Below are 113,847 nucleotides of genomic sequence, written 5' to 3' on the forward strand. Positions count from 1 at the left end.
TCGTCTGGTAGTAGACGGGATGGATGTCCTGGTTCGTCTCCGCGACCAGTGCCTCGATGTTCTCGTTCTGGCGGAGCCGCCTGTTGACGAACTCCGTGAACTCCTCGTAATCGAGGTGGGCTTCGAGCCCTCGCTCCGACTCGAACTCGTCGAGCAACACGTCGGCTTTCGTCGCGACGAGCAGGATATCCTTGCCGTCGACGGCCTGCAGGATGCTGAAATACTCCGAGATATCGAGCGGTTCGTCCCTGGCGTACCGGCTCATATCGATCGTGAGCACCAGCGTGTCCGAGTCTTCGATCCCCTCGACGAGCCGCCGTTCCGTGTTGTCGAGTTCCTCCCACTCCTTCGCTCCCGTCAGCGCGTCCGGCAACCGGCTGAGATACTCGCCGGCGTAATCCAGCGCGGAGAGGCGGATGTTCTTCGGGAACACGGAGCCGTGAACGTACTGGAAACTCAGTTCGTTCACCTGCCCCGGCGGCGTCGCCTCGACGATCCAGTCGGTCTCCTTGCGGTCGAGCGCCTCCAGAATGCTCATCAGATCCTGACTCGGCTCCAGCGGAATGTTCTTATCAGACGAGCGGACGCGTTCGAGCGCTTCGAGATACGCGCCGATGAGAAACAGGCTCTTCCCGGACGCTCGCGGACCGAGGATGAAAAACTCCCTGTCGGCGTCGTACTCCACGAACCGTTTCGCCGTCGCGATGAACACCACGGAGGCCCCGAGATGCAACGGCAGGTCAGCGGTGTTGATGCCGAAGCCGTTGTTGACGATCTGAGGCTGGAACGGTGTGTCGGCGTCGATGTAGATGCCGGGGTACTGCAAGTGGACCTCGACGAAACAGACGACGACCAGTCCGGCCATGACGAAAAACAGCGCACGGGAGGCCCGCCGGAACTCGACTGTCTCGCCCTCGAACAGGTCGATCACCTGGCGTCCACCGCCGAACAGAAAGCCGACGACGACGCCACCGACCAGCGCCGGTCCCTGCTCGGCAACGTTCAGTTGGGGCAACAACAGCCCGAACGACTGGAGTCCGACCAACGCGATGACGGTACCGATCCAGAGCAGCGCGGCCTGCCACCGTTTTTTCGGATCGATCGTCATCAATACCAACAGACCGAGAAAGAGCCCCAGTCCCGCGGCGGTTACGGTCTGATGCGAGGAGCTGAGAACGGGTCCGAAGACCGCAAACCGGAGAAAGCGGATGATCGCGTTCGGAATCCCACGGCCCGTCAGCGTCGCCTGCCAGGCGTCGGCGAACATGCCGGACATCGGCCACGCCAGCGCGAGGATGAGGGCGAAGTAACCGACGAGGGTGAGCTTCTCCTTGTTGTCCCGCAGATACTGGATCGCGTTACTCATAGCTGACTCCTCTCGGGTCGACAGTAGAGCGTTAGTTGATACATCGTAATCCTGCTGAGAGATTAGTTGTCGCCCACTTCGACGGTCTCGACGTAGTTGTTCAGTAGGTCGTCGACGATTTCGTCCTGATCGCGGAGGTAGAAGGCCACGTCGTCGTCAGTTTCCAGGTTGAGCAGATCCTTCCGCCGGACGTAGATCCCGTCTTCGAGGCCGTAGCTGTGGTGGATGCGGAGGTCGCCGTTTTCCTCCTCGTATTTCTGCTCGTAGCCGGCGTAGTAGCCGTCGGCCTGGACGACTTTCCTGATGTTGTCGAGGAAGACGCCGGTGATGAACACTGAGAGACCGATATCCCACGGGCCGCCGCTGTCCTGGGGCCAACTCGTGAACGGGCTCTCGACGCGCTTGCCGCTCGCGCCGAGGTCGAACGCGTCGCGGAACGTATCCTCGAAGTCGAGGGCGTCCGAATCGATCTGGTCGACGGCGGGACTGGAGACCGCGACTCGAACCTTGAGATCGCTGTACCGCGAGGTCCCCTTGTCCAGTTTCCGTCGGAGCAGACCCGTGTACTGCTCGCGGCGGGCGTTCTGTGCCAACTCTTCGAGGTTGCTGCGGAGGCGCTGGTTCTCCTCCTCGCTGCTGAACAGGTCGCTCTCCGCGATGTCGTCCCGGCCGGTCGCCCGGAAGATGTCGTTCGGCTGGACGTTTTTGAGATAGACGTAATCGTCGCTCTGTGCGACGCTACCCCGGTCGGTGTTGTCGGTCTGTTCGGCGAGTTTCTTCTGGAAGGAACTGGTCTTCTGCTCCCAGTTCTCCCGGCGGTTGTTCACCTCCTGGAAGAGGTCGATTGCCGGGCCGTACACCTCCATCTCGGTTTCCATCTCGTCGAGGTCGGCCTGGAGGTCGTCCCGACGCTGTTCGAGCTGGTCGGTCTCGCCGATGTCACGCCGGATCACGGACCGACCGATCTCGCGGATCCGGTCGATATCCGGCTCTGGCGAGCCGAGTTCGGTCTCCAGCGATTCCTGTTCGTCGGGCGGAATCTCCTCGACCTGCGAGCGGAGCCGGTCGATTGCCGTCTCTCGGAGCCGCTGTTCTTTCCGCCGGCACTGATCGAGGATCACCTCCGTATCGAAGGTGATATCGACGTTGAAGTTGCCCGTCGGCGGCCCGACCTGGAAGACGCCGCTCTCGGCGAGGTTGTTCTTCTGGATGCGGTAGTCCTTGTTGGCCTCCTCGCGGCGCTCCTCGGTGTCGCTCTTCCAGGGGGTGATCGATTCGAGAGTGCCCTCCTCCTGGTTCATCGTCAGGAAGGCTTTCTTCGCTCGCTTGAGATCAGTCAGCGAGCCGGAGACCGCGCGGAGGTGGTCGTCGGCCGCGACGCCGCCGGCGTCCAGCGCCTCGCCCAGTCGGTCGATCTGCTCCAGGACGAGATTATCCCGCGCCTGATCGACTTCCTGGTGGGACGCCGCGTTGACGACATCCCCGACGAACCGGTCCATCGCTCCCATCAGATCGGACAGGATCGCCTGGATCTGGTCGGTGTCCAGCCGCTGGAGCTGTTCGAGATCCGCCTCCACCTCGCGCATCCACTCGGAGGTCTGGCGTTCGATCTCCGCGGACTGTTCGTCGCGTTTCTCCTCGAGTCGCTGTGTGACATCTTCGAGGTCTGCGGTCAGTTCGTCGTACGTGTCCTCGATGTCCTCGTATTTCGCCTCCAGCCGCTGGAGCTTGACACCCGGTGCGGCGGTCGCGTCACCGATGCCCATCAGGTACTCGACGGCGTCGCGGATCCGGTTGTGCTCGATTGCCTGGCGGCGCTGGAGCAGTTCCTTCCGCCGGACGATCATCGTCAGGTCCTGTTCGAGAATCTCCGCGAGCCGTTCGTCGATGTTGTCGACGAACGTCCCCGTCTCCTGGCTCGTGGCGTCGACCGCCCGGAGCGAGCCGGAGATGATGTCGATCTGTTCGACCACGTCGTCGGTCTCGCTTTTGGCGTCGGCGATGATGTCCTCGAAGATTCCGAGCGAGTGGTACTCCAGTTCGTCGAATAGCTCGAAATCGAGCCAGGATTCTACGTCTTCGAGCCGCTCTTTGAGGTCGGTCTCGTCCAGATCACGCAGGCCGCCGTCGAGGTCGGCGCTGTCGGGGTCGTAATGTCGCGTGAGGAACCGGTCGATACGGTTGTAGATCTCCGCCTCGTGCTGGAGCGCCTCGTCTTTCTCCGTGAGCACCTCGCGGAACTGCCCGCGGGAGTCGTTGATCGCCTCGACGTTGTACCGGAGCACCTGTGGAATCCCGATCGTAAAGGGCGCGAACGACGGGGTGTCCGCGAACGGGTCCTCCAGCCCCTCGGTGTTGTAATACGCCGTCAACAGGTAGAGGATCGCCTCGTCGAGTTCCTCGAGCAGTTTGTCCGACTGCAGCCGGTTGCCGATCTTTCCGTCGAAATCGGTCGGGTCGATCGGGATCAGAATCCGGTCTTTGAACACGTTGTTGCCCGACAGCGCGTCGTACTCGAGTTCGGACAGCGCCGCGAAGGCGTTGGTGTTCTCTTTGATGCCTTCGGTGTGGTTCGGAAGGATACCGAACAGCGTGATCTCTGCGGTTCGCTGTCGTTCCTGGAGGTGTTGTGCGAGATCGAGGAGGATGCCCGATCCCGTGCCGCCACCGAGACCCGCGATGATCGCCACCTTGCCCTTCTGTGAGAGATCGATGTACGAGGAGATCTGGTCGTCCTCGGCGTAGGCCTTGTAGTAGATGGCTTTGCCGAGCCCGCGTTTCCGGACGACCCCTTTCGCGAAGTCCAGGTTCTCGTTGATGTGCTCCTCTTCGATCCACCAGTTGTCCTCGTCCATCCCGTTTCCGGCGGCGATTCTGGGGACTGCGTCGTCGCCGATGAGGTCGATACTGCCGCTCAGATGGATATCCTCGGTGATAAGCTTGTACTCGACCTCGATAGTTCCGGTCCGGCCCTTCGACGGATCGCGTAGCTCCTCTTCTTTCTCCTGGATCCGCTGTCGAATCTCGTGAATCCGTTCCTGATCGGTGTTCTTCTCACCCTCCGCCGTGTCGATGATCGTGACGGTGAGCGACGAGGGGTCCGGACGCGGCTCGAGAAGGTCCTCAAGTATCCACTCCGCCTCGAGTAATTCCAGTGCAATCGCTTTCCCCGCACCGCCCACTGCAAAGATTTTGTCGGGAAGATTCATAACGGTACCTTAACACAGAGAGGGTGTGTTCGAGCCGACTTATAACTTAGTGATACACTATAATCAAACGAAAGACAGTTCTGTGATTTGAAGTACAAATTAGCTATTTCAAGAAATTCACGGGGGATTAATGTACGTTCGTTGTCCAATCCGGTCAGTTCTGTAAACAGCGTAGAGTAAGGTCCTTCGAGCGAGAGACGCAGACGATACCCTCGGGCGGGGGTCGACGGCGAGTTCGTCGACAGCGAGTAAGACCTCTCTGTGCACCCGGCAGTCAGAGGCGGACTGGCGAGTACGATCCGATTACCAAAGAATATTTGTCGAGTATGGCCAGCCGAGCGCGGCCCTCTTTTGACCCGCGGGTCACTGGATCGAGAGGGGCCGGCCGCAGTCGGGACAGTGCTCGGTGACAATCGTGACCTCGGCGTCGCAGTCCGGACAGTACTCCCGGTAACAGGCTGTATCGCCCATATCGGTGGTACGCTGGCGGCCGGCAAAAAAGCTCGCTCCGGCCGAGAATCCCGAAGACGTTCGGGTTCACTGCTTTGGATCAGGCGGGAGCAGAGACGGGTAATGAGTGATCGACGCGACGCCCTTCAGGAGGTCGCAGATCAGTTGGTGGAGTACGACGGGATCCGGGACGCGTTTCTGGCGAAAAGTTTCACAGATCGGCTCCTCATCGTCGATGTCGAACGGGACAGGGAGTTGCCCGACCCGGCGCTGGCTCTGCTCGACGAACACGACCTCCGCGGAATCGAGGAGGTCTACGGCGAGGACAGCGAGCGGCGGTCGGTCGTCGGCGACGTCGGAGACGCGACCCGGCATCACTTTGTCGACGTGCAGACGCGCGGCGACCACCAATCGTACGTCGTGGACACCTGACGGAGAGTCCCCGCGGTGGGTTGCTACTCCGGGGGTCAGCGGTTAGTCAGTCCCGACGGCGGCCCGGGCCGTCGAGGAGGTCGGTCGGTACCGACGGAGTTGCCAGCAGAGCACGACGCCGACGACACCGAGGGCCAGATAGAGGACGAATCCGTGGCCGTAGCCGGCCCGACCGGAGATGTCCACGGCGGCACCGAGAATGGGCGGGAAGACGAACCCACCGAGGCCACCCAGACCGCCGACGAGACCGGAGGCGCCGCCCACGGCGTCGGGGACGTATTCGGGGACGAGTTTGAACACGGCGGCGTTCGCAACGCCGACACCGAGGCCGACGACGAGTGCCGCGACAACCGCCGCCGGCAGTGTCCCGGCGAGGACAAACAGAGCGGCTCCTAACGCCACGAACGCAAAGCTTACCGCCGCGACCCGTTCCCCGCCGAATCGATCCGTGAGCCGTCCGCCCGGAACCCGACAGACCGTCGCGAACAGCGTGAACGCGAGCGCCGTCACCAGCCCAGCAGTTCGGGCGTCGAGGCCGTGAAACTCGCTCCAGTAGGAGGGGAGCCAGACCGTCAGCGCCAGAAACCCACCAAAGGAGATGAAGTACAGCGCGACGAGCGCCCAGGTTCGAGCGGTCCCCGCGGCCCGTCGAAACGCCTCGGTGGCGTCGCCGGACGGAAACAGTTCTTGTCCGTCCGCGCGCGCCTGCTCACGAGCGCGCTCGTGCGCCTCGCCGCGAGAACGATACTGGAAGTACGGCGCGTCCACCGCCGAGACTGCGTACACCACGGTTCCGACAACGAGAAAGCCCAGCCAGAGCAGATAGGAGGCGACGACGCCGAGCGCGCCCACTGCCAGCGGGAGGACGATCGTAAACAGCCCGGGCGAACTGTTCCCGACTCCGCCGTAGACAGCGAGAGCGGTGCCCTGGCTGTCCGCCGGATACCAGTACGAGGTTCCCGCGGCACCGACCGAGAAACTCGCGACGCCGCACCCCGTCAGCGTCGCACAGAGAAAGACGAGCGGATAGTGGGCCATCGAGAGGCCGTCAGGATACAGCCAGACCAGAACGGCCGCCAGCCCCGCCATGCCCAGAACCGACAGACAGAGTAACACGAGCAACGGGCGCTTCGAGCCCGCTCGCTCGACCCACGCGGCGAACGGAATCCGAAGCACCGACCCGACGAAACTCGGAGCGCCGACGAGCAGACCGAGCCACAGCCCCGACAGTCCCATCGCGCTCCGAAACGCCTCACCGACCGGGCCGATGACGGCAACTCCGGCGAAACCGACGAAAAACCCGAGCGTCGCGGCGGCCAGTCCACGCCGGGGCGAGCCATCGACCGGAGGGTCAGCAACGGACATCGGTGTGTCGGTATACCCCGTCCTCGTTGTAATGTGTCTCCACGATTCCAGAGCACTGAAAATGCGAACCGGTCCGCGGGCCGTCGGGCACCGGGGACCGACGACGGCCTGTCGCGGCAGAGGCTCCCGCGGAATTCCTCGCGTATATAACTGCTGGCACGAATATGTTCGCCTCGTTTCGGATAACCGGAGACCCGAACAATTCCGGCAGATGTGCGAGTTGTTCTCATTGAGGTTGAAATCGGCTACACGCCTTCTATACTCCCCTGTTGAACTGTCGTGTGTAGCATGACTCCCAACCAGCACGCCACGGAAACGGCGCGCGGATCGGAAGGCAGGTGGTTCCCATGAGCGAGGACCAGCCCGACTCCCAGGGGGGCGAGTTGCCGTTTACCAGACGTGAGATCCTCGGCGGCGCGGCCAGCACCGCCGGGGCAGTGGGTCTCGGCTATCTCGGGTACAGGCGGTTCTCCGAGGACGACGGTCAGTCCGGCAGCGGCGACGACCAGCCGGACCAGCGCGAACCCCTCTCCAATCCCTTCGAGCAGTACCCCAACGAGGACTGGGACCAGCACTACCGCGATGTCTGGGACGTCGACAGCTCCTACTACCTCGCCTGTCGGCCCAACGACACGCACAACTGCTATCTCGAAGCGAACGTCAAAAACGGGACAGTCACCCGCCTCGGCCCGTCGATGAACTACGGCGACGCGGAGGATCTGTACGGTAACGGCGTCTCCGATCGCTGGGATCCCCGGGTCTGCAACAAGGGGCTGGCGATGATCGAGCGGTTCTACGGCGAGCGCCGCGTCACCTCGCCGAAGATCCGGGAGGGGTTCAAACAGTGGGTCGACGACGGCTTCCCGCGGGACGACGACGGCTCGATGCCCGAGGAGTACGCTCGACGCGGGGAAGACGGCTGGTACGAGGCCAGTTGGGACGAGGCCTTCGAGTACGCCGCGGAGACGTTCATCGAAATCGCGGATCACTACTCCGGCGAGGAGGCCCAGCAGATGCTCCTCGACCAGGGCTACGACGAGCGGGTCGTCGAGGAGATGCAGGGCGTCGGCACCCGGACGATGAAGTTCCGCGGCGGGATGCCGCTTTTGAGCGTCCTGGGCCTGTTCGGCGAGTACCGCGTGGCCAACTCGATGGCGCTTCTGGACCACCACGTCCGGGACGTGCCCGAGGACGATGCACTGGGCGCGGTCGGCGGGGACAACTACTCGTTCCACACCGACCTGCCGCCGGGCCACCCGATGGTCACCGGCCAGCAGACCGTCGACTTCGACCTGGCCAACGTCGAGTACGCCGACCACATCGTGCTGTCGGGGATGAACTGGACGTGTACGAAGATGGCCGACTCCCACTGGCTGACGGAGGCCCGGATCAAGGGCACCAAGGTCACCGGCGTCTACACCGACTACAACGCGACGGCCTCGAAGTGCGACGAACTGGTGATCATCCGGCCGGCGACGGACTCGGCGCTGTTTTTGGGCATCGCACAGGAGATCATCGCCAACGGCGACTACGACGAGGAGTTCGTCACGTCGAACACGGACCTGCCGCTGCTCGTGCGGATGGACACGGGCGAACACCTGCGCGCGAGCGACGTGTTCGAGAACTACGACCCCGACGACCTCGAACGCACGCAGGTCGCGCCGGCCTCCGAACACCCGGCGCCGACGACGGTCAACGAGGCCGACCAGTGGATCACGCCGGACCAGCGCGAGGAGTGGGACGACTTCGTGGTCTACGATCCCGGCGAGGGCGGCGTCCGCGCGGTCAACCGCGAGGAGGTCGGTGACAACTTCGAGGGCGACGCCAGCCTCGAAGGGAGCTGGGAACTCGAACTCGCAGACGGCGAAACCGTCGAGGTCCGCCCGGTGTTCGACCTGGTCAAGGAGTACCTGCAGGAGACCTGGGATCCGCAGTCGACCGCCGAGGTGACCGGCACCGAACCGGAAGCGGTCACGAACATGGCGGCCGAACTCGCCGACAACAAAGAGCAGACGCTCATCCTCACCGGGATGGGGCCGAACCAGTACTTCAACGGCGACCTGAAGGATCGGGCCGCCTTCCTCGTCGCCAGCCTGACGCGAAACATCGGCACCCACAGCGGCAACATCGGCAGCTACGCCGGCAACTACCGCGCCCCGATGTTCAACGGGATCCCCCACTACCACGTCGAGGACCCGTTCAACCCCGAACTCGATCCCGAGGCGGACCCGCAGGTGGACCCGCGGCTGACGATGGAGTCGATGCACTTCTACTCGAACATCGACAAGCCGCTGAAGATCGAAGGCGAGTACTTCCAGGGCGACTCCCACATGAACACGCCCTCGAAGTCGTTCTGGGTCGCCGGCTCGAACTCGATTCTCGGCAACGCCAAGGGGTCGTACAAGATCATCGAGGACATGTTGCGGGAGGGTAAGATCGAGGCGTTCTTCTGCAACGAGTGGTGGTGGACGATGACCTGCGAGTACTCCGATATCGTCTTCCCCGTCGACTCCTGGGCCGAGCAGAACGTCCACGACGTGACCGCCTCGGTGACGAACCCGTTCATGCTGGTCTATCCCGAGACGGGAATCGACCGGATCTACGACACGAAACACGACACGCAGGTCTACAAGGGCGTCGCCGAGAAACTCGCGGAGAAACTCGACGAGCCACGCTTCGCCCAGATGTGGGAGTTCATCGACGAAGAGGAGTACCGGGGCAAGCCGTACCTCCAGCGCATCCTCGACAACTCCAACATGACCAAAGGGTACGATGTCGAGGAACTGATCGAGAAGGCCGAACGCGGCGAACCGGTGACGATGATGGGGACGACCTATCCCTCGAAGGTCGGCACCCGCCAGATCGAGGACGACCACCCGTGGTTCACACAGACCGGCCGCCTGGAGTTCTTCCGCGAGGAGGAAATCTGGTCGACGATGGGCGAGAACCTCCCGGTCCACCGGGAGGCCGTCGACGGGACCATCTACCGGCCGAACGTCATCGTCGACGACAGCGACCACCCGCTGATCGACCCCGAGACGCCGGAGGATCTCGGCTGGCCCGACGATAAGGTCGACGACCCGAGCGCCCGGCAGGTTCGCAACGAGGTGCTGGGCACCGACGAACTGCTCGACTCACACCACCCGCTCCAGGACGTCGACCCCGGCTACAAGTACTCCTACATGACGCCGAAGTACCGCCACGGGGCGCACACCTACTGTAACGCCCTGCCGAACATCGCGGTCTGGTGGGGGCCGTTCGGCGACCGCGACCGGGCCGACAACCGGAAACCGTACTTCGGCGAGGGCTACGTCGAGATGAACCCCGAGGACGCCCGCGAAGAGGGCTTCGAGGACGGCGACTACGTCTGGGTCGACGCCGACCCGTCGGATCGGCCGTACCCGAGCGCCGACGGCGATCCCGAGGAGTACACCCGGGCGCTGATGAGAGTGCGTTACCAGCCCGCGATGCCGCGCGGAGTCACCCGTAGCTGGTTCAACCTCAACCAGTCCAGCCACGGCACCGTCGAGGCGACGCCCGAGCGCGAGGGACTGGCGAAAAACGAGGAGACCGACTACGTCTCGCTGTACCGCCGCGGCGGCCACCAGTCGATGACCCGCTCGTGGCTCCGGCCGACGATTCTGGGCGACAACATGAACCGCAAGGACCTGATGGGCCAGTCCATCGGCCAAGGGTTCGCACCCGACGTCTACTGCGCCAACGGCGCGCCGCGAGAATCGTTCGTCAAATTCGAGAAGGAAGGCGACGCCGGCGAGGACGGCGACGGGCTGTGGCGGCCCGCAGAACTCGGCCTGCGTCCCGGCTACGAGACCGACGAGATGGAGCAGTACCTCAACGGCGAGTACATCGAAGGAGGTGAGTAACCATGCCACAAGTCGAAAACTGGCAACTCGGCCGCGAGATGGAGTTCCCCTACGACGGGCAGCGACCCGACGACCAGTGGGCGGCCGTCTTCGACCTGAACAAGTGTATCGCCTGTCAGACCTGCACGCTGGCCTGTAAGACCACCTGGACCCACGGCGAGGGCCAGGAGCACATGTTCTGGAACAACGTCGAGACCAAACCCTACGGCTCACACCCCGTCGGCTGGGACCAGCGGTTGCTCTCGGAGATGGGGCCCAACGAGTGGAGCGACGACGGCACCTACGAAGGCGAGACCATCTTCGAGGCGATGGGCACCGACTGGGACGCCCGGGAGAACCACCCCCAGGAGTCCGCGAGCGCCGCCAGCGACATTGCTGGCTTCTTCCCGGGCAGTGAGGACTTCCGCTACCCCAACCTCGGCGAAGACGAGATTGCCGGCGACTCCATGGAGTCGATCAACTACTTCGACGAGGAGACCCACCCGGTGTGGTTCTTCTACCTGCCGCGGATCTGCAACCACTGCACGTACGCGGCCTGTGCCGGGTCCTGTCCCGTGCCGGCGATCTACAAGCGCGAGGAAGACGGCATCGTGTTGATCGACGAGGAGTCCTGTCAGGCCTACCAGCAGTGCAACGAGGCCTGCCCGTACAAGAAGTCGATCTTCAACGCCGCGGAGGGAATCTCACAGAAGTGTGTCGGCTGCTACCCCAAGACCGAGCAGGGCAAGGCGCCGCAGTGTTTCGAGAACTGTCTCGGGAAGATCCGGATGCACGGCTACATCAACACGCCCGAGGAGGCCAACGTCGGTGACCCGACCCAACAGCGGGTCAACCCCATCGACTACCTCGTTCACGAGAAGGAGATCGCCAAGCCGCTGTACCCGCAGTTCGGGCTGGAGCCGAACGTCTACTACATCCCGCCGATCACCGCGCCGACCGACTACCTCACCCAGATGTTCGGCCCGGGCGCGGCCGACGCGGTCGAGACCTACCGAGCGGTCCGCAACGGCGACGAACCGGAGATCCGAGGGCTGTTGCACCTGATCGGCAGTACGGAGTGGTCGCTGACCGGCTTCGAGATCGACGGCGAGGAGGCCGTCGGCTACTACGAGGGCGACGAGGTCGGCCGCGTCCCGATCGAGGAACCGACCGCCGAGCGGCAACGCTACGACGAGGACGAAGACGTCTACCGACTCGACATCACGTAACGATGAGCGACAACACCATCTTCGGCAAGTCACGGACGGATTCTGAGGCAGACGAGCCGGATCCAGCCCCGACGGAGGCAGGTCGACAGGAGGCCGAGGGTGTCGTCCCGACGGTCGGCCGGAGCGAGTCCGGCCTCTCGGAGCACCCCGGCGATACCAACACTGCCTTCCAGCGCGCTCGGCTGTACGGACTGCTCGCGCTGGGGTTCGAGCGCCCCGGCGAGGACCTCTCGGCGGCCTTCGATGACGACGCCTACTGTACCGATCTGGTCGCGGCCGCCGACGCCCTCGGTGAGGGCGTCGCGGAAGCGGCGGTCGGGGTCGGGGCCCACGTCACCGACCCGGAGACGCTGTACGACGACTGGGGACCGATGTTCGGCGTCGAGGAGGGCCACAGCGTCTCGCCGTACGAACTCAACTACCTGCCCGGGCCGCTGGTGACCAACGTCCGTCGGCTGGCGGATATCAACGGCTTCTACAAGGCCTTCGATCTGGAAGCCGCCTCCGACAAGAACGACCGGGGCGATCACATCTGCTTCCAACTCGAGTTCCTCAGCCACCTCTGCCTGCGGGAGGCACACCTCCGCGAGGGGGGAGACGACAGGGGTGTCAGGATCGTGGGCGACGCACAGCAGCAGTTCATCGAAGACCACCTCGGGCGCTGGTTCTGGCGGTTCACCGACGAGGTCAGCGCGAGCGGGGACGGCTTCTACGCGGCGCTTGCGGATGCGCTCGCGGCGTTGCTCGAATCCGAGATCGACCGATTCGGACTCGATCCCGAGTGGGTTCCCGACGATCCCGGCGTCGAGGAATGGAGCGAGGGAATCTTCGGCGAGTCGGGCCGCGGCTGCGGTGGCTGTGGCATGAACTCCGACGGGAGCGAGATCCCGACCGATCAGTACGACCCCACCGAAGAGCTACGGGGCGTCGACGGCGGGGACGGACCGGACAGCGTCGACGGCTCGTAGGCTGGCTCCTCGTGTCGATCCAAGGAGCTGGGAATCTGGGCTATCCTTTTAGTTGTCGGTCAGCTGTGATAGGCATATGACCGAAACCGAACCGACCGCAGCGAGGGGGTCGTCCGTCCCCGAACCGGTGCTCCGGGCGGGGTTACAGGGCCGGACGGACGAGGCCGTCATCGGACTGACAGCCGACGGGACCGTGAGTTCGTGGTCGGCGGGCGCACGGGCGCTGACTGGCTCCCGCGTGGCCGACGCGGAAGGAACGCCGGTGTCGTCGGTACTCCCCGGGCTGTTTCCCGACCGGAGTTCCCTCGACACCGCTCTCGAAACGGCCGGTGCGGACGGCAGGGCCGTGGTCGAGGGGTGGTGTCGGCGTGACTCGGGAGAGAACTTCTGGGCGTCCGGGGTGATGACGGCCGTCGAGGACGGTGAGGGGTTCGCGCTCCTGCTCCGGGACTGTACGGAACAGAGACAGACCGCCGGTGAGCGGAAACTGCTCGCGGACGTAACTCGACGCATCGCGCAGGCCGACTCGTATATCGAGGGGATCCGGACGGCTATCGTCGAGGTGTGTGACCACACCGAGTGGGCCTACGGGGAGGCATGGGCTCCCGCAGAGGGAGACGACCGTCTCGAATACGTCACCGGGCACGCTGCGGATCGGACCCTCGAACCGTTTCTCGACGAGAGCGAAGCGGTGACGTTCGGTTACGGGGAAGGACTCCCGGGCCGCGTGTACGCGTCGGGCGAGTCGGAGTGGATTCCGGATACGTCGGACCAGCCGCGGGACGTGTTCCGCCGGACGGCGCTGGCCGAGGAGGTCGGTCTCCGGGCGGCCCTGGGGGTGCCGATCACCACGGAGGACGGCGTCGTGGCCGTGTTGACGTTTTTCCTGCGGGATCACCGGGACCCCGACGACAGCCTGGCCTCGGTCGTCAGCGCGGTCGCGGCGGATCTCGGCGGCCTCGTCGCGCGGATGCAGACCGAGGAGGAACTCGACCGCGAGCGGGCGTTGCTCGGGCGGGTCTTCACGACGAGTCCGGTCGGATTGATCGTGACCGATACCGACGGGGAGATCGTTCGGTCGAACCTGCAGGCGTCGGAGATCCTCTGTGGCGGCGAGAGCTCCCTCGTCGGGCGGACGTTCGACGGCCTCGACGGGGAGTTTCTGCATCCGGACGGATCCGCGGTCGACCCGGAGGAGTTCCCGGTTGCACGCGCGCTCGATACCGGGGCGACTGTCGGAGATATGGAGGTCGAGCTACGGGACGAGGACGGAGAGAGCCGATGGGTATTGTTGAGTGCGACCCCGATTCACGGCGATGGCGGCGATGTCGAACGGGTCACGGTGGTCGTCGAGGACATCACGACCAGACGGGAACGCGAGCAGTCCCTGCGTGCGTTCCGGGAGGCGATCGAACAGGCCGGCCACTCGATTTACTTCACCGACAGCGACGGGACAATCGAGTACGTCAACCCGACCTTCGAGGAGGTGACCGGGTACAGCGCCGAGGAGGCAGTCGGGAGGACGCCACACATTCTCAACTCCGGCGAACACGACGAACAGTTCTTCGCGGAACTCTGGGAGACGATCCAGGCCGGGGAGGTCTGGACGGGCGAGGTGACGAACGAACACAAGTCCGGAGACAGATACGTCGTCAACCAGACGATCGCGCCGATCACCGACGAGACCGGCGGCATCGAGCGATTCGTCGCGATCAACGACGACATCACCGAGCAGAAACGCCGCGAGCAGACGGTTCGTCGACAGCGCAACTCACTCCAGCGGATCCGGCAGATCATCGAGAGTCTTCGCCCGATCAACCGGGAGTTGACGCGGGCCGGCACGCGTCAGGAGATCGACCAGGTTATCTGCGAGCAGTTGGCCGCCTCCGACGCGTACCTGTTCGCCTGGATCGGCGATCACAACCAGGCCACCGAGGAGATCACGCCGAGAGAGTGGGCCGGTGTCGAATCGGAGTTCGTGCAGGATCTCGATCTGACGCTCGACGACGCCGAACTCGGGACGAACCCGTTTCAGCAGGCCGTCACGAGCAGCGAGATCCAGGCGATCCAGGAGGTGCCGACCGACCCCGCCGGCCAGGACCGCCGCGACCGTGCCATCGAGTACGGATTCCAGTCGGTCGCGGCCATTCCGATCACCTACGGGGAGACGGTGCTCGGGATCATCGGCGTGTACTCCGCTCGCCCGGACGCCTTCGACCGGTACGAGCAGGGGCTGTTACGCGAACTCGGCGAGCGGATCGGGCACGCGATCAACGCCGCGGAGAACAAGCAACTGCTGCACACCGACACCGTCGTCGAGTTGGAGTTCGAGATCGGTGTCGCGGACTCCCCGCTCGTCTCGGTGACCGAGCAACTGGACTGTCGGCTGTCACTGAACAACCTGACCCCGACGACGGAGGCCGGCTATCTCTGTTACGTCGACGTCGACGGTGTCGCCCCGGAGGAACTCCTGGACATCGTCGGGTCGGCCCCCAGCGTCGAGAGCACGCGCGTCGTCCGCGCCCGGGGCCAGACCGGAATCGTCGAACTGCGGGTGAAAACCGGGCCACTGACCGCGCTGTTCGAACACGGAGCGACGATCAGTTCGTTCGAGGCCGCCGACGGAAGCGGGCGACTCGTCGGGGAGACCACGCCCCAATCCGACGCTCAGTCGATGATCGAGACGCTACAGGGCACCTACCGCGAGACGACGTTCGTCGCGAAGCGAACGCGGACCCAGGAGAGCACGACGCTCACGATGACGAAAAACGCCGTCGAGGCGGAACTCACGGACCGCCAGCGGGAGGTGCTCGGGCTGGCGTACCACGGCGGGTACTTCGAGTCGCCCCGCGATTCGACCGGGGACGAACTCGCGGACGCGTTGGGCATTAGCTCGCCGACCTTCTACCAGCACGTCCGGAAAGCCATCCGAAAGATCCTCGCTCTCCTCATCGAGAACGAACAACTCGAACCGACTCAATCCCCCGTCAGCCCCTGAACGGCCCGTTTTACAGAAGCACCGCCCCGGCTGATCGGGGTGGGACGCCGTGAACCGCCTCGGGGTCAAGCCCCGAGGCACTCGGCCTGCCCCGCCTGTAGACTCCCGCCAATCACGGGACGATTGCTGATTCGTATTCTATTCTCAATACTAGTAGGATAGGGTCATCCCGACCGTTCAGATTTCTAGACACTACCTGGCTAGGTCCACTTCATAATGCAGTCACCGTCGTACCCTCTACTAACGTGATGCCCCCCAAAGAAACCGAAACCTTCGTTCGAACGATCACCGACGACGAGTGTTGTCAGATCCTCTCGGCCATCGAATCGGAGGCAAAGGCGGTCAAAGAGCTATCCGAGGAGTGTGAAATTCCGCTGTCGACGACCTATCGGAAGGTCAATCGACTGCAGGAGGCCGGCCTGGTCAGAGAGAAGATCAGGCTGAGTAGCTCCGGAAACCACACGAGCGTGTACGAACAGGAGTTCGACGGCGCGATGATCACGCTCTCGAACGACGGCGAGTTCGAGGTCGAACTCGTCTCGGAGACGGGACAACCCAACCGCCACAGGATCACGGCCGACTGACAACGACGGTATGGAAACGTTTCACCTGTACTGCGAGACGTGCGCCTTCGAGCGCGAGATCGACTCCTTAGAGGACGCGCTGGAGGTCGAAATCGATCACAAGGCCCAGCACGGAAGCGCACACCAGGTCACCATCGAACGACAGGACGGCTAATGGACTCGTCGGTGTGACCCTGCTGGTTCGGCCCCACTTCAACTCCTTCATATTAGCGGACAACCGGTACCGGATCGGAGCGACTACCTCCACATGTGAGGTGAAACGATGGCAACGACAGAGACGACTGACAGCGTACAGACCCGCCTGCTCGGACGAGAGTTCACCTTCCCCGTCGAAGGGACGTGGCTCGCGTACTGGCTGGTGATGTTCCGACTCGTCGGTGGGTGGTGGCTGCTACACGCCGGTCTCGACAAGCTAGTCAACTGGCCGTTCGACGCCGGCTGGTTCGTCGGAGGCGCGGCGCAGGGAACGAGCCTCGGACCGTTCGTGACCCTGTTCAGCGACGGTGCCGCGCTAACCTTTGTCAACATCGCGATCCCGATCGGCCAGACGATGATCGGGCTGGGGCTCATCCTCGGGGCACTCACCAGGACGGCCGCCTTCTTCGGGGCCTTCCTGATGGTGTTCTTCTACTTCATCAACGGCGAGACCGGCGGCTGGGCACACGGTGTGGTCACGGGCGAACTGCTCGGCCTGCTGGTGTTCGGGATGATCGCGACGCTCGGGGCCGGGCGCGTGCTCGGTGTCGACGGCTACCTGATCCGGACGGAGTTCGTCGACAAGCACCCACGGTTGCGGTATCTCATCGGCTGAGGTGATCGAAATGGCAGACAGAACACTTCCAACGAAAGTCGCACAGTACGTCGGCGGCGGACTCGTCGTCTTCGGTGTCGTGGTCGTCGGACTCGTCGAGATGATCGCCGGTGCGAGCCATCCGGTCACGGCGGAGGGACAGATCGTCCACGAAGCGCTCGTCCCCATCGAGATGAGAGCCTATCTCATCCTCGCGGGGCTGGTGATCTGGGGGCTGTACGCGCTCTACCGTGTCGCCGCCGTCGCACCGGTCGGCGCCGCGGGCCAGCGGCGCAGAGTCGAAACCCGACAGCCAGAGTGACGACCCCCGGAAACCCGCCGTATCTATCCGACAGATGACACAGACAACGACGCCCGAATCCCTCACGGTCGTGCTGGAGATTCCCGACCGGCAGACACTCGTCGAACTGTTGTCGACGGTCGAGGAGTCGGAGTCGCCAGTCGTGACGAGAGACATCAGACGCGCAGATGAGAGCGGGGACGGATACGTCTCCGTCGACCTCGGCGAACTGACGGCGAAACAGAAACAGGCGCTCGAACTCGCGGTCGAGGCCGGTTACTACGAGCGGCCCAGAGACGCCGATCTCGGTGAGTTGGGCGACAGACTCGCCATCTCGAAGTCGGCGGTGTCACAGCGGCTCAGGTCCGCCGAGCGAAAACTGATCGAGACGGCGATACGGCAGGTTGTCTGAGTCAGGTCCGCTCTGACTGGCCGAGAAACGCTCTGACGAGTTTCGTCTCGGCGGCGTTGAGTCGCTGTGAGACGGCGGATTTCGAGATGCCTAACTTCTCGGCGCAGTCGCTCAGATCGGCACTGCGAGGGCTGTCGTAATAGCCGAGTTCCAGCGCCGTTTCGAGCGCCTCCTGCTGTTTCGCGGTGATCGCACTCACGTCGAGTTCCGTCGTGGCTCCGACGTGTCCGTCTTCGACCAGCCACTCGACAGCGACGGTCGCGCCGACATCCCGGAGCGCGTCGACGAGCGCCCGGATTGTCTCACGGGACGGGACCGACACGACGACCGTGATCGCCCCGTCGCTGACGTCCGTGAACTCCGTGAGGCAGTCGTACTCCTCGAACACCGGACAGATGCAGTGCCCGTCGACGCGGGCCGTTCGGTAGGCCTGTGGCCGATCCTCGTACTCCAGAAGCGTATGACACTCACGCTCCGAGTTGGCGGAGCCGGTTCCCCCCTGCTCGTCGGGATCGTACGTGAGCGACTGCGTGATCCGATCCGGCTCGTCCCCGCCGTCGAGCGCGGCGCAGGCGGCCGCGGGATCCGGACGGACCGCGAGTTGTGCCCGGACTAGCGACTGCTGGCAGTCGACCCGCTGTTCACTCCCCGAGGACCGCTCTGAATGAGCCATTACACACGTGTACCTACCAGCGCCCCTCGTAAACGCGTGCGGCCGATTCCCAACGAGGTGGTAATCACGTTGGATCGCTGTCAGATATCTCCCCGAGAAACGCCCTCACGAGCCGCGTTTCGGCGGCGTTTAGACGCTGGGAAACCGCCGATTCGGAGAGTCCGAGGCGTGCGGCGAGGTCGGACAGCGTCGCGCCACCCTCGTAGTGGCCAGCGTTGAGGGCCGTTTCGAGGGTGTCACGCTGGGTGTCCGTGATCACGTCGGTGTCGACGGTGATCGTCTCTCCCTCGCCGTCGACAGTCGTGATCCAGTCGATCGAGACCGTCGCGGCGACGGTACGGAGGTCGTCGATGAGATCGAACAGTTCGGCTCGACGTGAGGAGACAACTGTCACGACGAGCGTCCCGGAGCGGACCGCTTCGAGCCGCGTAAGACAGCTGTGTGCTTTCAAAACCGGGCAGATACAGCCGTCCGTCGGTCGGGCGGAGATGTACGTATCCCCCCCGTCACCGAGGTGGGTGTGACACCTCCCGCACCGTACCGGGTCACAGCGCCCTGATTCGTCGTGTTCGGGACACGAAGGCGGAATCTTCAGTTCGTGGGCGATCACCGCCGAATCGGTGTCGCCACTGAGGAGTACGCACGGAGCGTCCTGGTCGGGTTCGACCGCCAGTTTCGCGCGGAACAGCGGTGAGTCGTCCCTTCCGTCCGACCCTCCCGCCCGTTTGGACTGTGCCATCACCGGGTGCTACTCGCCGGGAGGGATTAAGTAGCCATCTCGTTTCGATCCGGTAGGAACGATTATCAGCCCACTGAAAACCGCACGGGGGAACCGTTCTGGGGGGTGTCAGTCGTCGGCCGGTTCTGCCCGCGTGGTCATCTCGACGTCCGGCGCGTCGACTTCGAGTTCGTCGAGTGCGGCCTGTGCGGCGCGTTTGCCCGAGACGAGCATGGCACCGAAGGTCGGACCCATCCGCGGCAGACCGTAGGTGGTCGCCGTCGCCATGCCGGTGACGATCAGGCCGTCGTGAGCGACGCCCGTGTGTTCGACGACGGCGTCCTCGGACTCGCCGACCCACATCGAGTCGTGACCGGGCGAGTCGTGGCCGGGTGCGCCGTACTGATCGGCGTCGGTGTTGTCCATCCCGGTGTTGTGTTCGTCGGCGTGATCGATCCCGGGCGCGTCCAGCACACCCCGTTCGTGGAGTTTCGTCACCGCGACGGCGTCGTGGCCCGTCGCGTCGATGACCAGATCGCCCTCGACGGCGATGGGGTCGACGCAGGTGATCTCTCGTGGCAGTGCGTGGACCGGCGTCCAGTTCATCACGATGCCGCCGACGCGGTGGTCCTCCCGGATCACGATGTCGGTGAACTCCGTCATGTTCTGGATCTTCGCGCCGGCGTCACAGGCCGCCTTGATCAGCCCCGAGCAGGCTTCCGGTCCGTTGGCGACGTACAGGCCCTCGCTGTCCTGGGACTGCTTGTAGGAAACGTCGAGGTCCTCGAGCACCTGCTCCGCGGGCTCTCGGACCGTCACCTTGTTCATCAGGAATCCCCCCAACCAGAAGCCGCCGCCGAGGTAGTTGTTCTTCTCGACGACCATCACCTGGACGTCGCGCTCGGCGAGTTCCTTGGCGGCCATCAGTCCCGAGGGCCCCCCGCCGACGACGATCACGTCCGAGTCCGAGAAGTCCATGAACTCCTCGGTCCACTCCTGTCCGATTGCGCGTGTGACCTCTGCCTCGCCTACGTCACTGAACTGGCCGAAACTGTCTTGGCTCATACCACTGGGTGTTAGTAGCCGGTGGTGTTATCACTTTCGTTATCATTGATCTGTACAACCGGCTGATACCCCGACCGGCGAGAGACCGAGACTTATACTGGTTCACGCCGAAGGAGGGGTATGTCGTTGCAGCTCCCGAGCGAAATCGTCGTCGAGCGGTTTCTCCCCACCGTCCGGGCGATGCTGGCGGCCGAGTTGAACGAGCGCGGACTGACCCAGCAGGAAATCGCCGACGAGTTAGGCGTCAGTCAGGCCGCGGTCAGTCAGTACGTCCGGGGTGATGTCACCGTCGAACAGCGATTTGCGGAAGACGAGCGGCTCCGGTCGGCCGTCGATCGGATCGCCGCCGGCCTCGCGACGGACTCGATGGACAGCTACGAGGCCTTGGGAGAGCTGTTGGCCGTCATCCGGGCTTTCGAGGACCGCGGTCCGATCTGTGCCGTCCACGAGGAGGAGATGCCCGAACTGGCTGGGATGGGCTGTGATCTGTGCGTTCGGGGTGTCGACGATACGGTCGAACAGGAGCGCTCGGCGCTGGCTGCGGTCCGTCGGAGCGCCAGGCAACTCGCCAACACCCCGGGGATTGCGGAGCTGATTCCCAACGTCGGGACGAACATCGGAACGGCGATTCCCGGGGCGACCGACGAGACCGACGTGGCGGCGGTCCCAGGCCGGCTACAGACGGTCGGGTCGCGCGTGCTCGTCCCCGCCGACCCCGAGTTCGGCGCGTCGAAGCGAGTCGCCTCGACGATCCTCGCCGCGATGTCGATCGAACCCGATCTGCGGGGGGCGATCAACCTCGCGACGGTCGACGCCGTGCTCGATGCCGCCCGCGAACTCGGCTACGAACCCATGGTGTTCGACGCGGCGTACGAGAATCGGGAGTCACGGCTCCGCGAGGCGTTCCGACAGCGCGGGTCGGTTCCCAGAGTCATCTACCACGAGGGCGCGTTCGGGATCGAACCGATCACGTACGTGTTCGGCGAGACAGCAACGGAAGCGACGGCGCGACTGCTCGAACTACAGGAACAGATCGACAGCTAGTTGACGAAATTCTCGTCCGGGACCACGTCTTCCTCGACGTCGGTGTCGAGGTCGATCCCCTGGACGAGTTCGACGAGATCCCGGACCTGCGGGAACGTGTAGACAGTCAGGTCGACGTCGGCGTCGGCGGTCGTGATCTGCGAGTCGAGGACGAACACGATCTCCTCGTCGGGCCAGCCGCCCATCTTCTCGATGATCTTGTGGCTCGGGCCGTAGCTGAACGTCGGTGTCCCCATGTTGATCGTCGTATCGAGGACGTTCGCCCAGCCGTCGATGTAGCCCGAGGTCATGATGTTGCCGATCTCCTGGATGGCGGAGCGCTCCATGTCGCTGAAGCCGTTCTCGGCCGAGGAGTCGCCCGGCACCATCGACCGGGCGAGCTGTTTGCTGTCCACAGGATCGAGCAAGAAGAGCACGTAGCCGTACGGCGGCTCGGTCAGTTCGACGAAGATCCCGACGGCTTCCTCCTCCCCCAGGTGGGTCTTCACGTCGTCCATGTGGAGGAGGTTGATCTTCGCCACCTCGATTTCGGCGTCCATCCCCGACATCTGACTCAGGCTGTCGGCGACCTGCCGGGACCCCTCCTTGGAGACCCGGTTAAAGATCTCTAATTTCCGCACGTCGACCTTGAGACTCATATCACGTATATTGATGTCGCCCTGTGTAAATTCTCCGCTTACCTGCCGAACAAAAAATCCGGACGAGTCAGCCGTCGAGATCCCCGCCCCGGATCGCTCGTTCGGCGGCGACCAGCGTCTCCTCGGGATCGAACTCCTCGATGATCTCTGCGAGGTCGTCGTCCGCGGCGCCCGCTAACTCGCGGGCGTGAGCGGTCATGTTCGGCACCGCCCGGATGATGTTGTCGACGACGGGGACGGCGGCCGATTGCGCCGAACGCGAGAGGGGGTTGAGGTCGATCACGATCTCTGTTTTCCCCATCTCGGCGAGGGCCTCGGCACGGTCGCCGTCCTCCAGCGGGACGAGGACGACGTCCGCGCTACCGATCCCGTCGGCGTCGACTTTCGCTCGCTCGTGATCCAGCCCTGGAATTCGGCCGTCGGCTTCGAGCCCCTTGATCTCCGTGCCGCCGTGGTCGCGGAGATGGTCGGCGATCCGCTCCATGCGCTCTCTGGTCCGGTTGAACAGGTTGACCTCGATGTCGGCGCCGGTCGCTTCGGCGAGGTCGACGATCTCCCCCGGGACCAGCGCGGCGACGTTACCGTTGACCGACAGCACCGCGTGGTCGGCGGCGAGCAGTTGGGCCGCCGCGACGCGTTCGGCCGCGTCGGCGCTCGGGATCGTTTCCTCGCCGAGCAGGTAGTCGAAGGCCTCTCCCCGGCCCTGGGCGATCAGCCCCTGCTGGCTCGTGATTCCCTTCTCGACGCCCGCCTCGATACGGTGTCGAGTCAGCAGCGACTCGTATCGAGGGTGACTCTCCGGGATATCGATCTCCGTCATACAGACGATTCCGGGCAAACCCTCGAAAACGCATCGATTCTCGCTACGGGTCGGGCGCGGGTTCGAGCGTCGCTCCGCCGGGATGGATCGCCGCTACCTCGGGATCGTACCCCGCCGCCGAGAGGCCGTCGTCGAGTGCGAACACCGTCTGTCCGAGCATCGCCATCGCCGCGGTGCCGCCGGCTTCGGTCACGTCCTCGATCACCCGTCGGACCTCCTCGGTGAGCAGCCCCGATTCCCGGGAGAACCGACGTGAAGCCCGCATGAACGTCTCCAACGTCGGTTCCCCGACGACCGTCGACAGCGCCTGCTTGCCGGCCTCGGTCAGCGCGTCGGTGTCGCCGCCGAGCACCTCCGGCGTTTCGAGTTCGCCGAGGACGTGGTACTCGATCCGGCGGCGGGCCGGAATCTCGTCGAGGTCGTTGTCCTGGGGACCACCCGGCTCTAGTCTGATCGGAACACCGCCCCGGGCCTGCGCGACGACATCGCCCAGTCCGGTTCCGGCCTGGACTTCCGCGCCGTGTGCAATCGTGACGAGTTCGTTCACCGAGAGCCGCCGGTCGAAGGCCTCGTTGACCGACAGCGCCGCGCCCAGCGCCATCCCGCCCGAGACGCCGAACCCGGAGCCGAGCGGAAGGTCTGTAACGCCGCGGATCTCCGCCGGCGCTTCGAGCGCGTCCAGAACCCGGTCGACGGCCTCCATCTCGACCGGGTCGCCGTTGAGGACGGCTCGGGGCTCCTCGGCCGGACGGGCGGTGACGGTCACCCCCTCCGTCAGCGCGAGTCCCCCCCCGCGCGAGCCCGCCTTCGTCGGATCTGGATCCGGGTTGCTGGTGAAAAACCCGGTGATGTGTCCCGGCACGAATGCCTGCGCCACGTTCGTCATGGGGAGCATTCAGCGAGCCAGCGGCTTAACGGTGATTGTCTGCGGAGCCGCCCGGATCTGTTCGCTCGCCGTCTCGTACCCCGTCGCTTATGTGTGTTTGCGCTGCATTGCTGTGTATACATGCCAACGGTAAGCGTTCGGATCCCCGAGGAGGAGAAAGAAGAACTGGACGAGGTCGCCGAACTGCTCGAACAGGACCGGAGCACGACGATGCGGCAGGCGATTCGCGAGGGCGTCGAGACGCTCCGGACCCGCCACGCCGTCGAGCGATACCAGAGCGGCGAGGTCTCGATCAACGAGGCCGCCCGGTTGGCCGGCGTCTCGATCGCCGAGTGGCTCGAACTGGCGCAGGATCGGGGGCTGACGACTCAACTCGACGAGACCGATCTCACCTTCGACGCCGAGCGGGCGGGTGAGCTGTGAGATGGTCGTGTACGTCGACGCGACGCCGCTGTACGACCTGGGACAGATCGGGGAACTCGACTTGCTCCGGGTCTTCGAGACCGACCCCGTGATCCCGCAGGCGGTCGTCGAGGAGATCACCGTCGAACCGGCCGCCACGAACCTCGGCCGGTTCATCGAGGAACACGAAATCGAGACAGATCCGGACACCGCGGAGTGGATCGACGACGCGAAGGGGCTGTTAGACGAATCCGAGACGACCAGCGACGTCGTGCTCGTCGCCTGTCTGCTCGGGGCCCGTGACCGGGAGGGACCGGCCGCGCTCGTCTCCGACGACCGGCGGTTGCGCGCCGTCGCAGAGGGACTCGGCGCGACGGTCACCGGCACCTTCGGCGTGACGACCCGGGCGGCGGTCGACAGCAAGTACTTCCCGGCGACACAGGCCAAACGCGTGATTCGCCGCACCGACCACCACGGCGTCCAGATGACCGGGCGGTTGCGCGAGCGAGCGATCGGCGAGGTCGACGGGTAGTCACTCGAACAACTCCCGGAGACGCTCCCGCTCGACGGTGCCGGACTGGGTGCGCGGCAGCGACTCGACGAAACGGATCCGCCGCGGAATCTTGTAATCCGCCAACCGCTCGCGGCAGTGCCGTTCGACCTGCTCGCGCAGTTCTCGATCCGACTCGTGGGACCCGCTCGGGACGATGGCCGCCGCGACCTGCTCGCCCCACTCCTCGTCCTCGATTCCGACGACGGCAACGTCCGCGACGGCCGAGAGGTCGCGGATCGCTTCGGCGACGGTCGCCGGTGCGACCAGTTCGCCGCCGGTGATGATCGTCTCGTCCAGCCGCCCGAGGATCCACAGTCGTCCATCCTCGTCGCAGGTGCCGAGGTCGCCGGTGTGCAATCCGAGCGACGAGGTCGCCTCGGCCGTCCGCTCGGGATCGAGATACCCCGGCGTGACCGTCGGCCCCGAGACGACGACCTCGCCGCGCCCACCCGGGTCGACCGGGTCACCGTCGGGGTCGACGACGGCGACGGAGGTCCCGTACAGCGGCTGGCCGACCGTGCCGGGATGGTCGCGGTGCTCTGCCGGCCGCGCCGTCGCCACCTGCGAAGCCGTCTCCGTCATCCCGTAGGTCGGATAGACCGGAACCCCGGCGTCGGCCGCCCGGTCGAGCAGCGACTCCGACGCCGGCGCACCGCCGAGCAGCACGGTTCGCAACTCCGGCGCGGAGAAACCCACGTCGAGCAACCGACCGAGTTGCGTCGGGACGAGGGAGACCCCGGTAATTCCATCCTCGTTCAGCACGGCGGCGGTCGCCTCGGCGTCGAACGCGGGCTGGAGGACCAGTGTGGTCCCGTACAGCGCAGAGCGGAAGACGGGAGCCAGTCCGCCCATGTGGTACATCGGCAGACAACAGAGCCACCGGTCGGTCGGCGTGACACCCAGTCGGAACGCCGACGCGACCGCGCTCGCGGTCAGATTCCCGACCGTGAGCCTGACACCTTTCGGCTCGCCGGTGGTTCCGGAGGTGAACAGGACGAGGGCGGTATCGTCGGGGGCGTGAGGGGTCGCCGTCGGCTTCGATGCCGGCGACGGGAGCGGGCGAAACGACGGACTTCCGGGGTCGTCGACGCTGAGATACGCCGGCTCGCGGGCGGGTGATCGCCGCCGCTCGGCCTCGACGAGCAGTTGCTCGGTCTCCTGCCCGCAGAGCAGGAGATCCGGCTCCACCCTGTCGATCCGCGTCGCCAGTTCCGCCTCCGACAGGCGGGTGTTCAGCGGGATCAACTCCCAGCCCAGTCGGAGTGCGGCGTGGGTGACACACACGAAGGGTACCCCGGTCGGCAGCGCGACAGCGAGGCGTGGATCCGGTCGGTCGGTCCCGACGGAGTCGAGCGCGGCGGCCATCTCGGTGACCGCGGTATCGAGTTCTCGGTACGTCAACTGTTCGTCGCCTTCGGCCGCCGAGAGAGCGATCCGGTCGGGCGTCGCGTCGGCGCGCGTCCGGAGCAGATCGGTCCCGAACATCTCAGATCGGCGGCTCCTCGATGCCGAGACCGGGCCGCTGGGGGACGGTGATCGCACCGTCGGCCACCGGAGCGGGGTCCCGAGCGAGGTCGGTCGCGAGTCGTTCGCCGGTCGCCAGCCCGCAGGCGCGGACATCCGGGATGGACGCGGCGACGTGGACCGCCCCGACCCGGGCGACGACGGCGTCGATCGTCGTCGAGACGACGGGATCGATTCCGGCTTCGCGACAGTCCTGAGCGGCTTCGACCGCCCGGTCCGGCCCGCCCAGCACCATCGGCTTGAGCACGATCACGTCCGCGGCGTCCGCGGAGATAATGTCGGCGACGCTGTGGGTGGCGAGCGATTCGTCCAGGGCGATATCGACGCCGCTGCCCCGGAGGCTGGCTGTCGAACTCAGTTCGGCGGTCGGCAGTGGTTGTTCGACGTAGGCGACATCGAGGGCCGCGAGCGCGTCGATGGCCTCGCTCGCCTGGTCGACGGTCCAGGCGCCGTTGGCGTCGACGCGGAGTTCGACGCCGTCACCGACGGCGTTGCGAACGGCCCTGATTCGCTCGATGTCCTCCTCGATGCCGTTGGTCCCGACCTTGATCTTCACCGCGGGGTAGCCGTCGTCGACGGCGGCGCGCGCCCGCTTCGCGAGCGCCTCCGGTTCGTCCGCACCGAGAGTGACGTTGACCGGGACCGACTCGACGGTCCGGTCTGCGTCGCCGAGTGAGCGATACAGCGGCTGATCCCGCGAGATCGCGCGACCCTCGGCGAGCGCCAGCGAGAGGCCGTGACGGGCCGCCGGGGCTTCGAGTTTCCCGAGCGCGATACCCCAGTCGAGTTCCTCTGCCACGCGCTCGGCCTGGGCCAGTCCCTCGCGGCACTCCTCGTAGGATTCAGTCCAGCCGACCAGCGGCGTCGCCTCCCCGAGTCCGCTCAATCCCTCGGTCTCGACGCGCACCAGAAAGCCCTCTCGGGCGTCGATTGTCCCTCGGGCCGTCTCCAGTGGCGAAGCGAGACGAACGCTGAACTGCTGTGTGTCGAGCATCTCAGATCACCACCGGTGCGGTCAGCCCCGCCGCCAGCAACAGGGCGTAGACGGCGAGTAACTGTCCAGTCCGTTCGAGGGCGGGATTGAGGGCGCTGCCGTCCCGTTCGGTCACGACCACGCGGGCGACCGACACCGCCAGCGGGAGCGAGAGGGTCGGCGCGAGCGCGGCCGGGTGGTAGCCGAACTGCGCCCACAGCACGACCGGAACGGCGTACGCCGCGGCCAGCAAGCCGCAGAACTCGACGCGTGAGAGGCGGTAGCCGAGCAACACCGCGAGCGTTCGCTTGCCCGCGGCCGCGTCGGTCTCGCGGTCGCGAATGTTGTTCACCACCAGGATGCAGGTCGCGAGCGCGCCGGCCGCGACCCCGGCGAGGACCGACTCCGGCGTGACCGTCCACCCGGGTATCGCCACCACGAGCGGATCGATACCGAGGGCCGTGACCGCCTGCACGTAGTAGGTTCCGGTGACGGCGACGACCCCGAAGTAGACGAACACGAACAGATCACCGAGTCCGTAGTAGCCGTAGGGATACGGACCGCCCGTGTAGAGGATGCCGGCGACGATGCTGGACAGCCCGACGACCAGGATCGGGAGGCCGCCGACGTACACCAGATAGAGCCCGACCACGAGCGACAAGACGTAGGTCGCGATCATCGCGCGTTTGACTTCCGGGGGATCGATCAACCCGCCGGCGGTCACGCGGGTGAAGCCTTCGCGGTCCTCGGTATCGGCGCCGTTGACCGCGTCGTAGTAGTCGTTCGCGAAGTTCGTCCCGATCTGGATCAACAGCGCACCGACGAGTGCTGCGACTGCCGGAAGCGGCGCGAACACGCCGTCCGCGACCGCAAGCGCCACGCCGATAACCACTGGTGCCCCGCCCGCCGGCAGCGTCTGCGGCCGGGCCGCCATCAGCCAGGCCTGCCGCCGGGTCACGTCCGCAGTCGCTGTCATTGCTGTTTCGTACGGGCGGGAGACTCAAAGCAACTATGGTTGGATGACAGTACTGACTCGTTTCGTCCGGCGGAATTAGTCCGCGGCCACTTCGCCCGACCCGGTCACGGCGTTTGGGTCCTGCACCCAGAGGTCGCCGAAGAGGTCGTCCTGCTGGAGGCGGACCTGACCGCGATGGGAGAGGAACAACAGCCCGAGGTACGTGCTGATCCGCGACCCGCCAGCGGTTTCGATCTCCCTGAACAGTACCTCCGTCCGGCCCTGCTCGTACTGCTCTCGGACGGCCGCGTGCACGCCGTCGATGATCTCGTCGATATCCTCGCCGTGGGTCTTGCCGGTGACCTCTTCCTCCGTGGGTTCGTCGTCCATGCGGAACTGGTCGCCGGAACGGTAATCCAACTCCTGTGTGCCCTGCTGGCGGCGCTGCGGGGAGTCGCTGGTGTCGTACTCTCTTGACTCCTTCCACCAGCGGTCCCGTTCCGCTTCCCGGAGGTCCCGGACCAACTCCTCGAGCGTCTGGGGCGTCCCGCGAGCGCGTTTCCGCTCCAATCGGCGGTCGATTTCGGCCTCGAGCGTCGCGAACGGATCCGGCTCCTCGAACCCACCCTCGGCCTCCATCGCCTGCTCCCACGGCTCTCGCTCGGGTTCGTCGTCGTCCTCCTCGAGCATCGCGTCGCTTTTCATCCGCAGGAGAACGCTCGCGTAAAACAGCGCCCGGCCGGAGGTGCGGAGATCAGCCTCGTCGAGTCTGTCGAGGAACTTGTCGGTCACCTCGACGATGTCGATATCCCACGGGTCGATCTCGCCGTCTTTGGCCAACTGCACGAGCACCTCGACCGGTTCGATCTCCTCGTCGTCCGCGTCCTCTGCTTCCGGCTCAGCGTCGCCGGAGACGACACTTCCCGCCCCGGGGCGGTCGTCGGCGCTCTCGTCGGGGCGGTCACGATCCTCGTGACCGGTGATGTCGAGCGGAATCTCCTCGTCTGTCATCGATGAACACCTCGCTCGCGGAAACCGACCTGCGTTGCTGGCCGTTCTGACTCCCCCGCAATAGCTCTTCTGGCGGAGTCAGTCATCGGCGGCCACCTCCGGCCCGTCGGAGAGATCGATCCCCGTCACGGCCGAGATGTTGTCGTCCTGCATCGTCACGCCGATGGCCCGCTCGGAGCGATCCAGCATCGCCGAGCGGTGCGAGACGACGACGAACTGCGCCTCCCCGGCGAGTTCGTCGACCATCTCGCCGACGAGTTCGGCGTTGGCCGCGTCGAGGAAGGCGTCGACCTCGTCCAGCGCGTAGAACGGCGCTGGGTTGTGCCGCTGGATGGCGAAGATGAACGCCAGCGCCGTCAGTGACTTCTCGCCGCCGCTCATCGCGTTGAGCCGCTGGATCGGCTTGTCCCCCGGCTGTGCCTTCATCGTCAGACCGCCGTCGAACGGATCCTCTTCGTTTTCGAGGTGGAGCCGGCCCGTGCCGTCCGAGAGCCGCTCGAAGATATCGCGGAACTGCTCGTCGATCGCCTCGAAGGAGTCCATGAACGTCTCGCGTTTCCGGTCCTCGTAGGTCTGGATCCGGTCGCGGATCCCGTCGGCCTCCTCGACGAGCGTCTCGCGTTTGTCCTGCAGTTCGTCGAGTTCCTCGCTGACCCGGTCGTACTCCTCGATTGCGAGCATGTTCACGGGTTCGAGCGCCTCCATCTCGCCCTCCAGCCTGTCGATCTCGGCCTCGACGGTCTCGTGGTCGGGAATCTCCTCGGGGTCGTACTCCCCGACCTTCGCTTCGAGTTCGTCGATCTCCCACCCGAGGCGCTCGCGCTCGTCGCGCAGTTCCGCGAGGTCGTCCTCGACCGAATCGACCGCGTCCTGCGCCTCGTCGCGTTTCCGCTTGGCCTCGCTCAACCGCTCGCGGAGCCTCTCGCGTTCGTCTTTCAGTTCGGCCAGTTCCGATTCGAGTTCGGCGACCTCCTCCTCTTTGGCTTCGAGTTCGGCCTCCTTGTCCTCGATAGTCGCCTCGAACTGCTCGATCTCCTCTTCGGCTTCTTCCTTGCGCTTCTGGGCGGCCTCGATATCGTCGTGGAGGTCCTCGATGGCGTCCTCGGCGTACTCCTTTTCGAGGGTCAGTTCGTTGAGTTCGGCGTCGAGTTCGTCCTGACGGGTCTCCAGATCGTCGATATCCTCGCGGATAGACTCCGCCTCGGCAGTGAGTTCGGGGAGTTTCGAGTCTTCGACCTCCGCCTCGAGGTCGTCGATCATCTCCTGAATCTCGGCGATCGTCTCGTTCTGGGCGGCGATCTCGGCTTCGAGTTCGTCCATTCGCTCGGAGACTTCCTCGCGTTCGGCCTCGATGTCGGCCAGTTCCGACTCCAGCCGGTCGATACGGGCCTCGGTCTCCCCGATCTGGCTCCGGCGTTTCTCGATCTCGCTTTCGATCTCGCGGACCTGCTCGTTGGCGTCGCTCTCCCGGTCGCGGGCGTCTTCGAGCCTGCTCTCCACGTCGCGGATCTCCTCGCGGATCTCCCGGCGCTGTTCTTCCAGATCGTTGATCTTCGCCGCAACCCGTTCCAGTTTGCCGTCGCTGCCCTCGAAGGAGTACCGGGAGCCGCTTTTCGAGCCGCCGGTCATCGCGCCGGATTTCTCGACGAGGTCGCCGTCCAGCGTGACGATCCGGTAGCTGCCCATGAGTTCCCGGGCCGTCTCGATGTCCTCGACGACCAGCGTATCGCCCAGCACGTAGGAGAACACGCCGGCGTACTCGGGGTCGAAGTCGACGAGGTTGTACGCGAAGTCGATCACGCCCTCGCGGTCCGGCGGCGACGACAGCGACCGGTTCTGCATGTCGGTGATCGGGAGGAAGGTTGCGCGGCCGGCGTTGCGGGACTTGAGGTACTCGATACAGCGCTGGCCGACCTGATCGTCGTCGACGACGACGTTGGCGAGGCGGCCGCCGGCGGCGGTCTCACAGGCCGTGGCGTACCGCCCCGAGACGCTGCCGAGTTGGGCGACCGCGCCGTGGACGCCGTCGATGTCGGCGTCGAGAATCGTCGTCACGGCACGTCCGTAGGAGCTGTCGCCGGACTGGCTGGCCTTGGCTTCCAGTTCGGCGTACTCCTGCTGTGCGGCGTTCAGATCGTCCTCAACGTCGTCGAGTTGCTCCTGTAGCTCGCGTTTCTCCGCGCGGAGGTCGTCGACGACCTCGGCGATGGTCTCCTGGTTCTGTTCGGCCTTCTCGAGTTCGAGTTCGAGGTCGTCGATCTCCGCCTCGATGTCGGGAATCGTCGCCTCCGCCTCCTCGATTTCGGCCTCCAGTTCCTCCTGCTCTTTCGAGCGGCGCCGCGCCTCGTCGAGCAGGCGATCCTGCTCGCGCTGGAGCTCGTTTTTCTCGGCTTTGGCCTCCTCCAGCTGTTCCTTCTGGGTCTGGAGGCGGTCTTTGACCTCCTCGAACTCCTGGCCGATCTCGTCGATCTCGGCCTCGACGGATTCGAGGGTGGCCTCTTTCTCCTGGATGTCGGCCGCTATCGAGGATTTTGACACCTTGAGCTCCCGGATGTCGCCTTCGAGTTCGTCGATCGTCTCCTGTTTCCGGTCGATCTTGACGAAGGCCTGTCGGCGCTCGTTTTCGGCGTCCTCGACGCGCTGGTGGGCGCTGTCGATCTTGTCCTCCAGGCGGGAGATGTCGCCTTTGACCTCCTCGATCTCGCGTTTGATCTCCAACTGTTCGTCCTCGCCTTTCCGTTCGATCTCCTCGTTTAGCTCTTCGAGTTCCTCGTCGAGACGCATCACCTCGCCCTGGCGCTCGTCCAGGGTGGACTGCCGCTCCGAGAGCGTCGCTTCGAGGTCGTCGATCTCTTCCTCGACGCTGGCTTTCTGCTCGCGTTTGTCCTCCAGTTCGGCGGCGCGGCGGTACCCCTCGTAGGTCTCTTTCTCCTCGCGAAGCTCCTGGTACTGGAGCGCCGTGTCGCGTTCGTCTTCGAGTTGGTCGAGGCGCGTACTCTTCTCGTCGATGCGCAACTGGGCCTCCTCGATTCGCTCCTCGACGACTTCGAGTTCCTCGAAGGCGTCCTCCTTTTTCGCGTCGAACTCGGCGACGCCGGCGATTTCGTCGATGATCTTCCGGCGCGCGCCCGGCGTCATGTTGATGATCTCGGTCACGTCGCCCTGCATCACGACGTTGTACCCCTCCGGGGTGATGCCCGCCTGTGCGAGCAGATCCTGGATGTCCGAGAGGTTCACCGACCGGCCGTTGATGTAGTAGTAGGAGTAGTAGTTGTCCTCGGTCTCTTTGACCCGGCGCTTGATGCTCACTTCGTCGATGTCGCCAACGTCGTCCGTCCCGGCGGCGTTGACGATCTGTGAGCGTTCGAGCGTGCGGTCCTCGTTGTCGAGGATGACCTCGACGCTGGCCTCGCGTTCGCCCTCGAAGGAACTCCCTTCCTGGTGGCCGGGATTGTAGATCAGGTCCGTCAGTTTCTCGGCGCGGATACCCGACGTTCGGGCGAGGCCGAGCGCGAAGAGAACCGAGTCGATGACGTTGGATTTCCCCGAGCCGTTGGGGCCGGTAACCGTCGTGAAGTCCTCGTAAAACGGGATGCGGGTCTTCCGGCCGAAACTCTTGAAATTGTCAAGGACGAGTTCTTTGATGTGCATAGGCTGGGGGGAGACGAGTCCTCATGCGATGATGATGTCGCTGTCGGAGTCGTCCGTGTTGTTCTCGCTGTCGGCCCCCTCCGTTTTAGTTGCTTCGGCCTCCGTTTCCGCTGGAGATTCCGCGGCACCGAACGGTTCGCCGGTCTCGCCGTCGATCGTCTCTGCCCCGACAGAGGGCTCGGCGGTCTCGATGTCGTCTCCGCTCTCGGCGTCCTCCGAGCCGAATCCGATGTCCTCGTCGACTGCGTTCTCCAGTTCGCGGATGCGAACCTTGCACTCGACCAGTTCGTCGGTCAGCCCCTCGACGGAGGCTTCCAGTTCCTGCACGCGCGATTCGAGTTCTTCGACTCTGTTGGGGCACATACCAGCAGGGTGCCACTCCGTTCACATAAGCGTACGTCAGACAATCATTTTCCAGCCGACAGAAATCCACCCCCAGCCGTCCCAGAAGCCTTTAGCGGCCGGACGACGAACCGCGGGTAATGGCGCAAGTACAGGAACGGAGCGATCTCGCGGTGGTGATCGGGCTGGAGGTCCACGTCCAGCTCGAAACCGAGACGAAGATCTTCTGTGGCTGTTCGACCGAGCCCGCGGCGGAGCCGAACACCCGAACCTGTCCGGTCTGTCTCGGCCTGCCCGGGGCGCTACCGGTGCTCAACGAGGGCGCGGTCGAGGCGGCCGTCAAGGTCGGCAAGGCCATCGACGCGGATATCCCCGAGACGACGGAGTTCCACCGGAAGAACTACTACTACCCCGATCTCCCCAAGAACTTCCAGATCACGCAGTACGACTCGCCGATCTGTCAGGACGGCGAACTGGAGTGTACGGTCGAGGGCGAGCGCCGGACCATCGGCATCGAGCGCGCACACCTAGAGGAGGATCCCGGCAGTCTCGCCCACCAGGGCGGCTCGATCGACACCGCGGAGTACACCCTGGTCGATTACAACCGGGCGGGGACGCCGCTGATGGAGATCGTCACGGAGCCCGATTTCCGCGGGGCGGCGGAGGTCCGGGCCTTCCTCGCCAAACTGGAGGAGGTACTCGAATACCTCGGCGTCTTCGACCCGGAGCGCGACGGAAGCCTGCGGATCGACGCGAACCTCTCGGTCGTCGACGCCGACGAGATCGGGGCTGACGGCGAGATCGACGAGGCGGTGCTGGAAGGGGCAAACCGCACCGAGGTCAAGAACATCTCCAGTCACAAGGGCGCGGAGAAGGCCCTGGCCTACGAGGCCCAGCGGCAGAAAAACGCCGTCGAGCGCGGCCGGGAGGTCGAGCAGGAGACCCGACACTGGGACGAGTCCCGCGGGATCACCGTCTCGATGCGCTCGAAAGAGGAGGAGAAAGATTACCGCTACTTCCGGGAGGCGGACATCCCGCCGTTGCAGGTCTCGGACTGGAAGGAGGAGATCGAGATTCCGGAGCTACCGGATGCCCGCCGCGAGCGGTTCCAGTCGGAGTACGGCCTGAGCGAGGAGGCCGCCGACAAACTCACCAGCACGAAGCAGGTCGCGGACTTCTACGAGAGCGTCGCGGAGGCGTTCGATCCCGACCTGGCGGCGACGTGGGTCGCGGACGAACTGCTGGGCGAACTGAACTACCGCGACATGGCGATTACGGACATCGAGGAGCGGTTCGACGAGGTCGAGCGGCTGATCGAACTCGTCGACGACGAGGAGATCACGGTCAAAAACGCCCGCGAGACGGTGCTGCGGTCGATGCTCGACGACGGCGACGACCCGGATACCATCGTCGACCGGGAGGGTCTCGGCAAGACCAGCGGCGACGAGGTCCAGGCGGCTGTCGAGGAGGCAATCGAGGAGAACCCCGACGCTGTCGAGGACTACCACAGCGGCGAGGACGGGGCGATCAACTTCCTCGTCGGTCAGGTGATGCAGAAGACCGGCGGCAGTGCCGACCCCGGCGACGTGAACGGCCTGCTGCGAGAGGCCTTAGAGGAGTAGAGCGTGAGACCCGTCGAGAGAAACTGAGAATGGACGAGCAGAGTTGGCAGGCCGAGGACTACGACGGCGGCCACGAGTTCGTCTACGAGTACGGCGGCGACGTAGTGGACCTGCTCGATCCGCAACCCGGCGAACGGGTCCTCGATCTGGGATGCGGAACGGGCCACCTGAGCGCCGAAATCGACAGCCGCGGCGCGGAGGTCGTCGGTATCGACGCCGCGCCGGAGATGATCGAGCAGGCCAGAGCGAACTATCCGGACCTGGAGTTTCGGACCGTCGATGCCCGGGATTTGGACGCCGAGGGAGAGTTCGACGCCGTCTTCTCGAACGCGGCGCTGCACTGGATCCCCGACTCGGACCACGACACCGTACTTGAGCGCGTGCGCGACGCGCTGGCCACGGGAGGGCGATTCGTCGCCGAGATGGGCGGTAACGGCAACGTCGAACAGATCGCGGCGGCGGCACTCGAAGCGGTTCGAGCGCGGGGATACGAAGCCGACCACCCGTGGTACTTCCCCGCGCTCGGCGAGTACGCCAGTCGCGTCGAATCCCACGGGTTCGAGGTGACCCGGGCGGTGCTGTTCGACCGGCCGACCGAACTTGAGGAGGGTCCGGCGGGGCTGGCAAACTGGCTGGAGATGTTCGGTGACAGCATCTTCGCCCCGCTCGGGGCCGAGGAGCAGACGGCGGTGATCGAGGCGGTCGAAGACCGGCTTCGGGCGTCGATGTTCGATCCGGAGACGGAGACGTGGACCGCCGACTACCGCCGGTTACGGTTCGTCGCGCAGTGTCGTTAGCACTCTGTCGAGGGGTCCCAGCGGGACGGGTACTGCTGTTTCTGCCCGGTCGAGTTGCGGGCGAGGATGCGAGCGCTCGCCCGGCGTTTGTCCTCCGGCCGTCGCTCCGTCGTCGCGTCGTAGTGGATCACGGTGAGATCCAGACAGGCGTGCAGGAGTTCGTTCGCGCCGAACCGATAGCGGTCGGTGCTCGGCCCGGAAGGGGTCGGATCGGTCGACCGGAGGTGGTGTTCGACGAAGAGATACCCGCCGTCGGCGAGCGCCTCCTTGATGTCGGGAAACCGGTCGACAGCCCGGTAGAAACTGATCGTGACGAGGTCGTATCGGTCCGTCGGGAACTCGAAGGTCGGAATGTCGGCCTGGATCGGCTGGATGCGGTCGGCGACGCCCTCGTCGGCCGCGTTCTCGCGGGTGATCCTGAGTCCGGTCCGGGACTGATCGAGGGCGTCGACGGTGTAGCCTTCGGTGGCGAGAAAGACGGCGTTTCGGCCGGTGCCGGTCGCGACGTCCAGCGCCCGTCCGTCCGGCAGGTCCGGAAGGTACGCCCGGAGCATCGGAGACGGGTCGGGGTTGGTCGGGTACTCTCCGCTCTCGAACCGTTCGTCCCACGTCGTCATACCGGGGGTAGGTCGCCGAGACGAATAAAACCGGACCCGGGGTAGGACGGGTGGACCGTGTGCCCTCCCCCACCCATTCCGCGACAGCGGCGTCCGGGGGTACGAAAGGCTTTAGACTGTATCCAGCCGTACTATCCGTCAGCAATCGGGTGATTCTCGGAGTGAAGCTAATCATTACAGAGAAGGACAACGCGGCCCGGCGAATCGCGGAGATACTGAGCGACGGGACCGCGGAGGTCGACCGACACAACGGCGTCAACGTCTACCGGTGGGGGGACAAACGCGTGATCGGCCTCTCGGGACACGTCGTCGGGTTGGATTTCCCGGAGGAGTACGAGAACTGGCGCGACGTCCAGCCGGCGGAGTTGATCGACGCAGACATCGTCACGGAGCCGACCCAGAAGAACATCGTCACGACGCTGGATGCGCTCGCACGGAAGGCCGACGAGGCCGTCATCGCGACTGACTACGACCGCGAGGGCGAACTCATCGGGAAGGAGGCGTACGAACTCATCGAGGACGACATCGAGGGGCCGATCGAACGCGTTCGCTTCTCGTCGATCACGGACAACGAGGTCAAGGAGGCGTTTGCGAACCCCGACGACCTCGATTTCGATCTCGCGGCCGCGGGGGAAGCCAGACAGATTATCGATCTCATCTGGGGGGCCGCACTCACCCGCTTTCTCTCGCTTTCCGCACGCCAGTTGGGCGACGACTTCATCTCCGTCGGCCGGGTCCAGTCGCCCACGCTGAAACTGATCGTCGACCGGGAACGGGAGATTCAGGCGTTCGACCCCGAGACCTACTGGGAGCTGTTTGCCGACCTGGCGAAAAACGGAGAGCGCTTCGAGGCGCAGTACTTCTACGAGGACGACGACGGCACCGAGGCGGAACGAGTCTGGTCGGAAGGCGACGCCGAGGAGGTCTACGAGACTCTCGCAGGGGCGGACTCCGCCGGGGTCGAGTCGGTCAGTCGCCGGACGCGGACCGACAACCCGCCCGAGCCGTTCAACACGACAGCGTTCATCAGCGCCGCCGGGTCACTCGGCTACTCCGCACAGCGGGCGATGTCGATCGCCGAGGAGCTGTACACCGACGGCTACACCACCTACCCGCGGACCGACAACACCGTCTATCCCGAGGATCTCGACCCCGACGAGCTATTGGATTCGTTCACGGGGAGTCGGGAGTTCGGGTCGGACGCCGAGCAACTGCTCGCCGCCGAGGAGATCGAGCCGACCCGCGGCGACGAGGAGACGACCGATCACCCGCCCATCCACCCCACCGGGGAGTTACCCGCCCGAAGCGAGTTGAGCGACGACGAGTGGGAGATCTACGAGCTGATCGTCCGCCGGTTCTTCGCGACCGTCGCCGAGTCCGCGACCTGGGAGCATCTCCGCGTCGTCGCGGGCGTCGACGACGTGCGCCTGAAAGCGAACGGGAAGCGACTCGTCGAAGAGGGATATCACGCCGTCTACCCCTACAGCAGCACCAGCGAGAATCACGTGCCGGATGTCGAGGAGGGCGAACAGCTCTCGGTCACCGACGTGCGCCTCGACGAGAAGGAGACACAGCCGCCGCGGCGGTACGGCCAGTCCCGGCTGATCCAGAAGATGGAGGAGATGGGGATCGGAACAAAGTCGACGCGTCATCACACTGTCGAAAAGTTGTACGACCGCGGCTACTTAGAGGACGACCCGCCGCGACCGACCGCGCTGGCGGAGGCGGTGGTCAACGCCGCCGAGGAGTTCGCCGAGATGGTCGTCAGCGAGGAGATGACCGCCGAACTGGAGGCAGATATGACCGCCATCGCCGAGGGAGAAGCGACGCTGGAAGACGTGACCGACTCCTCCCGAGAGATGCTCGAAGCCGTCTTCGAGGAGCTACACGAGTCCCGGGAGGAGGTCGGCGAACACCTCCAGGAGTCGCTGAAGGCGGATCGACGGCTCGGGCCGTGTCCCGAGTGTGGGAGCGACCTGCTCGTTCGCCAGAGCCGGCAGGGGTCGTACTTCGTCGGCTGTGACGGCTTCCCGGACTGTCGGTTCACCCTTCCCCTGCCGAGCACCGGCGAGCCGCTGGTCCTCGAAGACACCTGCGACGAGCACCAGACTCACCACGTCAAGATGCTCGCCGGGCGGGACACGTTCGTCCACGGCTGTCCGCGGTGTGCGGCCGCCGAAGCCGACGAGAGCGAGGACCGCGTGATCGGGGCCTGTCCCGAATGCGGCGACGAGCACGACGGAGAGCTAGCGATCAAACAGCTCCGATCCGGCTCGCGGCTGGTCGGCTGTACCCGTTATCCCGACTGTGAGTACTCGCTGCCGCTGCCCCGTCGGGGAGATATCGAGGTGACCGACGAGTACTGTGACGAACACGGACTGCCGGAGCTACACGTCCACGACGGCGACGACCCCTGGGAGCTTGGCTGTCCCGTCTGCAACTACCAGGAGTACCAGGCCGAACAGGCCATCGACGACCTCGAAGACATCAGCGGAATCGGCGAGAAGACCGCCGAGAAACTGGCGGCGGTCGGCGTCGAGAGCCCCGACGACCTCGGGACGGTCGACCCCGACGAGATTGCGGACCGAGTGCAGGGCGTGACGACCGATCAGCTCGAAGACTGGCGACAGCAGCTCGCGGGTTGAGGGCTCCCGACGACGGGAGCCGTACGTTTCTCGAACAAAAGAGACCGACTTAAGTTACGCGGCCAGATAGTACGGGTATGGAATCGCGCACCCATGCAGCAGACGCGACGCCGGGCGACACCGTAACTGTCGCCGGGTGGGTACACGAGATCAGAGATCTCGGCGGTATCGCTTTCCTGATCGTCCGGGACAGCTCCGGCAAGATTCAGGTCAAATTCGAGAAAGACGAGATGGACGACGACCTCGTCGAGACCGGGCTGGACGTCCAGCGCGAGAGCGTCGTCACGGTGACGGGTGCCGTCGAGGAGGAGGAACGCGCCCCGACGGGCGTCGAGATCGTCCCCGATGAGATAGAGGTTCTCTCTGCCGCAGATCCGGAACTGCCGCTCGATCCCTCCGGCAAGGTCGACGCCGAACTCCCGACGCGACTCGACAACCGGACGCTCGATCTCCGCAAAGAGGAGGTGAAGGCCATCTTCGAGATCCGCGCAGAGATCCTCCGTTCGGTGCGAGAGGCCTTCCGCTCGCTGGGCTGTACGGAGATCAACACGCCGAAGATCGTCGCCACGGGGACGGAGGGCGGCACGGAGCTGTTCCCGATCACCTACTTCGGTCGGGAGGCCTTCATGAACCAGAGCCCACAGCTGTTCAAACAGCTGATGGTCGGCTCCGGGCTCGAACGGGTCTTCGAGATCGGTCCGATCTTCCGCGCCGAGGAACACAACACGCCGCGTCACCTCAACGAGGCGACCTCGATCGACTTCGAGTCCGCCTTCATCGACGAGTCCGGCGCGATGGACGCCTGTGAGGAGGTCGTCGTCTCCGCCTACGAGGGCGTCGCCGAGAACTGCCAGGAGGAACTCGAAGCGCTCGGCCTGGCGGAGGAGTTCACCGTCCCGGAGCGGGACTTCCCGCGGCTCACCTACCAGGAGGCGATCGAGCGGATCAATGCCACCGGCGAACTCGACGAACAGCTCGTCTGGGGCGACGATCTGCCGACCGAAGGCGAGCGTGCGCTCGGCGACGACGTGGGCCAGCACTACTTCATCACCGAGTGGCCCAGCGAGATCAAGCCGTTCTACATCAAGGACAACGAGGACGACGACGAGCTGTCGACCGGGTTCGACATGATGCACCCGTCGATGGAGCTGGTCTCCGGCGGGCAGCGCGAGCACCGCTACGACCATCTCGTCGAAGGCTTCGAGCAGCAGGGGCTCGATCCCGAGCAGTTCGACTACTACACGAAGATGTTCAAATACGGCATGCCGCCTCACGCCGGCTGGGGACTGGGCGGGGAACGGCTCGTGATGACGATGCTCGGGCTGGACAACATCCGCGAGGCCGTCCTCTTCCCGCGAGACCGGCAGCGGTTGAGTCCGTAGCGAGGGGCGCGAACGGAGTGAGCGGCCCTCGGCAAGGCGAGCGGGAACGGAGTGACACGCGAGCCGCGAAGACGTTGAGAGCCGGCGAGACGAGCGAGAGCGGAGCGAGACGCGAGCCTGTCCGTGTCGTGAGCCGGTCGCGGTATCGATTGGAGAATTTTTCCGTTAGGCCGCTCGTACCCGAAGGACTTTAACAGTCCAATCGACTACTTTCGGGCATATTATGCAGCATGTGAAGGTGCCCGACGACCGGATCGGCGTGTTGATCGGTCGTGGTGGGGAGACGATGCGGGAGATCGAAGAGCAGGCGGAGGTCCGACTGGACATCGATTCCGAGTCGGGCAACGTCCGGATCGAGAAGGTCGGTGATCCGGTGCTGGGACTGAAGGGTCCGGATATCGTCAAGGCCATCGGCCGCGGATTCTCGCCGGAGGACGCGCTCACCCTGTTGGAGGACGACATGATGATGTTCGAGTTGATCGACATCGAAGCGGCGTCACGAAACAAGAACGACCTCCGCCGGCAGAAGGGCCGGCTGATCGGCGAGAGCGGGCGGACGCGCGAACTGATGGAGGAACTCACCGGCGCGTCCGTCGCGATTTACGGCTCCACGCTGGGTATCATCGGCGGCCCGCGCCAGGTCGAGGCCGTCCGCGAGGCGGCGGAGATGTTACTCGAAGGAGCGCCCCACGGAACGGTCTACTCCTTCCTCGAGGAGAAGCGCAACGAACTCAAACACAAGGGAATGGAGTATCACCCCTACCAGGGATAATCGGAGTCCGGGAGAGTCGGTCTGGAACATCACAGTACGCTTATACCGGGTCGGATTGTATCCGGAGATATGACAGATCCAGATCCGTTCAGCGAGATCGAAGAGCTGTTCGACCAGTTCGCACAGCTCGGCGAACCGCTGGCCGGACGGTTCGAACTCGACGTGATCGATGCCGACTCGGAGATACTGGTCAAGGCCGACCTGCCGGGGCGGGACCCGTCTGCGCTCTCGGTCCAACTGGAGGAAAACCGGACGCTGCGAATCGAGGTACCGGAGGGAGAGACGAGCGAGGACGGTCGGTTCGTCGTGCGCGAGCGGACCCGAGAGAGCGGGAGTCGGTCGGTGACGCTGCCGGCGGCGGTCGACGAATCCGAGACTGAAGCGAGTTACGACCGGGGCGTTCTGACCGTTCGTCTGCCGAAGCTATCCGGAGACGGCGACGAGACCGAAATCCAGGTCAACTGACCGGTCAAATAACAAGACAGACCTCCGGTTCGGAAAAAGGTTCAAGTTCGGGCGCCGTAACTAACCAAGTAGAACAACTCGTGATGAGCAGCGTTCTTCTGCAGATTAAGCCGGTCGCAGTCGCCTACGTCGGTGCGTTCGGGATAACGGGGCTGGCGTGTTTGTTGGCGATTACTCGGGCACGGGATGTCGACGCCCGAGATGTCCGACACGGGCTGGTCGGTCTGCTCGGCACGACCAGCGTGTGGGCGCTGCTCAAGGTCGTCTACTTCGTCGTTCCGGACCCGTTCAGGGGACCGGCGTACACGGTCGGACTCGTGTTCGGGTTCGCGACCGTCTGGGCGTGGCTGTACTTCTGCTCCGCGTACACCGGGCGAAGCTACCACAGGGACCGCACCCTCAGGCTACTCGGTGCCGGCGTGTTCGCGGGAGTCGTCGCCGTCAAACTCACGAATCCGTACCACGGGCTCTACTTCGAGACGACGGTTCGGACGACACCGTTCAACTACCTGGCGATCGAGCACGGCATCTTCCACTGGACGGTGACCGGGCTCTCGTACATCCTCGCGGGAATCGGGATCTTCATGCTGTTCGAGCTGTATCACAACTCCGGCTACAACACGCGCCCGCTCGGACTGCTGACGCTTCTGCTGGCACTGCCGGTCAGCCTCGATATCGCCGCGTTTCTGAGCGAGCGGTTCATCGAAGTGATCTACGCGCCGCTCGGCGTCGCGGCGTTCGTGCTCGGGACGCTGTTCGTCTACGAGCGACGGTTTCTGGCGGTCCAGTCGGCCGGAGACGACGACGATGCGGTCATCTTTCTCGACGAAAACGGACATATCCGGGATTACACGCCCGCCGCCCGGGATTTCTTCCCGGAATTGGTCGACGCCACCGGCGAGCCGCTCGAGTCGGTGCTCCCGCGCGTCGCGGAGATGATCGACCGAGAGGAGCAGACCCTGGAGTACGAAATCGACGGGGAGACGCGGTATCTGCTCACCTCGACGAGTTCCGTCACGCTCGGCGACTCACAGGGCGAGGTCCTGCTCTTTTCGGATATCACGACAGCAGAACAGCGCCGGCGGGAGCTCAAACGGCACAACGAACAGCTCGAAGGGTTCGCGAGCGCACTCGCACACGAACTCAGAAACATGTTGCAGATCATCGAGTGGCGGCTGGGGATTGCGAAAGACCGGACCGGAGACGGGACTGTCGAGCACGAGTCCGTCGAGAAGGCCCTGGAGGCGAACCAGCGACTCACCGCTCGGGTCGACGACTTCACCACCCTCGCCAAGTACGGCCAGACGGTCGAACGGCTCGAATCCGTCGAGTTCGAGACCGCCGTCCAGGACGCGTGGTGGAACGCCGAGACCGGCGAGATGGATCTCGTCATCGAGCGCGGCGGCACCATCGACTGCGATCCGGGTCGGCTCCGCGAGTTGCTCGTGAACGTCTTCGTGTTCAACCGACTGAACGGCGCCGAGACGGTGACAGTCGAACTGCTCGACACCGGCTTTGCCGTCGCGGGCGACGGTGAGGCCCCCGGCGAAGATGTCGACGGATATCTCGCCTTCGGGGAGTCGGTCCCGACGGCGGAAGCGGGGATGAAACTACCGAACGCGAAGACCTTCGCCCGGGTCCACGGCTGGGAGATCGACATCGACACGGAGTATCAGCGGGGCGTTCGAGTGCTGGTTTCTGACGCCCGCACGGACGTGACCGACCAGGCGCTCGAAGTGCGGACGGACTGAGTTTGGGTGTCCGAGATCACGCGAAGCCGATTGCGCCGAGAACGGCGAAGAGCATGTCCCCGTAGGTGAACGAGATGACCAGCCCGAAAAAGAGCGGGACGAGGAAGGGGATCCCGGGCGACAGCCAGACAACCTCCTCCGAACTCAGCGTATCGAGTCCCTCGCGGAGTCCTTCCGGCGTCGTTCCGTACGCCGAACCCTCGATGTCGTCGAGAAACGCCTCCGCGCCCCACGGGTCGTCGTAGGCGGGCTGATCCTCCGCAGGTTCGGGCACTGAGCCGTTGGCATCGGTCGGCTCTCCGCCGTCGGTCTCGATCATCCCGTCGCCGGGGTGGTTCGGCTCGTCGGGCAGCGTCGCCGGATCCCGGTATCGGTCCGGGTTCTCCCGGAGTTCCGCGAGCGTCAGGTCGCGCCACTGGAGATACATTCGCAGCGCGTCGAGGTCGAGTCGCCGCCAGTCGAAATACGACCGCAGACCGCTCGGGGAGAGGTCGTCGATCAGCCGGCGGTCCGGGAATTCGAGCAGCGTGCCGTACTCCTCGATTGCTTGCTCCGCCCGGATCGGTTTCGCGACGAACATCCCCGGCGAGACGTAGCCGGTGACGGCGTTTTTCCCGGCGAGCACGAGCGGATAGGCCGCGCCAGCGAGCACCGTGTTCGAGAGAATCGTCAGCGAAAACACCCCGATTGCGGTCTCGACGACCGGAAGCGAAGCGAGCGCCCCGCCGACGCCAAGTTCGGCGAGGGCGTACTCGGGGTAGGTGGGAAAGAGGACGGCGATGATGAAAAACGCCTTCGCGTCGGCACCGCCGAACCCGCCGATCAGCCAGAAGAGGTAGGTGATCGGGACGATGAACCCCAGCGAAATCGCCACCCGAATGTAGAACTGCCGCTGGCGGAAGGCGGCGACATCGCCGGTCGTGACGGCGTACAGTTCCCAGACGAGCAGGACGACCGCGAGCAGTGCAAGCGGGATCCACGTCCGGTTGGGCACTCGCCGGGTCTCGATGTCGCGCCACGCGACGTAGCCGAAAAAGGGAATGACGAGCAGGCGTAGGAGATCCGGGCCACTTGCGATAGCGAGCACACTCCCCGATGTGGGACGGACTGAGTTATCCTTTTTGACTTCAGCGTGCGGGCGCTGTCAGTTCGTCTTCGCGTCGTTGGTATCGTCTTCGGCCGGGGCGTCGACGCCCTCGGCGGCCTCGATGGCCTCGGTCTCTTTTTCCATATTGACGTGCCAGCGGTCGACTTCGCTGTCGAAGTCGGCCAGTTTGTTCGAGACGCGGATCTTCAGATCGTCGTCGTTGACGTTGACCTCGAAGACGTACTCCCCGCCCTCGCCGCGGCCGACACGCTGGAGGTTGGCACTGATGAGGTCGTTGTCGAAGTAGTACGGGGACATCTGAGTCATCACGTTCTTGTAGACGGTCCCCTCGACTTTGCGCATCGCCTTCCGGCCGGCAGAGTCCGCCGCGCGGGCGACGTAATCGATACTCTCTCCCCACTTGCCGACGGCCTCGTCGGGTTCGTCCAGGTTCTCGTAGGATTCCGCGAGTTTCTCGCCCGCCGTCTGGAGGTCTTCGTCGGGATCCTTTCCCTCCTGTTCGCCTTTGCCCTCGTTGACGCTTGCCTGCTCGGCCGTCTTCTCGTTGACATCCTCGTCGAGGCGTTCGTGTGCTTTCGGTCGCCACTCCTCGAACTCCGCGAGCGCCTCGTCGTCGACATCGTACTCCTCGGCGAGTTCCTGTAGTGCCCGCGTGATCCGTTCGCCGTGCTCGACGGTCTCGACCCAACTGCCACGGCACTTGAACCCGGAGACACTCTCTTCAGTCTCTGCCATAGTTTGGCTGTGTTACTCTCCTTGGTTGGACACAGGGAGGAATAAACTTTCTTGCTGGACCCAAGGGGTTTTGTCCGGCGGGGCGGAGGTGGCTGTATGCGCGTCGTTCTGACTGGTGCCGCAGGTGGACTCGGTCGCCGGACCGCGAGACGACTCGTCGATGCCGATCACGACGTGGTCGCTGTCGACCGCGAAGAGGACGGCCTCGCGGAACTCCCCGATGGGATCGACTGTCGAGCGGTCGACCTCCGCGACGAGACCGCCGTCGAACGCTCGCTGTCTGCCGTCGACCCCGACGCCGTTCTCTCGGCCGTCGGCTGGTACGAACTCGGCGCGCTCGAAGACTGTCCGCCCGACTCCCTGCGAGAGCATCTGGAGGCGAATCTGCTGGCCGTTCACACGCCGCTGCACGCGCTGATGCCGGGACTCCGGCGGCGGGAGGGCCGGATCGTGATCGTCGGATCGATGGTCGGGAGCGTTCCGCTGCCGTATCACGGCGCGTACTCCGCGTCGAAGGCCGGACTCGACGGCTACGCCGACTCACTCCGGCAGGAACTCCGTCCACACGGCGTCGACGTGTCGCTGATCGAACCGGGTCCCGTCCGCACCGGGTTCAACGAGCGCGCGACCGAGGTACTCGACCGGATCGACGACACCGCGTACGGCGATCAGTACCGCGCATTCGAGTCGTACGCGCCGGACGCGACCGATCCGGACGCCGTGGTCGACGCCATCGTGGCTGCGGCGACCGACGAGAGTCCGCGAGCACGGTATCGGGTGAGCGCGCGGGCGAACTGGCTGCCGCGACTGCGCTCGATTCTCCCGCCGGTCGTCTACGACCGACTCATCCGCTCCGGATTACCCGGCGGACTGCTCCACCGGCTCATCGAACGGTAGCTCAGAACGCGTTTTCGACCGCAGAAGCGACAGTCCGTGCTTTTTCGGCTACCTGCTCGTCTACCTGACCGGCCTCGACGGCCGCCGTCAGTTCGTCGTCGTCGACGATTTCGGTCGTCCCGTCGGGGGTCTTGATCACGTCGACGTGGAGGTCGATGTACCGGACGGTGTTCGGGAAGATCTCCACCGGGGTACAGACGTTGACGTAGGTTCCCTTCGAGGTGCCGTCCTCGCCGCGGTAGACGGTCGGGTACCACCAGCGGTCCTCCTGGAACTTCGTCACCGCGATGTCACCCGGCTCTCGCTCGGTGCCGAGAGCGTCGTAGCTCCCGCGCGAGGAAATCTCCCGGCGGACAGTCACCTGACCGTCGCTCGTCCGATCGGTCACCTCGCCCGGGCCGAGTTCGATCAGTCGCCCGTCGGGTTTGCCGTGGCCGATGTCGATCCGGTCGCCATCCCGGGGACCGAACTGCTCGGCAACGACCTCGAAGGGGAACGCCTCGGGACCGGTCCCGGGCTCGTCACAGATGCCCTCCGCGAAGTCCACGGCCGTACTCGCCGTCTCCGTTCCGGCCTTGATGCGGTGGTGACCGGCCATCGTCGTCGTCACGTTCCGGCGCCACTCGTCGAGCGCGAACCGACTCTCGCGGCCGAACCACACCCAGTACGTCGCCTCCGGGCGCACGTACGCTCCCGGAGCGTGGTCGGTCGCCTCGGGGGCGTCGGCCAGTTGCTCGTCGATTGTCGCCGCGTGTCCGCTCAGGTGCTCGACGACGGCCCCGAGTTCGTCCAAGTCGGCCTGGTCGGACAGCGGTGCCCAGTCGGCGGCCCAGCCCTCGGGTGGCTCCTCGGGGAGCAGATCCGCCAGTTCCGGTCCGCGGCCGTGTTGGCCGCCGCGTCGCAGCGTCGCCAGCCCACCGGCGACGCGAAGCGAGGTGTCGAGTACCGGTCGGCCGTCGCTCCACGGGGCACGCGTCTCGATGACCTGCACCTGGAGTCGGTCGCCGTCTTCGATTCGCTCGTCGGCGTTGGAGTACGGCAGAAACCCGGTCGTCTCCCCGCCGACGGGCGCCGGGTCGTCGAGTATCGACTCCGGACCCGTGTCTTCCGGGAGACACCGGACGAGAGCGCCGCTCCCGAGGGTATCGACGACTTCACCCGCGAAGATGCCGTTTCTTGGGAGCGCACCCCGCCAGACGAAGGTGTCAAGCGCGAGATCACGGAGGGCGGAGACGACAGCCCCGACGTCGCCCGGGGCGCCGTGGACACCCACGCCCTGTCGGTCCTCGGTCGTCTCGATAGCGACCGTCGCCGGCCCCATCGAAAACTCCCGGTCGAATCGCTCCTCGATGGGTTTCGAGGGCTGGACAATCTCCTCGAAACGCTCGGTCAGTGCAGTCGAGTAGATGCCGCGAACCCGGACAGTCATTGCCCGCAGATGCGGGCGGGAGAGGCAAAGAGGCTCCGACTCGGATCAGGCGAAGGCGTTCAGCATCAGGATGAAAATCCCCAGGAGAGAGCTAAACGCCACGACCGTCTTCGGATCGACGCGCACGCCCCGATCCTCCTCGGAATCGAAATACCGGACGAGGCCGGCACTGGACATCAGCCCGCCGTCTGAACTTGACATACCGACATATCGACGATGGCCGGTAGTAAACGTTTCGACGCAGTTCTCAGACGACGGCGAGCGGGACCATCACCGCGACGCCGACAGCGATTCCGCCGACGAGTTCGGGTTTGCCGCCCGAGGGGAGGTCTGCGCCGAGATCGAGCGCCTCCGGGACGAACTCCGTGAGGACGAGATAGATCATCGCACCGGCGGCGAAGCCGAAGCCGAACGGGAGGGCCTCCCGAGCGTACCGGACGAACGCGAAGGCGACGACGGCACCGATCGGCTGGGGGAGGCTCGAAAACACCGCCCACCAGACCATCCGCGGCTCCGAGACGCCCATCGACCGAAGCGGGATCGAGATGGCCGTCCCCTCGGGGACGTTGTGGATCGAAATCGCGACCGTCATGAAGACGGCCAGGACGGGAACGGTGAACCCGGCCAGTTCGAGACCGCCCTCTAGGCCCAGATCCGCAAACGACACGCCGACAGCGACCCCCTCCGGGAAACTGTGGACGGTGAGGATGCCGAGGATGAGTAGCAGTTTCTTGAAATCGGCCTCCTCGTACTCCCGGGGGTCGACATCCGCGTCGACGAGTATCTCGTGGGCGACGACGACGAGGAGGACGCCCACGCCCATTCCTGCGACAATCTCTGCCGGCGTTCCCTCAGCGAGGCCCTCCTCGACGAGTCCGAACAGCGACGCCGAGGTCATGATGCCCGAGGCAAGTCCCCAGAGGACGACGTTCAGCCGGTCGCTGATCTCGTCGAAGAGGAAAAACGGGAGCACGCCGACGCCGGTCGCTAGCGCTGTGATCAGCCCCGCGACGAAGACGAAGGTGAGGTTCTGGGCGACACTCATCGGCACACACGAAACTCCGGGAGCGACGAGCGTAAGTTGTCGACCCCGGAGTCGGGGGGCCTCTAAGTGTGGCGCGCCGGTCGATCAGCGCTCGGCGTTGGACTCCCGGAGGGACTTCCGGCGGATCTTCCCGGTCGATGTCGTCGGGAGTTCGTCGGCGAACTCGATGTGATCCGGGTACTCGTAGGCGGCCAGGTTCTCGCGAACGAGGTCGCGGATCTCCTCGCGCAGTCGGTCGGGGTCGTCCGGCTCCCCGGCGGGTTGGACGACCGCCTTGATCGCCTCGCCGGTCGTCTCGTCGGGGACGCCGACCACGCCGACCTGTTCCACCGACGGGTGATCGAGCACCGCCGATTCGACCTCCGTTGGCCCGACGCGGTAGCCTTTGGTCAGGATCACGTCGTCGGCCCGGGAGACGAACCAGAGATAGCCGTCCTCGTCGCGCTCGACCAGATCGTCGGTCAGAAACCATCCGTCGTCGGTCTGCTTGGCGGCCGTCTTCTCCGGGAGGCCGAGATACTCGTCGAAGAAGACCCGCCTGTCGTCGGGCTTGACCGCGAGTTCGCCGACCTCGCCCGTCTCGACTGGCTCGCGGGTCTCCGGGTCGAGGACCCGAATCTCGTAGCCCGGCAGGGGCTTCCCCATGCTCTCCGGCCGTGGCTCGAACCACTCCCCCGAGTTCGCGACACAGAGGTTCAGTTCCGTCTGGCCGTAGAACTCGTTGATCGACACGTCGGGCAGGGCCGCTTCGCCCCACTCCAAGATGTCCGCCGTCATCGGCTCTCCGGCGGAGGCGATTACTTCGAGCGAGAGGTCGTACCGTCCGGCCGGGTCGTCGACGGACTGGAGCATCCGGAGCGCGGTCGGCGGCATGAAGGTGTGGGTCACGTCGTGACGCTCCAGGCAGGCGAACACGTCCGTCGGCTCGAAGGACTCGCGCGGCCAGCCGACGACCGTACAGCCGTGGTGCCACGCCGCAAAGAGCGTGCCGCCGAGCGCCGCGCCCCAAGCCCAGTCTGCCGGCGTGAACAGCGTCGCGTCGTCGAGCCCGCGGTCGAAGTAGTTGAACGCCGCGGCCGCCCGACCCAGCCACAGCGCGTGGCTGTGGACGACCCCTTTCGGCGGGCCCGTGCTCCCGCTGGTGTACATGATCGCGCTCTCGGTCTCCGGCGTCGCGTCGTAGATATCGATGCCGCTCTCACCGCGGTCGAGGACCGTCTCGAACGCGATCGCGTCACCGTCGACGGAATCCGAGTCACCGAGTTCGATCACCTGCTTTAGGTCCGGGCAGTCCTCACGGATGGCCTCGATGTCCTCCCGGACGCTCGGATCGATCACGACGGCGACTGCCTCGCTGTCTTCGAGGCGATACCGCAGGGCGTCGGGACCGAACAGCACCGTCAGCGGAACCGAGACGGCCCCGAGTTTCCAGTTCGCGAGGTGCGTGATCGGGTTGGCGGGCCGCTGTGGAACGACGACGCCGACGCGGTCGCCGGGGTCGACGCCGAGAGCGGCGAGTCCGGACGCCAGTCGATCCGACCGCCGGTCGATCTCGCCGAAGGTGAGATGGTCGCTCGTCTCGTCGCTCCCGTCGGGATCGTACCGGAGCGCGACCGAGTCGGGATCGTGTTTCCGGCAGAGGTCCCGGGCGGGATTGTACGAGTCCGGAAGCTCCCACTCGAACGCCTGTCGGGCCTGCTCGTAGCTATCGTACGCCCCCATGACCTGCCACATACCCGTGGTTGTGGCAAGCGGGGTCAAACGCCTGTCGGTTCGTCGCCAGCCATTTTTAGCTGTCGTCCCTACTCGGCGGTATGGAGGCGTCATCGGAGCGGGATCTGATCAAAGAGACCGTACGAGAGTTCGTCGAGGAGGAGGTACGGCCGCGAGCGGCCTCGGCGGACGAACACCAGGAGTTTCAGGAACAGTTGTGGGACGACCTCGCCGAACTCGGCTTCACGGGGCTGACGATTCCGGAGGAGTACGGGGGGTTCGACGCGGATCAGGTCACCTACAGCCTCATCAACGAGGAACTCGCACGGGGGGATCTCTCGCTGGCGACGGCGCTGTCGGTGCACTGTCTCGCGACCTCCTGTATCCGGACGTTCGGTTCGGAGCGCCACCGTGAGGAGTGGTTGCCGGCGATGAACGACGGCCGCCCGGTCGGTGCCTTCGCGCTGTCGGAGCCACAGGCCGGCTCGAACCCCGCTGAGATGACCACCGAAGCGCGTCCGGACGGCGACGAGTACGTCATCAACGGAACGAAGCAGTGGATCACCAACGGCGAGCGCTCGGGCGTGGTGATCCTGTTCGCGAAGACCGACCGCGAAGACCCGGACTCGATCACGCAGTTTCTCGTCCCCAAGGACACTCCGGGTGTCGAGGTCGGCAAGAAGGAGGACAAACTCGGCCTGCGAGCCAGCGACACGACGACGCTGAACTTCGACGACGCACGGATTCCCGCGGAGAACCGGCTCACGGAGGTCGGAGAGGGGTTGAAGGCGGCGCTGTCGACGCTCACCGGCGGACGAATCGCGATTGCGAGCCAAGCGGTCGGTCTCGCACAGGCCGCGCTTGACGACGCGCTGGCGTACGCCGAGCAACGCGAGCAGTTCGGCCAGCCGATCATCGACCACCAGGCCGTCGCACACTCTCTGGCGGAGATGCAGACTCGGGTCCAGGCCGCACGCCTGCTCTCGCGAGACGCCGCGCGGAAAAACGACGGCGAGGCGGTCGATCCGATGGCCGCGTCGATGGCGAAGTACTTCGCCAGCGAGACCGCCGAATCGGTCGCCAGCGACGCCATCCAGATCCACGGCGGCTACGGCTTCACCAAGGAGTACGACGTGGAGCGATACTACCGCGACGCGAAGGTGACGACGATTTACGAGGGGACGACGGAGATCCAGAAGGAGATCATCGCCCGACACCTCCGCTCGTGATCGGCTCACCGGTGGCTCGGCCCGAGTGAGTGCGGACACGAGGCTTTTGTGGATCCTGACCGAACTATCCAGTGACCCTCCAGATGCGAGATCCCTTCGCGCGCACGCTGATGGTATTGGTCGGCGTCGCCACGCTGATCGTCTACACGGGAGTCGCGCTGCTGGGGTTCGCTGTCATCGAGTGGGTGGCCGCGAATCCGCCGAACCCCCTGACCATCGTCCTCGTGTTCGCCATCGTGGCGCTGTTCGGCGCGTATCTGGGCTATCGCCGCGGGGTGGTCCGACTCGCCGCCTCGCTGAACGCCAGAGAGCTTCCTCGACACCGCGCTCCGAGCGTCTACCGGCGGTTCGACCGCCTGTGTGCAGAGATGTCCGTCACCCAGCCGCCGCTCCTGCTCGCCAGCCTGGACTCGCCGAACGCGCTCTCGGTCGGCGGGCCGCGCCGCGGCGCTATCGTCATCGACCGGCGGCTGCTCAGGCTGCTCTCACCGGACGAACTCGAGGGAATTCTCGCTCACGAACTGGCACACATGGAGCAGTACGACACCTTCATCAACACCTTCGCGGTCACGCTCACGCGGCTGCTCGCCGGGATCGTCTATCTCTTGTTGCTCCCGATCCTGCTCGTATTGCTCGGGATCGACCGGGCCGCGAGTTGGATCGCCGGCGAACCGCGCCAGCGCGGCGTCGGTCTGGCCGACCTCTTCCAGTACGGGATCGGAATCGTCCTCGCAGGCCTGTTGAGTGTCTTCACACTGTTGTTTCTCGCTCACTCTCGCCGTCAGGAGTACCGCGCGGACCGACGAGCGGCGGACGTGACCGGCAAACCCGACGCCCTTGCTCGGGCGCTCTCGAAGATTCACCGGGCGACGGAGTCACATCGAGGGCTCCAGTCGCTTCTGTACACGCACGACGACCGGCGGCGGCCGCACCGGTTGCTCTCGACGCATCCGCCGCTGGAGGAGCGCATCGAGCGATTGCTCGGTGAAGACGCCCGTCGCAGGCGGTCACTCGGCCCGGCCGCCCGCTGATCAGTGCGCCTTTATTGGCGCGGGGCGATGCCGGACGTATGGATCTGTTCGGGCGATTTTCGGAGGGCTCGACACGGGTCGGCCTGTTCGTCGACGGGCCGAACGTCCTCCGCGACGAGTTCGATGTCGATCTCGACGACCTCCGGGCGGTGGCGGCCGAGGAGGGGACAGTCGCCACGGCGCGGCTGTACCTCGACGAACACGCGACGCCGTCGCTCATCCAGGCTGGCGAAGCCCGGGGGTACGACGTGATCACGACCAGCGGCGACGTCGACGTGCGCCTCGCGGTCGACGGCACCGCGGCCGTCGTCGACGGGACAATCGACGTGCTCGTCGTCGTCTCTCGAGATACGGACTTCAAGCCCGTGCTCGAACGCGCCGCGCGAGAGGGTGCCCGGACCGTCGCCGTCGCGCCGGGAGAGTACGGCCGCTCGGACGCGTTGCAGAACACCGCACACCGGTCGCTCACCCTCTGATCCGAACGGCTTTTTGAGTGTCGCCACCGACCAGCGGGTATGAACACCGACCTCGACACCCCGATTCTGGACAACCACCTGCATCTCGATCCCGTCAACGGCGACGGTGCCGACCACGCCGAGGACTTCGCGAACGCCGGCGGAACTCACCTGCTCGTGCTCAACAAACCGTCGTGGTATCTGGTCGACGACGTGGAGGACACCGACGCCTTCCGAGAGACATTCGAGATCACCTGTGAGGTAACCGCCGAGGCCTCGGAACGGCTTCCCGGCCGGGCGTGGCCCGTGCTCGGCGTCCACCCGGGGCTGATCTCGCGGCTGGTCGAGGACGGCTACACGCCGGACGAAGCCCGCGAGTTCATGCAGTCGGGGCTGGACATCGCGGCGGAGTTCGTCGCCGACGGGCCGGCGCTGGCGATCAAGTCCGGTCGACCGCACTACGACGTGAGCGAGGCGGTGTGGGACGCCTCCAACGACGTGATGAAACACGCCTTCGAGTTGGGCGCGGAGGTCGGCTGTGCCGTCCAGTTACACACGGAGGGCGGCGAGGACTTCCGGGAGATCGCGGAGTGGGCGGAGGACCGCGGACTGCCCCGCGAACAGGTGGTCAAACACTACTCCGGCGGGTACGTCGACGGCCCGATTCCGAGCATCATCTCGAACAAAGACGCCCTCGAAGCGGGGGCAGAACACGGCGATTCCTTCCTGATGGAGACGGACTTTCTGGACGATCCCGAGCGACCCGGTGCCGTCCTCGGCCCGAAGACCGTCCCCAAGCGGGTCCGGTGGCTGCTCGAAAACGGCTACGAGGAGGCTGTCCACCGGGCGCACGTCGAGACCCCGGCGCGAGTCTACGGGATCGACACCGAGGCGACGCTGTCGGAGTGAGCACTGCACACTCCGTCGGCCGGTCAGGCGTCACGTCCGGGAGACATCTACCCGTGGCGGTTCTGTGTTCCAAAAGCGGCGACAGAAGGAGGTACGCGGCAGGGTGCTGGCGGGATCCTGTCGCTCTCGGACGAATTTCTAGTCGTCTTCTTCGGTAGTCGTCATGTCGAGGTCTTTCTCGCCGAGGTAGATTTCGAGGCCGTCCTGTGCGACCTTCTCTGCGAGGACCGCACATTTGACGCGCATCGGAGAGATGTCGACCCCGAGCATGTCGATGATGTCGTCGCGGTCCATCTCTTCGAGGACATCCGTCTCCATGCCCTGAAGCTCCTCGGAGAGCATCGACGCCGCGGCCTGTGAGATGGCACAGCCGTCGCCGCGGAACGCGACGCCTTCGATTGTCGATTCGTCGTCGTCGAGGACGACATCCATCTCGATGGTGTCGCCACACATTGGATTCTCGCCGACGTGAGTGAAAGTAGGCTCCTCGATCTCACCGTAATTACGGGGATTTTTGTAGTGATCGAGGATCTGCTGTCGGTACATATCTGAGCCGCCGATTCCCATTGTTACCACCTGATTGGGTCGTTTCGGAAAAAAGGCTTCCGAGTGAGTCTCTGCCATGGGAAGACGATAGAATTAACTGAGGCGGTAGGGTACGGAGGGATGCGGGCCCGTAGCTCAGTCTGGTAAGAGCCCCCGGCTCATACGATAGCAAGGTCGGCTTGGTATCTGGGTTACCGGGTATGCGGTGGTTCAAATCCGCCCGGGCCCATGCCTGTGAGGAACGAACGTGACGAGCAGTGCATGGCCCGACGGCGATTTGAGCCCAGAGGACGAGCCGAGGCGAGTCCTCGTGGTTCAAATCCGCCCGGGCCCATGCCTGTGAGGAACGAACGTGACGAGCAGTGCATGGCCCGACGGCGATTTGAGCCCAGAGGACGAGCCGAGGCGAGTCCTCGTGGTTCAAATCCGCCCGGGCCCACTTCTCCGCGAACGACAGTGAGCGGTGAATGGACCACGCGGATTCGAACTCAGTCACGAACGAGCGGAGCGAGAGACGTGACCACAGTTCAAATCCGCCCGGGCCCATGTTGCCACGAACATCGTGAGTGGCTACTGGGCCGACAGCGGTTTGAGCCCAGAACAAGCGAATGTGAGTCCTCGTGGTTCAGATCCGCACAAGTCTGTGGTTCCACGGTCCATAAAAAGGCGTTCCGCATCGCTCGTGACGAGTTGATAATCGTATCAGAACACCGTCCAGCACACCGACGACGGGACGGCCGCACCACAACACAGCAGAGCAGGGTACATCCTCCCCAGGGTAGTGTTCTATACCAGAGGAGGCCAAACTGTGTGGTGTGACATGGCACATCAGCCTCGACGATGGGGGGTACGAACAGGCCAGGGAGTCCTTTCAGTGGGATCTCCCCGAGGGATATAACATCGCCTGGGATATGCTTCGGAAACACGAGGATCCGGAGCAGCCAGCACTGAAACAGGCATATCCCGACGGCCGGCGAGAAACGTACAGTTTCGCGGAGTTGGATCGGTTGTCGAACCAGTTCGCGAACGCACTCACCGAGCGGGGGGTGTCACGCGGTGATCGTGTCGGGATCATCGTGCCACAAAAGCCCGCAAACCCGATTGCTCATCTGGCGTGTTGGAAGTTGGGAGCGATTTCGCTCCCGCTGTCGGTGTTGTTCGGTCCCGACGCCCTGCAGTATCGGCTTCGGGATAGCGAAGCGAACGTCGTCGTGGCGGATGAGTCGGTCCTCGGAGCCGTCCGGGAGGTGCGCGAGGAGTGTCCCGACCTGACGCAGGTCATCGCTGTCGATGAGGAGAATCCGGAGGAAGGGGTCGAGCGGTTCGAGGGGGTCTGTGCCGGCCACGAAGCCTCCTTCGAGATTGCCGATACCGAGGCGGAGACACCGGCGATCATCATCTACACGAGCGGATCGACCGGCCCGCCGAAGGGGGTGCTCCACGGGCACGGGCTCTGGGCCGGCCACTGTCCGGCTTTTTCCATGTACTTCGAGCATTCGGTCTTCGAGTCGGTCTACTGGACACCCGCTGACTGGGCGTGGATCGGAGCGCTCGGGGACGTGGTCTTCCCCGCCTGGCACTACGGCCAGCCGGTCGTCAGCTATCCGATGGAGGGGTTCGACGCCGAGACCGCGTTCGAGCTGTGCGAGGAGTTCGACGTGACCGATACGTTTCTCCCGCCGACCGCGATTCGGATGATGATGACAGTCGACGATCCCACTGAACGCTACGACCTCTCGCTCGACGCGATCTGTTCGGGCGGGGAACCGCTGACGCCGGAGATTCTCGACTGGGCCGAGGAACAACTGGACGGTGTCGCGGTGAACGAACTCTACGGCCAGACAGAGGCGAATCTGTTGGTCGCCAACTGCCGGGAGTGGTTCCCGGCGCAGGCCGGAAGCATGGGCAAGCCGGTCCCGGGCCACGAAGTCGCGGTCGTCGACCAGGAGACCGGCGAGAGAGTCCCGGACGGTGCGGTCGGAATGATCGCGGTGGCACGCGACGGGGACCCGGTGGTGTTCCAGGAGTACTGGAACGAACCGGAGAAGACGGCGGCGGCCTCAGTGACTGGTCCGGACGGAACGGAGTGGCATCTGACGGAGGATCTGGGCTACCGCGACGAGGACGGCTACTACTGGTTCAAGGCTCGTGACGACGACGTGATTATTACCTCCGGGTATCGCGTCGGTCCGGGTGAGGTCGAGAGCGCTATCCTCGAACATCCCGAGATCGAACAGGCAGGAGTCATCGGCGTCGATCACGAGACACGGGGGGAGATCATCAAGGCGTTCCTCAAGCCCGTCGACGGTGCCAGTGAAGGTGAGTCTCTCCGCGAGGAGATCCGACATCTCGTGCGCGAGCGACTCGCGGAGTACGAGTACCCGCGGGAAATCGAATTCGTCGACGAGTTACCGACAACGACGACGGGGAAGATACAGCGTCGAAAGCTACGGGCACGAGAACACGAGTGAGCGGGCGGACGGGGATAAAATCAGCCGATGGACGCGAGAAAACATGACAACGAGACCCGCAGCGTTTCAGTTTCACTTTCACCGCGGTTGGCGGGGTATTTTATTTGTCGGTTACATAGAGATAGATGGAGCTTGGGCACTGTCACACGCTCCATGCTCCTACCTTTCCCCTTCGAGTACTCGACCAGCACCGCGTCTGATCTCTGTAGCCGGGTTCGGAGGTGTCGAAAACGGTCTCCGAGTCACTGACAGTCAGAGAGTCGTCGGATAGCGGTCGTAAATCGACGGTCCCCAGTGGAGGCCGCCGCCTCGCGCGGGACCCGTGATGTTTTAATCGCAGACGCACGCAGGGGTTGGTATGACAGGAATCGTCGGCGAGTTTTTCGATCTCAAAGCCGACACGGACGCGGATATTCTGGCGATGCAGGTCGGAGACTTCTACGAGTTCTTCGACGACGACGCCGAACTCGTCGCCGAGGAACTCGACCTGAAGGTCTCCCAGAAGTCCTCCCACGGCTCCTCGTATCCGATGGCCGGCGTGCCGGTCGAGGATCTCACGCCGTATCTGACCGCGCTGGTCGAGCGTGGCTACCGGGTGGCGGTGGCTGACCAACACGAGACCGGCGACGGCCACGCCCGAGAGATCACGCGAGTGGTCACTCCCGGGACACTGCTCGAACGGACCGACGCCGACTCGCAGTATCTCGGGGCAGTCGTCGCCGCTGAGGACGGCTACGGACTCGCCTTCGCCGACGTGACGACGGGCCGGTTTCACGTCTCCTCGGCGGCGGGCGAGGACGCCGAGGATCGGTTGTTAGCGGAGCTGTACCGGTTCGATCCCGTCGAAGTGTTGCCGGGGCCGGAGCTACGGGCGGAAGACGCGCTGCTCGAACGGCTCAGAAACCGGACGGACGCGACCTTTACCCTCCACACGGCGGAGTCGTTCGCGCCCGGGCGCGCCCGCCGTCGCCTCCGCCAGCAGTTCGGCGAGGAGACCGTCGGGAGCGTCGGCATCGAGACCGAGGCCACCGTACAGGCCGCCGGAGCGATTCTCTCCTACGTCGAGGAGACGGGCGTCGGCGTCTTGAGTTCGATGACGCGCCTGCAGACCCGCAGTTCCGGCGATCACGTCGCACTGGACGGGACGACACAGCGGAATCTCGAACTGACCGAGACGATGCAGGGCGACCGCTCCGGGAGCTTGCTCGATACGATCGATCACACCGCGACCAGCGCCGGCCGACGGCTGTTGTCGGAGTGGCTCACACAGCCGCGACAGTCGATCGACGAGCTACAGCGCCGACAGTCGGCGGTGCAGGCGCTCGCTGAGGCGGCTATCGAGCGCGAGCGGATCCAGGATCTCCTCTCGGGCACGGGCGATCTCGAACGGCTGGCCTCGCGGGCGGCATCCGGCAGCGCGGACGCGCGAGACGTCAGAGCCGGTATCGAAACACTCGGGTTGTTGCCGGAGTTGCTCGACCTCGTCGAAACGAACGAGACGCTCGGAGGGTCGGCGCTGCCGGACGTACTCTCCCGTCCCGACCGCGAACGCGTCGAATCGCTCCGGGCGGAGTTGGATGCTGCGCTCGTCGATGACCCGCCCGGGACGATCACTGAGGGGGGAATCATCGCGCGAGGGTACGACGACGAACTCGACGAGATCATCGAGAGCCACGAGGAGGCGCTGCGGTGGATCGAGACGCTCGACGAGCGCGAAAAGCGCAGACACGGCATCACCCACCTGACCGTCGACCGCAACAAGACCGACGGCTACTACATCCAGGTCGGCAACAGCGAGACCGACGCGGTGCCCGAGGAGTACGAGCGGATCAAGTCGCTGAAAAACTCGGAGCGGTACACGATTCCCGAACTCGACGAGCGCGAACGGGAGATTCTCCGCCTCGAGGAGTCCCGCCACGAACTCGAACGCGAACTGTTCGAGGAGATCCGCGAGACCGTCTCGGCGCACGCGGAACTGCTACAGTCGGTCGGGCGGGTGCTCGCCGAAACCGACGTGTTAGCCAGCCTCGCGACCCACGCGGTCCGAAACGACTGGTCGCGACCGACGCTGCGGCCGAGCGGCCCGCTCCGGATCGAAGCGGGCCGGCATCCGGTCGTCGAGCAGACGACCGAGTTCGTCCCGAACGACCTCGCGCTCGACGACGACCGGCAGTTTCTGATCGTCACGGGACCGAATATGAGCGGCAAGTCGACGTACATGCGCCAGGCCGCGCTGATCACGCTACTCGCACAGATCGGGAGTTTCGTGCCGGCGCGGTCGGCCGAAATCGGCGTCGTCGACGGAATTTACACCCGCGTCGGGGCGCTGGACGAACTCGCACAGGGCCGGTCGACGTTCATGGTCGAGATGCAGGAACTCTCGAACATCCTCCACTCTGCGACGGAGGACTCGCTGGTGATCCTGGACGAAGTGGGGCGCGGGACCGCGACTTACGACGGGATTTCGATCGCCTGGGCGGCCACGGAGTATCTGCACAACACCGTCCGGGCGAAGACGCTATTTGCCACGCACTACCACGAACTCACCTCGCTGGGCGACCATCTGGAGCGGGTCGGAAACGTCCACGTCGCAGTCGACGAATCGAGCGGAGACGTGACGTTTCTGCGGACGATTCGGGAGGGGCCGACCGACCGGAGCTACGGGATTCACGTCGCGGATCTTGCGGGCGTTCCCGAACCGGTCGTCGAGCGGTCGCGGGAAGTCCTCGAACGACTGCGCGAGGAGAAAGCCATCGAGGCTCGCGGCGGCGGCGGAGAGCCGGTACAGGCCGTCTTCGACCTCGGAAGCGGGGAGTTCGCCACAGCAGGAACGGAACCGCCGAGATCCGCCGACGGATCGCGAGCAGGAGCGTCAGGGCTGTCCGACGACCAGCGGGCCGTCCTGGACGCCATCTCGGAGTTGGACGTCAACGAGACGCCACCCGTCGAACTGCTCGCGACGGTACAGGAGTGGCAGGACCGATTGCAGGACGACTGAGCGGCCAGTTCGTCGGCGTGGAGTTACTCGGCCGCCGATTCGACGCCCTCGAAGACGAACTTCGCCCCGCCCTCGCGGCCGTCTTCGACGGAGACGGTCCAGCCGTGGGCCGCGGCAATCGAGTCGACGATATCCAATCCGAAGCCGGTGTTGTCGCGTTCGGTGGTGTAGCCGTGCTCGAAGATCTGGCCCCGTTCACTCTCGGGAATGCCCGGCCCGTCGTCTTCGACGTACAGCCCGTCTTCGATCCCGACCCAGACGGTCACGTCCGGGCCGCCGTGCTCGACGGCGTTGCGGAAGAGGTTCTCGAACAGCCGTCGGACCCGCTCGGGATCGGCCTCGATCCGTGCACCGTCGGACTCGATATGTAACTCGGCGGAGTGGGTCTCTGTCGTCTCCCAGGCGCGCACCGCGAGCTCTTCGAGCGAGACGGCTTCGGGCCCGACGACGCCGATACCCTCCCTGCTGAGTTCCAGCACGTCTGTGATGATCCGGTCCATCCGTTCCAGCGACTCGCGGGCCGTGTCCAGTCGGTCCGTGTCGCCGGACTCGTGGGCGAGCTCGACGTTTCCCGTCGCCACCGAGAGCGGGTTCCGGAGGTCGTGCGAGATCGTACTGGCGATCTGTTCGAGTTGGCGTTCGTACTGTTTTCGGTCGGTGATATCGCGGAAGACGAGCGCCTTGGCCCGCTGGGCGCTGTTAATATCGAGTTCGGTCTGATCGACGCTGTAGACCCGCTCCGAGCCGTCGGTATCGACCGACAGCTCCGTCGCATACTGCCTGTCGACGGCGTCCTCGGTGGCGAGTATGGCGGGTAGCTGTTCGTCGAGAGGGTCACCCACGGTGATCGGTCCGAAGACGCGGTCAGCAGCGGCGTTGTAGTCGATGACCGCACACTGGCCGCCGAGGACGACAATGGGATCGCTGATCTGCTCGACGACCGACGACCGGGCGACCGGATCGGCGACGAACAACTGGTTTCGGAACATCGCTACCGCGGTGCAGACCGAGAGCAGCCCGATCCCGAACGGAGCGTACGGGATCATCGGGTGCGGTAACAGCCCCAAGACCTGCCCGGAGGTGAGTACGATGGGAACGGCGACGGCGAACCCGAGCAACTCGGTCTGACCCCGGGTCGCCCGGCGTGAACGCAGGAAGAGGTTCACGATCAGCGCAACCCCAACGAGTGCCAACAGCGTCGTCACGAGAAAAATCGGCAGTGAGAGCGGCCCGAAGACAACTTCGGCGTGGACGACCGGTTCGGTGACGATGTCGATGTCACGTGCGGTCAATCCGGTCCACGGGTTGGTCGCCGGGGCGAGCACGCAGACGGCCATCAGGAGTGCAAGCGCCCCGCGGACCGTAGGGGTGAGCCAGTGTGCCCGTCCGGTGTAGTACAGCGAAAACACGAAAAACAGCGTCCCGGACAGCGCGGAGGTAATCCCCCGGACCGTCAGCATGGCTGTCAGCATCTCGACACTGGCGGCGAGCACCGACGCGGCGGCCGCGAGCAGCCAGACCGTATTCAGACACAGGACGGCGATGAAGACGGTAGCCGCCCTCCCGCGACCGATGTCTCGCACCCACAACGCGATGCCGGCGGTCAACACCGCGAGCGCTGCGAGCACCCCTGCTACCACACCCCCGAGCATAGATCGATCTGAGATACACGCTTTGTATTATAAATGATGTGGGGCCGAGATTCAAGAATAAAAACGAAATTGGAAAGATGCTGGCTATAGCCGCCCGATTTTCACGCGCCGAAGTTAGTTCTGATTCTGCAGGTTCGTCGCCAGTCGCTGGATCGCTCCCGAGACCACGTCGACCCCGATCCGGAGCGACTCCTCGTCGACGTCGAACGTCGAGGTGTGGTGACCGCCGGGGTGGTCTGTCCCGATCCCGACGAAGCCGGCGATTCCGCCGTTGTCCTGGACGCGCTGCATCAGGTAGGTGGCGTCTTCGCTGCCGCCCAGATCGTCACGGCGGACGATGTTTCGGACTCCCGGGACGCCCTCGGCGGCGCTGGCGACCTGTTCGACGACGGCCTCGTCGCTGGTCGCGCTCGGGGCCTCGCCGCCGCCGGTCACGGTCACCTCGCAGTCGTGCATCGCCGCTGCTGATTCGAGGACGGTGACCGCCTTCTCGCGGGTGTACTCCATCAGTTCGGTCGTCTCACCCCGAACCTCGCCCTCGATGAAGGCCTCCTCGGGAATGATGTTCGAGGCCGTCCCGCCGCCGACCTTGCCGGCGTTGATCCGGGTCGCGCCGTCGTCGTGTCGGGGGATCGCGTAGAGGTTCTGGACGGCCGTCGCCATCGCCTGGACGGCGTTGCGGCCCTGTTCGGGGTGGCCGCCGGCGTGTGCCGGTTCGCCCTCGAACTCGGCGTTGAAGTGTGAGACGGCCAGGAATCCGTCGACTCCCGCGACGATCTCACCCGTCGGATGATCCAGCCCGAGGTGGATCCCGACGAGCGCGTCGAGGTCGTCGAGATGGCCGCCCTCCGCGACGGCTTTCCCGCCGCCGACAATCTCCTCTGCGGGCTGGAAGAAGACCTTCAGCGTGCCCCGAAAGTCGCTGTCGGCGATTGCCCGGAGGACCCCGAGTCCGATGGTCGCGTGGCCGTCGTGGCCACAGGCGTGCATGTGACCGTCGTGGGTCGAGCGAAACCCCTCCTCGACGGGGTAGTGGTCGTCGTCTTCGCTTTCCTCCTGTGGCAGTCCGTCGATGTCGACTCGCAGACCGATTGTCGGGCCCTCACCGCGTCTGAGGACGGCCATCGCACCGGTGTAGCCGCCGGCTAGCTCCTCCAGTACCTCCTGGTCGAGGTCGTACTCCCGGGCTTGCTGGAGCCACGAGTCGAGCGTCGACTCGTCGGGGACGGCCAGTCGGTGGTCGCCGGCCAGCATCTCCGGGCCGAGCAGAACCTCGTCGACGGGTAGTTCCCGGAGTTCCTCGACGATGCGAGCGGTCGTGTAGAACTCACGCCACGCCGGTTCCGGTCGGCGGTGAAGTTCTCGGCGCAGCGAGACGAGCCAATCCTCCTCTGTGGTTGCCATACCGGAGGGACGGGTGGAGAGCGCTTAAAATCGGCGGGGCGGGGTCACTCGCCGGTCTGACTGTACTGTTCGATATCCGCGGTGATGTAGATCCGGTCGGGATACTCCTGTTCGGCGACGTTGCGGGCGAACTCGTTGTGATCGATGATCTCGATGTTTCTGGTGTAGACGGTGTACTCCCAGTTGCCGAACGTCTCCTCCGCCGAGAGGTCCTTGTACTGCGGGACGGCGTGTCTACTCGGCGGCTTCGGGTGCGGGCCTTTCAGTTCGACGCCCTTGCGCTCGGCCCGCTCTTTGATGTCGGTGACGATCGAATCGAGGAGTTCGCCGTCGCCGCTCTGGAGGGTGAGCCGAGTCACGAATGGCATACGACTACCGAACACCTCGGGTGACAAAACCAGTTCGGTTCGGCAATCGGATGTGAGAGGGTCGCAAACGTTGCTGTCGGGGACTCCGATATTCACTTAACGGGGGGCCGAGTAGTGTCCGGTAATGATCGAGGCCACGAGCGCGGGAGCCATCCTCTTTCGCGACACGCGTGGCCGGCGGGAGTACCTCCTCCTGAAGAGCCGCCCCGGGGACTGGGAGTTCCCCAAAGGCGGCGTCGAGGGCGACGAGGAACTCCAGCAAACCGCCATACGCGAAGTGAAAGAGGAGGCCGGAATCACGAACTTTCGGCTCATCGATGGCTTCCGGAGAGATTACGATTACGTGTTCGAGGCAGGCGGAAATACCATCCACAAGACGGTGCACCTGTTCATCGCACACTCCGAAGAAGCGTCCGCAGAACTCTCCCAGGAACACCGCGACCACCAGTGGCGGGATTACGAGCAGGCGATCAACACGATCACCCAGGACGGGCCGCGGGAGATCCTCGAAGAGGCCCACGAGTTCATCGACGAGGAGTATTACGACGAGGAGTGACTCACTCCCACGGCTCGCCGCTCGCGAGGTCCACGTCGCTGTCCGTCTTCGACGACGGACAGATATCCGCGAGCAGACAGTCCTCACAGTCGGGGTTGCGCGCCGTACAGACCTCCCGACCGTGACTGATGAATAGGTGTGTTAGCTTTTGCCACTCCGATTCTGGGGCCAGTTCCATCAGCTCCGGTTCGATCTGTTCGGGCCGTTCGGCCTCGGTGATCCCCAGCCGCCGGGTCAGTCGTTGCACGTGCGTGTCGACGACGACCCCCTCGACGATGTCGTGGCCGTGCTGGAGAACGACGTTTGCGGTCTTGCGGCCGACGCCCGGCAGATCCGTGAGGTCTGCCATCGTATCGGGCACCTCGCCGTCGTGTTCCTCGACAATCTTCTGGCAGGCGTTGCGGATGTACTCGGCTTTGTTGTTGTAGTAGGTGATCGAGTTCAGGTCCTCGGCGAGTTCCTCCTGGTCGGCCTCGGCGTACGCTTTCGGTCCGTCGTACTTCTCGAAGAGGTCCGCAGTCACCTTGTTGACGCGCTCGTCGGTACACTGCGCCGAGAGGATCACGGCAATCAGCAGTTCGAGTCGGTTCGAGAACCGAAGTGAGATAGTCGTATCCGGATACTCCTCGTGCAGTCGGTCGAGCACTTCGGCGAGCTGTACCTCCGGGCTGTCCAGCGCGGTTCCCATACCCGCCGTTCGGGTGAGAGCGCTATGAGAGCACCGACTCGCTGTCGTCAGTCGAACTCCGGAGGGTCCGCGTCGAAGGGCTCCCGAAACCACTCGGTGACGAGTTCGACCATGACCGTCGCGAAGATGTTCTCGCTGGTCCAGAACGCAACTTCGGCACCCCTGCCGGCCGCGGAGTAGGAACTGAGCAGAAGAGTATCGTCGTCGACCATCAGCAGTTGCGCGACATCGACATCCATATCCCGGTCTTCGGGGACCCTGTAGGAGCGAATCGGGCTGTCCTCGGCAATCTGTGCGAGCACCGCGGGTTCCAGGCTCGCGAGGACGACCGTCACGCCGTCTTCGGCGGTCGCCTCCAGCGCCGCGTGAACCCCGTCGTCGAGGTTGTCGGGGTCGTCGGTGGCGTAGAGCACGCGCTCGTCTGCCCCCTGGATCAGTTCCGCGACACGCGAGGTGATCGCGTCCGCGCCGTTCAACAGCCAGATCGATTCGGTGTGTTCGTCCTGTTCGTGCGTGTCCTGGATCGTATCGAGGTAGTCGAAGGTCTCCGCACCGGTTTCGGCCAACTGGTCGAGCAGCAGCCGCCGGGCCTGCTCCAGCGAGACCGGACGGTAGACCGTAGGCGTCGACTGCTGGGTCTCGATCAGCCCGCGTTCCTCGAGCCCTTCGGCGGCCCCGTACACCTGCGAGCGAGGCACGTCGGCAACGTCGCTGATCTCACTCGCGGCGCCGCGGCCGAGTTTCTGTAGCGCGAGGAACACCCGCGCCTCGTAGGTCGTCAGGCCGAGTCGCTTCAACCCCTCGATTGCGTCTTCGTCGTTCATACCAGTCTCCGGGAGATCACGCGCCACCGACCCGCCGCCCGTCAGTCGTCCGCCCGAACAGTGATGTACCTACTTCCATACTAACAGTAATGTGGTCCCGAAATAAAAAAGCCCCCTTCTCCGCGCGGTTTCACCGTCGGAGATCCTGGACAAACACTTTTTGAGTCGAACATCCAACGTGTAGGCGCAATGATTCCAGCAGTCGTACTCCAGTCTCTGTCGGCCGCAGGGTTAATCGCGGTGATCCTGTTCCTGCTCGCGGTCGTGACAGCATACAACAGCGTGGTCATCGTCAACGCGTACGAGAAGCGTGCGTACACGCGGTTCGGCAAGTACCAGGGGCTTCTCGAACCGGGGCTGAATCTCGTCCTCCCGTTCGTGACGAAGACGTACACCTTCGACATGCGGACGATGACACTCGACGTGCCTCGCCAGGAGGCGATCACGCGTGACAACTCCCCGGTGACCGCCGACGCCGTCGTCTACATCAAGGTGATGGACGCCGAGAAAGCCTTCCTGGAGGTCGACGACTACAAGAAAGCGGTCTCGAATCTCGCCCAGACGACGCTGCGTGCCGTGCTCGGGGACATGGAACTGGACGACACGCTGAACAAACGCCAGGAGATCAACGCCAAGATCCGACAGGAACTCGACGAACCCACCGACGAGTGGGGAATCCGCGTCGAGAGCGTCGAGGTCCGCGAGGTCAACCCGTCGAAGGACGTCCAGCAGGCGATGGAGAAACAGACCTCCGCCGAGCGCCGCCGCCGCGCGATGATCCTCGAAGCCCAGGGCGAACGCCGCAGTGCGATCGAACAGGCCCAGGGTGACAAGCAGTCGAACATCATCCGCGCCCAGGGTGAGAAACAGAGCCAGATCCTCGAAGCCCAGGGTGACGCCATCTCGACGGTCCTGCGCGCCAAATCCGCCGAATCGATGGGCGAACGCGCCGTCATCGAACGCGGAATGGAAACCTTAGAGGAGATCGGTAAAGGCGAATCGACGAAGTTCGTCCTCCCGCAGGAACTCACCTCGCTGGTCGGCCGCTACGGCAAACACCTCCAGGGCAGCGATGTCAAAGAGAACGGCCACGTCCTCGAGGGACTGGAGTTCGACGAGGAGACCCGCGAGATGCTCGGTCTCGACGACATCGAGGAGATCATCAGCGAGTTCAGCGACGAGGAAGACGTCGTCGACATCGAGCAGATGGAAGAGGAAGCCCAGGCGGTCAAGGAGGGCGAAGCCGGCGCCGATATCAGAGATCCCGACGAGATCATCGAGGGCGGTCCCGAGGACCTCGACATCGAGACTGACGGGACCGACGGCGCCGGTAACGACTGAGCCGTCGGCAGACCCGCGGTGTAGCGAAGCCGTTTTATTGCTGCCTGTCGTTGCACTGAACAATGCGAGAGGACCCGGACGTCGACCAGTCCAAGCGGGCGACGCTGCGCCGGTTCGCCGCCCTCGGCGCAGCAAGCCCGCTGGTCGGGCTCGCGTCCGCCGAGGAGAGTGACAGCGACACGCCGGAGGCGATTGTCGGCTACCTCTCCACGACACCCGGTGCTCACTTCTCGAAGATCCGCGACGACCTCCATCTCGGAACCGGAGAGACGCAACACCACCTCGACGAACTGGAATCAGACGGTGCAATCGAGAGCCGGAAAGACGGCGATTACCGCCGGTACTTCCCGGCGGGGCAGTTCAGCGAGTTCGAGCAGACCGCGCTCGGACAACTTCGCAGAGAGACGCCCCGTCAGGTGGTGATCGTGTTGCTCGAAGCGCCCGACGCGACCGCCGGCGAGATTGCCGACCGCGTCGGCGTCTCCCGGCCGACGGTGAGCAACTGCGCGAAGCGGCTCGAATCGGCCGGCCTGCTCTCCCGGAACGGCGGCTACTCGCTCATCGATCCGGAGACCGTACTGCTCCTGTTAGTCCGATACGCAGACTCGTTCGGCGAGGACGCCGCCGCCTTCGCGGAGACTGCACCCTCGCTCGTCGAGTACACCGGCAAGTGAGTCGTCAGGCCGTGACCATCCACGTCGTACTCGAAGAGTAGCCCCACTTCTCGACGGAGATGTCGAACTCGCCGCGCTCGATGGCGGTCATGTTCGTGCCCACCTCCTTGGGGGACATGTCGAGTTCGTCGGCGATGAGCCGGGATTTGAAGTAGGTCTGGTCGTCGACGGCGTCGCGGAGGAACTCGAGGATACGGTGTTGTTTCTCGGAGAGGTTCGCCGGTTCGGCCGAGGTGTCCGCTGTCGTACTCATACATCTGGATTAGATAGGTCCGTATATAGCCCGTTTGGTACGATCGATTAACGCCGCGCCGTCTTGCGGTTTTGGCGAGAATATCCCGGCCACAGTCCGGTGGTCTGGGGGCTGTGGTATAGCTCCCTAACAGGACTCAAGGGCTTTCCTCGATGGCTTCACCGACCGCAAAGTTCGACTTGACCTCGGTCACTTCGATCTTCACGCGGTCCCCGACCTCGGTGTCCGGGACGATGATGACGTAGCCGCGCTCGACGCGTGCGATTCCGTCGCCCTGCTTGCCGATATCCTCGATTTCGACGTATCGTATCTCGCCGGGTTCGACCGGCGGTTGCGGTTCGCCGTCTGCGGAGTCGATGCGTTCACTTTCGCCGTCTTCGTCGGTCTCGTCCGGAGAGATAAGCGCCACTCGATACGTTTCGCCCGGTTCGACCGATCCGGTTTCGATCTCGCGCCGCGGAATCTCGACGACGTGAGTTCCGTCCCGCTCCGAGACATCAGCACTGAACAGACAGAGGAGTTTATTCGAGATTTCCAAGGGTAGTAGACCTCCGTATCCGTGCAAAGTGGGCCTATTCAAAGTATTTATCGGCTGGATTGGCGCCCGAGACAGCGACTGTCGGGAGACGCCCGGCGATCAGCCGTTGGGGAGGACATCGACGACGCGGGTGACGGTCTCGACGGTGACCCAGGCGACGAACAGGAGATACGAGATCACGAGGAGATACGACTCGGCGGTCGAGAGAGCCAAGCCGGTCCGGAGGATCGTAAACAGCAACACCGTCGCCAGCGTCAGCACGCCGAACATCGGGACCGCCATGGCGAAGTTGACCGGCGTCGATCCGACGATGAGCACCCCGACGGGGATGGCGACGAGGAGATCGAACGTGTTCGAGCCGAGGACGCTCGCGATAGACGCCACGCCCCGGTCGTCGCGGGCCGCGCGGACGCTGACGAGCGCATCCGGGAGGCTCGTAGCACCGGCGGCGATAGTAACACCCATGACGAACCCCGGAACGCCGAAGGCGGTTCCGATGGCGTCGACCGAGTGGACGAGCCGCTCGACGGCGATCAGGATGACAACGAGCCCCGCGATCAACAGCCCCCACTGCCGGGCCAGATCAATATCGACCGACTCGTGACCTGCCTCGTGGTCGGCGGTATCCTGATACTGGATGAAGATGTAGAGACCGTACAGTGCGATCGGAATCGCCGCGATCGGTCGCGTGATCTCGCCCATGAGCCGGTCCCCGCTCGTCGGATAGTAGATCACCGCCATCGCGAACGTAATCACCAGCACCGACACCGAGAGCATGTAGAACTGGGCCTCTTTGTAGACGAGCGCCCGATTTGCCTGAATGTCGTCTTCCGTCGTGACGCCGGCGAGGGCGGGGATCACGAGAATGTTGAATATCGCCGACCCGACAATTGCGCCGATACCCAGTTCGATCGACTTGGCGAACACCGCGGAGAAGACGACCGTCGCAAGTTCGGGAAAACTCGAGCCGACGGCGGTGACAATGGAGCCCTGGACGACCTGCGGGAGCCCGTAGTACGCAGAGAGATTCTCCGCGGCACCTTCGAGCCAGCCGCTCCCGACCCAGATGGCGGCGGCGGTGACGAGAATGATCACGCCGTCGACTGCGAGCGAGGCCATGGCTGAGGGGTCACTGCGGCGCGACAAAATCGTTGTGATAGGTACAGCAATCCGAACAGACGCGGTCGTACCGAGGCTAGTTGTAACGCTATATTGTTAACTGTGCTGACAGCACAACACATATCAGAGACCAAGCATAAGATTCAATTGTCGATGTCCAGAGAGACATCTTCCCGCCGTCGGTTTCTGAAGCTCGGGAGTATTGCGCTCACAGCCAGTCTCGCGGGTTGTAGCGGTGCGCTCTCGGACGATTCAGCGTCTACACAGCCGTCCTCGTCCCCGCCGAACGGAACACAGGCTGATAGTAGCCAGACGAACGACACCTCCGAAAGCGAGTACACCGAGGTGTACCAGGAGACGATTCCGTCGGTCGTATCGGTCAGAACGAGCCAGGGGCAGGGAACCGGGTTTCTGTACGACGAGAGCCACGTCGTGACGAACGCGCACGTCGTGGGACGGGCCTCGACAGCGCAACTGCAGTTCCAGAACAGCACGTGGAGTGACGCGACCGTCCAGGGGAGAGACCGTCACAGCGACCTGGCGGTGCTCTCGGCGGCGGAGGCGCCGGAGTCGGCGGAGCCGCTTTCGTTCGCCGAGGAGAGCCCGGTCATCGGACAGGAGGTCGTCGCAATCGGGAATCCGTACAACCTCGACGGGAGTGTCACGTCGGGGATCATCAGTGGACTCGACCGACTGGTTCCGTCGCCCGCCGGCTATCAGATCCCGGACGCAATCCAGACGGACGCGGCGGTGAACCCCGGGAACAGCGGCGGACCGCTGATGTCCACGGACGGAGGCGTGCTCGGCGTCGTCAACTCGAAACGCGGTGACAACATCGCGTTCGGAATCTCCGCGGCGCTCACACAGCGTGTCGTCCCCGAGCTGATCGAAACCGGGGAGTACGATCACGCGTATATGGGAGTCTCCCTCCAGAAAGTGACGCCGTCAATCGCTACTGCGAACGACCTCTCAACCCCGCGAGGACTCATCGTCGTCCAGACGGTCCGCAACGGGCCGGCGGACGGAGTACTCCAGCCGAGTTCCGCCGAGTTCGTCGACGGACGGCGGGTGCCGGTCGGCGGCGACATCATCCTCACGGTCGACGGCACGACGATGACCTCCTTCGAGGATCTCGCGAGTTACCTGGCACTCCAGACGCGGCCCGGCGATACCGTGCAGGCGACAGTTCTGCGGGACGGAACAGAACAGACAGTCGAGTTGAGCCTCGAACCGCGCCCCGAGCAGTCACGGTCGCCGCTCCAGTGACGGGACCGACCTGACGACCACTCACAGATAGGGTCGATCACAACTCCGTCCCGTCCGGCCGTTTCGCGCCCTCCGAGTCGTGGACGACGACACCATCGACCGCCGTCGGTTCGTAGCCGTCTCGAACGTCGATTGCTTCCTCGATTTCGCGGACTGCCCGCTCTTTGAGCGCCGCCGCTAACTCTTCGGCGTCCTCCCGGGAGATGTCACGGCCCAGGCCCTCGCACTCGTGTGCGCGGACCATCCCCTCCTCGTCGACCGCCTCGCCCATCGGCTGGCTGGTCCCGCCGAGTGCGACGCTGAACGGGTAGGTCTGACAGAGCAACGGCCGGTCGCCGTAGATCGAACACGCGCCGCCCTCCTCGCCCTCCCGGTAGAAGGTACAGTTCCCGCAGGAGTCCGTCTGCAAGGCCCACTCGAAAGTCTCGCCCTCCGGGCCGTCCGGCCCCTCGACGAGACCGTACGGCATCGGTCTGGCAACGTCTCGCCAGTCGTACTCCTCGCTGTCCTGGATCGCGCGGATCTCGTCGGGAAAGACCGTCGCAGTGTGTTCCTCGGTGCCGTTCTCACCCTCGGCCGCCTTGCAACAGCCGCCACAGCGGGTACACTCGAAGCCGATCGATTCGATCGCGTCTGCGAGTTCTGCAATCGAGAGGTCGCGTGCGCGTTCGAGTTCGGCTTCGAGTGAGTCCATACCGACACAGTGCGGAGTGACGAGCAAAAGTGCTCGGATCGGTCACTCGGGTCGGGCCCGCTCGCCGTCGAAGGTGATCTTCGATTCGACGGCCAGTTTCTCGATGTGCGCGAGAACGGTCGCCCGGGCGAGGTCGTAGACGCCCGAGATGTCCTTGTCGTAGGCCGCGTCGACGATGTCGTCGACTGTTCTGTTTCCGTCCCGCACCGCTGCGTGGACAGCCTTCTCGCGGTCGAGTCGGTGGGTGATAAGTCGCTCGCACACCGCTCTCGGCGTCTCGATGACGGGGCCGTGGCCGGGGTAGAGTCGATCGGGATTCGCCGCGTGGACCCGCCGGAGACTGGTGAGATACGCCCGCATATCCCCTTCGGGCGCGCCGACGACGACGCTCCCCTCCGCGACGGCCAAATCACCACTGACGAACCCGTCTGCGAGCGCGAACGCCGTATGCTCCGGGGCGTGGCCGGGCGTGTCGACCGCGGTTACCCCCTCCGCCGGGAGCCGTTCGCCCGGTTTGAACGTTCGGTCCGGTTCGATACCGGCGGCGGACTCGAAGGCCGTCTCCCGTCCGTATCGCGCCCAGACCGTCAGATCGAACTCCGTCGCGTAGTCCGCGACTGCGCCGACGTGGTCGGGATGATGATGCGTGACGGCGACGTGTTCGACATCCGCCGCGACGACGGCGTCTAACTCTTCGTCGCGGGCCGCCGGGTCGACGACCAATCCCTCGCCGTCGGTGACGACGTACGCGCTGGTCGCTCCGGTCGGTGCGCGTGTCCGTACGGGGAGTGAAAATCGCTCGACCATCTACGTTGGTGCTCGCGGGCCAGGGGCCTATTCGTTTGGGTCGGCGACGGACGCGGGGATCGAGTCAGTTGCGCTCGGTCAGCGAGTAGACCTGCTTGCGAGCGTCCTGCACGCTGTACCGGGACTCGACCAGATCGGCGTCTTCGAGTCGGTTGAGTGCGTACCGGACGGTGCGGTCGGGCAGCAGGGACTCCTCCGCGAGTTGGCCCTGCGAGAGCGGGCCGTCGGTCTCCAGAATCTTCGCGACCAACTTCGCGCTCGGCGGCAGTTCGCGGAGTCGGTCACGATACTCCTGTTCTGAAAGAGTCTGTCGTGGTTTGCCGGGATCTTCGACGATCGTACTCATAATTACGATACTCTCGATCACACTTGTAAACGTTGGCTATATTCACATCAAACGGATAGGGTGTGTTTAATCGTTTCCGCATTTCCTTATACATACTTGAGTTATATCGCGAATAGCCGAATATACGTACTCTTGAGTCGTCTCGCGTTCGATACCGGAGAAAGTGGCAGGTATAAGATAGGTACGGTGACGGGGCCGGCAGATTCGGCGCGGATCGATAGCGGCGGGAATTCATCCGGGAGAACCCGTCTGCAATCCAGTATCATTTTAATGCTCGGGGCGAGAAAGCCAGGTAGCGTGAAAGGACAGGAGTGGTATCAGGCCGACGATGTCGCCCAGGAGTACGACGAAAAGCGGTTCTCGAAGGGTGGCCGACTCATCGACCGCCGCGAGAAGGAAGCGGTGTTAGACGCGCTCGGGCCGGTCGAGGACAAGAAAGTGCTCGAAATCGCCTGCGGGACCGGTCGGTTTACCGCGATGCTCGCCGAGCGCGGTGCCGACATCGTCGGGCTGGACATCTCGGGGCCGATGCTACAGCAGGGCCGCCAGCGCGCACAGTCGGCTGGCGTCGCTGACAGCCTCGAATACATGCGTGGTGACGCGGGCCGGCTCCCGTTCCCCGACGACCACTTCGATGTCGTGTTTGCGATGCGGTTTTTCCACCTCGCGGACACCCCTGAAGAGTTTCTCGCGGAGATGTGCCGGGTCTCGAACGACCAGATATTTTTCGACACGTTCAATCGGTACTCCACGCGGTCGCTGTACAACTGGGCGCTGCCGATGGGGTCGCGGCTGTACTCCGGAGAGGAGGTCGACGCGCTGTTGGACGCGACCGGACTCGAACTGGTCTCAGCCGAACACGACTGGATTTTCCCGTACGGCCTCTACCGCGAGATTCCGAACCGGGTCGCGTCGACCCTGCGGTGGCTCGACGACGGCATCCGCACGCTCCCGTTCGGCGACCGGTTGGCGTCGGTCTCGTACTGGAACGCGCGACTCTAAATTTTGTGATATGTTCTGGGGTCGCCGGCAGTATCTGCTGATAACTCGGAGAGAAATTTCACAGGACGGCAAACCCTCACGATAATTAGTGGGTGATCGTGCTCGTCCCGGTAGCGATGTTCGCGGTATTTGACGTTTTCGGCGAAATTACTGGGTGGTTCACGGGATTGCAGAAGGCTTTTGCACAGGCCCTTTGTACCCTGAGCTAGCATGCCCGACGACCTGAACTGGGCCATCGGCGGCGAAGCCGGCGATGGGATCGACTCAACAGGGAAAATCTTCGCACAGGCGCTCTCGCGGGCGGGCAGACACGTCTTCACCTCGAAAGACTTCGCGTCGCGGATCCGCGGTGGATACACGGCGTACAAGGTGCGGACATCTGTCGACCGCGTCGAGAGCGTCGTCGATCGGTTAGATATCCTCATTGCACTGACGGAACGGACGATCGACGAGAACATGGACGAACTCCACGAGGGAAGTGTCATCATCTACGATGGCGAGCGGACCTCGATGCAGGACGTCGAGATTCCGGACGGGATGATCGGACTCGACGTGCCGCTGAAAAGCCTGGCCGAGGAGGCCGGCGGTGGCATCATGCGCAACATCGTCGCGCTGGGTGCCGCCTGTGAAGTCACGAACTTCCCGATCGAGAACCTCGACGCCTCGCTGGAGAAGCGCTTCTCCGACAAGGGGACGGCAATCGTCGAGAACAACAAGGAATCGGCGCGGCTCGGCCAGGAGTACGTCCAGGAGAACTTCGATCACGACTTCGAGTACGACCTCGAGACGACGGACAACGACTACGTGCTCCTGAACGGCGACGAGGCGATTGGAATGGGGGCCATCGCGGCCGGCTGTAAGTTCTACTCCGGCTATCCGATCACGCCCGCGACGGACGTGATGGAGTATCTCACCGGCCGAATCGACCAGTTCGGCGGGAAAGTCGTCCAGGCAGAAGACGAACTCTCGGCAATCAACATGGCTCTGGGCGCGGCGCGTGCCGGCGCACGAGCGATGACGGCCACCTCCGGCCCGGGAATCGACCTGATGACCGAGACGTTCGGACTCGTCGCCACCAGCGAGACGCCGCTGGTGATCTGTGACGTGATGCGGTCGGGGCCCTCGACGGGGATGCCGACCAAACAGGAGCAGGGGGATCTGAACATGCTCCTGTACGGCGGCCACGGGGAGATTCCGCGGTTCGTCGTCGGCCCGACGAACGTCTCCGAGTGTTTCTGGAAGACCGTCGAGGCGTTCAACCTCGCTGAGAAGTACCAGACACCGGTGTTCCTCGTTGCGGACCTCTCGCTTGCGGTCACCGAACAGACCTTCTCGCCGGAGACGTTCGATATGGACGAGGTCGAAATCGACCGCGGGAAAGTCGTCGACGAGAGCGAGATCGAGTCCTGGCAGGACGAACAGGGTCGGTTCCAGCCGCACTTCCCGACTGCGGACGGAATCAGCCCCCGGACGTTCCCCGGGACCGAGGATGGCGCTCACATGACGACGGGACTGGAACACGACTCCCTCGGCCGACGAACCGAGGACACCGACGTTCGCATCGAACAGGTCGACAAACGCGAGCGGAAGGTCCAGACCGCTCGCGAGGAGGAAGACTGGGAACCGCGGGAGTTCGGTGATCCCGACGCCGACACGCTCGTGCTCTCGTGGGGGTCGAACGAGGGACCGATGCGGGAGGCGCTCGAGTTCCTCGAAGAGGACGGCCTCGACGTTCGGTTCATCTCCGTCCCGTATCTGTTCCCGCGTCCGGACCTCTCCGAACCGATCGAGAACGCGGAGACGACAATCGTCGTCGAGTGTAACGCGACCGGACAGTTCGCGGATATCATCGAGCACGACGTGCTCGAGCGAGTCGAACGGATCAACAAGTACAACGGTGTCCGCTTCAAGGCGGACGAACTCGCAGAGGAGATCAAGGCTACCGTCAGCCCACAGGCGGAGGTGGAACAATGAGCTCTGAGGTACGTTTCGTCGACTTCAAATCGGACAAGCAGCCGACCTGGTGTCCGGGCTGCGGCGACTTCGGCACCATGAACGGCATGATGAAAGCCCTCGCCGAAACCGGCAACAGCCCCGACGACACCTTCGTCGTCGCCGGCATCGGCTGTTCCGGCAAAATCGGCACTTACATGCACAGCTACGCGCTGCACGGCGTCCACGGCCGCGCCCTCCCCGTCGGCATCGGCGTCAAAATGGCCAACCCCGAGTTGGAAGTGATGGTCGCCGGCGGCGACGGCGACGGTTACTCCATCGGTGCCGGCCACTTCGTCCACGCCGTCCGTCGAAACGTGGACATGACCTACGTCGTCATGGACAACCGCATCTACGGCCTCACCAAGGGTCAGGCCTCGCCCACGTCACGCGAGGACTTCGAGACCTCCACCTCGCCCGACGGCACCAACATGCCGCCGGTCAATCCCCTGGCACTGGCGCTGGCTTCGGGCGCGACCTTCATCGCCCAGTCCTTTAGCTCCGACTCCAAACGCCACACCGAAATCGTCAAACAGGCCGTCGAACACGACGGCTTCGGCTTCGTCAACGTCTACTCGCCCTGCGTGACGTTCAACGACGTCGACACCTACGACTACTTCCGGGACGCGCTGGTCGACCTCGACGAGGCCGACCACGACCCCACCGACGCCGACCAGGCCAAAGACGTCATCCTCAACGGCGACAAAGAGTACCAGGGCGTCATCTACCAGAACGAAAACAGCGTCCCCTTCGAGGAGCAGGAAGGCATCGACGAACCCATGACCACCGTCCCCGACGGCGCACCAGACGGGGCCACGGACCTCGTCCGCGAATTCTACTGAACGGCGCTCCCGTTTTTGTCGCTGTCAGTGATCCACGCCGACGAGTCTCGTCGCCGTCGCCTTCCAAGTGAGCACGATCTTGCCGCGCTCGCCGAGGGCGAGTCTGCGGGCACTGTCGGCAGTCACGAGCGCCTGGAAGACGACTCCGCCGACAGAGACGCGGGCTGTCAGCACCGTCTCGCCGCGGTCGACCTCCGTGATCGAACCGACGAGTCGGTTCCGGGCGCTCGTCGCGTCCGGCTCGGGATCACCGCTGGGGTCGAGCAGCGTGATCGAATCCGCGCCGATCCGCGCCTGGACCTCGTCGCCGACAGCGACGCCGTCGTGGAGCCCTCTGATCGCTCCGACGGCGGTGTCGACCTCGGCGAGTTCGCCCGACCGCTCCGTCACCGTCCCCCGGAGTACCGTCTCGGGGACCTGCGCCGTAGCAGTGAGTGCGGCTTGCAGTCGCTCGTAGCGGCCGAGCAACGCCTCGGCGGGTTGGGTCAACTGACTGCCGCCGCCGCCGCTGCCGCCGCGGTGGCGCTCGACCAGTTCGCCGAACGCGTCTTCGAGGGTGTCGATCCGCGAGAGCGCACGGGCGCGTGAACGGCCGAGGTTCGACGACGCTCGCGCGACCGACCCGGTCCGGTCGATTTCCCGCAGCAGTGCCGCGTCGCGGCTGTCGAACTCCACGCCGTTGCTGACCAGCGCGGCCGCCCCCTGTCCGTCCGTGGTCGGATCGCTGTCGGTCATCCCGTGGTTCAGTACACTAGCTCCCCGTCGATAAACTTCCGGGCTCGGCGGTCGTTCGGCTCGGAGAACACCCGCTCGGTCGGTCCGACTTCGATGAGTTCGCCGCTGAGCATCACCGCGACGCGGTCGGCGACCCGTTCGGCCTGGTTCATGTCGTGGGTAGCGACAGCGACGCCGCGGCCCTCCGAACGGGCGGTCTGCATCGCCTCCTCGATGACGGCCGTGTTTCGCGGGTCGAGATCCGACGTGGGTTCGTCGAGAAGGAGATACTCCGGGTCGTACGCGAGTGCGCGGGCGAACGCGACCCGCTGTGCCTCGCCGCCGGAGAGCGAGTCGGCGGGCTGACGTTTCGAGTCGTCCAGGCCGACGACACCGAGTGCCTCCTCGACAGCGGAGAGGGTATCGCTGGAGCCGAGAGCCAGGAGTCCACGGAGCCGCTCACGCCAGCCCCGGCGGATCTGGAGGCCGTAGCTGACGTTCCGGCGGACGGTCGTATCGAAGAGGTTCGGCTCCTGAAACACCATCCCGATCCGTCGTCGGGCGGCCAGCCGCTCGGAGCGAGACATGCTCCAGACATCGGTTCCGTCCATCTCGACGGCACCGGTGTCGGGTTCGTGAAACAGCGCGAGCAGGCGGAGAAGCGTCGTCTTCCCCGTCCCGGACGGACCGATGATCGCGACGATTTCGCCCCGCTCGACTGACAGCGTGACATCTTCGAGGACGCCCGTCCCGTCGAACCCGTGGCTGACGGCCGAGACACCGAGACTCGCTCCCGACTGGCGGCGATCAGCAACGTCGGCGGTAGTCACGTTCGCCCACCCCCGAGTCGGAGGACGAGTCCGTTGATGAGCAACACGAGCGCGAGCAGGACGGCTCCCAGTGCGAGAGCGGTCCTGAACCGGCCCTGTCGCGCCTCCAGTTGGATCGCCGTCGTGAGCGTCCGGGTGACGGAGGTGCCGTCGGCCCGGGCGATGTTGCCGCCGACGATCAGCACCGATCCGACCTCGCTGATCGCCCGACCGAGGCCGGCGAGCACGCCCGTCAGGATGCCGTATCGAGCTTCTTTGATCGTTATCAGCGCCACGTCGAGTTTGGTCCCGCCGGCGGCGTAAGCGGCGTCGCGCACCCCCTGTTCGACGCTCGTGACAGCCGCGAGGCTCACCCCCGTAATCACCGGTGCCGCGAGGATCACCTGGGAGATGATCATCGCCTGTTTGGTGAAGATGAGATCGAACTGGCCGAGCGGCCCCTGGTTCGAGACGGCAAAGAGGACGATCAGGCCGACGACGACACTCGGAAACCCCATGCCGGTGTTGATCGCGGCGACGATACCGCCCTTTCCGGGGAACTCGCTGAAACCGATCAGCATCGCAATCGGCAGGCTGATCAGCGTGCTGAGCAGCACCGCGGTGAGACTGACGTACAGCGAGACGGCGATGATGCTGCGGATATACGTCCACTCGAACGGGAGAGCGGAAGCTACGAGCGCCTCTCCGAGGAGGTGAGTCCCGCCCTCGGCCAGGAGCCAGCCGTCGATCATACCCAGTCCCAGCGCCGTCTCGACCATAGTTAGCGATCGGACCTCCATCCCTCCGGGACGTACTGCTGGAAATCAGGCTCTTCCGACAGCGCCCGGGGGAAGAACAGCTGGTTGCCGTCGACCGTGTAGTTCTCGATGATCCGCTGGCCCTGCGGCGAGGTGAGAAAGCCGATGTACGCCATCGCCAGGTCGTAGTTCACGTTCTCGTGGACGGCCGGGTTGACCGCGATGATGCCGTAGGGGTTCGCGAGTAACTCGGGGCCGCCCTTGATCGGACCCTGGACGTGAATGTCGAGATTCGCATCGGACCGGGAGATGAACGTCCCCCGGTCCGAGAGCGTGTACGCGCCGCTGAGGTTGGCCTGATTCAGCGCTTCGCCCATCCCGGTCCCGGTTTCACTGTACCACTCCCCGCCCGGCTCGATGCCGGCTTCCTCCCAGATCGTGAGCTCTTTCGTGTGGGTCCCGGAGTTGTCTCCCCGAGAGATGAACGGCGATTCCGTCTCGGCAATTCGCCGGAAGGCCTCCGTGACACTGTCCATCCCGTTGATCCCGGCCGGGTCGGACGGAGGACCGACGACCACGAAGTCGTTGAACATGAGATCGCGGCGGTTCACGCCGTAGCCCTCGCGGAGGAACTCGTCTTCCAGCGAGCGGGCGTGGACCATCACCACGTCCGAATCGCCGTTGCGAGCCGTCTCCAGCGCCGCCCCGGTCCCCTGTGCGACCGCCTCGACCGCCGCGCCGAACTCGTCGGTGAACGCCGCGTTTACCTCGTCGAGGAGACCGGTATCGTACGTACTCGTCGTCGTCGTCAGCGTTAGTGTCTCGTCGGTGACCGCCGCCGGACCGGTCGAGTCGTCGCCGGCACAGCCGGCGACAGCGAGCGTGGCTCCGCCTGCGAGCACCCCGAGGAACTCCCGTCGTTGTATCATTAACGATACAACGGTCGTCGCCGACGTACTTCAGTATTTTCCCGGCCGGCCGAACCTAACAGCTCACTGTCTGCTCGGCCAATATTCATAACTGGGTGGCGTCTACGTCAGTCCGATGGCATCGGACGGGGAACGGCCGGGGGAGACGCCGGAACGGATCGATACCGGCCGGTTCGTCCGGTCGCTGTTCGCCGGACTCGCGACGCCCGACCAGCGACTCGTGCGGCACGCCGGCTACATCCTCTGTCAGACCGTCCACTCCAACGACCAGTTGCGCCCGGCGATCATCAACGGACTCGCGCAGTGGGCGGTCCGTCAGGAACACCACGAGTCCGTCCTCCGGACGCTGGCGACGATCCAGAACCGCTACGACGCGACGGTCAAGCGGGCGCTGTTGAACGCGACCGACCGGCGACAGGCGGGACTGCTGTACGATCGGCTGACGACGATTCGCCCCTGGGAGGTGACCTTCGAGAGCGAGGGGGACGGGGAGGGTGAGACACTCGTCGACGTCGGCGGGTCGGGGATGGTCCGGGTCCCCCGGGAGTTTCTGGACCGCACCACCGACGCCGGGGCGGAGACGACCGACAACACGACGCCTCAGAACGCACATCTCCAGACGACCAGCCCCGATCAGAAACGGAACTGGTCGCAGTTCTCCCGGCGCAAGCAACTCGCGGAGATGCCCCACGGCGAGGAGTTCGCCACTGTCGAGGCACAGAGCAAGTTCGACGAGTTCGAGTTTCTCGGTCCCGAAACTGAGACGAGATATAGCCACTCCGTGCGCACGCGCACGCTCGAGGGGACACGGGAGGACGTGGCTATCGTCCGCCTGTACCGCAACCAGGAAGACGGTGGGTTCGACCGCGCGCTCGGACAGCAACTCGACGACTGGGCGGACACCGAGACGCCGGGAGTCGTCGGCGTCGCTGACTGGGGGGAGTCGCCCCGACCCTGGGCAGTCACCGAGTTCACCGAGCAGACGCTGTGGGAGCGGGGCAAACTCTCCCCGGAGGAGGGACTCAGGACGGCGCTGGATCTCACCGCCTCGCTGGCCCAACTCCACCAGCGCGACCGGATCCACGGGGGCATCGATCCACACTGCGTTCGGTACACGCCGGCGATTTTCGGCGACCGACCGCAACCGATGATCGACAACGTCGGGTTAATTCCGATCTACCGGCAGTTCGACAACCCCGCGTCGTACACGGACCCGCGCTACGCCGCCCCCGAGTACTTCACCGAAGACCACGGCATCGTCAGCCACGCGACCGATATCTATCAGCTCGGAATGACGCTGTACAGCGCCTTTACTGGCGATCCGCCGTACGAGGGCGATCTATCGGATCTCCGTCGGCAGATCCTCCGGGACCGCCCGCTGGGGCTGAGTCCCGACAATCCCGATCTGCCGGGACCTATCGCGGAGATTCTGGCGAAAGCGACCGCTCGGGAGAAGATCGCTCGCTACGAGACCGCGACGCAGTTCCACAGCGCCGTTCGCAACGCTTGTGACGCGCTGTTGTGAGAGAACCCGGCGGGGCCGAAGGCCCGCCGATACACACATCGTGTCAGAGGCGTGAGGGCCCGGCAGGGGGAGTCGCCGGAGCCCCGAGCCGCAACCGACTAGATTCGTGACTGGTCAGGCAGTCCACGGATTGACAGGTGTCCCGTTCGTTACTCGCTCTGTACTGTTCCGACCGACGGGGCCATCACTTCTGCACGTCTTTGTCGTTCTACCGCGATTAGGTTCTGTGTAGTCAACTATTTATGCGTTATGTTGAACGTGTATCCTATACAGTGGGACTGTTTTAGGAAATTTAAGGCAGAAGCCGACGGTCGTGGGCGGAAGGAGGCGGGGAATCAGAGTGCGGTGTCGAGAGCTGTCGCCGTCGTGATGTATGTTTATTGTACACCGGTTCGAAATGCCGATATGGACGTACGAGAAGCGCGCCCGCAGGACCGACCAGCTATCAGAGATGTCGCGCGGCGATCACTCCAGACCTCGTACTCGCTGACGCCGTCGGCGATCAACGGCGCAGTCGAGGAGTGGTACGACGAGAACCGGCTCATGGAGATGTTGTCTGACGACGACAAGCTCCTGCTCGTCGCCACCACGGACGAACAGCTCGTTGCCTTCTCCGAGAGCCACCGGACCGACGAGAACACGGCGGAGTTGCTCTGGCTGCACGTCGACCCCGACTACCGGGGCGAGAGCTACGGTGAGGTGCTGTACGAGGAAACCCGGGAACACCTGGCCGAACTCGGCGTGACGAGTATCCAGGCGCGGGTGCTCGCGGACAACGTCGGCGGGAACACCTTCTACCAGAACCGGGGGCTGTCGAAGGTCGGTGAGGAGCAGGTCGAAATCGACGGCACCAGCTACGTCGAGAACGTCTACGCCGAAGTCGAACAGGAGGGTATCGAGCCGCTGGAGCTGACCGAACAGACGGTCTACATCGACCACGACAACACCGAGCAGGGCTCGATTGCGCCGTTCCGGGTCATCTACACCGAGGAAGACGGCGAGGACATCTACGGCTACTGGTGTACGAAATGTGAGACCCAGGCGAACGCGATGGACGCGATGGGGCGGATCCAGTGTGACACCTGCGGGAACGCCCGGAAGCCGACCCGGTGGGACTCCGCGTATCTCTGATCGAAGCCCTCAATTGTTCCTGCTCGTAACCTCAGACGATATGACACCGACTCCAGACCGCCGGCAACTGCTGCGTGCCGGCGGCGTCGCGCTGCTCGGGAGCCTGGCCGGCTGTTCGGATCTGCTCGGCGGAAGCGTCAGTTTCGACGAGAACGTACCCGACGAGGTGGCCGACCACCTCGAAAACGCGAACAACGTCGACGGCTCGATCACCGACCGGACGGGCGAGAGTTCGGTGACAATCGAGGTCGGTCCCGGCGGGAACTTAGCGTACGATCCTGCGCTGGCGAGCATCGACGCCGGGACGACCGTCACCTGGGACTGGAAGACGATGGGTCACACCGTCACCAGCGAGTCCACGCCCGGAGACACGCAGTTCGACGCGGACGGCGACAAACACACCGAGACGTTCGACCAGCCGGGAAACGTCCTGTATTTCTGCGAGCCCCACCGGGGACAGGGCCATCTCGGCGCGCTCATAGTTAAGTAATCATACAGAAACAGTCTGCTCCAGTGAACTATCGGCTGGATTGGGAAATGAGTGTCGCCGAGACGGCCGTGATATCACGGGACCGGTCGGGGTTCGTGTGAACGACAACCGAAGCATTAAATCCTATGTGGTCGCTACGCCCGCCTGAAGCAAATGTCCCGAATAGATCGTGACCGACGAAAGTTCTTGGCGGCGGGCAGTACGGCGGCGGCGCTATCGCTCGCCGGCTGTAGTAGTGTGATACTCAATAGAATTGGCGGTGGTGGCGGACACGGCGGCAGCGAAGGCGGCGGTGAAGGCGAAGGCGAAGGCAGTGGCAACGGCGGTGGCGGCATGCAGCGGGGCGAGAACGTCCCCGAGGCCGTTCACACGTTCCTGACCGAAAACCAAGCGAATCTCTACGAAGGACAGGCCGCCGACGAGACCGGCTCCAGCGAGGTCAGCATCAGCGTCGGCGCCGGCGACAACGGACTGGCGTTCGAGCCGGCGGCGGTCCTCGTCGACGCCGGGACGACGATCACCTGGGAGTGGACCGGCAACGGCGGCGCACACAACGTCGTCTCTGCCGAGGACAGCGCGACGGAGTTCAGAAGTGGATCGGCGCAGAGCGGAGGCGATATTACGTTCTCCCAGACTTTCGACAGCGCCGGTAACCAGCTGTACTACTGTTCCCCTCACCAGGCGGTCGGCATGTACGGCGCAGTGATCGTGCAATGACCACCCAGACGAGACGGGACCACAACCACGGAAACGGCACAAACAATGAGTACTGAAGATCCAAGCGACACAGACGAGCCCCGACACCCCTACGAGACGGAAGACTCGTTCCACCCGATGGGCGAGCAGTGGGAAAACCGCATGCGCGAGGAACTCGAGGAGACCGACTACGACGCGGACCTCGGGATGCAGATGGCGCGGGATGCCCAGCGTCTCGTTGCGGGCGAAATATCCGAAGAGGAGTTCTACGCGGAGTACCACGACGACGTCAAAGAGGAGTTCGAGACCGACGAGCGCCCGATTTTCGACGACCTCGAAGGCGTCGACATCGACGAGTTCGAGGACGAGTCACTGCTCGAATCTCTGGCCGATGTCGACCTGAGCGCCGACGACGTCTCGCGGCGTGAGATGATGAACAAGATGGGCGCGGCAGGTCTGTTCCTCGGATACAGCGCCTTTGCGACCTACGACGACACCGACGACGAAGTGCCCCAGCTCGTCGACGGCGTCCGTCCGGCCGACGAAGACGAACGGAAACACCGCTGGGGAATGACCATCGACCTCGAACGGTGTGACGGCTGTCTGGCCTGCGTGTCGGGCTGTATCAGCGAGAACGGGACTTCGACGGGTGCAAACTGGATGTACGTCTTCACATATGAAGACGAGCAGTCCGAGTCCGAGAACCCGAACCAGCTGGTCCGCCCGTGCCAGCACTGCTCGAACGCACCGTGTGCGAAGGTCTGTCCGGTCCGCGCGCGACACACCCGAAGCAAGGACGGCATCGTCCTGACGAACTACGAGGTCTGTATCGGCTGTCGGTACTGTCAGGTCGCCTGCCCCTACGGTGTCAACTACTTCCAGTGGGGCGATCCGGACGTCGAGATGAGCCGACTCGAACACGTCGACATGACGCCGGACGAGGTCCGCGCACTCGACCCCGGCGAGGACGCCGAGACCTACGGCGGTCACACCTACGCGGCGGAAGGCTCCGAAAGGCTGAACGCGCTCCAGGACGCCAACGACCACGTCTACGACGGGCGTGGCTGGTGGGTCGACAGCCGCCCGCCGATCGGGACGATGGGCAAGTGTACGTTCTGCCCGTCCCGACAGGACAACACGACCGGCGACAACGGAAACGAGAAGGGATCGGTCGCCTGTATGGACGCCTGCGATCAGCAGGGCATGAGCGCGATCCACTTCGGCGACCTCGACGCCGAGGTCGGCGACGACTACGACCGCGCGGTCCGGTATCTCGAAGAGCGGCAGGCGAAAGCCGACAACCGAGACCGGACCAACAAGTTCGACGCCAACATCTACTTCTACGATACGGAAGTCAGCAGCGACACGGCCGCATCGGCCGGCGCACCGGATCTCAGCAGCGTCGACAACGGCTACTACTCGCTGCATCTCGTCCAGCGCGACGCTGGAAGCTCCGACAGCGAGTGGGGCGTCTACGACACCGAAGAGGTTCTGGTCGCCGGGTCGGCGCTGCCGGAAGGAGACTTCAGCGGTTCGATCGGCTCCTTCGGGGGCGTCCCCTCCTCCGAACTGCAGGTGCTGAACACCCAGGGCACGACCGAGATTCCGGCGTCGGTCGTCTACGACGGCGACCTCGGCGACGGCGAAGTGCTCGAGACGACCGTCTCGCTGCGACTGGGAAGCGACGGCGAGACGCTGGCGAGCCAGAGCCTGACGGTCAACGAGGCCGGGGCCAGCCAGGATCTCACCTTCACTGTCAACGGTGGCAGCATCGAGAGCCCCGAGGGATCGTACGTCCTGTACCTGGCGGTCGAACCGGCCAACGGCGAGGTCAGCGCGGCCGCCCACGAGGGCGTCTACCTGACTGCGGGCGAGCCGAACGTCGATCTTCCGTCCGCGCCGTACGGCTCGGTGACCGGACAGGAAGGGTCGCTGTCGAACGTGCCGAACATCCTGCACAAAGGCGGTAGCTCGGAGATCGACGCTACCATCTCGTACCCGTCCTCCGAGCCGCTGGACGCGCAGATCGGTCTCGTGCTCTACAACGGCGAGACGGAGGAAGTCGTCGCACAGACCGAGTACTCCTTCGAGCAGCAGTACACGTCCAACACCGCCTGGGACTCCGGGCTATCGACGTTCAAGCTCCTCGAGGATCTCGGAACCAGTCCGAACATCACCTACATCGGCAACGAGCCGGGCCCGAACGCCGAGCAGGTCAGTGCCGAGGAGATGCCGGTCGCCTACGCCGATATCAGCAACAAGTGGGACGTTCAGGTCCTCGACAAGCGGCTCGAACGACTCAAGTACGGCGCAAACGTCCCCGAGGGCGCAACCGTCGGTGGCGGAGGCGGCGGAGGTGATCACTAACTATGGCAACGAAAGAACCTGAACCGGACGACATCATCCAGCCGATCCTGAACACCTCGAAGTGGTGGTACGCGGCCTTCGGGACTGCCATCGGGGTCATCCTGCTGTGGCTGACCGCCTGGGGATGGCAGCTCCAGAACGGGCTGATCGTCACCGGCCTCGGCGACTGGGGTAGCGGTGGCGGTGTCACCTGGGGCCTGTACATCGGGGCGTTCATCTGGTGGGTCGGCGTCGCACACGGTGGGATCATCCTCTCGGCAGCCGTCCGGCTGTTCGGGATGAAGAAGTATCAGCCGGTGGCCCGCGTCGCGGAGCTACTGACGCTGACCGCGCTGAGCATGGCCGGTCTGTACATCGTCATGCACACCGGTCGACCCGACCGGATGGTCGTCAGCGTCATCCAGGCGTACCCGTGGACGGTCACGTCGTCGCCGCTGGTGTGGGACCTGACGGTCATTACGCTGTACTTCGTCCTGACGGCGACGTACATCACCCTGACGCTGCGGTACGACGCCGTCCGTCTCCGCCACAAGGTGCCTGACTACCTCGGGCCGGTCTACTCCGCGGTCACCTTCGGCTACACCAAAAAGGAAGACGAGATCATCGAGCGGATGGTCTGGTGGCTCGCGCTGGGGATCATCATCCTCGCGCCGCTGTTGCTCCACGGTGGTGTGATTCCGTGGCTGTTCGCGCTGCTGCCCTCGATGCCGAAGTGGCAGGGCGCGGTGCAGGGACCGCAGTTCCTCTCGATTGCACTCACCTCCGCAATCGGCGGTGTGATCATCATCTCGTACGGTCTGCGGTGGGCCTACGACTGGGATCACATCCTCACTGACGAGGTGTTCAAGGGGCTGACCAAGTGGCTCGGCCTGTTCAGCCTGCTGTACATCTGGCTGCAGCTCCAGCAGCTGATCAACGGGCTGTACGCCGCGCCGCTGGACCTGCGAGAGGTCACGTGGGCGACGGTCACGAACCCGATCTACGTGGACATGGCGATACTGATGACCATCGTCCTCGGGTACATCTTCGCCTCGTCGCTCAGCGACAAGGTCTTCTCGAAACGGCGCTCGCTGATCATCTCCTTCATGGCGCTGTACGCGACGCTGTCGGAGAAGATCCTGTTCGTCTTCGAGGGGCTCGAGTACCCGACCTTCAGCCTCTACCACGCAGTGCCGGGACACTACACGCCGAGCATCGTCGAACTGGCGTCGCTCGGCGGGACGATTTCGCTGTGTACGCTGCTGTTCCTGGTCATTCTGAAGTTGTTCCCGGTGGTGGAGCTACACGCGGTGGAGAGTCACGACGACCACGATGAACACGACGAGGAGGTGTCAGCATGACTTGGGACGTTATCAACCCCGGAATCTGGGTCATCTTCGGCGTCATCGGCCTCCCAGTGTACACGCTGTTCCTCGGGTGGTTCCTCGGAAAACCACGCGAGTACAGCACCACAGTACTGGGGCTGTCGGTGTTCGCTAGCCTCGTGTTATCGCTGTGGGGCGGGCTGTACGTCGTCACGATGCTGATCCGCTTTTTCTTCTTCACCGGATAGCCCGCCGGGCGGTTTCGGGACGACTCGCCCTCGAATCGATCACTCGTTTTGTCGAGCCGAACCCGAAAGGGACACACTACTGCACCCCCTATTGGCAGGTATGGCTACAGAAGAAGAGCTTATGGAGAGACTCAGCGAGGTCGAAGAGCCGCTGATCGGCGACGATATCGTCTCGCTAGATCTCGTCAACGGCGTCCAGATCGACGGCGACACCGCGCACATCTCACTCGCGTTCAACTCCCCCTTCGCCCCGACCGAGATGGATCTCGGTGAAGAGATCCGTGAGGTCGTCCGTGACGAAGGGTACGACCCACAACTGCACGCCGACGTGGACCACATCGACGGCTTCGACGACGACGTGTTCCCGAACATCCGCAACGTGATCGCGGTCGCGTCCGGCAAGGGCGGTGTCGGGAAGACCACCGTCGCCGCGAATCTGGCCGCCGGGCTCGACAAGCTCGGCGCCCGGGTCGGCCTGCTGGATGCGGACATCCACGGGCCGAACGTGCCGCGGATTCTTCCGGTGGACGAGGATCCCGGCGTGACGCCCGAGGAGGAGAAGATGGTACCCGCCGTCTCCGACGGTGTCAAGGTGATCAGCATGGACTTCATGACGAAAAACCAGGACGACCCGACGATCATGCGGGGTCCGATGGTCAACAACGTCATGACCCACTTCCTGGAGAACGTCGAGTGGGGCACCCTCGATTACCTGGTCGTCGACCTGCCGCCGGGGACCGGTGACGCCTCGCTGGACCTGCTCCAGACCCTGCCCGTGACGGCCGCGACAATCGTCACGACGCCCCAGCAGATGGCCGTCGACGACGCCCGGAAGGGGCTGCGACTGTTCGAGAAACACGACACGCCCGTCATGGGCATCGTCGAGAACATGAGCGCGTTCCACTGTGCGAACTGCGGCGACACGCACGACCCGTTCGGCTCCGGCGGTGCCGAAGAGATCGCCGAGGACTACGGCGTCCGCAACCTCGGTTCCCTGCCGATCCACGAGGACTTCGGCGCCGACGGGACGACCGATCCGGTCGTCAAAAACGAGGCGAGCGCGGTCCACGACGACGCCGTCGAACTGATCGAATCGATGGCCGACCGCATCGGCGAGATCAACCGACGGAAGGTCGCCGGCAAACTCGACACCGTCGACAGCGGCTCTGCCTTCGGCGATCAGCCCTCCGGGACGGCCACACTCGGCACGAAGGGCGGCCGCGGCGGACAGGGCCTCTGAACGGTCGGCTCCGATCGGCCGGTGGCTCTGTAGGTAACGGGAGAACGTATCAGTAGGTTTTACGCACCCGGGTCCGAACGTCCGGGTATGACAGACGAGGACTACCGAACCGAGCAGGACAGCCTCGGCGAAATGCAGGTTCCGGCGGACGCCTACTGGGGGGCACAGACCCAGCGGGCGATCGAGAACTTCCCCATCTCGAACATCTCGTTCGGCCGGCGGTTCGTCCGGGCGCTGGGCATCGTCAAGAAGGGCGCGGCCCAGGCCAACCGCGACCTCGGGCTGATCGAGGAGGAGAAGGCCGACTGCATCATAGAGGCGGCCGACGAGGTCATCGCGGGCGAACACGACGACCAGTTCCCCGTCGATATCTTCCAGACCGGGTCGGGGACGTCCTCGAACATGAACGCCAACGAGGTCATCGCCAACCGCGCGACCGAACTGTACGGCGGCGAGATCGGTACCCGAGAGATCCACCCGAACGACCACGTCAACTACGGCCAGTCGAGCAACGACGTGATCCCGACGGCGATGCACGTCGCCTCCCTGGAGGCCGTCGAGCGGGACCTGCTCCCCGCTCTCGCCGCGCTGCGTGACGAACTCCAAGCCAAGGAGACGGAGTTCGCGGACGTGGTCAAGACGGGCCGAACCCACCTGCAGGACGCCACGCCGGTCACGCTCGGCCAGGAGTTCGGCGGCTACCGGACCCAGATCGAGAAAGGTATCGAGCGGGTGCGCAACAGCCGCGAGCACCTCTCGGAACTCGCACTCGGCGGGACGGCGACGGGAACGGGACTGAACACCCATCCGGAGTTCCCGGAACGCGCCGCGGAGTACATCTCCGAGGAGACCGACATCGACTTCCGCGAGGCCGACAACCACTTCGAGGCCCAGGCCGCCCACGACGCGATGAGCGAAGCACACGGCGCGTTGCGAACGGTCGCGGGCAGTCTGAACAAGATCGCGAACGACCTGCGGCTGCTGGCCTCGGGGCCGCGAAACGGCCTCGGCGAGATCGAACAGCCCGAGAACCAGCCCGGGTCGTCGATCATGCCGGGGAAGATCAACCCCGTCGTCGCGGAATCGGTCAATCAGGTCCACAAGCAGGTCGTCGGCAACGACGCCGCGGTCTCCGCCGGCGCCGCCGAGGGACAGATCGACCTCAATCTCTACAAGCCGGTGCTGGCGCACAACTTCCTCCAGTCGGCGAACATCCTCACGAACGTCAGCGAGGCCTTCGCCGAGAAGTTCGTCCGCAAACTCGAAGCCAACGAGCAACACTGTGCCGACCGCGTCGAGCAGTCCATGGCGCTGGCGACGGCACTCAACCCCGCAATCGGCTACGACAAGGCCAGCGAAGTCGCCAAGACGGCACTCAAGGAGGGCAAGTCCGTCCGTGAAGTCGCAATCGAGAAGGGCTACCTGAGCGAGGAGGAAGCCGACGAGGTGCTCGACCCCGCCAAGATGACCGAACGGGTCATCCTCGGCGACGACTAACAGTTCGCTTATTTTCTTCCACTCGTATTGTCGTCGTAATGAGTGATCGACGGGAGCTGTTCGTCGTGCTCGCGATTCTGGCGTCGTTCGGTTCGCTGGCCGTTCTCGGCGGACCTGGACTCGATCCCGGTGACGGAGCGGCATCGCCGGAGCGGACGACAGGCTCACAGACCGGCGAGGACGCGGTACAACAGAGCGGAGACACGGCCCGGCAGACGGTGGTCCACGAGTGTGCGGCGACGCCGCCGGAGGACTACGCGGATCCGGCCGGGAACGGCTCCGACACGCTGGGCTGGGTCGAGGGCTACTGGTACGACGAACCACTGGCCATCGACCGGTCGGACGGGCTGAACGAGACCGAACTCCGGCGCGTGAGCGCGCGAACGGCCGCCCGCGTGGAGGCGCTACGGTGTCTGCCGGCCAGAGAGGGCGTCCCGCCCGTCGAGGTGCAGACCCGCGAGCAGTTCCGCGCTAACCAGTCCGGTGCGTTCGATGTCTCGCGAGAACGGCGGCTTGCCGACAACGCCGCGCTGGCGATCAGGCTGATCTCCGGCACCGAATCCAACAGCACCGACGAGCGCGAACAGAACCGCGGCTCCTCCGTCACGGGTACGTACAACTTCGTCACCGAGGAGATTCGCGTCGTCACGGACGGCGGATCGAATCTCACGATCGACGAGGGCGTGTTGGCCCACGAGATCGGACACGCGATCCAGGACCAGCACTTCGATCTCGGCGGCTACAACCGCAGCACAGTCGACCGCGACAAGGCGATTCTCGGTCTCATCGAGGGGGATGTCAGCTACGTCCAGCGGCAGTACCGACAGGCCTGTGCGACCGGCGGCTGGGAACAGGGCTGTCTCAGTTTCGACGGAGGGGGCAACGAAAGCACCGAAGACGGGGACTCCGGTCCGAACGTGGCGAACTGGGGGCTGTACTTCCAGACCCGCCAACCGTACAACGACGGTCCCGCGTTCATCGAGTATATCTACGAGCGCGGCGACGGCTGGTCGTCGGTGAACGACCTCTACGACGAACCCCCGACGACAGTGATGGAAGTCGTTCGGCCGGACCGCTACGGCGAGTTCGAGCCACGGTCGTTCAGCGTGGCCGACCGGAGCAGCGGGGAGTGGGAGCGGTACGACCCCGCGGCCGGGCCGGAGTACGATCAGATCGGCGTCGCCGGAATCTCGTCGATGTTCATCGCCCCGTCGATCGAAACGGACGCCGAGGTGAACATCTACACGCCGGCGGAGATTCTGGCGAACGGGGACAGCCGCACGTACCAGTACTTCCAGGAGGAGACCGCCGGCTGGCGCGGTGATCGGCTCTACACCTACCGGGGAGCGGGTAACCAGACCGCGGCCGTGTGGGCCATCGAGTGGTCGTCCGCGGCGAGGTGGGAGCCGTTCGTCCGCAGCTACAGAGAGTTGATCGCGTACCGCGGCGGCGAACGGGTCAGCGAGAGCACCTATCAGTTCGGCCCCGAGACGGGCTATGACATGGCACTGCAGATCAGAACGGACGGCACCCGCGTGACAATCGTGACTGCGCCGACCGTCGACCAACTGGAGGAGGTCCATCCGCCCGACCCGTCGGCGCAGTGAACGATCGCAAAACCCGAGTCGGCCTCGACCGATCCGTCCGACGCGGCGTCACTCGTCCCCGGCAAGGAGCCTGTGTTCGATGTACGCGTCGAGTTCTTCCTGTACCGTCTGCCCGATGTCGTCGTCGGTCGTCGTGATCTGTCGGTTGACCGTCCCGTGAATCACGGACATGAGAAACGACGCCGCTCGGTCGGGGTCGACCTCCCGGAAGACGCCCGAAGCGATCCCCTGCCGGACGACCATGGCCATGCGGTCGTGGAAGAACTGGTCCGTTCGGGTGAACTGCTCCCGGTAGGCGTCGTCGTGGGCGGCCTGAGCGCGAAGCTCCGTCATCGCGCGCTCGAACTCCGTCCGTTCGGGCTCCGGAGCCGTCGGAATCGCGTGATTGAGCATCTCCCGTAGCTGACCCTCCGGGTCGTCGGTCGCCTCCTCGGGGACGCTCGCCTCGAACCGTTCCAGCAGAAAGGCCAGCAGACCGACCAGTAGATCGTCTTTGCCGTCGTAGTGCTGATAGATCAGCGACTTGCTCTTCGGAAACTGCTCGTCGATCCGGTCCATAGTCAACCCGGAGTAGCCGTGCTCCCGCAGCGCGTCGTACGCCGCCTGCATGATCTCGGTCCGAGTGTTCTCCGGTGCCGACTCAAACGGATCGGGCATTCCCATGGTGAATGAATATTCATTCACAAGGTATATGCGTTTTCACTCCCACAGCTATCGTGTGCACTGGACCGCCGCAGAGTCGGATCTCTCGGACACGCACGGACGACGGGTAGCTGGCAGTGCCCCGAACGGCCGTCACGACCGGGGGGTGTCCGCCTGATGTTCAAAGGCCCCGACGAGTTAGAACTCACGAGCGGTGACGTCGGGATGCCGCTGTTCTGGCTCTCGTTGCCGATCGTGATTACGAACCTCCTCCAGACCGCCTACAACCTCGTGGACACGTTCTGGCTGGGCCAGTACTCCACGACGGCGCTGGCGGCGATCTCCTTCGGCTTTCCGCTGGTCTTCCTGTTCATCTCGTTCGGACTCGGCCTGTCGGTCGCGGGATCGGTGCTGGTCGCCCAGAACACGGGTGCCGGCGACTCGCGGCAGGCGGAGTACGCCGCCTCGCAGACGATACTGTTCTCGTTCGTGCTGGCGACGGTGTTGGGAGTCGCCGGCTACTTCGTCGTCGGTGACCTGCTCCGACTGTTCGGCGCCGCGCCGGCGACGCAGGTCGCCGCCACGTCGTACCTGCAGGTCATCACGCTCGGACTCCCGCTGATGTTCGGCTTTCTCGTCTTCATCTCGCTGATGCGGGGCTACGGCGACACGGTGACGCCGATGCTTGTCATGTTCGGGTCGGTGGTGCTCAACATCGCTCTGGACCCGTTTCTCATCTTCGGCTGGACGGTGCTCCCCAACGCCCCGCTGGTCGGGACGATTAGCTTTCCGGAGTTGGGGATTCAGGGCGCGGCCTACGCCACGGTCTTCTCACGCGGCGTGGCGATGGTCGTCGGACTGGCGATCATGTTCCGTGGCAACCGCGGCGTCAAGATCCGGCTGTCGGACATGCGCCCGGATCTGGCGTACTTCCGGAAGATTCTCCGGATCGGGGTACCCGCCTCCATCGAGGGGACCGGTCGTGCGATTTCGGTCAACGCCCTGCTGGTTGTCGTCGGCGGCTTCTCGACGGTCGTCGTCGCCGGCTACGGGATCGGCATCCGGATCTTCTCGGTCATCTTCCTGCCGGCAATCGCCGTCTCGCAGGGCGTCGAGACGATGGTGGGACAGAACGTCGGTGCCGAACGCGTCGACCGCGCCAGCACGGCCACACAGTTCGCCGCCAAGTGGATGTTCGTGTTACTCGGAGGCCTGGGCGTGCTCATCTTCCTGCTGCCGAGGCCCATCGCCGCGGTGTTCACGAACGATCCCGCCGTCGTCGACATCGCGGCCGAGTTCCTGCGATACGTCGCGTTGACATTCGGCTTCATCGGAGTGATGCGGGCGTACACCGGCGCGTTCCGGGGGGCCGGCCACACGCTGATGGCCGCCGTCGTCGCCGTCTCGTTTCTCGGGTTCATCCGGCTCCCCGTCGCGGCGATACTGGCCTACGGGGTCGGTCCGGCCGCGCTGACCGTCGCCGGCCAGACCGTGGCGATCCCGGAACTCGTCACGGCCATCGGCCCGACCGGGATCTGGTGGGGATTCATCGTCTCGAACATCGCCGGCGCGGTGATCGCCTACGCGTGGTTCCGGCGAGGAACCTGGAAATCCGGCGACGTCCGGGGCCCGGCGGGCGATGCCCCTGGCGCAGGCTCCGACTCCGAGTCAGAGCCCTCGACGGGCGACTGAGCCCGAAAAGGGTCCCGTCTCGCAGATATCCTGTCGGTTGTGGGTAACTTCTATGTGGATCGCCCGCGAAAACTGAGCTATTACTGATGGCTGACTCCGCCGCCGGTTTCGCACGCGACGCGCCGGGCGTGGCCGAGGCAGCGAGCGTGCGCGAAGGCGAGTACATCCACGTCTACGAGGGCGCTCTGAGGGGCCACGACGAGCCGGTTCGGATTCTGAGTCTGGCCCCGGAGATCGAAACTGAGGCCGCAGCCGAGGCCTTCAGCCGGACGACCAACGAGTGGAAAAACATCAACACGCAGCCGAACGTGGTCTCTGTGTACGACCGCGGTGACGAGCCGCGACCGTGGATCGCCGTGAGCGACGTTCGGGGAGAGACGCTCGATACGATGCAGTCGGAACTCTCTGTGACGGCCGCAGGTACCGTCATCTCCGACGTGACCGAAGCGCTGCGTAGTGCCGCCCTCTATAATATCGCTCACTCGGACCTCAGGCCCAGTCAGATCTGGGTCGTCGATACCGAGAGCGGAGCATCCGGACTGGTAGGCGGCTGGGGGATCGAACGAGCAGTCCGTACCGCGGCCGGCGACACACTCGCAACGCCGTATACCGCCCCCGAACTGCTCGAAACGCGCGCAGCCGACGAGCGAGCAGATGTCTACGGTCTCGGCGCGATTGCGTATTACCTGCTCACCGGACAGTCGCCGGTCGCTGAGACCGACGGCGAAGGTCTCACACCGCCCAGTGAAATCGACGGGTCGGTCCCTTCGGAGGTCGATTCGGTCGTACTGGGGGCGCTGGCGGCGGACCCCGCGGATCGCCCGGAATCGGTGTACTCCGTCGGGCGGGCCGTCACACAGGCGCTCACGGCCGAGACCCGGCAGACGGCGATCACTGACACGCGTTCAGAACAGCGGGGAGAGGAGGCGACGAAATCGGGCAGTCCCGAGGAAACGGGAGACTCCGGGCTCTCGCGTCGCGGGGTGCTGGGAGGGCTCGGCGTGGCCGCGGTCGGTCTCGGGGGTGGCTGGATGGCGACACAGACGCTCGCGGACAGTGACACACCGACGACGACCACTGCACCGGATACGTCGACACGGGAGCCTGCCAGCAGCAACACCACCGAGTCCGCGCCGGACGAACCCAGCGATTCGGGACCGCTGTCGGGAGAGATCCGAATCGCCAGCAGCGACCCCACGTACGGGGTTGTTGAGACGATCAGCGACGCGTTTCGCGAGGAGTACACGGAGGTCGGATTCGAGTTGACGCGAACCGGAGCCACAGCCGGCTTTGCGGAGTATTTCGTCTCCGGTGACAGTCAGATCGCCGGTTCGGGTCGGCCGATCACACCACCGGAGGTCGAGCGGTGTCGGAACAACGGCTTCGAGCCGGTCGAGATACCGGTCGCACGCGGCGGACTCGTCACCGTCGTGCACAACGAAAACGACTGGGTGGGGTCGATGTCGGTCGAACGCCTGCGGCAGATCTGGTCCCCGGACACCGCCCCCACGACGTGGAGCGATGTCGACAGCTCCTGGCCGGACGTTCCGATCCATCTCTACGGGTTGGGACCATCGACGGAGGTGTTCGATGTCTTCACCGAGACGGTCCTCGGGGAGCGAGGGCGGATCCGCGACGACTTCGAGGAGACGGAGCGTAGCGAAACCATCGTTCAGGCTGTCAGCCAGGATAGACGGGCGCTCGCCTATCTCCCGTTTGTCGAGTACACGAACAACCGGGGGCAGTTCACGGCGCTGGCGCTCCGCGAACCCGGGGCCGAGCCGGTCGAACCAACTATCGAACACATCCACGAGGGGCGTTATCCACTGATCCGACCGTTGTTCTGTTACGTGAATATGAACGACCTCCAGCGACAGGCGCATCTCCAGGAGTTTCTTCGGGTTTGCATCACACAGTCGGGGACTGACCGCATTCCAGAGCAGACCGGATACGCCCCGGTTCCGGCCTCGGTCACCGAGCAGAACCGGGCAACCCTCGACGCCGCGACGGAGGGAGAATACAGGTGGCGTCAGTAACCCTGGACAGCCGAGTCGGAGAAGCTTTCACCTCCGACCGTAACGGTGAGATATGACCGCGTTTCGCCGCGTTCCCGAGTCGGACAGCCGCCGGTACCGGGAGATTCTGCGATACGCCTTCGCGCCGGAGGAGGGACCGCTCGACGAGGAGGGAGAGGAGTGGCCGCCGGGACCGTTCGACCCGTACGGCCTGTACGACGGCGGACGGCTCCGGAGCACCTGCAAGCTCTACGACCTCGACGCCTGGCTCAGGGAGGGGACCGTCCGGATCGGCGGACTCGGTGCCGTGGCGACACTCCCGGAGGACCGACGGCAGGGCTACGTGCGGGAACTCTGCCGGCACGCCCTCGACGTTTTCGAGGAGCGCGGAGCCAGGCTGGTCGTGTTGTGGCCGTTCGAGACCGCGTTCTACGCGGCCTTCGGCTGGGCGACGGCCCACGACGAACGACGCTACGAGTGTCCACCTGCCGCGTTGCCGAGCCACGACTCTGCCGGACGGATGCGCCGGTTCGATCCCGACGAGTGGGAACGGCTACGGGAGGCGGAGCAGGCCCACGGCGAGGGGGTTGCGCTGTCGCTGCGTCGCTCGCCGGCGTGGTGGTCAGAGCGGACGCTGACGAACTGGACCGGCGGGACACAGCCGTACATCTACGGCTACGAGCGCGGCGGGGAGGTCGCGGGGTATCTGACCTACACCGTCGACGACTCCGGGACGCTGGCTGTGGATACGCTGGCGTACGCCGACGAGGAAGCCTATCGTGCGATTCTCTCCGTTCTCGGGAGACACGGCGCACAGATCGAGCGCGTCGAGTTCACGCGGCCGGACGGGACGAGTCTCCTCGACCGGATCGACGAACCGGAACGCGTCGACTGCGCGGTCGGTCCCGGCCCGATGGTGCGGCTCCCGAGCGTCTTCGCGCTCGACGGAACCGCCTGGCCCGAGACCGGACTCGACTGTCGGCTCGCGGTGAGCGACCCGCTGGAGTCGGAGCCTGCGGTCGTCCGGGTACAGACAACCGACGGAACGCTGCGGGTGTCGACCGCGGACGGGTCGCCCGCCGTCAGGACCGACATCGGAACGCTCTCACAGCTCGTCGTCGGGACGTACGGCGTCGAACGTGCCCGCCGTCTCGACGCGGTGACCGTCGACGACGAGCGCGTACTCGAAGAGCTCTCCGCCACCTTCGAGGAACAGCAGGTCTTCCTGGGCGAGTTCTTTTAGAAGAGGGCCTCGCTCTCGTCGAGGACCCGTGCGGGGCCGCCGACCCTCCAGATTCGAGTGTCGACGCCGCAGTCGGCAACGGCGGCCTCGACCGTGTCGACGTGTTCGGCCGTGGTGTTGACGTAGACGCTCGCGCCCGTATCGACCGAGAAGTAGACCGGGATCCCCTCGTCGCGGAGCTCCCGGACGGCGTTGAAGATTTCGACGGTCCGGGGCTGCCAGTAGACCCAGCCGGCGGGGCCGGTCATCGTCGTCGCCGCCAGCGACAGCGAGTCCTGCTCCGCGAGGTCGAACACGCGGTCGAACTCCGCGTTCCGGAGCGCGTCGCGCATCGTCTGGAGCTGTTCGTGGATGTGGGCCATCCGCGACTCGAACATGTGGCTCTCTGCGGCCTCCTCGTGGGCCGCCTCGGTCTCCTTGTACGAGGGGACCATCCCCGCGACGATACGGAGGTTCTCGCTGAACTCCTCGGGCACGGAAATGCGCTCCGAGCGGCAGTCCTCGTCGTTCATGCCCGCGTAGAGGTGGGAGAACGCGCCGGTCACTGCCCGTGCGGCCGAGCAGGAGCCGCGCCGCGCGACGGTCGAGATCTCCGGGCGGGTCATATCCAGTCCCGCCGCTTCGACCAGCGCCGTCGCGGCGGCCGCGAATCCCGACGCCGAGGAGCCGAAGCCGATGTTCGTCCGAAAGGAGTTCTCCGAGACGAACCGAACCCGGTGGTCGAGATCAGCGAGGTCGCGAACGTGATCGACGACGGACGCGATCCGTTCCGCGCCGCGGCCCTCGACCTGCTCGCCGTCGACCCTGTAGCGGTCCTCCTCGAGGTCGGGGTCGAACTCGACGGTCGTCTTGGTGTGACTCGGCGCGGTACAGACGCTGATCGAGTCGTGATACGGCAGGCGGAGCTGCTCGTCGCGCATCCCGTGGTACTTGACCAGTCCCTGAATCGGATGAGCCTTCGCTGTCGCTTTCATACCAGCACGGAACGAGCGCGGGGACTTGGCAGTTTTGAACCGTCACCGGTGGTCAGGGGCTACACCCACTCGGTCCGGATCTCCTCGGCGGTCCGGAACGCCAGCGCGTAGATCGTCTCGGTCGGGTTGTAGCCTGCCGAGGTGACGAAGGGGCTACCGTCCACGACGAAGAGGTTCTCGACGTCGTGGGTCCGGCCGAAACTGTCGACGACCGACTCGTCGGGATCGCGGCCCATCCGGCAGGTGCCCATGAGGTGTGAACTGCCGCGGTGGTGCGTGCCCGTGCCGGCGCTCCAGACCTCCGTCGCCCCCGCGGCCTCGAAAATCTCCTTGCACCGCTCGACGACGTACTCCTGTGCGCGGAAATCCTGCGGGTGGTTCTCGTAGGTAACCTCGACGCCGGGGATCCCCCACTCGTCGGTGTTGTTCGGATCGGGCTGGACGCGGTTGCGCTCCCGGGGAACGTCCTCGACGGGCGCCCACACCCAGACGATATTCTCGAAGTCGCTCATCTCCTCGAGAAAGCCCTCGCCCCAGGTCGGCGTGCCCGGCGGCGTCTTCCCGCCGGCGTACAGTTGCTTCCAGTTGCCGCCGTACAGAATCGGCGCGTTGACCGACGCGAGTTGGAGATTGCTCCCGGTGATGAAATCGACGTCCTCGTCGATGCGGTTCGGGAGGATGAAATCGTCGACGGCCTTGTTGCTCCAGGTCCCGCGGTTCTGTTTGGTCGGGTTCTCGAACTTGGCGAAGATCTGCGTGTAATCCATGTGGAACATCAGGTTCCGCCCGACCTGGCCGCTGCTGTTCGCGAGGCCGTCGGGATACTGCTCGGAGGCGGAGTTCAACAGCAGTCGCGGGGTCTCGATGGCGTTGCCCGAGACGACGACCGCGTCGGCCGTCACCGTCTGTTCGGTGCCGTCGCTCTTGTCGACGTACCGGACGCCGCTGACGCGTCCGTCGCTGTCGACGAGGACCGTCTTCGCGAGACACTCGTCTCGGATCTCGAAGTTGCCGGAGTCTCTCGCTTCGGGGATCATCGCCACCAGCGAGTTCGACTTGGCACCCTGAGCCTGCTCGTAACAGCCGTAGAAACAGCAGTGCCCACAGTACGTACACGGCGGGCGCCCGTCGTACGATTCCGTGAGGACGGCCTGCGGCGAGGTGAACGGCCGGAGTCCGAGCTGTTCGGCGCCCTGTCTGAACAGTTCGCCGCTTCGGGTCTCCGGGACCGGGTCCATCGGGTACGACCAGGAGTCGGGATGAGTCGGCTGGCCGCCGTCCGGGCCGCTGATTCCGATCTCCGACTCCGCCCGCTCGTAGTACGGCTTGAGGTCCTCGTAGTCGATGGGCCAGTCGGCGACGTTCGCGCCGTCGAGGTCGCCAAACTCCGAGCGCATGTTGAAGTGCTCGGGCAGAAGTCGCCACATGACGCCGCAGTAGTGGACGCTGGACCCGCCGACACACCGGCCGTAGAGGTTGAATTTGCCCTCCGTGGCCTCCTCCGAGGACTGGCCGTACTGCTTGTAACTCTCCGGCGTGTCGTGGACCGTGTTGCTCAGCCGTGCGTCGATGACGTTCCGGAGTTCGTCCTGATCGTGCGGCCCCGGCATCGGGCCCGCCTCGATCCCGACGACCGAGAGTCCGTTGGTGGTCAGTTCGCGCGCGACGACGCCGCCGGCCGCGCCCAGGCCCACGATGACCACGTCCGCATCAGGCATCGCTCTCACCCCCTTCGCCGTAGAGGTCGGCCGGTCGGCGCTTTCGCTGTTCGTGGTCCTCCATCGAGTCCCACGGCGGTTTCAGTTCGTCCGGGCGGTAGCCTTCGATGAACGGCCCGGTGTAGCCGGCCTGCTTCCAGCCCGCCAGGTCCTCGTTGCCGCCGTATTTCGGCTGCGAGTAGTAGCCTTCGACGGCGTGATCGCGCAACACCGTGAGGAAAGCCTCCGCCGGCACCGTCATCGTGAGCGCGCTGGCGGTCGGGACGTTCTCCCATCCCGGAGCCGAGCGCTCGAACACGCCGGTGATGAGTTCGTCAACCTGCCCGGCGTCGAGTTCCCTGACCGGCGAGTCGAACATCGACTGTGCGGTCTCGTCGAGTTTCGCCAGCCCGGAGTCGTAGGCGTCCTGAAAGCGGCGGTCGTCGTGGGCGGTCTCGTAGAACGGCTCCCGGGTGAGCGCACGGTCGATATACCGGACGACGCCGATCTCACTCGCCGCGGGCCAGTCCTCGCCCGCCGGGAGCAACCGGTCGACGAGACGCTGTACTGTCGCCGCTTGCTCGTCGTCGAAAAACGTATACTCCGGTTTGCTCGACCCCCCGGAGGAGTCCGTCTGCGGTCCCCCTTCCTGGTCGGTCGGTGCCTCATCCGCCTGTTCGGTCGGTTCCTCCGAACTCCCACAGCCCGCGACGGCCGCGACTGTTCCCGCGCTCGCCAACCGAACGAACGTCCGTCGGTCGAGGTGCGTGTGTTCGGTCATGGTTTCGGTCTCGGTTACACGCCGAGGAGAGCACCCCACGCGACCGGAACGTACAGCAGCGGCTCTGCGCCGCACGACCCTCTGTCCCCCCGGGTGCCTCTGACGTGCCACCTGGCCGTAGTGCGTGGTCGTGGATACAACCACACCCAACATATCGCGGGATCTTCAAATGCGAGAGAGTCCCAAACAGTAAAACAGTACGGCGTCGATCGGGGTCGGGTTACCCGCCGATCATCCGCGCCGCGATTTCGGCGTACTCGATGACGAACCCGAAGGCGGGAATCAGCAGGATCGTCGCCAGCGCCGCGACCGCGATGGCCGCGTACAGGCCGGTCGGGTACTCGCCGGGTTCGAGGTCTTCGCCGGGCTCCTCGATCCAGATCGCTCGGACGATGCGGGTGTAGTAGAACAGCGAGACGACGCTGTTGATGATAAGGGCCGCCCCGAGCAGTTCCTGTCCGCCGGTGACCGTCGCGAACAGCAGGTAGAACTTCGAGAAGAAGCCGCCGCCGATCGGTAGCCCGGCAAGCGAGAACAGGAAGACCGTCATCGCCGCGCAGGCGAACGGGGCTCGGTTCCCGAGTCCGTGGTAATCCTCGACCGTCCGCCCCACGTCCCAGTACTCGGCGAGCGCGATGAACAGGAAGGCACCGGTGTTCATGAAGCCGTAGACGAACAGGTGGGCCATGCCCGCGCCGAGAATCGAGATCTCACCCTCCACGGAGCCGGTGAACGCCGCCAGCGCGATCAGGATATAGCCGGCGTGAGCCACCGACGAGTAGGCGAGAATCCGCTTGACGTTGTCCTGTTTCAGCGCCGTGAAGTTGGCGATAGTCATCGTCACGATCGAGAGGATCAGGAAGGCGTCGACCCAGTCGAACACGCCCGTCGCGGTCCCGAACACGTCGACGAACACCCGGAACCCGAGGACGAACCCGGCCGCCTTCGAGGCAGAGGAGATGAACGCCGAGATCGGTGCCGGCGCGCCCTCGTAGGCGTCCGGGGCCCAGAAGTGGAACGGGACGGCGGCGATCTTGAACGCGATGCCCCCGAGGATCATCAGCATGCCGAGACCGAGCAGGCTGTCGAAGCCGACGCCGTCGGCGATTGCGATCTCGACTGCGCCGAACTGCAGCGAGCCCGTCGCCACGTAGACCAGCGCGATCCCGTACGCGAAGATAGCCGAGGACAGCGCGCCGATGAGGAAGTACTTCAGTCCGCCCTCGACGCTTCCCTCGTTGGTCTTCAGCGAGGCGACCAGCGCGTAGGAGGGGAGACTGACGAGTTCGATGCTGATGAACGCGGTGACGAACGAGTTCGCGGCGGTCACCATCACCATTCCGGTCGAAGCCAGAAGCACGAGCGAGTAATATTCGGCCTGATAGGGGTGCTCGCGGAGGTACTCGTGGCTCGCCAGCGCGACGAGAACGACGACGCTGGTGATGATGACGCTGAAAAACAGCGACATGCCGTCGACGACCAGCGCGTCACCGAACAGTTCGATCGCCCCCTCGGTGGGTTCCTGGGAGGCACCGGGCTGGCCGGTGCCGGCGAGCAGATACCACAGCGCGAAGCCGAGAGCGACCAGCCCACCGGTGACCGAGATACCGGTCAACGCGGTTCCGTTCGAGTCGTCGGGATCGATCATGTCCGCCAGCAGGAGCACGAAGGCGGTACCGAGCAGCGCGAGCGCCGGTGCAATCGCGGTCCAGTCCGGGAGTGTCGTGACTTCCGTCATCAGATCTCACCTCCGGTGAACGGGACGGTCCAGTCCGGGACGACGGCGTTGAGTTCCAGTACCGGGCCGATCGCGTCCTGGATCGCCTCGTAGATGAGGTCTGGCTGGACGCCCAGCAGAATGATCAGCCCCAGGAGTACGGCCAGCGGGGCGACATCGTGCAGGGGTGCCCGCTCGACCTCGTAGTCGGTTTCTAGCTCGAACGAGCCGAAGATGGCCCGCTGCATCGCCCACAGCAGATAGCCCGCGACGATGACGATGCCGAACATCGCCACGGCGGTGAACAGCGGCGCGCCGGAGACGACCGCCGAGTCGAAGGCGCCGACGAAGATCAACACCTCGGCGACGAACCCGCTCATCAGCGGCAGCCCCATGTACGCGAACGATCCGGCGACGAAGATCCAGGCCGTGATCGGCATCCGCTCCGCGAGTCCGGCCATGTCGCCGACCATCCGCGTGTGCGTCGCGTTGTAGAGCACGCCGACGGACATGAACAGCAGCCCCGAGATGAGACCGTGGCTGACCATCTGGAAGGTCGCGCCGCTCATGCCGTGTGGCGTGAAGGCGACGAGTCCGACGATCACGTAGCCCATCGACGAGATAGAGGAGTAGGCGACGATCCGCTTGAGATCACGCTGTGCCAAGGCGAGCATCGCGCCGTAGATGACGCTGATAACCCCCACGGCGGCGATGATCTCCGCGGCCGGCGAACTCGTCGCGATGTCCGAGAGCATCGTGAAGTTGAACCGCAACAGCGCGTACGTTCCCATCTTCAGCAACACGCCCGCCAGGATGACAGACACCGGCGAGGGGGCCTGGACGTGTGCGTCCGGCAGCCACGTGTGGAACGGAACGATCGGCACCTTCACCGCGAAGCCGAGGAACAGAAGCAGGAAGGCGACGGCCCGCAGTTCCGTCCCGCCGAGGCCGAAGACGGTCTCGCTGAGTTCGCCGGCCGCAAGCGCCTGTGCGATGGCCGGCAGGCTGAGTTGGGTCAGCGAGTCGCCCAGGCCGAGCACGAGCATGAACAGGCCGACGAACATCACGAGCGAGCCGAGGTTCGTATAGAGGAGGAACTTCGTCCCGGCGTACTTCCGGCGGGGACCGCCCCAGACGGCGATCAGGAAGTACATCGGGATGAGCACCGCTTCCCAGAAGATGAACCACAGGAAGAAATCAAGCGCCGTGAACACGCCCAGAAGCGCCGTCTCGATCAACAGCATCAGCCCGTAGAACTGCGACTGGCGCTCGTCGATCGGTGTCCACGAGGAGACGATAGCGAGCGTCGTCAGCACCGTGACGAGGATGACAAGCGGGAAACTCAACCCGTCGACGCCGACGTGATACTGCAGGGTGTACTGGCCGAGTTGGAACCACTCGACCTGGGTCTCGAAGCCGACGGTACTGCCGGAGAGCAGGGCGTTGCCGCTGGCGTCGAACTGCGTCCACATGTACAGCGCGATCGCGAGCGGGAGCAGACTGAGCCAGGCGGCGAGTTTCGGGGCCGTCTCGTCGGCGGCGAGGAAGACCCACACCGCGCTCGCGAAGGTGACCGCGAGCAGGAGTTCGATCAGCATCTAGATCCACCCCCCTGTCACGGCGAAGACGGCGATCAGGATCAGCAGGCCGAGCACCAGAAGCGCCGCGTAGGTCGTCGCGACGCCGGTCTGGATCTGTCGGAACCGGCCGCCGGCGAAGAGGCTGACCCCGCCGGAGCCGTCGACGAGTCCGTCGATGATCCCCTGATCGAACTTGTTTGCGAGCGTTGCAATCGGGAGCGTAAACCCGCGTGCCAACCAGACCTGATACTCGTCTTGGTAGTAGTTGTTCATGAGTACCGTCCGAATCCGTCCGAGATTCATCATGTGTGGATCGGGCTCCGCGCCGCCGTAGAGCCGCCACGCCACGGCCGCCGGGATCAGCGCCAGCACGAGCGCCACCACGCCGCCGACGAGAGCGAGATTCCCCTCGCCGAGACCGGCGTAGCCGGAGGAGTAGCCCGCGCCGAAGTCGTGTGTCAGCACGTGGTGGTAGTGTTCGGCGGTGAGGCTGGACTCGCGGAACTGCTCGCCCATCGTCGCCCCGTCGAGCCAGCGTTCGAGGAACAGCGCGTTCTCCGGCAGGAAGCCCTTGAACACGCCCATATTGAGCACGCCCGCGACGACCGACAGCACGCCGAGAACGACCAGCGGGACCTTCATGCTCAGGGTGATCGAGTGCGGGTCCTCGGCGGTGTCGGTCCGCGGGTCGCCGTGGAAGGTCAACAACACCATGCGGAAGGTGTAGAACGCCGTCAGGATCACCGCGAGCAGGCCGAGGGCGTACGCGACGAACAGCACCGGTGCGCCGCCGCCGAGGGCGTGAACCAGCGTCTCGAACAGCACCTCGTCTTTCGACCAGAAGCCGGCGAAGGGGAAGATTCCCGCGAGCGCCAGCGAGCCAGCGAGGAAGGTGAGGTAGGTCGTCCGCATCTCGTCTTTGAGCCCGCCCATCTCCCACATGTTCTCCTCGTGATGCATGGCGATGATGACCGCCCCGGCCCCGAGGAACAGAAGCGCCTTGAAGATGGCGTGGGTGGTCAGGTGGAACACCGCCGCGACGTAGCCGCCACCGCCCAGCGCGAGCATCATGTACCCGTACTGCGAGATGGTCGAGTACGCGAGCACCTGTTTGAGTTCCTGTTTGACGAGCGCCATCGTCGCGGCGAAGAAGGCGGTGAAGCCGCCGACGAGCGCAATCACGGCCAGCGCGGTCGGTGAGAGCGCGTAGAAGCCGTACATCCGGGCGATGAGGAAGACACCGGCGGCGACCATCGTCGCGGCGTGGATGAGCGCGGAGACCGGCGTCGGGCCCTCCATCGCGTCCGGAAGCCAGGTGTGAAGCGGGAACTGCGCGGACTTGCCGACCGCACCGCCGAGAACCAGCAGACCGATCGCCGTGATCCACGCCCGTTCACCGAGACCGAGGAACGTCCGCATCTCACCGGTCTCGCCGTGTTCGAGCGCGTCGGTCGCAATCTCGACGAACGACGCCTCGACGCCCGGGGCGTAGGAGGCGAACTGCGCCGTTCCGAAGGTGCCGAGGACGGCGACGACGCCGATCAAAAAGAAGTAATCCCCGAACCGGGTCACCAGGAAGGCCTTCTTCGCGGCGCTGGCCGGGCCGGGTTCGCGGTACCAGAAGCCGATCAGCAGGTACGAGCACAGCCCGACCAACTCGAAGAAGACGAAGGACATCAGGAGGTTGTCGCTGAGCACGAACGCCATCATCGAGAAGGTAAACAGCGAGAGCGCGGCGTAGTACCGCGGGAGATCGATCTCGCCCTCCGCGTTCATATAGCCCAGCGAGAACAGGTGCACGAGCAGCGAGATCAGGCCGACAATCGTGAGCATCAGCGCCGAGAGCGGATCGATCAGGACGCCGAAGGTGAGCGTGACGCCCTCCCCGGAGACGCCGGCGACGAGAGTGTGGAGGGTCTCGTGTCGCGGCCCCGCTCCGCCGGCAATCTCGACGACAGTCGCGAGCGCGACCAGAAAGCCCAGTCCGGTCGCGACGATACCGGGAAAGGCCCCCTTGAACGGGAGATACCGGCCGAAGGCGAGGATGAGAACGAACGTGACCAGCGGGAACAGCGCGGTCACTTCCGCGCCGCCGATCCCGGGAACGATCGGTATCGAGATGCTACTCGCGAGAGGATGTGTTCCGAGCATGTTACCACCTCATCGTAACTGCGTCTGTCACGTCGATGCTCTCGAAGTTGCGGTTCAGCGCGAGGATGATCCCGATTCCGACGGCGACCTCCGCGGCCGCCAGCGCGATCAGGAATAGGACGAACGTCTGGCCGGTGATGTTGCCGTAGACCAGCGCGAAGGCGACGAGGTTGATGTTCGCGGCGTTGATCATCAACTCGATCGACATCAGGAAGACGAGCGCGTTCCGGCGGACGAGCACGCCGAACAGGCCGATACAGAACACGGCCGCAGAGAGCAACAGATACCAGCCGGGTTCGACGGCCATCGATCCAGTCGTCATCTACTGCTCACCCCCGTCGTCACGTTTCGCGAGCATCAGGGCGCCGTCCAGCGCCGCGTCGAGCAGAACGGCGATCAGAACCAGCGCCACGAGGAAGTTCTCCGTCTCGAACTCCGATAGCTCGGGCGCACCGATGAAGGAGTACGCCATCCCTTCGACGACCCCCAGTCCGCCGCCGAGATTCGAGACGGTGACACCCGAGAAGTCCGTCGTGAGCACGAACACCGCGATGGCGGCGAACAGGCCCAGCGGGAGGAGTCCGAGGAGGAGCCGTCGGTCGAGGTCGATGAGCCGTGGACGGGTCGTCATGCCCCCACCTCCGTCGTCTCCGTGTCCTCCTCGCGCGTGAGCATCACGGCGAAAGTGAACAGGACGAGCACGCCGCCGATGTAGACCAGTACCTGGATGACGGCGAGGAACTCGGCGCTGAGCATCACGTAGTGGACTGCCACGCTCGACAGTGCCAGCCCGAGTAACAGCGCCGCGTGCCACACGTCGCGGACGAGAACGACACCCAGACTGCTCGCGAGCGTCACGAGCGCGAACAGCCCGAATGCGAGTTGCTCCAGTACCATTGTGTGAAGTTGGACACGGCGTGCTTTTGAAAATTCCCTTTTTGCTTTCCGGGTGCGTGATAGGAATCTCCGATTCTGGCCTGTCTATCACGGTCATTCATGAAGCTAGTGAGACTGCGGAATTCGGCCGGGGACAACCGTGAGTGCTTTGCTGGTGGACGCGTACTGTCAGGTATGCACGACTTTCTGGTCGTCGGTGCGGGCCCCGCCGGTTCGCGGTTCGCGCGCCGCGTCGCCGAGCAGGGCCGCGACGTGGTCGCCTTCGAGCAGGGCGAGATCGGGAAACCCCTGGCCTGCTCGGGGCACGTGAGCACAGATATCTGGTCGTTCGTGCCCGAGGAGGCGAAACCCCGGCTGAAACAGAACGAGATCCGCGGCGCACGGTTTCACACCGGTGGTCCGAAAAGCGACGCCCACCGCTTCTACAAGCAGGGGCCGGTCTCGAACGTCATCGACCGCGTCGGGCTGGACAAGACCCTCGCCGACGCCGCCCGGGAGGCGGGTGCCGAGATCAGAGAGAACCACACGGTCGTCGGCCTCGACGAACGCCGCGACTGGGTCCGAGTGCGCGTGCGCGGTCCGGACGGCGTCGAGACCCACCGCGGCCGGATGGTCGTCGGCTGTGACGGGCCGCAGTCCCGGGTCAGAAACGCGGTCGGACTGCCGGATCCCGAGGAGCTTCTCCACGGCGTCCTCGGCTTCACCGACGACCCCGACAACGAGGAGTTCGTCGACGTTCACCTCACCGTACCGCGGTTTTTCGCCTGGCGCATCCCGCGCGGCGAGGCCGGCGTCGAGTACGGCCTCGCGACGCCGCCGAGCGACGACGTGAGCGAGCGCTTCGAGGAGTTCGTCTCCGGGTACGGCGTCGAGACCCACCGTCGGTGTTCGGGACTCATTCCGATCGGACCGCCCGACCGGACCCACACGGGCCGGGTGTTTCTGCTCGGCGACGCCGCGGGACAGAACAAGCCGTTCACCGGCGGCGGAATCCTCTACGGGATGACCGCCGCCGACATCGCCGCGTCGGTCGTCGACCCCGGCGAGCCGTCGACGCTGGAAGAGTACGAGCGGGCCTGGCGGGCGGAGCTCGAATCCGACATCGCGCTCGGACACCTTGTCCGGGCGGGCTACTCTCTGCCCGAGCAGGTCCAAGAGGTCGGCATGGAGCTATTCGAGGGCGAGATCGGTGTCCACATGGATCGACCGAGCACGCTCTTCTCCAGAGAACAGCTACGCGCGATGCTCTCGCGGTAGGCCAATCGTACGGAATCGGTAAGGAACCAGCTTTACTCCCGGTCGAAGGGATCGTCCGCGGCGTCGACCACGTCGACTGCGGCGCGGTTCGGAGCCACGTCGTGGACGCGGACGATGTCCGCGCCCCGTTCCGCGGCGAGCGCCGTCGCGGCCACAGTCGGATCGTACCGCTCGCCGGACCCCCGGTCGACGAGTTCGAACATCGACTTGTGGGAGTGGCCGACGAGAATCGGACAGCCGAGTCCGCGGAACTCCCCGATCCGGCCGAGCAACTCGAAGCTCTCCGCGGAACTCTTGCCGAAGCCGAGCCCCGGGTCGATGATGATCTGCGACCGGTCGAGTCCGGCCTTCTCCGCGAGCAGAATCCGCTCGGTCAGGGAGTCGATCACGTCCTCGACGACATCGTCGTAGTGGATGTCCGAGTCCGGATCGACCGGCGCGTTGATCGAGTGCATCACGACCACCGGCACGTCGTACTCCGCGGCGACCAGGCGCATTTCGGGATCCTCCAGACCGGAGACGTCGTTGAGGATGTCCGCGCCGGCGTCCAGCGCCGCCCGCGCCACCTCGGCCTTTCTGGTGTCGACCGAGACCAGCGCGTCGAGGTCGTTGATTCGCTCGACAATCGGAAGCACTCGGGCTTTCTCCTCCTCGACAGGGACGGGATCAGCCCCGGGACGGGTCGACTCGCCGCCGACGTCGATGATATCTGCGCCGGCCTCGATCATCTCCTCGGCGCGTTCGAGGGCGTCGGACTGGGCCTCGTACTCCCCGCCGTCGTGGAAGCTATCCGGCGTGACGTTCAGGATCCCCATCACCGCGGTGCCGTCCTCCCAGGGGTAGCCGTCCGTCGTGGGTTCGGCTCCGATATCGAGCGTCTCCCGGAGTTCGTCGGCGAACGGCGCCAGGCCGTACGGCTGCCCGTCGAGTTTCTCCGCGAGGCGGCGGAACTGCGCCATCGTCCCCATCATCACGACGTCGAGGTTCTCCCGATCCTGGTCGTTCAGCCCCGAGATGGCACACTCTCCGCCCAGCGAGAGCAGTTCCTCCTTGAGATACTGGGCCTGGCGAGGCTGGACCCGCGTCTTGATTATCCGGTGGACGGCCTTGCCGCGCATCCGCCACGACCCGGCGTCGGTGACGTTGGCGTCCCGAAGCATCGCCTTGGCCTCGGGAATCGAATCGACCCGTTTCGGGATCTTCGCCCGCGCCCACAGCGCCCGGGCCTCCGCGACGGTGTAGAGCGATCCCGTGACGAGAACGCAGTCGTCTTCCCCTGCGTCCGCGAGGGCGTCGTCGACGGCGCCGGCAACGTCGGCCCGCGTGCGGACCGTCGCCTCGGTCTCGGTCTCGAAGACGCGCGCCAGCACGTCGTCGTCCTCCGCGCGGTCGAGATCCGGCTCACAGCAGGTGACGGTGTCGGGATCGAACGCGCAGGCGATCCCGCGATGGTCCTTGTCGGCCATCACGCCGACGACCAGATGGAGATTCTCGTACTCGAACTCCCCGAGCGTCTCGGCGACACACTCACAGCCGTTGGGGTTGTGTGCGCCGTCGAGCACAGTCAGCGGCTCCTGGTCCATCACCTCGAACCGACCCGGCCAGTGGGCGTTGCGTAGCCCGCGAGCGAGGACGGGTTCGGATAGCCCCGACTGTTCGTCTGTCAGCTCCGGAGGCGGCGCGAGGTCGTCGACCGCGTCCGTCTCGACGATCCGCCTCGCGAGCGTCGCCGCCACGCCGGCGTTTCTGGCCTGGTGGCTCCCCAACAGCGGGAGTTTCGTCTCCACGCCCCAGTCCGGTCCGTCGACCGTGACCGCACCTTCGAGCCCGTCACGGCCCTCGTAGCGGGCGGTCACGGTCCCCTCCTCACCGACGACGACTGGATCCGAGACCGTCTCCCGGATGGCCCCGAGCGCATCGCCCGACGCCGCGGTGACGAGTGGCCCGTCCGAGGCGATACCGGCCATGTCCGTTGCGATCGTTTCGACATCGTTTCCGAGAATATCGGTGTGTTCGAGCGTGACGGAGGTGATCGCGGTGGCGATCGGGTCGACCACGCTGGTGGCGTCGTGCGTGCCGCCGATGCCGACTTCCAGAATCGCCACGTCGACATCCTGCCGGCCGAACTCCCAGAGAGCGAGTGCCGTCACCGTCTCGAAGAAGGTCGGCGCGTCGCCCGCCACGGCGCGGTCGGTGACGTGTTCGCCGATCTCGTCGGCGAACTCCACGAGCGAGCGTTCGGCAAGTTTGCGGCCGTTGATCCGGACCCGTTCGCGGATATCGTCGAGGTGTGGAGACGTGTAGAGGCCGACATCGAGTCCGGCAGTCCGGAGGATGGACTCGACCATGCGCGCGGTCGAACCTTTCCCGTTGCTGCCCGCAATCTGGACGCAAGCGAGCCCGTCGTGAGGGTTTCCGAGCGCGTCGAGTAGCTCCCGGGTCGCGTCCGTCCCCGGCCGGGAGCCGAATCGGCGTAGATCCAGCAGGTAGTTCGCCGCCTGATGAAACCTCATGCCTGTGTTCATCGGGGCTGTGCTCTTGGAACTGACGGTTTCAGAGGCTCCGGTCGTCGACGGCCGGATCGATCCCCGCCGCCGCCAGATCCTCGCGGATTCGCTCGCGGAGCGGGTCGGGCACCGTCTCTCGGCCGACCGGAACGGCCGTCTCGCCGGCGTCTTCTGGCGGCACCTTCCAGTACAGCGTGCAGTCGCTCGGCGCGTAATACTCGATGCTGTACCGGTCGGTGGCCCCGCTGTAGTGTACCCGTGCCGCCGATCCCTCGACGCGCCACCCCTCTCTGGCCGCGAGCCCCTCCAGCGGATCCGCCTCCGGATCGGCCGACTCCTCGGCCGGAACGCCGGGAGACTCGGGACTGTCCGAATTGTCCGCCTCGTCCATACGCGACGTACGAGCGCCCGGGTGCTACCGGTTTCGGTTGCCCGGTGTCGCGCCGGGGTCGTTTGCGCTGTCCGAGAGCACTGCCGTCCAGACGAGCGTCCCGGTCCCGAGCAGCGCGACGAACGTCACGCCCAGCCGGATCATCCGGGCCTGAGCGACCAGCCCCACGCTCGGAAACAGAAAGGAGACGAACAGGTAGCCAACGGCCGCGACACTGACCAGCAACGAGAGGATACCGACCCAGAACCGCACCACGGCCCTCATACGGGATGGTCACCCACCGACGATTATCCACTTTTTGGATCCCCAATTGAGGGCGAACGCGGCTCTTCGGCCGGACGATTCCTACCAGGTCTCGATGCAGCCGTCTTCGATGTCCTCCGCACAGCCCTCACAGTCCGGGTGGTCGGCCTCGAAGCAGACCGGTCGCGCGTCTCCGTCGAGTTCGACGGCACGCTTTTCGGCGTGGCGGCGACAGACGATCCGGACCTTTCCGTCCTCCGTCGGGAGATCCGCTCGGGCCGCGAGTCGGGCCTCGCTGAACGCCTGCCGGGCCTGCTCGTACTGTCGGCCGGCGTCCTGGAGTTTCTCCTTGAGAAACCGGGAGACACGGTCCGAATCAGTCATACCACCGTTTGGGCCGGCCAGTTGAAATACCTATGGCAGGCACTAAGCCTCGCCGGCGAGTATATCCGGTATGCAGGGACTCGGCCACGTCGGAGCCGCGCTGCTGGTGTATCTCCCGCTCGGAGCGGGGCTCCGACTCGCGGGTGAGCCGGAAGCCGCTGCCGGCGGACTCCTCGTCGCGATAGCACTCTCCTCGCTGCCGGATATCGATCAGTCGCTTCCGGTCCCGCATCGCGGCCCGACACACACCGTCTGGTTCGTCTCGGCCTGCGGGCTGCTCGCGGGTGCGCTCGGCTGGCTCTGGAGCGGCCCGACGGCGGGGTTGGTCGCCGGGACCGCGGCCGGGCTGTCGCTGTGCTCGCATCTGGCCGCCGATAGCATCACGCCGATGGGGATTCGGCCGTTGCTCCCGCTGTCGTCCCGGGAGTTCTGCTTCAGTATAGTCTACGCCGCAAACGAACGAGCCAACCGGTTGTTGTTCGGCGCTGGCGCGTTGGCAACAGTGTGTTCGTATCTGCCCGTGGTGGTCTGAGGGCTTCTGGCGCGAATCAGCGACCAACCGAATGAAGATGGCGGCTGGGGCGAGTCGTGCGCGATTCGGCCGCTGGACTGGAGTTACAGTTTCACTCCGGTCGCACAACCTTTTATGCGATGGGGAGCCAAGCGTCGTATGTCTCCCATTGAAAACGACGCGGAGACAGTGAACGCACATGACTGAGAGCGATTTGCAGACCCACGCAACGGAGATACACGAACAGTTTTCAGACCAGCTCGATATTTCGGTCGACGAGGTTCAGGACCGACTCGAGACGCTGGTCAACGAGTACAAGGTTCCCACCAGCGAGGCCCGACGCAGCGTCGTCAACACCTACCTCGACGAGGCCGGGATGGAGCGAGACGACCTCGGCGGCGGTGGCGGCGGCAACGACCGCGTCGAGGTCAGCGATATCGACAGCCCGGAGGAGTGGATCGACCTGACGGCGAAGGTCGTCGACCTCTGGGAGGCCAACAGCGACGCCGTCGCGCAGGTCGGCCTGCTCGGCGACGAGACCGGCACCGTGAAGTTCACCAAGTGGTCGAAATCCGACCTGCCCGCCCTCGAAGAGGGCGAGGTCTACGACCTCCGGAACGTCGTCACCGACGAGTACCAGGGCCGGTTCTCGGTCAAACTCAACCGGACGACGACCATCGAGCAGCTGGACGAGGAGATGGAAGTCGGCGAGGACGACGTCGAAATCGAGGGCGCGCTCGTCGACATCCAGTCCGACTCCGGGCTCATCAAGCGCTGTCCCGAGGAAGACTGCACGCGCGTGCTCCAGAACGGGCGGTGTTCGGAACACGGCGAGGTCGAGGGCGAGTTCGATCTGCGGATCAAGGCCGTCATCGACGACGGTAACGACGTTCACGAGGTCATCTTCGACCGCGACCTGACCGAGGAACTCACCGGCATCACGCTGGACGAGGCCCAGGAGATGGCTATGGACGCCCTGGATACCTCCGTGGTGGCCGACGAGATGCACGAACAGATCCTGGGTCGGTACTACCGGATCACGGGCCCGACCTACGGCCGGTACGTGCTGGCTGATGAGGTCTCCCGTCTGCAGGGGGAAGTGGATCCAGATGCCGTGCTGATCAAAGCGAGGTCGATCTGAGATGTCGAGTGTACCAACCCGCGAAGTCGCCCGCCGCGTCTTCGCACGAGAGTTCAACGACGCGACCTACACGTTCAAAGAGAGCGACGACGACCGCGCACCGGTGTACGCGCTGCTGCCGACCGGCCAGCGCGCGAACCGGATCTTCATCGTCGGGACACTCACCGAAACGCAAGACGTCGGGGAGGACTCCGAGTACTGGCAGGGCCGGATCGTCGGACCCAACGGCGGGACCTTCTTCACCTACGCCGGCCAGTACCAGCCCGACGCCGCCTCAATGCTCCGAGAACTCGAACCGCCGGCGTACGTCGCCGTCGTCGGCAAACCCCGGACCTACGAGACAGACGACGGCGAGGTCAACGTCTCCGTCCGACCGGAATCGATCACGGAGGTCGACGAGTCGACCCGTGACCGCTGGGTGATCGAGACCGCCGAGCGGACGATCGACCGGATCAAACACTACCAGGAGGCCGAGGCCGACGAGTACGTCGAGATGGCCAGAGA

The 113,847-nt window shown here is 64.9% G+C and carries 103 protein-coding genes and 1 tRNA gene (2 of these 104 cut by a window edge); 52 read left to right on the forward strand and 52 right to left on the reverse strand.

All coding sequences use genetic code 11. The features are described from left to right. A protein-coding gene (locus tag GRX03_RS07405) for a hypothetical protein (protein WP_159763558.1) crosses the window boundary here: on the reverse strand, positions 1-1,366 show its 5' portion. 101 nt of this gene lie to the left of the window's left edge; the window shows 1,366 of its 1,467 coding nt (coding positions 1-1,366); the start codon lies at positions 1,364-1,366; its stop codon lies off the left edge, out of view. 62 nt (positions 1,367-1,428) lie between these two features. Then, positions 1,429-4,548 carry a tubulin-like doman-containing protein gene (locus tag GRX03_RS17130; protein ID WP_449271933.1) on the reverse strand — a complete coding sequence of 1,040 codons (3,120 nt, stop codon included), beginning with the start codon at positions 4,546-4,548 and terminating at the stop codon, positions 1,429-1,431. 600 nt (positions 4,549-5,148) lie between these two features. On the opposite strand from GRX03_RS17130, the gene GRX03_RS07415 reads away from it, so the two are divergent. After that, positions 5,149-5,457, forward strand: coding sequence for a hypothetical protein (locus GRX03_RS07415; protein WP_159763560.1), 309 nt, complete (start codon positions 5,149-5,151; stop codon positions 5,455-5,457). A gap of 42 nt (positions 5,458-5,499) precedes the next feature. Here GRX03_RS07415 and GRX03_RS07420 read toward each other — a convergent pair whose 3' ends face one another. Next, positions 5,500-6,822, reverse strand: a complete 1,323-nt coding sequence (locus GRX03_RS07420; RefSeq protein WP_159763561.1) for an MFS transporter — start codon at positions 6,820-6,822, stop codon at positions 5,500-5,502. A 347-nt stretch (positions 6,823-7,169) separates the two neighbouring features. Here GRX03_RS07420 and GRX03_RS07425 point away from each other — a divergent pair, with 347 nt between their 5' ends. From GRX03_RS07425 to GRX03_RS07465, 9 genes are all read left to right on the forward strand, one after another. Further along, entirely contained in the window at positions 7,170-10,706 is a 3,537-nt protein-coding gene (locus tag GRX03_RS07425; protein ID WP_159763562.1) for a molybdopterin-dependent oxidoreductase, read from the forward strand. A 2-nt stretch (positions 10,707-10,708) separates the two neighbouring features. Next, positions 10,709-11,914 carry a 4Fe-4S dicluster domain-containing protein gene (locus tag GRX03_RS07430; RefSeq protein WP_159763563.1) on the forward strand — a complete coding sequence of 402 codons (1,206 nt, stop codon included), beginning with the start codon at positions 10,709-10,711 and terminating at the stop codon, positions 11,912-11,914. Between the two features lie 2 nt (positions 11,915-11,916). Beyond that, entirely contained in the window at positions 11,917-12,882 is a 966-nt protein-coding gene (locus GRX03_RS07435; protein WP_159763564.1) for a TorD/DmsD family molecular chaperone, read from the forward strand. A 76-nt stretch (positions 12,883-12,958) separates the two neighbouring features. Continuing rightward, on the forward strand, positions 12,959-15,880 hold the full coding sequence (locus GRX03_RS07440) for a PAS domain S-box protein (protein ID WP_159763565.1): 2,922 nt from the start codon (positions 12,959-12,961) through the stop codon (positions 15,878-15,880). 248 nt (positions 15,881-16,128) lie between these two features. Beyond that, a complete protein-coding gene (locus tag GRX03_RS07445) occupies positions 16,129-16,464 on the forward strand; it encodes a winged helix-turn-helix domain-containing protein (protein WP_159763566.1) in 336 nt (111 codons plus the stop codon). A 10-nt stretch (positions 16,465-16,474) separates the two neighbouring features. Next, complete coding sequence (locus tag GRX03_RS07450) at positions 16,475-16,618, forward strand: hypothetical protein (protein WP_159763567.1); 144 nt, start codon at positions 16,475-16,477, stop codon at positions 16,616-16,618. Positions 16,619-16,726: 108 nt separating this feature from the next. After that, a complete protein-coding gene (locus tag GRX03_RS07455) occupies positions 16,727-17,275 on the forward strand; it encodes a DoxX family protein (RefSeq protein WP_159763568.1) in 549 nt (182 codons plus the stop codon). A gap of 10 nt (positions 17,276-17,285) precedes the next feature. Then, positions 17,286-17,576 (forward strand): hypothetical protein, encoded by a 291-nt coding sequence (locus GRX03_RS07460; RefSeq protein WP_159763569.1) that lies wholly within the window; start codon positions 17,286-17,288, stop codon positions 17,574-17,576. Between the two features lie 34 nt (positions 17,577-17,610). Further along, the gene (locus GRX03_RS07465) at positions 17,611-17,967 is read left to right on the forward strand and encodes a helix-turn-helix domain-containing protein (RefSeq protein ID WP_159763570.1); all 357 of its coding nucleotides are present in this window, start codon (positions 17,611-17,613) and stop codon (positions 17,965-17,967) included. Between the two features lies 1 nt (position 17,968). Here GRX03_RS07465 and GRX03_RS07470 read toward each other — a convergent pair whose 3' ends face one another. From GRX03_RS07470 to GRX03_RS07480, 3 genes are all read right to left on the reverse strand, one after another. Beyond that, on the reverse strand, positions 17,969-18,640 hold the full coding sequence (locus GRX03_RS07470; protein ID WP_159763571.1) for a helix-turn-helix domain-containing protein: 672 nt from the start codon (positions 18,638-18,640) through the stop codon (positions 17,969-17,971). Positions 18,641-18,704: 64 nt separating this feature from the next. After that, the gene (locus GRX03_RS07475; protein WP_159763572.1) at positions 18,705-19,379 is read right to left on the reverse strand and encodes a helix-turn-helix domain-containing protein; all 675 of its coding nucleotides are present in this window, start codon (positions 19,377-19,379) and stop codon (positions 18,705-18,707) included. A 108-nt stretch (positions 19,380-19,487) separates the two neighbouring features. Further along, positions 19,488-20,423 carry a sulfide-dependent adenosine diphosphate thiazole synthase gene (locus GRX03_RS07480; protein ID WP_159763573.1) on the reverse strand — a complete coding sequence of 312 codons (936 nt, stop codon included), beginning with the start codon at positions 20,421-20,423 and terminating at the stop codon, positions 19,488-19,490. Between the two features lie 120 nt (positions 20,424-20,543). Between GRX03_RS07480 and GRX03_RS07485 the strand changes: the two genes are divergently transcribed. Then, entirely contained in the window at positions 20,544-21,467 is a 924-nt protein-coding gene (locus GRX03_RS07485) for a thiamine-phosphate synthase family protein (protein ID WP_159763574.1), read from the forward strand. Here GRX03_RS07485 and GRX03_RS07490 read toward each other — a convergent pair. From GRX03_RS07490 to GRX03_RS07500, 3 genes are all read right to left on the reverse strand, one after another. Then, positions 21,464-22,105 carry a chemotaxis protein CheC gene (locus tag GRX03_RS07490; protein ID WP_159763575.1) on the reverse strand — a complete coding sequence of 214 codons (642 nt, stop codon included), beginning with the start codon at positions 22,103-22,105 and terminating at the stop codon, positions 21,464-21,466. The two genes, GRX03_RS07485 and GRX03_RS07490, sit on opposite strands and share 4 nt — an antisense overlap. A gap of 67 nt (positions 22,106-22,172) precedes the next feature. After that, positions 22,173-22,925, reverse strand: coding sequence for a 4-phosphopantoate--beta-alanine ligase (locus GRX03_RS07495; RefSeq protein WP_159763576.1), 753 nt, complete (start codon positions 22,923-22,925; stop codon positions 22,173-22,175). Positions 22,926-22,968: 43 nt separating this feature from the next. Then, complete coding sequence (locus GRX03_RS07500) at positions 22,969-23,811, reverse strand: pantoate kinase (RefSeq protein WP_159763577.1); 843 nt, start codon at positions 23,809-23,811, stop codon at positions 22,969-22,971. Positions 23,812-23,931: 120 nt separating this feature from the next. Between GRX03_RS07500 and GRX03_RS07505 the strand changes: the two genes are divergently transcribed. Further along, positions 23,932-24,234 (forward strand): DUF6290 family protein, encoded by a 303-nt coding sequence (locus GRX03_RS07505; RefSeq protein WP_159763578.1) that lies wholly within the window; start codon positions 23,932-23,934, stop codon positions 24,232-24,234. 1 nt (position 24,235) lies between these two features. Next, complete coding sequence (locus GRX03_RS07510) at positions 24,236-24,745, forward strand: PIN domain-containing protein (RefSeq protein ID WP_159763579.1); 510 nt, start codon at positions 24,236-24,238, stop codon at positions 24,743-24,745. Here the strand turns inward: GRX03_RS07510 and menE are convergent, their stop codons facing one another. The 6 genes from menE to GRX03_RS07540 form a co-directional block, all read right to left on the reverse strand. Then, complete coding sequence (gene menE / locus GRX03_RS07515) at positions 24,746-26,251, reverse strand: o-succinylbenzoate--CoA ligase (protein WP_159763580.1); 1,506 nt, start codon at positions 26,249-26,251, stop codon at positions 24,746-24,748. Between the two features lies 1 nt (position 26,252). After that, the gene (gene menC, locus GRX03_RS07520) at positions 26,253-27,284 is read right to left on the reverse strand and encodes an o-succinylbenzoate synthase (RefSeq protein WP_159763581.1); all 1,032 of its coding nucleotides are present in this window, start codon (positions 27,282-27,284) and stop codon (positions 26,253-26,255) included. Between the two features lies 1 nt (position 27,285). Further along, the gene (locus GRX03_RS07525; RefSeq protein ID WP_159763582.1) at positions 27,286-28,239 is read right to left on the reverse strand and encodes a 1,4-dihydroxy-2-naphthoate polyprenyltransferase; all 954 of its coding nucleotides are present in this window, start codon (positions 28,237-28,239) and stop codon (positions 27,286-27,288) included. Between the two features lie 75 nt (positions 28,240-28,314). Next, complete coding sequence (locus GRX03_RS07530) at positions 28,315-29,229, reverse strand: segregation and condensation protein A (RefSeq protein WP_159763583.1); 915 nt, start codon at positions 29,227-29,229, stop codon at positions 28,315-28,317. Between the two features lie 78 nt (positions 29,230-29,307). Then, the gene (gene smc / locus GRX03_RS07535) at positions 29,308-32,880 is read right to left on the reverse strand and encodes a chromosome segregation protein SMC (protein WP_159763584.1); all 3,573 of its coding nucleotides are present in this window, start codon (positions 32,878-32,880) and stop codon (positions 29,308-29,310) included. A gap of 21 nt (positions 32,881-32,901) precedes the next feature. Further along, positions 32,902-33,243 (reverse strand): DUF7518 family protein, encoded by a 342-nt coding sequence (locus GRX03_RS07540; RefSeq protein WP_159763585.1) that lies wholly within the window; start codon positions 33,241-33,243, stop codon positions 32,902-32,904. A gap of 119 nt (positions 33,244-33,362) precedes the next feature. Between GRX03_RS07540 and gatB the strand changes: the two genes are divergently transcribed. After that, entirely contained in the window at positions 33,363-34,844 is a 1,482-nt protein-coding gene (gene gatB, locus GRX03_RS07545; RefSeq protein WP_159763586.1) for an Asp-tRNA(Asn)/Glu-tRNA(Gln) amidotransferase subunit GatB, read from the forward strand. A 29-nt stretch (positions 34,845-34,873) separates the two neighbouring features. Next, on the forward strand, positions 34,874-35,641 hold the full coding sequence (locus tag GRX03_RS07550) for a class I SAM-dependent methyltransferase (protein ID WP_159763587.1): 768 nt from the start codon (positions 34,874-34,876) through the stop codon (positions 35,639-35,641). Here the strand turns inward: GRX03_RS07550 and GRX03_RS07555 are convergent. Beyond that, positions 35,638-36,258, reverse strand: coding sequence for a class I SAM-dependent methyltransferase (locus GRX03_RS07555; RefSeq protein WP_159763588.1), 621 nt, complete (start codon positions 36,256-36,258; stop codon positions 35,638-35,640). The genes GRX03_RS07550 and GRX03_RS07555 overlap by 4 nt on opposite strands. Positions 36,259-36,419: 161 nt before the next feature. Between GRX03_RS07555 and GRX03_RS07560 the strand changes: the two genes are divergently transcribed. The 5 genes from GRX03_RS07560 to GRX03_RS07580 all read left to right on the forward strand — a co-directional run bounded on the left by GRX03_RS07560 (position 36,420) and on the right by GRX03_RS07580 (position 43,273). Then, on the forward strand, positions 36,420-38,903 hold the full coding sequence (locus tag GRX03_RS07560; protein WP_368278161.1) for a DNA topoisomerase I: 2,484 nt from the start codon (positions 36,420-36,422) through the stop codon (positions 38,901-38,903). A 77-nt stretch (positions 38,904-38,980) separates the two neighbouring features. Next, positions 38,981-40,285 carry an aspartate--tRNA(Asn) ligase gene (gene aspS, locus GRX03_RS07565; RefSeq protein WP_159763589.1) on the forward strand — a complete coding sequence of 435 codons (1,305 nt, stop codon included), beginning with the start codon at positions 38,981-38,983 and terminating at the stop codon, positions 40,283-40,285. A 223-nt stretch (positions 40,286-40,508) separates the two neighbouring features. Further along, entirely contained in the window at positions 40,509-41,057 is a 549-nt protein-coding gene (locus GRX03_RS07570; RefSeq protein ID WP_159763590.1) for a KH domain-containing protein, read from the forward strand. A gap of 69 nt (positions 41,058-41,126) precedes the next feature. Then, positions 41,127-41,522 carry an Hsp20/alpha crystallin family protein gene (locus tag GRX03_RS07575; RefSeq protein ID WP_159763591.1) on the forward strand — a complete coding sequence of 132 codons (396 nt, stop codon included), beginning with the start codon at positions 41,127-41,129 and terminating at the stop codon, positions 41,520-41,522. Positions 41,523-41,605: 83 nt separating this feature from the next. Next, positions 41,606-43,273, forward strand: a complete 1,668-nt coding sequence (locus tag GRX03_RS07580) for a histidine kinase N-terminal 7TM domain-containing protein (protein WP_201289197.1) — start codon at positions 41,606-41,608, stop codon at positions 43,271-43,273. A gap of 16 nt (positions 43,274-43,289) precedes the next feature. Here GRX03_RS07580 and GRX03_RS07585 read toward each other — a convergent pair whose 3' ends face one another. Together GRX03_RS07585 and GRX03_RS07590 are read right to left on the reverse strand one after the other, a co-directional pair. Beyond that, a complete protein-coding gene (locus tag GRX03_RS07585) occupies positions 43,290-44,360 on the reverse strand; it encodes an A24 family peptidase (RefSeq protein ID WP_368278164.1) in 1,071 nt (356 codons plus the stop codon). 57 nt (positions 44,361-44,417) lie between these two features. Beyond that, positions 44,418-45,116, reverse strand: coding sequence for a DUF5828 family protein (locus tag GRX03_RS07590; RefSeq protein WP_159763592.1), 699 nt, complete (start codon positions 45,114-45,116; stop codon positions 44,418-44,420). 96 nt (positions 45,117-45,212) lie between these two features. On the opposite strand from GRX03_RS07590, the gene GRX03_RS07595 reads away from it, so the two are divergent. Further along, positions 45,213-46,013: an SDR family NAD(P)-dependent oxidoreductase gene (locus tag GRX03_RS07595; RefSeq protein WP_159763593.1), complete on the forward strand. Its 801-nt coding sequence runs from the start codon at positions 45,213-45,215 to the stop codon at positions 46,011-46,013. A 1-nt stretch (position 46,014) separates the two neighbouring features. On the opposite strand, the gene GRX03_RS07600 is transcribed toward GRX03_RS07595, so the two are convergent. The 4 genes from GRX03_RS07600 to GRX03_RS07615 form a co-directional block, all read right to left on the reverse strand. Further along, positions 46,015-47,442 carry a DUF402 domain-containing protein gene (locus GRX03_RS07600; RefSeq protein WP_159763594.1) on the reverse strand — a complete coding sequence of 476 codons (1,428 nt, stop codon included), beginning with the start codon at positions 47,440-47,442 and terminating at the stop codon, positions 46,015-46,017. Positions 47,443-47,487: 45 nt separating this feature from the next. Then, positions 47,488-47,643 carry a preprotein translocase subunit Sec61beta gene (locus GRX03_RS07605; protein WP_159763595.1) on the reverse strand — a complete coding sequence of 52 codons (156 nt, stop codon included), beginning with the start codon at positions 47,641-47,643 and terminating at the stop codon, positions 47,488-47,490. Between the two features lie 46 nt (positions 47,644-47,689). Next, the gene (locus GRX03_RS07610) at positions 47,690-48,487 is read right to left on the reverse strand and encodes a ZIP family metal transporter (protein ID WP_159763596.1); all 798 of its coding nucleotides are present in this window, start codon (positions 48,485-48,487) and stop codon (positions 47,690-47,692) included. 84 nt (positions 48,488-48,571) lie between these two features. After that, positions 48,572-50,221 (reverse strand): acyl-CoA synthetase, encoded by a 1,650-nt coding sequence (locus tag GRX03_RS07615; protein ID WP_233739866.1) that lies wholly within the window; start codon positions 50,219-50,221, stop codon positions 48,572-48,574. An 80-nt stretch (positions 50,222-50,301) separates the two neighbouring features. On the opposite strand from GRX03_RS07615, the gene GRX03_RS07620 reads away from it, so the two are divergent. From GRX03_RS07620 to GRX03_RS07635, 4 genes are all read left to right on the forward strand, one after another. Further along, the gene (locus tag GRX03_RS07620; protein WP_159763597.1) at positions 50,302-51,429 is read left to right on the forward strand and encodes an acyl-CoA dehydrogenase family protein; all 1,128 of its coding nucleotides are present in this window, start codon (positions 50,302-50,304) and stop codon (positions 51,427-51,429) included. Positions 51,430-51,512: 83 nt separating this feature from the next. Next, on the forward strand, positions 51,513-52,460 hold the full coding sequence (locus GRX03_RS07625) for a M48 family metallopeptidase (RefSeq protein WP_201289198.1): 948 nt from the start codon (positions 51,513-51,515) through the stop codon (positions 52,458-52,460). A gap of 38 nt (positions 52,461-52,498) precedes the next feature. Beyond that, complete coding sequence (locus GRX03_RS07630) at positions 52,499-52,936, forward strand: NYN domain-containing protein (protein ID WP_159763598.1); 438 nt, start codon at positions 52,499-52,501, stop codon at positions 52,934-52,936. A 39-nt stretch (positions 52,937-52,975) separates the two neighbouring features. After that, positions 52,976-53,824 carry a TatD family hydrolase gene (locus GRX03_RS07635; RefSeq protein ID WP_159763599.1) on the forward strand — a complete coding sequence of 283 codons (849 nt, stop codon included), beginning with the start codon at positions 52,976-52,978 and terminating at the stop codon, positions 53,822-53,824. 138 nt (positions 53,825-53,962) lie between these two features. Here GRX03_RS07635 and GRX03_RS07640 read toward each other — a convergent pair whose 3' ends face one another. After that, entirely contained in the window at positions 53,963-54,391 is a 429-nt protein-coding gene (locus tag GRX03_RS07640; RefSeq protein ID WP_159763600.1) for an iron-sulfur cluster assembly scaffold protein, read from the reverse strand. A gap of 103 nt (positions 54,392-54,494) precedes the next feature. Between GRX03_RS07640 and GRX03_RS07645 the strand changes: the two genes are divergently transcribed. The 3 genes from GRX03_RS07645 (at position 54,495) to mutS (ending at position 59,839) form a co-directional block, all read left to right on the forward strand. Beyond that, a tRNA-Ile gene (locus GRX03_RS07645) sits at positions 54,495-54,599 on the forward strand. A gap of 586 nt (positions 54,600-55,185) precedes the next feature. After that, positions 55,186-56,841 (forward strand): acyl-CoA synthetase, encoded by a 1,656-nt coding sequence (locus GRX03_RS07650; RefSeq protein WP_368278166.1) that lies wholly within the window; start codon positions 55,186-55,188, stop codon positions 56,839-56,841. A gap of 358 nt (positions 56,842-57,199) precedes the next feature. After that, positions 57,200-59,839 (forward strand): DNA mismatch repair protein MutS, encoded by a 2,640-nt coding sequence (gene mutS / locus GRX03_RS07655; protein WP_159763601.1) that lies wholly within the window; start codon positions 57,200-57,202, stop codon positions 59,837-59,839. Between the two features lie 23 nt (positions 59,840-59,862). On the opposite strand, the gene GRX03_RS07660 is transcribed toward mutS, so the two are convergent. From GRX03_RS07660 to GRX03_RS07670, 3 genes are all read right to left on the reverse strand, one after another. Further along, complete coding sequence (locus GRX03_RS07660; RefSeq protein ID WP_159763602.1) at positions 59,863-61,479, reverse strand: sensor histidine kinase; 1,617 nt, start codon at positions 61,477-61,479, stop codon at positions 59,863-59,865. 126 nt (positions 61,480-61,605) lie between these two features. Further along, positions 61,606-62,895, reverse strand: a complete 1,290-nt coding sequence (locus GRX03_RS07665; protein WP_159763603.1) for an amidohydrolase — start codon at positions 62,893-62,895, stop codon at positions 61,606-61,608. Between the two features lie 44 nt (positions 62,896-62,939). Continuing rightward, complete coding sequence (locus GRX03_RS07670) at positions 62,940-63,263, reverse strand: uS10/mL48 family ribosomal protein (protein ID WP_159763604.1); 324 nt, start codon at positions 63,261-63,263, stop codon at positions 62,940-62,942. A gap of 124 nt (positions 63,264-63,387) precedes the next feature. Between GRX03_RS07670 and GRX03_RS07675 the strand changes: the two genes are divergently transcribed. Continuing rightward, positions 63,388-63,819, forward strand: coding sequence for a bis(5'-nucleosyl)-tetraphosphatase (locus GRX03_RS07675; RefSeq protein ID WP_159763605.1), 432 nt, complete (start codon positions 63,388-63,390; stop codon positions 63,817-63,819). A 1-nt stretch (position 63,820) separates the two neighbouring features. Here GRX03_RS07675 and nth read toward each other — a convergent pair whose 3' ends face one another. Next, the gene (gene nth / locus GRX03_RS07680) at positions 63,821-64,507 is read right to left on the reverse strand and encodes an endonuclease III (protein WP_159763606.1); all 687 of its coding nucleotides are present in this window, start codon (positions 64,505-64,507) and stop codon (positions 63,821-63,823) included. 47 nt (positions 64,508-64,554) lie between these two features. After that, complete coding sequence (locus GRX03_RS07685) at positions 64,555-65,331, reverse strand: TrmB family transcriptional regulator (RefSeq protein WP_159763607.1); 777 nt, start codon at positions 65,329-65,331, stop codon at positions 64,555-64,557. A 189-nt stretch (positions 65,332-65,520) separates the two neighbouring features. Between GRX03_RS07685 and GRX03_RS07690 the strand changes: the two genes are divergently transcribed. Together GRX03_RS07690 and GRX03_RS07695 are read left to right on the forward strand one after the other, a co-directional pair. Then, positions 65,521-66,672 (forward strand): SPFH domain-containing protein, encoded by a 1,152-nt coding sequence (locus tag GRX03_RS07690; protein ID WP_159763608.1) that lies wholly within the window; start codon positions 65,521-65,523, stop codon positions 66,670-66,672. Between the two features lie 62 nt (positions 66,673-66,734). Further along, entirely contained in the window at positions 66,735-67,346 is a 612-nt protein-coding gene (locus tag GRX03_RS07695; RefSeq protein WP_159763609.1) for a winged helix-turn-helix transcriptional regulator, read from the forward strand. Positions 67,347-67,350: 4 nt separating this feature from the next. Here the strand turns inward: GRX03_RS07695 and GRX03_RS07700 are convergent, their stop codons facing one another. The 3 genes from GRX03_RS07700 to GRX03_RS07710 all read right to left on the reverse strand — a co-directional run bounded on the left by GRX03_RS07700 (position 67,351) and on the right by GRX03_RS07710 (position 69,256). Beyond that, positions 67,351-67,599 carry a DUF7123 family protein gene (locus GRX03_RS07700; protein WP_159763610.1) on the reverse strand — a complete coding sequence of 83 codons (249 nt, stop codon included), beginning with the start codon at positions 67,597-67,599 and terminating at the stop codon, positions 67,351-67,353. Positions 67,600-67,735: 136 nt separating this feature from the next. Next, complete coding sequence (locus tag GRX03_RS07705) at positions 67,736-68,137, reverse strand: TRAM domain-containing protein (protein WP_159763611.1); 402 nt, start codon at positions 68,135-68,137, stop codon at positions 67,736-67,738. 99 nt (positions 68,138-68,236) lie between these two features. Next, the gene (locus GRX03_RS07710; RefSeq protein WP_159763612.1) at positions 68,237-69,256 is read right to left on the reverse strand and encodes a sodium:calcium antiporter; all 1,020 of its coding nucleotides are present in this window, start codon (positions 69,254-69,256) and stop codon (positions 68,237-68,239) included. Positions 69,257-69,409: 153 nt separating this feature from the next. Between GRX03_RS07710 and GRX03_RS07715 the strand changes: the two genes are divergently transcribed. After that, a complete protein-coding gene (locus GRX03_RS07715) occupies positions 69,410-70,522 on the forward strand; it encodes a S1C family serine protease (protein WP_159763613.1) in 1,113 nt (370 codons plus the stop codon). Positions 70,523-70,559: 37 nt separating this feature from the next. Here GRX03_RS07715 and GRX03_RS07720 read toward each other — a convergent pair whose 3' ends face one another. The 3 genes from GRX03_RS07720 to GRX03_RS07730 form a co-directional block, all read right to left on the reverse strand. Further along, positions 70,560-71,216: a YkgJ family cysteine cluster protein gene (locus GRX03_RS07720; protein WP_159763614.1), complete on the reverse strand. Its 657-nt coding sequence runs from the start codon at positions 71,214-71,216 to the stop codon at positions 70,560-70,562. 42 nt (positions 71,217-71,258) lie between these two features. Further along, the gene (locus GRX03_RS07725) at positions 71,259-72,023 is read right to left on the reverse strand and encodes an MBL fold metallo-hydrolase (RefSeq protein WP_159763615.1); all 765 of its coding nucleotides are present in this window, start codon (positions 72,021-72,023) and stop codon (positions 71,259-71,261) included. Between the two features lie 64 nt (positions 72,024-72,087). Next, positions 72,088-72,369 carry a helix-turn-helix domain-containing protein gene (locus GRX03_RS07730; protein WP_159763616.1) on the reverse strand — a complete coding sequence of 94 codons (282 nt, stop codon included), beginning with the start codon at positions 72,367-72,369 and terminating at the stop codon, positions 72,088-72,090. A gap of 297 nt (positions 72,370-72,666) precedes the next feature. Between GRX03_RS07730 and GRX03_RS07735 the strand changes: the two genes are divergently transcribed. The 3 genes from GRX03_RS07735 to GRX03_RS07745 all read left to right on the forward strand — a co-directional run bounded on the left by GRX03_RS07735 (position 72,667) and on the right by GRX03_RS07745 (position 76,205). Then, positions 72,667-73,371 (forward strand): class I SAM-dependent methyltransferase, encoded by a 705-nt coding sequence (locus GRX03_RS07735; RefSeq protein WP_368278168.1) that lies wholly within the window; start codon positions 72,667-72,669, stop codon positions 73,369-73,371. Positions 73,372-73,581: 210 nt separating this feature from the next. Further along, positions 73,582-75,345: a 2-oxoacid:acceptor oxidoreductase subunit alpha gene (locus tag GRX03_RS07740; RefSeq protein WP_159763618.1), complete on the forward strand. Its 1,764-nt coding sequence runs from the start codon at positions 73,582-73,584 to the stop codon at positions 75,343-75,345. Continuing rightward, positions 75,342-76,205, forward strand: coding sequence for a 2-oxoacid:ferredoxin oxidoreductase subunit beta (locus tag GRX03_RS07745; RefSeq protein WP_159763619.1), 864 nt, complete (start codon positions 75,342-75,344; stop codon positions 76,203-76,205). Before GRX03_RS07740 ends, GRX03_RS07745 begins: the two co-directional genes overlap by 4 nt. Positions 76,206-76,229: 24 nt before the next feature. Here GRX03_RS07745 and GRX03_RS07750 read toward each other — a convergent pair whose 3' ends face one another. Genes GRX03_RS07750 through GRX03_RS07765 form a run of 4 tightly spaced genes read right to left on the reverse strand, consistent with a single transcriptional unit; the run spans position 76,230 to position 79,415 of the window. Then, positions 76,230-76,940 carry a TOBE domain-containing protein gene (locus GRX03_RS07750; protein WP_159763620.1) on the reverse strand — a complete coding sequence of 237 codons (711 nt, stop codon included), beginning with the start codon at positions 76,938-76,940 and terminating at the stop codon, positions 76,230-76,232. Positions 76,941-76,948: 8 nt separating this feature from the next. Continuing rightward, on the reverse strand, positions 76,949-77,749 hold the full coding sequence (locus GRX03_RS07755; RefSeq protein WP_368278171.1) for a phosphate ABC transporter ATP-binding protein: 801 nt from the start codon (positions 77,747-77,749) through the stop codon (positions 76,949-76,951). After that, on the reverse strand, positions 77,746-78,507 hold the full coding sequence (locus GRX03_RS07760) for an ABC transporter permease (RefSeq protein WP_233739870.1): 762 nt from the start codon (positions 78,505-78,507) through the stop codon (positions 77,746-77,748). Before GRX03_RS07760 ends, GRX03_RS07755 begins: the two co-directional genes overlap by 4 nt. 2 nt (positions 78,508-78,509) lie before the next feature. Continuing rightward, positions 78,510-79,415, reverse strand: coding sequence for a substrate-binding domain-containing protein (locus GRX03_RS07765; RefSeq protein WP_159763621.1), 906 nt, complete (start codon positions 79,413-79,415; stop codon positions 78,510-78,512). Positions 79,416-79,530: 115 nt separating this feature from the next. Between GRX03_RS07765 and GRX03_RS07770 the strand changes: the two genes are divergently transcribed. From GRX03_RS07770 to GRX03_RS07815, 10 genes are all read left to right on the forward strand, one after another. Further along, on the forward strand, positions 79,531-80,940 hold the full coding sequence (locus GRX03_RS07770; protein ID WP_159763622.1) for a hypothetical protein: 1,410 nt from the start codon (positions 79,531-79,533) through the stop codon (positions 80,938-80,940). A 405-nt stretch (positions 80,941-81,345) separates the two neighbouring features. Then, complete coding sequence (locus GRX03_RS07775; RefSeq protein WP_159763623.1) at positions 81,346-82,071, forward strand: GNAT family N-acetyltransferase; 726 nt, start codon at positions 81,346-81,348, stop codon at positions 82,069-82,071. Between the two features lie 40 nt (positions 82,072-82,111). Further along, positions 82,112-82,561 carry a plastocyanin/azurin family copper-binding protein gene (locus tag GRX03_RS07780; RefSeq protein ID WP_159763624.1) on the forward strand — a complete coding sequence of 150 codons (450 nt, stop codon included), beginning with the start codon at positions 82,112-82,114 and terminating at the stop codon, positions 82,559-82,561. 237 nt (positions 82,562-82,798) lie between these two features. Beyond that, positions 82,799-83,278: a halocyanin domain-containing protein gene (locus GRX03_RS07785; protein WP_201289199.1), complete on the forward strand. Its 480-nt coding sequence runs from the start codon at positions 82,799-82,801 to the stop codon at positions 83,276-83,278. Between the two features lie 45 nt (positions 83,279-83,323). Continuing rightward, entirely contained in the window at positions 83,324-85,624 is a 2,301-nt protein-coding gene (locus tag GRX03_RS07790; protein ID WP_159763626.1) for a 4Fe-4S ferredoxin N-terminal domain-containing protein, read from the forward strand. 2 nt (positions 85,625-85,626) lie between these two features. Continuing rightward, the gene (nrfD, locus tag GRX03_RS07795) at positions 85,627-86,964 is read left to right on the forward strand and encodes an NrfD/PsrC family molybdoenzyme membrane anchor subunit (protein ID WP_159763627.1); all 1,338 of its coding nucleotides are present in this window, start codon (positions 85,627-85,629) and stop codon (positions 86,962-86,964) included. Then, on the forward strand, positions 86,961-87,176 hold the full coding sequence (locus tag GRX03_RS07800; protein WP_159763628.1) for a hypothetical protein: 216 nt from the start codon (positions 86,961-86,963) through the stop codon (positions 87,174-87,176). The genes nrfD and GRX03_RS07800 overlap by 4 nt, the downstream gene beginning before the upstream one ends. A gap of 100 nt (positions 87,177-87,276) precedes the next feature. After that, complete coding sequence (locus GRX03_RS07805) at positions 87,277-88,416, forward strand: Mrp/NBP35 family ATP-binding protein (RefSeq protein ID WP_159763629.1); 1,140 nt, start codon at positions 87,277-87,279, stop codon at positions 88,414-88,416. An 87-nt stretch (positions 88,417-88,503) separates the two neighbouring features. Beyond that, entirely contained in the window at positions 88,504-89,913 is a 1,410-nt protein-coding gene (locus GRX03_RS07810; protein WP_159763630.1) for a class II fumarate hydratase, read from the forward strand. A gap of 38 nt (positions 89,914-89,951) precedes the next feature. Then, positions 89,952-91,520, forward strand: coding sequence for an Hvo_1808 family surface protein (locus tag GRX03_RS07815; protein WP_159763631.1), 1,569 nt, complete (start codon positions 89,952-89,954; stop codon positions 91,518-91,520). Between the two features lie 48 nt (positions 91,521-91,568). Here GRX03_RS07815 and GRX03_RS07820 read toward each other — a convergent pair whose 3' ends face one another. Continuing rightward, positions 91,569-92,183: a TetR/AcrR family transcriptional regulator gene (locus GRX03_RS07820; protein WP_159763632.1), complete on the reverse strand. Its 615-nt coding sequence runs from the start codon at positions 92,181-92,183 to the stop codon at positions 91,569-91,571. A gap of 156 nt (positions 92,184-92,339) precedes the next feature. On the opposite strand from GRX03_RS07820, the gene GRX03_RS07825 reads away from it, so the two are divergent. The 3 genes from GRX03_RS07825 (at position 92,340) to GRX03_RS07835 (ending at position 97,112) form a co-directional block, all read left to right on the forward strand. Continuing rightward, on the forward strand, positions 92,340-93,854 hold the full coding sequence (locus tag GRX03_RS07825; protein ID WP_159763633.1) for an MATE family efflux transporter: 1,515 nt from the start codon (positions 92,340-92,342) through the stop codon (positions 93,852-93,854). 86 nt (positions 93,855-93,940) lie between these two features. Further along, on the forward strand, positions 93,941-95,890 hold the full coding sequence (locus GRX03_RS07830; protein WP_159763634.1) for a substrate-binding domain-containing protein: 1,950 nt from the start codon (positions 93,941-93,943) through the stop codon (positions 95,888-95,890). Positions 95,891-95,942: 52 nt separating this feature from the next. Further along, positions 95,943-97,112 carry a GNAT family N-acetyltransferase gene (locus GRX03_RS07835; protein WP_159763635.1) on the forward strand — a complete coding sequence of 390 codons (1,170 nt, stop codon included), beginning with the start codon at positions 95,943-95,945 and terminating at the stop codon, positions 97,110-97,112. Here the strand turns inward: GRX03_RS07835 and mvaD are convergent. The 9 genes from mvaD to GRX03_RS07880 all read right to left on the reverse strand — a co-directional run bounded on the left by mvaD (position 97,109) and on the right by GRX03_RS07880 (position 106,909). Further along, positions 97,109-98,086, reverse strand: coding sequence for a phosphomevalonate decarboxylase MvaD (mvaD, locus tag GRX03_RS07840; RefSeq protein ID WP_159763636.1), 978 nt, complete (start codon positions 98,084-98,086; stop codon positions 97,109-97,111). The two genes, GRX03_RS07835 and mvaD, sit on opposite strands and share 4 nt — an antisense overlap. 59 nt (positions 98,087-98,145) lie before the next feature. Continuing rightward, complete coding sequence (locus GRX03_RS07845; protein WP_159763637.1) at positions 98,146-99,804, reverse strand: GMC family oxidoreductase; 1,659 nt, start codon at positions 99,802-99,804, stop codon at positions 98,146-98,148. After that, complete coding sequence (locus GRX03_RS07850; RefSeq protein ID WP_159763638.1) at positions 99,797-100,564, reverse strand: gluconate 2-dehydrogenase subunit 3 family protein; 768 nt, start codon at positions 100,562-100,564, stop codon at positions 99,797-99,799. Before GRX03_RS07850 ends, GRX03_RS07845 begins: the two co-directional genes overlap by 8 nt. Before the next feature lie 220 nt (positions 100,565-100,784). Continuing rightward, positions 100,785-102,302, reverse strand: coding sequence for an NADH-quinone oxidoreductase subunit N (locus GRX03_RS07855; RefSeq protein WP_159763639.1), 1,518 nt, complete (start codon positions 102,300-102,302; stop codon positions 100,785-100,787). Next, positions 102,302-103,879 (reverse strand): complex I subunit 4 family protein, encoded by a 1,578-nt coding sequence (locus GRX03_RS07860; RefSeq protein ID WP_159763640.1) that lies wholly within the window; start codon positions 103,877-103,879, stop codon positions 102,302-102,304. Before GRX03_RS07860 ends, GRX03_RS07855 begins: the two co-directional genes overlap by 1 nt. After that, positions 103,880-106,012, reverse strand: a complete 2,133-nt coding sequence (gene nuoL, locus GRX03_RS07865) for an NADH-quinone oxidoreductase subunit L (protein WP_159763641.1) — start codon at positions 106,010-106,012, stop codon at positions 103,880-103,882. 1 nt (position 106,013) lies between these two features. Then, the gene (nuoK, locus tag GRX03_RS07870; RefSeq protein ID WP_159763642.1) at positions 106,014-106,334 is read right to left on the reverse strand and encodes an NADH-quinone oxidoreductase subunit NuoK; all 321 of its coding nucleotides are present in this window, start codon (positions 106,332-106,334) and stop codon (positions 106,014-106,016) included. After that, on the reverse strand, positions 106,335-106,643 hold the full coding sequence (locus tag GRX03_RS16745) for a hypothetical protein (RefSeq protein WP_233739873.1): 309 nt from the start codon (positions 106,641-106,643) through the stop codon (positions 106,335-106,337). Then, complete coding sequence (locus GRX03_RS07880) at positions 106,640-106,909, reverse strand: NADH-quinone oxidoreductase subunit J (RefSeq protein ID WP_159763643.1); 270 nt, start codon at positions 106,907-106,909, stop codon at positions 106,640-106,642. Before GRX03_RS07880 ends, GRX03_RS16745 begins: the two co-directional genes overlap by 4 nt. A gap of 174 nt (positions 106,910-107,083) precedes the next feature. On the opposite strand from GRX03_RS07880, the gene GRX03_RS07885 reads away from it, so the two are divergent. Continuing rightward, on the forward strand, positions 107,084-108,166 hold the full coding sequence (locus GRX03_RS07885; protein WP_159763644.1) for a geranylgeranyl reductase family protein: 1,083 nt from the start codon (positions 107,084-107,086) through the stop codon (positions 108,164-108,166). Between the two features lie 32 nt (positions 108,167-108,198). On the opposite strand, the gene folP is transcribed toward GRX03_RS07885, so the two are convergent. The 4 genes from folP to GRX03_RS07905 all read right to left on the reverse strand — a co-directional run bounded on the left by folP (position 108,199) and on the right by GRX03_RS07905 (position 111,691). Continuing rightward, a complete protein-coding gene (folP, locus tag GRX03_RS07890) occupies positions 108,199-110,679 on the reverse strand; it encodes a dihydropteroate synthase (RefSeq protein WP_159763645.1) in 2,481 nt (826 codons plus the stop codon). Between the two features lie 40 nt (positions 110,680-110,719). After that, complete coding sequence (locus GRX03_RS07895; protein WP_233739876.1) at positions 110,720-111,064, reverse strand: DUF7538 family protein; 345 nt, start codon at positions 111,062-111,064, stop codon at positions 110,720-110,722. 24 nt (positions 111,065-111,088) lie between these two features. Continuing rightward, positions 111,089-111,328: a hypothetical protein gene (locus GRX03_RS07900; protein WP_159763646.1), complete on the reverse strand. Its 240-nt coding sequence runs from the start codon at positions 111,326-111,328 to the stop codon at positions 111,089-111,091. Between the two features lie 81 nt (positions 111,329-111,409). Then, on the reverse strand, positions 111,410-111,691 hold the full coding sequence (locus tag GRX03_RS07905) for a DUF7091 family protein (protein ID WP_159763647.1): 282 nt from the start codon (positions 111,689-111,691) through the stop codon (positions 111,410-111,412). A 70-nt stretch (positions 111,692-111,761) separates the two neighbouring features. Between GRX03_RS07905 and GRX03_RS07910 the strand changes: the two genes are divergently transcribed. From GRX03_RS07910 to GRX03_RS07920, 3 genes are all read left to right on the forward strand, one after another. Then, entirely contained in the window at positions 111,762-112,223 is a 462-nt protein-coding gene (locus GRX03_RS07910) for a metal-dependent hydrolase (protein ID WP_159763648.1), read from the forward strand. Between the two features lie 178 nt (positions 112,224-112,401). Further along, complete coding sequence (locus GRX03_RS07915) at positions 112,402-113,343, forward strand: replication factor A (RefSeq protein ID WP_159763649.1); 942 nt, start codon at positions 112,402-112,404, stop codon at positions 113,341-113,343. A 1-nt stretch (position 113,344) separates the two neighbouring features. Beyond that, positions 113,345-113,847 carry the 5' portion of an RPA family protein gene (locus tag GRX03_RS07920; protein WP_159763650.1) on the forward strand. Its footprint extends 91 nt past the window's final position, so only the first 503 of its 594 coding nucleotides appear in the window; the start codon lies at positions 113,345-113,347; its stop codon lies off the right edge, out of view.

This window comes from Halovenus carboxidivorans, from assembly GCF_009831575.1.
Classification (GTDB): domain Archaea; phylum Halobacteriota; class Halobacteria; order Halobacteriales; family Haloarculaceae; genus Halovenus; species Halovenus carboxidivorans.

Coding starts and splice junctions, on each gene's coding strand:
- GRX03_RS07620 (WP_159763597.1), top strand. CDS start 50,302: ATGGAGGCGTCATCGGAGCGGGATCTGATCAAAGAGACCGTACGAGAG.
- GRX03_RS07540 (WP_159763585.1), bottom strand. CDS start 33,243: ATGTGCCCCAACAGAGTCGAAGAACTCGAATCGCGCGTGCAGGAACTG.
- GRX03_RS07495 (WP_159763576.1), bottom strand. CDS start 22,925: ATGACGGAGATCGATATCCCGGAGAGTCACCCTCGATACGAGTCGCTG.
- GRX03_RS07895 (WP_233739876.1), bottom strand. CDS start 111,064: ATGGACGAGGCGGACAATTCGGACAGTCCCGAGTCTCCCGGCGTTCCG.
- GRX03_RS07435 (WP_159763564.1), top strand. CDS start 11,917: ATGAGCGACAACACCATCTTCGGCAAGTCACGGACGGATTCTGAGGCA.
- GRX03_RS07905 (WP_159763647.1), bottom strand. CDS start 111,691: ATGACTGATTCGGACCGTGTCTCCCGGTTTCTCAAGGAGAAACTCCAG.
- GRX03_RS07600 (WP_159763594.1), bottom strand. CDS start 47,442: ATGACTGTCCGGGTTCGCGGCATCTACTCGACTGCACTGACCGAGCGT.
- GRX03_RS07855 (WP_159763639.1), bottom strand. CDS start 102,302: ATGACGGAAGTCACGACACTCCCGGACTGGACCGCGATTGCACCGGCG.
- GRX03_RS07695 (WP_159763609.1), top strand. CDS start 66,735: ATGCGAGAGGACCCGGACGTCGACCAGTCCAAGCGGGCGACGCTGCGC.
- GRX03_RS07420 (WP_159763561.1), bottom strand. CDS start 6,822: ATGTCCGTTGCTGACCCTCCGGTCGATGGCTCGCCCCGGCGTGGACTG.
- nth (WP_159763606.1), bottom strand. CDS start 64,507: ATGGGAACCGCGCTGGACAGCCCGGAGGTACAGCTCGCCGAAGTGCTC.
- GRX03_RS07910 (WP_159763648.1), top strand. CDS start 111,762: ATGCAGGGACTCGGCCACGTCGGAGCCGCGCTGCTGGTGTATCTCCCG.
- GRX03_RS07700 (WP_159763610.1), bottom strand. CDS start 67,599: ATGAGTACGACAGCGGACACCTCGGCCGAACCGGCGAACCTCTCCGAG.
- GRX03_RS07740 (WP_159763618.1), top strand. CDS start 73,582: ATGCCCGACGACCTGAACTGGGCCATCGGCGGCGAAGCCGGCGATGGG.
- menC (WP_159763581.1), bottom strand. CDS start 27,284: ATGCTCGACACACAGCAGTTCAGCGTTCGTCTCGCTTCGCCACTGGAG.
- GRX03_RS07500 (WP_159763577.1), bottom strand. CDS start 23,811: ATGACGAACGTGGCGCAGGCATTCGTGCCGGGACACATCACCGGGTTT.
- GRX03_RS07900 (WP_159763646.1), bottom strand. CDS start 111,328: ATGAGGGCCGTGGTGCGGTTCTGGGTCGGTATCCTCTCGTTGCTGGTC.
- GRX03_RS07820 (WP_159763632.1), bottom strand. CDS start 92,183: ATGGGAATGCCCGATCCGTTTGAGTCGGCACCGGAGAACACTCGGACC.
- GRX03_RS07775 (WP_159763623.1), top strand. CDS start 81,346: ATGGACGTACGAGAAGCGCGCCCGCAGGACCGACCAGCTATCAGAGAT.
- GRX03_RS07790 (WP_159763626.1), top strand. CDS start 83,324: ATGAGTACTGAAGATCCAAGCGACACAGACGAGCCCCGACACCCCTAC.
- GRX03_RS07860 (WP_159763640.1), bottom strand. CDS start 103,879: ATGCTGATCGAACTCCTGCTCGCGGTCACCTTCGCGAGCGCGGTGTGG.
- GRX03_RS07475 (WP_159763572.1), bottom strand. CDS start 19,379: ATGGCACAGTCCAAACGGGCGGGAGGGTCGGACGGAAGGGACGACTCA.
- GRX03_RS07800 (WP_159763628.1), top strand. CDS start 86,961: ATGACTTGGGACGTTATCAACCCCGGAATCTGGGTCATCTTCGGCGTC.
- gatB (WP_159763586.1), top strand. CDS start 33,363: ATGGCGCAAGTACAGGAACGGAGCGATCTCGCGGTGGTGATCGGGCTG.
- GRX03_RS07810 (WP_159763630.1), top strand. CDS start 88,504: ATGACAGACGAGGACTACCGAACCGAGCAGGACAGCCTCGGCGAAATG.
- GRX03_RS07595 (WP_159763593.1), top strand. CDS start 45,213: ATGCGCGTCGTTCTGACTGGTGCCGCAGGTGGACTCGGTCGCCGGACC.
- smc (WP_159763584.1), bottom strand. CDS start 32,880: ATGCACATCAAAGAACTCGTCCTTGACAATTTCAAGAGTTTCGGCCGG.
- mutS (WP_159763601.1), top strand. CDS start 57,200: ATGACAGGAATCGTCGGCGAGTTTTTCGATCTCAAAGCCGACACGGAC.
- GRX03_RS07450 (WP_159763567.1), top strand. CDS start 16,475: ATGGAAACGTTTCACCTGTACTGCGAGACGTGCGCCTTCGAGCGCGAG.
- nrfD (WP_159763627.1), top strand. CDS start 85,627: ATGGCAACGAAAGAACCTGAACCGGACGACATCATCCAGCCGATCCTG.
- GRX03_RS07525 (WP_159763582.1), bottom strand. CDS start 28,239: ATGACAGCGACTGCGGACGTGACCCGGCGGCAGGCCTGGCTGATGGCG.
- mvaD (WP_159763636.1), bottom strand. CDS start 98,086: ATGAAAGCGACAGCGAAGGCTCATCCGATTCAGGGACTGGTCAAGTAC.
- GRX03_RS07640 (WP_159763600.1), bottom strand. CDS start 54,391: ATGGGAATCGGCGGCTCAGATATGTACCGACAGCAGATCCTCGATCAC.
- GRX03_RS07460 (WP_159763569.1), top strand. CDS start 17,286: ATGGCAGACAGAACACTTCCAACGAAAGTCGCACAGTACGTCGGCGGC.
- GRX03_RS07605 (WP_159763595.1), bottom strand. CDS start 47,643: ATGTCAAGTTCAGACGGCGGGCTGATGTCCAGTGCCGGCCTCGTCCGG.
- GRX03_RS07780 (WP_159763624.1), top strand. CDS start 82,112: ATGACACCGACTCCAGACCGCCGGCAACTGCTGCGTGCCGGCGGCGTC.
- GRX03_RS07710 (WP_159763612.1), bottom strand. CDS start 69,256: ATGGCCTCGCTCGCAGTCGACGGCGTGATCATTCTCGTCACCGCCGCC.
- GRX03_RS07625 (WP_201289198.1), top strand. CDS start 51,513: ATGCGAGATCCCTTCGCGCGCACGCTGATGGTATTGGTCGGCGTCGCC.
- GRX03_RS07815 (WP_159763631.1), top strand. CDS start 89,952: ATGAGTGATCGACGGGAGCTGTTCGTCGTGCTCGCGATTCTGGCGTCG.
- GRX03_RS07665 (WP_159763603.1), bottom strand. CDS start 62,895: ATGGCAACCACAGAGGAGGATTGGCTCGTCTCGCTGCGCCGAGAACTT.
- GRX03_RS16745 (WP_233739873.1), bottom strand. CDS start 106,643: ATGACGACCCGTCCACGGCTCATCGACCTCGACCGACGGCTCCTCCTC.
- GRX03_RS07575 (WP_159763591.1), top strand. CDS start 41,127: ATGACAGATCCAGATCCGTTCAGCGAGATCGAAGAGCTGTTCGACCAG.
- GRX03_RS07505 (WP_159763578.1), top strand. CDS start 23,932: ATGCCAACGGTAAGCGTTCGGATCCCCGAGGAGGAGAAAGAAGAACTG.
- GRX03_RS07880 (WP_159763643.1), bottom strand. CDS start 106,909: ATGGTACTGGAGCAACTCGCATTCGGGCTGTTCGCGCTCGTGACGCTC.
- GRX03_RS07415 (WP_159763560.1), top strand. CDS start 5,149: ATGAGTGATCGACGCGACGCCCTTCAGGAGGTCGCAGATCAGTTGGTG.
- aspS (WP_159763589.1), top strand. CDS start 38,981: ATGGAATCGCGCACCCATGCAGCAGACGCGACGCCGGGCGACACCGTA.
- GRX03_RS07915 (WP_159763649.1), top strand. CDS start 112,402: ATGACTGAGAGCGATTTGCAGACCCACGCAACGGAGATACACGAACAG.
- GRX03_RS07835 (WP_159763635.1), top strand. CDS start 95,943: ATGACCGCGTTTCGCCGCGTTCCCGAGTCGGACAGCCGCCGGTACCGG.
- GRX03_RS07550 (WP_159763587.1), top strand. CDS start 34,874: ATGGACGAGCAGAGTTGGCAGGCCGAGGACTACGACGGCGGCCACGAG.
- GRX03_RS07725 (WP_159763615.1), bottom strand. CDS start 72,023: ATGGTCGAGCGATTTTCACTCCCCGTACGGACACGCGCACCGACCGGA.
- GRX03_RS07440 (WP_159763565.1), top strand. CDS start 12,959: ATGACCGAAACCGAACCGACCGCAGCGAGGGGGTCGTCCGTCCCCGAA.
- GRX03_RS07770 (WP_159763622.1), top strand. CDS start 79,531: ATGGCATCGGACGGGGAACGGCCGGGGGAGACGCCGGAACGGATCGAT.
- GRX03_RS07485 (WP_159763574.1), top strand. CDS start 20,544: ATGTCGTTGCAGCTCCCGAGCGAAATCGTCGTCGAGCGGTTTCTCCCC.
- folP (WP_159763645.1), bottom strand. CDS start 110,679: ATGAGGTTTCATCAGGCGGCGAACTACCTGCTGGATCTACGCCGATTC.
- GRX03_RS07470 (WP_159763571.1), bottom strand. CDS start 18,640: ATGGCTCATTCAGAGCGGTCCTCGGGGAGTGAACAGCGGGTCGACTGC.
- GRX03_RS07805 (WP_159763629.1), top strand. CDS start 87,277: ATGGCTACAGAAGAAGAGCTTATGGAGAGACTCAGCGAGGTCGAAGAG.
- nuoL (WP_159763641.1), bottom strand. CDS start 106,012: ATGCTCGGAACACATCCTCTCGCGAGTAGCATCTCGATACCGATCGTT.
- GRX03_RS07530 (WP_159763583.1), bottom strand. CDS start 29,229: ATGACAGACGAGGAGATTCCGCTCGACATCACCGGTCACGAGGATCGT.
- GRX03_RS07745 (WP_159763619.1), top strand. CDS start 75,342: ATGAGCTCTGAGGTACGTTTCGTCGACTTCAAATCGGACAAGCAGCCG.
- GRX03_RS07480 (WP_159763573.1), bottom strand. CDS start 20,423: ATGAGCCAAGACAGTTTCGGCCAGTTCAGTGACGTAGGCGAGGCAGAG.
- GRX03_RS07715 (WP_159763613.1), top strand. CDS start 69,410: ATGTCCAGAGAGACATCTTCCCGCCGTCGGTTTCTGAAGCTCGGGAGT.
- GRX03_RS07825 (WP_159763633.1), top strand. CDS start 92,340: ATGTTCAAAGGCCCCGACGAGTTAGAACTCACGAGCGGTGACGTCGGG.
- GRX03_RS07765 (WP_159763621.1), bottom strand. CDS start 79,415: ATGATACAACGACGGGAGTTCCTCGGGGTGCTCGCAGGCGGAGCCACG.
- GRX03_RS07590 (WP_159763592.1), bottom strand. CDS start 45,116: ATGGCAGAGACTGAAGAGAGTGTCTCCGGGTTCAAGTGCCGTGGCAGT.
- GRX03_RS07555 (WP_159763588.1), bottom strand. CDS start 36,258: ATGACGACGTGGGACGAACGGTTCGAGAGCGGAGAGTACCCGACCAAC.
- GRX03_RS07510 (WP_159763579.1), top strand. CDS start 24,236: ATGGTCGTGTACGTCGACGCGACGCCGCTGTACGACCTGGGACAGATC.
- menE (WP_159763580.1), bottom strand. CDS start 26,251: ATGTTCGGGACCGATCTGCTCCGGACGCGCGCCGACGCGACGCCCGAC.
- GRX03_RS07675 (WP_159763605.1), top strand. CDS start 63,388: ATGATCGAGGCCACGAGCGCGGGAGCCATCCTCTTTCGCGACACGCGT.
- GRX03_RS07570 (WP_159763590.1), top strand. CDS start 40,509: ATGCAGCATGTGAAGGTGCCCGACGACCGGATCGGCGTGTTGATCGGT.
- GRX03_RS07885 (WP_159763644.1), top strand. CDS start 107,084: ATGCACGACTTTCTGGTCGTCGGTGCGGGCCCCGCCGGTTCGCGGTTC.
- GRX03_RS07720 (WP_159763614.1), bottom strand. CDS start 71,216: ATGGACTCACTCGAAGCCGAACTCGAACGCGCACGCGACCTCTCGATT.
- GRX03_RS07670 (WP_159763604.1), bottom strand. CDS start 63,263: ATGCCATTCGTGACTCGGCTCACCCTCCAGAGCGGCGACGGCGAACTC.
- GRX03_RS07845 (WP_159763637.1), bottom strand. CDS start 99,804: ATGCCTGATGCGGACGTGGTCATCGTGGGCCTGGGCGCGGCCGGCGGC.
- GRX03_RS07760 (WP_233739870.1), bottom strand. CDS start 78,507: ATGGTCGAGACGGCGCTGGGACTGGGTATGATCGACGGCTGGCTCCTG.
- GRX03_RS07630 (WP_159763598.1), top strand. CDS start 52,499: ATGGATCTGTTCGGGCGATTTTCGGAGGGCTCGACACGGGTCGGCCTG.
- GRX03_RS07465 (WP_159763570.1), top strand. CDS start 17,611: ATGACACAGACAACGACGCCCGAATCCCTCACGGTCGTGCTGGAGATT.
- GRX03_RS07425 (WP_159763562.1), top strand. CDS start 7,170: ATGAGCGAGGACCAGCCCGACTCCCAGGGGGGCGAGTTGCCGTTTACC.
- GRX03_RS07635 (WP_159763599.1), top strand. CDS start 52,976: ATGAACACCGACCTCGACACCCCGATTCTGGACAACCACCTGCATCTC.
- GRX03_RS07730 (WP_159763616.1), bottom strand. CDS start 72,369: ATGAGTACGATCGTCGAAGATCCCGGCAAACCACGACAGACTCTTTCA.
- nuoK (WP_159763642.1), bottom strand. CDS start 106,334: ATGACGACTGGATCGATGGCCGTCGAACCCGGCTGGTATCTGTTGCTC.
- GRX03_RS07850 (WP_159763638.1), bottom strand. CDS start 100,564: ATGACCGAACACACGCACCTCGACCGACGGACGTTCGTTCGGTTGGCG.
- GRX03_RS07445 (WP_159763566.1), top strand. CDS start 16,129: ATGCCCCCCAAAGAAACCGAAACCTTCGTTCGAACGATCACCGACGAC.
- GRX03_RS07750 (WP_159763620.1), bottom strand. CDS start 76,940: ATGACCGACAGCGATCCGACCACGGACGGACAGGGGGCGGCCGCGCTG.
- GRX03_RS07615 (WP_233739866.1), bottom strand. CDS start 50,221: ATGTGGCAGGTCATGGGGGCGTACGATAGCTACGAGCAGGCCCGACAG.
- GRX03_RS07830 (WP_159763634.1), top strand. CDS start 93,941: ATGGCTGACTCCGCCGCCGGTTTCGCACGCGACGCGCCGGGCGTGGCC.
- GRX03_RS07610 (WP_159763596.1), bottom strand. CDS start 48,487: ATGAGTGTCGCCCAGAACCTCACCTTCGTCTTCGTCGCGGGGCTGATC.
- GRX03_RS07580 (WP_201289197.1), top strand. CDS start 41,606: ATGAGCAGCGTTCTTCTGCAGATTAAGCCGGTCGCAGTCGCCTACGTC.
- GRX03_RS07490 (WP_159763575.1), bottom strand. CDS start 22,105: ATGAGTCTCAAGGTCGACGTGCGGAAATTAGAGATCTTTAACCGGGTC.
- GRX03_RS07690 (WP_159763608.1), top strand. CDS start 65,521: ATGATTCCAGCAGTCGTACTCCAGTCTCTGTCGGCCGCAGGGTTAATC.
- GRX03_RS07455 (WP_159763568.1), top strand. CDS start 16,727: ATGGCAACGACAGAGACGACTGACAGCGTACAGACCCGCCTGCTCGGA.
- GRX03_RS07685 (WP_159763607.1), bottom strand. CDS start 65,331: ATGAACGACGAAGACGCAATCGAGGGGTTGAAGCGACTCGGCCTGACG.
- GRX03_RS07430 (WP_159763563.1), top strand. CDS start 10,709: ATGCCACAAGTCGAAAACTGGCAACTCGGCCGCGAGATGGAGTTCCCC.